Raw genomic sequence first — 115,343 nt, forward strand, 5'->3', positions numbered from 1 at the left:
TGCTGGTCCAGTGGTGCTGGCGCCGGCTGATCGCACGGCGACGGGTGACGGTGCTGATCGACTGGGCCGCGGGGCGGGACGGGCAGCTCGCACGCGGGCTGCCGCCGGTCGGGACCGTCGATGCGCCCTCCCTCTGGGAGAGCCGAGCCGCCCGGTCCGTCATGGCCTGGACGACGGCGTTCGGCGGGCTCCTGCTCGTGATCCTGGCGTGGGACGCCTGGCCCGGGTTCTCACGGGCGATCGCCGATGGGAGGGCGCCGGGCTGGGAGGAGCTCGAGGTCGAGAGTTTCCTCCTCTGGCCTGCGCTGCTCATCACGGTGCTCGGCGCCGCGTATCTCCTGGGGCGGCGTCCGATGCGCATGATCGTGGGCCGCCGTCGACACGCTCTGGAGTGGCTGCCGACCTCGGATCATGCCCGGCCGGATGACGACGAAGACGATGCTGATGAGGCTGCTGAGTGGGATGACTCGGACGACTCAGAGGAATGGGACGACACAGAGAGCCTCGACGACGAGTAGGTCACGCAGCGCTCAGTCCTCGGCGAGCGCTCCGCCGGCCCGGGCCAGCCTCAGCGCGATCGCCTCGGCATGGCGCAGCAGCTGGGCGCCGGTGCCGGGCTCGGCGGTGATCGAGGAACCCGGCTGGGCGGTGCTGACGGGGACTCCGACCAGGAGCCTGCGTTCGTAGACCGTGCCATCCACCCCGACCGGCGCATACAGACCATCCACGGCGATCGAGCCGGTGAGCATCCGGCGCCGGGTGCCGCGGGAGGCCCAGAAATCCTTCTGCGCCTCCCCCCGCTCGCGCCAGGCGCCCAGCAGGGCGCTGCGGTAGGCGGGCAGATCCACCGGCGGCAGGTGCGCCTCGAGCACCCCGTCGCACAAGGTGGTCTCACCCTCGGCGCCGTGCACCGCGAAGCGGCCCGCCTCGTCGTCGATGTCCAGGTGCATGCGGGGGCCGGTGAACTCCAGCAGTCCCGCCTCGGCCAGGGCGAGCACCTGCCGTGCCCGCAGCACGGGCGGGCCCGAGGCCCAGGAGGCGAAGGCGTTGCGCAGATGGCCGTCGATGTCCTGCCGTACGGACTCGGTGGTGTAGGCGCCGAGATCGGTGAGCCGGTTGACCTGGATCCGCAGGGCGATCAGCACCCGATAGATCAGCACCCAGGCGGGATCGGGCTCGGCCGCGGCTCGCAGCGCCTCCTCGAGCACCTCCCGGGTGCTGCGCGCGGGATGCGGGTTCTCTCCCCCGCGTTGGCCGAAGGGGAACAGCAGCGGGAGCAGTGCTTCGTCGCGGGCGAGCTCGGGGAATCCGCCTCTGTGCAGTGCTCTGCGCAGCTCCGCGAACATCAGCGGCATCACGTCGTGCTCGTGGTCCACGCCGGCGGCGCGCACTGCGAGCTCGAGCACCCGCTCCCCCGTGAGCACCTCGGGAAGGTAGGGCTCGGGCATCTGCGCGCCGAGATCGGGCTTGGGCCGGTAGACCATGCCGGAGCGGGAGCCGACCACCAGGAGCGGCTCGCCGCCCCCGGGCACATAGCGCAGGCCCGACGGGGCGGTGTGATCCGACTCGAAGCGGCCGCCGGCAGCGGCGGTGAGCATCCCGATCGCGTCGTAGAAGTTCAGGCCCATGCCCTGGACGGCGACGGCCTCCCGTCCCAGCAGCGAGGCGTAGTCCACCTCGAGCGGGTTCGCGGGACCGAGATGGACCAGGCCGTGACGCTCCGCGGCGTCGGCCAGCTGCTGCGAGCGGGGGCTGAGCGCGGTGGGAAGGTGCCCGAGCGCGAGCGCGACCGCGTCGGCGCGCAGCACGCGCCCGTCGGACAGCCGCACGCGCTGTGGCCCGTCAGCCTCCCCGGTCACGTCGACCGCTTCGGCGGCGTGCTCGACGATCCGCAGCCGGGCGGGATCGGCGTCGGCCTTCGCCGTCTCGAGCACATGGGCGAGGTAGCGGCCGTGGGCTGCGCGGGAAGCGAAGTCAGTGGGCGCGAGCCCCTCACCGGCGAGGTGGTCTGCGAGAGTCTCTGTGCGTGAGGCAGGGAGCACCGCGTGGCACGATTCGTCGGGGTACATCGTGGTCTGGCGGGTGGTGGTGTTCATCAGCAGCACCTCGGACTGGTCGTGCCGCCAGACCGCACCGCCGCGCCCCACCAGCGGGTCGATCAGATGCACCGTGAGCGCGCCGCGCCACTCGGAGCTGGTCGAGGCCGCGACCAGGCGCTCGATGATGGCGGTGCCCCGCGGTCCTGCCCCGACGACGGCGACGGTACGGACGGGATCGGTGGCTGCGGTCATCCCTCAAGTATGGCGCGGCCAGCACACGGCTCTGGACGAGATTCCGTCCTCATGGCCCCTGCGGGTCCGCCGATCTGGGACCATGTCGGCATGTCCACTCCCGCGCCACCGCCGAGGCACCTGCCGCGATCCGAGCCGGCGAATCCCAGCGGTCCGTTCGGCGGGCGTCAGGCTGCGAGGCTCCGGGCGATCGTCAATGCCGATCTGCTGCCCGAGGAGCGCGCTTCGGCCGACGCACTGGTGATGACCGCCTGGCTCACCACCGCACAGCGGGCGCAGTACGCGCCGTCACTGCGCGCCGGCCAGCACACCGAGGAGTTCGTCCAGCGCCTCGCCGATGAGCGCCGGGTGGTGCTCGAGGAGGGCGCCGATCCGGTCGCCGATGAACTCGACTCTGCGGCCCAGGCCGAGCAGGACGCCCGGCAGCTGCCGCTGCGGCTGGTCGAGGCGGTGCTGCTGCTGGTGGTGCTGGGGTGCTTCGTGGCCACGGTCGTGCTGAGCATCCGCTCCGAGGGGTCCGGGATCTCGGATCGTCTCCCGGATCAGGCGCTGCCGCTGCTCGGGACGCTCGTCGTGGCCGCGCTGCTCGCTGCGATCATCGGGAAGATCGCGACCCTGCGACGGGACCGGATCCTGCTGGACTGGGCGGCCTCGCGCCCCGGACAGCTCGGCCGGGGGCTGCCGCTGCGCCGCCCGCTGCAGGGCGAATCTGCCGGACCCGCGCTCGTGCAGGCCCTGGGCCCGGCCCTCCTGGTCGGCGCCGGAGTGCTGGCGATCGTCAGCGGAGCGGCGATCCTGCTGATCACCCTCATGCTCGGAGACGAACAGGGACTGGGCGAGTACGCACCCTGGATGCTCGGGGGCGGGGTGGTCGCGCTGGTCGCCGCGGTGCTCACGATCTATCTGCGCCATCGTCGGCTGCTGAAGGTGGCCCGTCGCGCGCGGGCCGCGGAGTGGATCGGGCAGACCTCCGAGCTCGACGCCTGACCGGTCAGGGAGCCGACGCCGTCACTCCTCAGCGGCCAGTCCCTGTTCGCGGGCATAGCTCTCCCACTGCCCGGCGACCGGGATCCGGCGCAGATCGCGTCCCAGCAGCGAGATCAGCGCCCCCAGCAGGGTGATGCTCGCGAACATCAGCATCGTGGGCAGGGGCCCGACGACCTCGAGGCCCCAGCCGGCGAGCACTGGCCCCAGCGGCATCAGCCCCATCGAGACCAGGCCCATCAGCGCACCGATCCGCCCCTGCATCGCCACCGGGGTGAGGTGCATGAAGAAGCCTTGCGTCGCAGCGTTCAGCGGGGCCAGGCCGAGTCCCATCAGCGCATACGCAGCTGCGATCCAGAGCATCCCCGGGGCGAAGGGGATGAATGCCCCGACCATGGCCATCAGCAGCAGCGGCGTGATGACCACCGCCCCGGTGGGAACTCGGTCCACCAGGCGCGGTGCGGCGATGGCTCCGAGCAGAATCGACGCGGCAAGCACCGTATTCAACAGGCCGATCCGCGCCGCTGACACACCCCCGGAGGCGAGGTTCAGCAGCACTGCGAGGATCAGACCGTTCAACCCGAGGTTCACAGCGACGGCGACCCCCATCAGCTGCAGGCGGATGCGCTGGGAGAGCACCCAAGAGACGGCCTCGCGCAGCTCATCCCGTACTCGGGTCGGTGGCGAAGGCTCAGTGCGGGGGTAGTACTTTCCGCGCATCGAGAGGGTGGCGAGGACGGAGCCGAGATTGCCCAGCAGCTGCATGAGCGGCGGGCAGAGAATCGACAGGCCCAGCAGCGCGCCGCCGAGCGGGCCGGCCCCCATCTCCACTGCGGCTTCGCGACCTTCGTTCACCGCGAAGGCGCGGGGCAACAGGGCCGGCGGCACGATCTGCTTGAGCATCGCGTTCGAGGCACTCCCGAAAAGGGTCCCTCGGAGCCGATCCGCGAACGCGAGGGCGGCGAGCGTGATGAAACTCCCCCACCCTGCCGCGAGCACCGTGATGAGCACGGCCTGCACCACCACCCCCGTCACCCCGGCGAGCAGCCGTAGGCGCCGCCGCTCGTAGCGGTCCGCTAGCAGCCCGCCCGGAATCATCCCGACCAGGACCCCCAGACCCTGTACGAGCCCCACCAGCCCGGTCGCACCGAGTGAGTCCGTGACCATCAGGGTGATCAAGGGGAAAGCGAACGTCCCGATCCCGGCGCCGAGGTCGAGGCAGAGGTCCCCCACCAGCCAGCGGTGGTACTCGAGGTTCGCACGCAGTGTCGGCGTCGGCGCGGGCGTGGCGGCAGTGGTCGTCATGACCGGAACGTTACTTACACAAGACATGGTGCGCAATAGATCTTGCGCAAGTGATGTTGTGCAAGATCTCTAGCGCACGGGCCAGTGCGCATCACGCGATTCTCCGTAGACTGCGGAGATGAGCAGCGACGCGCCGACGGGCGAGGACGAGAGGACACCGCTGGTGAGCTCGGCAAAGCCGGAATACGCGACCCGCGACCAACTGCGGGCGATGGCCCATCCTCTGCGTCTGGAGATCATGGAGCGGGTGGGTCGCAGGGGCACCGCCCGCGCCGCGGATATCGCCGCCGATCTCGGTCTTCCCGCCAACTCGGTGAGCTACCACCTGCGGATCCTGGCGCGCGGAGGCGTCATTGAGGACGCGCCGGAGGCTGCCCGTGATCGGCGTGACCGAGTATGGCGCCTCGCTCAGACATCCTTCAATCACGGTGGCAGCAGCGCTCGCTCCGTGAATGACCCCGACAGCACTGACACGGAGTACCTCGCCGCGTCCGGAGCCACGGCCCTGGCCGCCTTCGAGTGGATGCGTTCGGCCTTCAGTGCCGAGATCGCCCGCTCCCGGGCCGAGGATGTGTCCCCGGAGGACGGGCTGGGAACCATGCACGGCACCTCACTGCGCCTGTCCAGGGAGCAGATGCGTGAGCTGAATCGCCTGGTCTCCACGAAGGTTCGGGAGTACAGCCAGCTGAACCGCGATGAACACGACGCAGACATCCTGGGCGATCCCGATTCCGACGGTGTCGCATTGACGTTCCGGGTCCTCTGGGCGGCCGTCGGAGAGCAGTCTCCAAAGCGGGATAAGTAGCCTGCACCTGAGTGTGCTTTTCACCCCGCCGCGTGGTTGCGACGGGCATTCCACGGTGCATGCTTCGTAGACTCTCCCCGTGACTACGCTGCCGACGTCCTCCCCCGCCACCCACGCCTGGGGCATCGGCCTCAGCACCCTCGCCGCGGACGGTTCCACCCTCGACACCTGGTACCCCGCCCCGCAGCTGGGAGCGGTTCCCGAGGCTCCTGAGAGCCACCTTCTGCATGCCCAGCTGAGCTCCGCAGCGCGCGCTGACGAGGTCCGCGGCACCGCCCAGGAGGCGGTGGTGCGCGTGATCGAGCTCGCTGCCGCCCCGATCGACGCCGCCGACGCCTACCTCCGCCTGCACCTGCTCTCCCACCGGCTCGTCCAGCCCAACGGCCAGAACCTCGACGGACTCTTCGGCGCGCTCACCAATGTGGTGTGGACGACTGAGGGGCCCTGCGCCGTGACCGGCTTCGAGGAGACCCGCCTGCGCCTGATCTCCGCAGGCCGCACCCCCACCGTGCTCAGCGTCGACAAGTTCCCCCGGATGGTCGACTACGTCATGCCCACCGGCGTGCGCATCGGCGACGCGGACCGGGTGCGCCTCGGCGCCCACCTCGCCGAGGGCACCACCGTGATGCATGAGGGCTTCGTGAACTTCAACGCCGGAACCCTGGGCGCCTCGATGATCGAGGGCCGTATCTCCCAGGGCGTCGTCGTGGGCGACGGCTCCGACGTGGGCGGCGGCGCCTCCACCATGGGCACCCTCTCCGGCGGGGGCACCGAGCGCGTCAGCATCGGTCGCCGCTCCCTGCTGGGCGCCGAGGCCGGTGTGGGCATCGCGATCGGCGATGACTGCGTGGTCGAGGCGGGGCTCTACCTCACCGCGGGCACCAAGGTCGAGGTCATCGGAGAGGCGGGCACCGTGGGGGAAGGGATGGAAGGGGCCCACGTGGTCAAGGCCCGTGACCTCTCCGGTGTGCCCAACCTGCTGTTCCGTCGGAATTCGCTGAGCGGAGCGGTGCAGGCGGTGGCCCGGAAGGGCCAGACCGTCGAGCTCAACGCCGCCCTGCACGCGAACTGACGGCGGACCAGGAGCACCCGGGATGACGGCGCGCGCCGGACGGCGAGCACGGGGTCGGAGCCGGTCTCTTGCCCGCCATCTCGTGGTCCCGCTGGTGATGGTGCTGCTCTTCGCGGGTATCGCGGGCGGCAGCTATGTCGCGCTGCAGCGCTACGGCTCACCCGCCCATGAGGGCACCTGCGTGGCCGCCGGGCTCGGCACCACCCATCGCTACAGCACGGAACGGGTCGCCAACGCCGCCCTCATCAGCGCGACGGCCGTGGACCGGCAGCTGCCGCCGCGAGCGGCGTCGATCGCTCTGGCGACCGCCTATCAGGAGTCGCAGCTGCGGAACATCGACTACGGGGACCGCGATTCACTGGGACTGTTCCAGCAGCGGCCCTCGCAGGGCTGGGGCACCGAGGCGGAGATCATGGACCCGATCTACTCCTCCAACGCCTTCTATGACGTGCTGGAGACGATCCCCGACTACCAGAGCGCCGACATCAACGACGTCGCCCAGGAGGTCCAGCGCTCGGGCCATCCCGAGGCCTACCGAGATCACGAGACCGAGGGACGGCTGTACGCCTCGGCGCTGACAGGGCAGAGCGGCGCGAACCTGGTGTGCACCCTCGACTCCGTCGGCTCCGTCGTCTCCCCCGAGCAGGTCCGCGAGGAGCTCGCACGCCAGTTCCCCCGCGCTCTCGGGTCCGGCCGGGTCACCTCGACCCTGGCCGCGGCCTCCGGCGCGGCACCGCAGCTGCCGGCCGACGCCGGAGCGACCGCGTTGGTGATCGATCCGGGCGGCGACGACGCGATCGGCTGGGCCCTCGCGAACTGGGCCGTCGCCCGCGCGGCCGACGACGGCGTGGTCCAGGTGTCCTACCAGGGACGGGTCTGGGATCGCTCGCTGCGCGGGGACGAGGCGGCGAGCTGGACCGCGACCGGCGGCGGCGCGACAGACCGCGTGGTGGTGCTGGTCAGCGGGCGCTGAACCGGCTGCGCAGAGCGTGATGCGCGTGCATGGCCTGCGGTGCGGACTGTACGCGCCGCGCCAGCCTCAGTGCACCGTGAGCCCGCGGGCGCGGAACTGGCCCCGCACCCGCTCCATGACCTCCCGACTGGGCGGCTGAGCATCACGCAGCCTGTACTCCATCCCGAGCGTGTCCCACTTGTCCTGGCCCATGTTGTGGAAGGGCAGCACCTCGACCCGCTCGATCACGTTCTTCCAGCGCTCCACGATGTCCGCGACCTTCTCGACGTTGTGCTCGCCGTCGGTCCAGCCGGGCACCACTACGAAGCGGAGCCAGATCGGGATGCCGCGGCGTGCGAGCCGGTCCCCGAAGTCGATGGTCGGCTGCAGCGTGCGGCCGGTGAGCGCCTGGTAGGACTCCTCGCTGCCGGACTTCACGTCCAGCAGCACCAGGTCGACATCATCGAGGAAGGCGTCGGACGCGACCCCGCCCAGGTAGCCGGAGGTGTCGATTGCGGTGTGGACGCCCATCTCCTTCGCCGCGCGCAGCACCTTCCCGGCGAAGGCGGGCTGCATCAGCACCTCTCCCCCGGAGAGGGTGAGCCCGCCGCCGGACGCGGAGAACACGCGCCGGTAGCGGCGGATGCGGCGCACGATCTCCTCCAGCCCCACATCCTGCCCGCGTCGCATCTCCATCGTGTCGGGATTGTGGCAGTACACGCACCGCAACGGACAGCCGGCGAAGAAGAGGGTCAGCCGCGTGCCGGGTCCGTCCACCGCGGTGACCAGCTCCCAGGAGTGGAGGGAGGCGACCTGGCCCTTCCTGACCGCGGTCAGCCGATCGGATCTCTCGAGCTCGACCTCAGCCATGCCCTCGATCCCCGCACCGGTGCGCCGGTTCCGGGCGGGTGTGGCCAGCAGGTCAGCGCTCTGCTCCATGCCCTCAGGCGCCCTGGTGGAAGGTGCGGTCCAGCACGTCCAGCTGCTGCTCACGGGTGAGCTTGACGAAATTGACCGCATAGCCGGAGACCCGCACGGTGAGGTTCGGATAGTCCTCCGGCCTCTCCATCGCATCGACCAGGGTGTCCTTGTTGAGCACGTTGATGTTCGCGTGGAACAGACCTGATTCCATCTTGTTCTTCGCACGGTTGGCCTTCATCGAGGCCAGGCGTTCGGCGTAGGTCGTGACGGGGCGGGTGGTCATGGCTGTCTCCTGAGTGGTGGTGGAGGAGTTGGCAGTGGCGGTCCGGTTGGCTCGGGTGGTCACTGCTCCCCCATCTCTTCATCCATCACGAAGCCGGCGTCGAGGATGCCGACCAGGTTGGTGACCTGCTCGCCCTTGGTACGACCCAGGCCCTGCGGGGTGATGGTGTTGGTCAGCGAGATGCCGTCGAGGGCATCGTGGTAGTCGAGCTTGCCGACGCTCAGCATCGAGGCGACCATTCCGTGGGTGTCGGCCCCGTTCGCGGGGTTCGCTCCAGGAGAGAAGGGGGTGCCCGCGCGGTGGCCGGAGGGGAAGGACCCCGTGGCCTTGCCGTAGACGACGTTCGAGGTGATGGTCAGCACCGACTGGGTCGGGATCGCCTCGCGGTACATGGGGATCGCGGTGATCTTCTGCATCACCGTGTGCACGATCGTCGCGGCGATGTCGTCGGCGCGGTCGTCGTCGTTGCCGTAGCGGGGGAAGTCGCCCTCGGTGAGGTAGTCGACCACCAGCCCGGTCTCATCGCGCACCGGGGTGACCTTCGCGTGCTTGATCGCCGAGAGGGAGTCCGCGACGATCGAGAGGCCGGCGATGCCGCAGCCCATGGTGCGCACGATCTCGCTGTCGTGCAGCGCCATCTCCATCGCCTCGTAGGCGTAGCGGTCGTGGCTGTAGTGGATGATGTTCAGCGCCTCGACGTAGGTGCCCACCACCCAGTCCAGCATCTGTTCGTACCGGTTCCAGACCTCGTCGAAGTCCAGCGGGCCGTCCCCGGAGATGGGTGCGAACTCGCGCTCGGTGGTGATCTGCTTCCCGGAGACCTCGTCGCGGCCGCCGTTGATGGCGTAGAGCAGCGCCTTGCCGGCGTTGACCCGGGCGCCGAAGAACTGCATCTGCTTGCCGACCTCCATCGGCGAGACGCAGCAGGCGATCGCCGCATCATCGCCCCAGCGGTCACGGATCTGCTGATCGGACTCGTACTGGATCGAGGAGGTCTCGATCGAGATCGCCGAGCAGAACTCCTTGTACCCCGCCGGCAGCTCGGGGTCCCAGAAGATGGTGATGTTCGGTTCCGGGGCGGCTCCGAGGTTCCGCAGGGTCTGCAGCAGCCGGAACGAGGTCTTGGTGACCTGCGCGCGGCCGTCGGCGGAGAAGCCGCCATCGGACCAGGTCGCCCAGTAGGGATCGCCGGAGAAGATCTGGTCGTAGTCGATCGTGCGCAGGAAGCGGACGATGCGGAGCTTGATCACGAGCGCATCGATGTACTCCTGGGCCTGCGACTCGGTGATCGTGCCCGCGGCGAGGTCCCGCTCGACGTATACGTCGAGGAAGGCGGAGAGGCGGCCGATGGACATGGCGGCGCCGTCCTGGCTCTTCACTGCGGCGAGATAGGCCATATAGGTCCACTGCACGGCCTCCTGCGCGTTCGCGGCAGGGCGGCGCAGGTCCAGACCGTAGGACTCCCCCAGTCGCATCAGCTTCTTCAGTGCCCTGATCTGCTCGGAGTGCTCCTCGCGGTAGCGGGCCCAGTGCTCAGAGAAGGGCTGGTCGGCCACCGCATCCTTGGCGCGCTGCTTGTCGGCGATGAGGAACTCGGCGCCGTACAGGGCCAGGCGGCGGTAGTCGCCGATGATGCGGCCGCGCCCGTAGGAGTCCGGCAGCCCGGTGATGATGTGGCTCGAGCGGGCGGCGCGGATCCGCGGGGTGTAGATGTCGAAGACGGCGTCGTTGTGGGTCTTGCGGTACTGGGTGAAGATCTTCTTGACGTCCTCGTCGACCTCCTTGCCCGCTTCCTTGATGGCGGTCTCCACCATCCGCCAGCCGCCGGCGGGCATCATGGCGCGTTTGAGCGGCACATCGGTCTGCAGGCCGACGATCACGTCGTCGTCCTCGCTGATGTAGCCGGCAGGGAAGGCGTCGACGTCCGCGGGGGTATGGGTGTCGACGTCGTAGACGCGGCGACGGCGCTCCTCGGAGAGATAGTGAGTCTCGAGGTGGTCCCGGACCCGCAGCGTCTTCTCGGTGGGGCCGGCCAGGAACGAGGCGTCCCCGCCGTAGGGGGTGTAGTTGCGCTGGATGAAGTCGCGCACCTCGATCCGCTCCTGCCAGGGACCGGGGGCGAAGCCGTCCCAGGCGTCCTGGCCTGCGGCCTCGGTGCCGGGGCGATCGGTGGTGGCAGTCGTCATCGGGTCCTCCTCGCTGGGCGGAAGGGCCTCGGCACTGCGGGCCCTTCACGGATGTCTTCAGGCTAGGGCGAGGAACGCTGCGGGAGCGGGCGGAAGGTCCCGACGAGAACGCCCTGACCATCGACGCTCCTCACGGGGAGGGGTCGCACGGTCAGGGCGCTCACGTGCGGGCGGTCTCGGGAGACCGGTGACCTCAGAGGCGAGGGATCAGCCGCGCTTCTCGATGTCGGACTGGAGGGCGGCCAGGCGCAGCTCGCTGGTGCCGGTGCGGTCCTCCATCGCCGTGTAGTCCCGCTCGGCATGGCCGGTGTAGATCTGGCGGGGGCGACCGATCTTGGTCTCCGGGTCGTGGACCATCTCTTCCCACTGGGCGATCCAGCCCGGCAGGCGGCCGATGGCGAACAGCACCGTGAACATCTCCGTGGGGAAGCCGATCGCCTTGTAGATCAGGCCCGTGTAGAAGTCGACGTTGGGGTAGAGCTTGCGCTCGACGAAGTAGTCGTCCTTCAGCGCGATCTCCTCGAGCTGCATCGCCAGCTCGAGGCGGGAGTCGTTGACACCGAGGCGCTCGAGGACGTCGTCGGCGATCTTCTTGACGATGCGGGCGCGGGGATCGTAGTTCTTGTACACCCGGTGGCCGAAGCCCATCAGCCGGATGCCGTCCTCCTTGCGCTTCACCTTCTCCATGAAGTCGCCCGGGTCCATGTTCTCGGCCTGGATCTGGTCGAGCATGTCCATCACCGCGGCGTTGGCGCCGCCGTGGGCGGGACCCGAGAGCGCGCCGATCCCGGCGGAGATCGAGGTGAACAGGTTCGCCTGGGCGGAGCCGACGAGTCGGACCGCGGAGGTCGAGCAGTTCTGCTCATGGTCGGCGTGCAGGATCAGCAGCTGCTCCATCGCGCGCACCACGACCGGGTCGGCGATGTAGTCCTCCACCGGGAACCCGAACGTCAGGCGCAGGAAGTTCTCGATCAGCGAGAGCCGGTTGTCGGGATAGAGCAGCGCGTGACCCTGGGCGATGCGATGCGCGTAGGCAGCCATCGTGGGCATCTTCGCGAGCAGCCGCACGGCGGAGATCCGCACCTGCTCCTCGTCGAAGGGATCCAGCGAATCCTGGTAGAAGGTCGACAGCGCCGAGGTGCCGGCCTGGAGCACAGCCATCGGGTGCGCATCGCGCGGGAAGTTGTCGAACATGCGCTTGAAGCGCTCATCGAGCAGGGTGCGGTGCTCGACCTTCGCTTCGAAGTTGTCGAGCTGGCCCTTGGTGGGCAGCTCGCCGTTGATCAGCAGGTAGGAGACCTCGAGGTAGCTGGACTTCTCCGCGAGCTGCTCGATCGGGTAGCCGCGATAGCGCAGGATCCCCTCGTCGCCGTCGATGTAGGTGATCGAGGACTTGGCATTCGCGGTGTTCATGAAGCCGGGGTCGTAGGTGACCTCACCGGTCTCCTTGCGCAGGGGGCCGATCGCGATGCCGGAGTTCCCCTCCACTGCGGGGACGATCGGGAGATCGAGGGTCTTCTCCCCCAGGTTGAGCTGAGCGGACGTCGTCGTGTGATCCATGGGCTCTCCGTTGTGCGTGGTCGGATCGGTACGGCGCGCAAGGGCGCCGGAGGTGTCAGAGGCGCTCGAGGCGCCGGGCGGCGGCAGCGATCCGCTCATCGGTCGCGGTGAGGGCGACCCGGACGAAAGTCCCGCCAGCAACACCATAGAACATCCCAGGGGCCACCAGAACACCGCTGTCTGCGAGGCGCTGGACACTGGTCATCGCGTCCTCGCCGAAGGTGGTCCAGAGGTACAGGCCAGCCTGGGAACCGTGGATCGTGCCGCCTGCAGCCACCAGCGCGGGCTCGAGCACCGCGCGACGAGCGCGATAGATCTCACGCTGCGCAGCCGGGGCACGATCATCACCGAGAGCCGTGACCATCGCCGTCTGGAGCGGGCCGGGGAGCATCATCCCGGCCTGCTTGCGCACCGCCACCAGCTCGCCCACCAGAGCGGGGTCGCCGGCCACGAAGGCCGCCCGGTAGCCGGCGAGGTTCGACTGCTTGGACAACGAGTACACGCACAGCAGCCCGTCCAGCGAGCCGCCGTTCACTCGCGGGTCCAGGACCGAGGGCACCTCGTCCACGGTCCAGGGCAGCAGCGCGTAGCACTCGTCGGAGGCGACCACGATCCCGTGCTCCCGCGCCCAGGTGACGATCGCCGCCAGCTGGGCCACGTCCAGCACCTCACCGGTGGGGTTCGACGGCGAGTTCAGCCACAGCAGGCGGATCCGCGCGGCGGCACCCGGCTCCGGCAGCGCGGCATCCCCGTATGCCGCCAGGGCAGCGAGGTCCAGCGGCATCGACTCCGCACCCACGAACCGAGCGCCCATGTCATAGGTGGGATAGGCGATGTGCGGGAACGCAACTGCCTCCCCAGGGCCGATGCCGAGCTGGAAGGGCAGGTGCGCCACCAGCTCCTTGGAGCCGACGGTGGGCAGCACGCCCTCGACGCCGAGAGAGGCGGGGGCACCGCGGTGACGATGCACGAAATCCACGATCGCCTCCCGCAGCGCGGGGGTGCCGATCGTGGTGGGGTAACCGGGGCTGTCCGCGGCGGCGGCGAGGGCCTGCTGCACGGAGGCGGGCGTCGGATCGACGGGGGTGCCGACGGAGAGATCGACGATGCCGTCCGGGTGGGAGGCGGCGCGCTGCTTCGCCGGGGTCAGGGCGTCCCAGGGGAATTCCGGCAGCCGCGCGGCCAGACTGCGACGGGCTGCCGGAACGGTAGGAGATGCGGAGACGGCAGGAGATCCGGAAGACGGAGCGGCCACGGCTCAGGCCAGGGGGTTCGGCTGCAGCGGGAGGGCTTCGATGATGGGGTGGTCCTTGTCGATCACACCCATCTTCGCCGCACCGCCCGGGGCGCCGAGATCGTCGAAGAACTCGACGTTGGCCTTGTAGTACTCGGCCCACTGGTCCGGGGTGTCGTCCTCGTAGTAGATCGCCTCGACGGGGCAGACGGGCTCGCAGGCTCCGCAGTCCACACACTCATCGGGCTGGATGTAGAGCATCCGGTTGCCCTCGTAGATGCAGTCCACGGGGCACTCGTCGACGCAGGCACGATCCTTGACGTCGACACAGGGCAGAGCGATGACGTACGTCATGAGCGGCTTCCTTCCGTCGGAGACTCCCCCATTCTGTCATCCCGCCTGCGCCGCGTGCCCTGCGACGAGGCGGCGGGCCACGGAGGTGATGGGACGCACATCCGGCGATCGACACCGGCCGAGCTGACGGCAGCGGCAGCGGCAGCGGATAGCCTCGAGTGATGGCTGAGCATGATGATGACCGGGTCCGCGCCGGTTGGGCGCCCTTCCTCCAGGACGGGCGGCGCGTGGTGCTGCGCTATGCGATCGACCGGGAGTCGTCCCCGCATGGGGAGTCGATGAGCGATGCGCTGGGGACGATCCTCGCCACCGACGAGCTGTCGGTGGAGGTGATGACCAAGCGTGGCGCGATGACAGTGCTGCGGGCGTTGGTCATCGCGGCGAAGGAGGTTCCACCGCCTCCGGTGCGACGGCGGGGGCCCGCCGCGCCCTGAGGATGTAGTCGATGCCTGAAGCCGTGTGCAGCACGACCCCGATCCAGAAGAGCACCTGCGCGGCGGGCACCAGGGACGGGGCCCAGGCAGCGGCCGCCACCAGCAGGAATACAGAGCCCATCAGCACGAAGGTGCGGATCTTGCCGAGCCAGGAGACGGAGATCCGGCCGCCCAGGGCCGCCTGGGTGGCGAGCACGACCATCGCCACGTCGACGATCAGGATGATCGCGAGCGCAGCCCAGGGCAGCAGGTCGGCGACAGCAAGGCTGAGCACGATCGCGACCAACCCCACCCGGTCGGCGATCGGGTCGATGATCGCTCCGGTGCGGCTGGTCTGGTCCAGTGCGCGGGCCAGCAGCCCATCGATCCAGTCGGTCGAGGCCCACACCAGCAGCAGCACCACCGCGAGGGTGTCGGGACCGTCCAGCAGCAGCAGGCTCACGGGGCCCAGCAGTGCGAAGCGCAGCAGCGTGACCAGGTTGGGGATCGTCGCCCAGTCAGGTCGGGGGCGCTTCGGAGCGGTCATCTGCTCAATTTGCCCGAGTACGGGCCCTGCGCACAAGGGTGATCAGGCCTGCGATCAGGAAGGGGATCACGAGGCCGAGGCCCTGGACCACCCAGCCGGAGTACTGGGGCTCGGTGCCCAGCATCGCCGGCATCAGCACGCCGCCGCCCAGGCCTTCGCCCAGGAACGGCATCGCCAGCAGGCCCCACAGGCTGCCGAGCACCAGCAGCGGGAGCCGCGACCCGGTCGCTGCCCACAGGAACACGCTGGTGACCACTTGGAACAGCGCCCCGAACAGCAGACCGACGGGCAGGCGGAGACCTGCCACCGGGAGCTCCACCCGGTGGAGGGTGATCATCAGCAGCACCGAGACGATCGCGAGCACCACAGCCATCGCGGCCTGGGTGAGCCGGGCGGCGAGCGAGGTGGTGTCCACTCGCCGCACCGGCTGCTGCTCGACGGTCACCAGGTCACTTCCCCGACTTGGCCTTCGACGTCGCACGACGACGCTCGTTGGCATCGAGGACCACCTTGCGGATGCGCACGACCTCGGGGGTGACCTCGACGCACTCGTCCTCGCGGGAGAACTCGAGGGACTCCTCGAGGGTCAGGCGGCGCGGTGGCACCAGGTTCTCGAAGGAGTCCGACGACGCGGCACGCATGTTCGTCAGCTTCTTCTCCTTCGTGATGTTGACGTCCATGTCCTCGTTGCGGGAGTTCTCCCCCACGATCTGGCCGGCGTACACCTCGGAGGTGGGCTCGACGAAGAAGGAGCCGCGCTCCTGGAGGTTGATCATCGCGAAGGGGGTGACGCTGCCGGCGCGGTCGGCGACCAGGGAGCCCGTGGCGCGGAACTCGATGTTCCCCATCCACGGCTCGTAGCCGTCGTTGTAGGAGGCGGCGATGCCATTGCCGCGGGTCTCGGTCATGAACCGGGTGCGGAACCCGATCAGGCCGCGCGAGGGCACCACGAACTCCATGCGCACCCAGCCGGAGCCGTGGTTGCTCATGGTCTCCATGCGGCCCTTGCGGGACGCCATCAGCTGGGTGACGGTGCCGAGGTACTCCTCGGGGACGTCGATGGTCATGCGCTCCACGGGCTCGTGGGTCTTGCCGTCGATCTCACGGGTGAGCACCTTCGGCTTGCCGACGGTGAGCTCGAAGCCCTCGCGGCGCATCTGCTCGACCAGGATCGACAGCGCCAGCTCGCCGCGGCCCTGCACCTCCCAGGCGTCGGGGCGCTCGGTGGGGAGCACCTTGAGGGACACGTTGCCGACCAGCTCGGCTTCCAGACGGTCCTTGACCTGGCGGGCGGTGAGCTTGTGGCCCTTGCCGTTCTTGCCGGCCAGCGGGGAGGTGTTGATGCCGATGGTCATCGAGATCGCCGGATCGTCGATGGTGATCAGCGGCAGGGGCCGCGGATCGTTCAGATCCGCGAGGGTCTCGCCGATCATGATGTCGGGGATGCCGGCGACGGCGACGATGTCGCCGGGGAGGGCGGCGCGGGTCATCGGCTCGCGCGAGAGGCCCTTGGTCTCCAGCAGCTCGGTGATCTTCACCTGCTTGGTGGTGCCGTCCTGGACGCACCAGGCGACCTGCTGGCCCTTCCTGAGCTCACCGTTCTTGATGCGCAGCAGGGCGAGGCGGCCCAGGAACGGGGACGCGTCGAGGTTGGTGACGTGCGCCTGCAGCGGCACCTCGTCGTCGTAGACCGGAGCAGGGATCTGCTCGAGGATGGTCTTGAACAGCGCTTCGACGGTCTCCTCCTCGGGGAGGGTGCCGTCGGCCGGCTTGGTGATCGAGGCGCGACCGGCCTTGCCGGAGGCGTAGACCACGGGGACATCGAGGACGGCATCGAGGTCGATGTCGTCCATCTCCTCGGAGAGGTCGGAGGCCAGGCCCAGCAGCAGGTCGGTGGCCTCACCGACGACCTCGTCGATACGGGCGTCGGGACGGTCCACCTTGTTGACCACGAGGATCACCGGCAGCTTCGCGGCGAGCGCCTTGCGCAGCACGAAGCGGGTCTGTGGGAGGGGGCCCTCGGAGGAGTCCACCAGCAGCACGACGCCGTCGACCATCGACAGTCCACGCTCGACCTCGCCGCCGAAGTCGGCGTGGCCGGGGGTGTCGATGACGTTGATGGTGATGCCGTCAGGCTCACCGATCTCCGCAGCCGACGGTCCGACGTAGCGGATCGCGGTGTTCTTCGCGAGGATCGTGATGCCCTTCTCGCGCTCCAGCTCCCCGGAGTCCATCGCCCGCTCACCGTGGTTGTCGTGATCGGAGAAGGCGCCGCCCTGGGTGAGCATGGCGTCCACCAGAGTGGTCTTGCCATGGTCGACGTGGGCGACGATCGCGACGTTTCGCAGGTCGGTACGGTGCTGGAGAGTCATACGCGGAAGCTCATTTCGGGTTGCGCTGCGGGCAAAGGCCGAGCAGCGCCCGGTCGCACTGCAGGTGCGACCCGCTCCAGGGCCTTAGTGAGTCTATCTGCCAGCGGCCCGCCCGCCAGGGGGTGGGAATGAGACGTTCGACGCCATCGCACCGATTGCCAGGGTCAGCGGCACAGCCAGCACCACCCCGAACACCAGCGAACCGATCATCGGCTGGGAGAAGTACGACGGAGGTGTCTCCCCGGCCACGTACGCCCTCACCGTGATCCCTGGCTCGTAGAAGAACTGGCCGGTGAACAGGGTGGCGAGGAAGATCCAGGTGACCGCCACGGCGACAGGATCGGCGATCAGGAGGGCGCCCGCGAGCAGGTGCTGGGGGCTCCGCGCCCGGCCCTGGCGGGCTTCTATGCGGCGGGCCTCTCTGGGGCGAGCCTCTCTACGGCGGGCCTCTCTGGGGCGAGCCGCTCCATGGGAGGCACCTGCGTCCAGCGATGCCTCGGCCTCGAACCCTGCCCCTCGCTCCTCCGGAACCTGTGCCGCACGAGCCTGGCCGGCGAACAGGGCGATGAACATTCCACCGAACCCGAGCACCAGGACGGCCAGGGTGATCGCGACGACCTCCCCCTTGAGGAGCACGCCGACCATGTCACCGCCCGTGCACCAGAGCTCCACACAGCATCCCGAGCCCCGTCCCGGCCACGATCCCGGCCGCCCGCCGGAGGCTCATCCATCGCACCAGCACGGGCCAGAGCAGATGGATCCCGAGCGTGATGTCAAGCTCGAGGACGAGGCCGCCCAGGAACCCGCCAGGCGTGTGGTGGGAGGTCCTGGGGCTGGGCGTGTGGGACCAGGCTGCACGCCTGGCCCGCCGCATCCGTGCGTCACGCTCCTCCTGCTGGGTCAGCGGCGGGATCATCTCCCCCAGCCCGCCACCAGCGGCCCGGCGGGCTCGCGCCCGCGCAGCCTCGCGGGCGATCGCGTCATCGGTGTCGTCGGGCTCGCCGGGCAACCGGTCAGAGCTGAGCGACCTCATGCTCTCAGACGTGTCCGGCGCTCGCGAAGGGGTCGATCGGGCCGTCGTCGATCTGCGGGCCGTCAGCCTGCTCGTCGTCGGCGTCGACCTCGGGGGCCTCCACAACGATCGTCTCCGAGCCCGCGAGCGGGATGGAGCCGCCGGGGATCGCTGCGAGCAGTCGCTTGGTGTACTCCTGCTGCGGGGAGTGGAAGACCTCATCGGTGGTGCCCGGCTCGACGACCTTCCCCTTGTCCATGACCAGGGTGTTGTCCGCGATCTGGCGGACCACCGCCAGATCATGGGTGATGAAGAGGTACGTCAAGCCCAGCTCGGCCTGCAGGTCGTTGAGCAGCTCGAGCACCTGGGCCTGGACCAGCACATCGAGCGCGGAGACCGCCTCGTCACAGATCACGACCTCAGGATCCAGGGCGAGGGCGCGGGCGATCGCCACGCGCTGGCGCTGGCCGCCCGAGAGCTCGTTGGGGTAACGACGCATCATCTCCGCCGGCAGCGCGACCTTGTCCAGCAGGTCGCGCACCTTCGCCTCACGGCTCTTCGCATCCCCGATCCCGTGCAGCCGCAGCGGCTCCTCGATGGTGCGGAAGATCGAATACATCGGGTCGAGAGTGCCGTAGGGGTTCTGGAAGATGGGCTGGACCTTGCGGCGCAGGGTCTTCAGCTCGGCACCGCGGTACGTCCGTACGTCCTGCTCTTCGAAGAGCACCCGGCCCGACGTGGGCTCGAGCAGCTTGAGGACCATCTGGGCGACGGTGGACTTGCCGGAGCCCGACTCCCCCACGATCGCGGTGGTGGTCCCCCGCTCGATCTCGAAGGAGACCTTGTCCACGGCGGTGAACGGCGTGGACTTCCACGGCACGTTGCCACGGATCGGGAACTCCTTGGTGAGCTCCTCGACCTGGATCACCGCATCGGTGCCCCCGGCGGCCCCGGAGTGGGCGACCGCCTGCTCCTGCGCCTGTTCGCGGATCTCGACCCGCTCGGTCGCCGAGACCAGGCGCCGGGAGGCGAGCGAGGGGGCAGCGCTGATCAGACGCTGGGTGTACGGATGCTGCGGATTCTGCAGCAGCTGGAGCGCAGGCCCGGACTCGACGACCCGACCCTTGTACATGACCACCAGGTGCTGGGCCCGCTCTGCGGCCAGCCCCAGATCGTGGGTGATCAGCAGCACCGCAGTCCCGAGCTCCGCGGTGAGGGTGTCGAGGTGGTCGAGGATCTGCTGCTGCACCGTGACGTCGAGGGCGCTGGTGGGTTCATCGGCCACCAGCAGCTTCGGCCGTGCGGCGAGACCCATCGCGATCAGGGCGCGCTGCTTCATGCCGCCGGAGAACTCGTGCGGGTACTGCCCGGCGCGGCTGGCGGCATCGGAGAGGCCCGCCTCCTCGAGCAGCTGCACGGAGCGGGCCCTGGCCTCGGCCCCCTTCGCGATCCCGTTGGCGACGAGGGTCTCTCGGATCTGGGAGCCCACCTTCCACATGGGGTTGAGGTTGCTCATCGGGTCCTGCGGGACCAGGCCCACCTGGTCCCCACGCAGCACCCGGATCTCCTTCTCGGAGACATGGGTGATGTCGCGGCCCTCGAAGAGGATCTGCCCGCCGGTGATCGAGCCGTTCTCGGCCAACAGGTGGGCGATCGCCATGGCGGTCGTCGACTTGCCCGATCCGGACTCGCCGACGATCGCGACGGTCTCTCCCGGGTACACCTCGAGGCTCGCGCTGCGCACTCCCTTAACCGGACCGCTGGAGGTGGTGAAGGTGATCTCGGGATCACGGGTCTCCAGCAGCGGCTGGTCGCGGTTCGCGGGGGCTCCGGCCGGGGTCGGGTTCATGGAGGTCGTGGTCATCGCTTCCTCGCTTTCGGGTCCAGGGCGTCGCGCACGGCGTCGCCGAGCATGATGAAGCTCAGCACGGTGATCGCGAGCGCGAGGGAGGGATAGAACAGCATCGACGGCTGGGTCCGCAGCGCATCCCGCGCGGCGGAGATGTCACCGCCCCAGGAGACGGAGCTCGTGGGCAGCCCGACGCCGAGGAAGGACAGGGTCGCCTCGGCCACGATGAAGACACCGAGGTTCACGGTCGCGGTGACGATCACCGGGGCGATCGCATTGGGGATCACGTGCTTGAGCAGCACCGTCGAGCTCGAGGCTCCCAGTGCCACCGAGGAGGTCACGTAGTCCTGGCTCTTGGTCGAGATCACCGCGCCGCGCATGATGCGGGCGACGTTAGTCCAGCCGAAGACGCTCAGCACGCCGATCACCGTCCATGTGTTCATCTCGCCCAGCCTGGTCGCGACCACGATCGCGTAGCCCTCGATCGGCTCGAAGAAATACTGGCCGAGCTGCGCGTTGGCGGCGTTCGCGCCGTAGTTCCAGGCGTTGACGAAGTCCTGCGCGGTGACCGGGGTGGAGCCATCCGAGTACGTCAGGCCCTCACGGATCTTGATGGTCCAGTTCTGGTTGTCCTCGGTCTCGATGGACTCCGCGAGGTCGTTCTCGGCGGAGCCGTCGGCCGTGTAGTAGACGAGCCCGGCGAAGAGCATCACGATGATGCGCCCGCCGCCGACCTCGCCGGTGTTGGTCGGGATCAGCGGGTTCTCGGGCTCGGTGGTGTTGGCGTAGATCGGCTCGCCGGTCCCACCGCCCGCACCGCCGTCGCTTCCTCCGCTGCCCCCGCCGGTCCCCCGTCATCGCTTCCGCAGGCTGCGAGGGTCAGGGCGGCGGCACCGGTGGCGGCGGTGCCCATCATCATTGATCGGCGCGAGATGGCCCTGGAAACTCCTGTGATTGCTCGAGAGCGTGGGCCGCACATCCATGCGCGGTCCTATCCAGTCTGCACCAGCAAATGTCAACTGCATTCCATGTGCTGGTAACACTTCGGTCTCGGCACTGTGCTGCGCATCTGTCCAGGCCTCAGGGAACACCCATGGGAACACCCGGCAGGGGCTCCGCAGGATCTCTCCCCGCAGTGTTCAATGGCCATATGACTGTTCCTACCTCGCCCGCTGCCCCCATCGACCCCACCTCCACCGACGCCTGGGCCGAGCTCGAGGCGCACAACCTCGAGCTCGAGGGTTCCCTGCGCGAATGGTTCGACACCGATCCGCAGCGCGCCGAGCGCTTCACCCACGACGCCGCCGACCTCCACGTCGACCTCTCCAAGAACCTCCTCACCTCCACGACCATGGACCTGCTGCTGCAGCTGGCCCGCGAGGTCGGCGTCGAGGAGCACCGCGACGCGATGTTCGCCGGCGCCCACATCAACACCACCGAGGACCGCGCCGTGCTGCACGCCGCCCTGCGCCGCCCCGCCGGCTCCTCCCCCTCCCTCGAGGTGGACGGGCAGAACATCGACGAGGACGTGCGCGGCACCCTCCACCGGGTCTACGACTTCGCGGACAAGGTCCGCTCCGGGGAATGGACCGGCGTGACCGGCAAGCGCATCGAGACCGTCGTCAACATCGGGATCGGCGGCAGCGACCTCGGCCCGGTGATGGTCTACGAGGCGCTGAAGCCCCTCGCCCAGGACGGGCTCGAGGCGCGGTTCATCTCGAACATCGACCCCACCGACGCCTACGCCAGCACGCAGGATCTCGACCCCGAGACCACCCTGGTGATCGTCGCCTCGAAGACCTTCACCACTCAGGAGACGCTCACCAATGCGCGCCTGGTGCGGCAGTGGCTGCTCAGCGGCCTGCGGGAGAACGCGGGGCTCACCGCCGAGCAGGAGCAGGAGGCCGTGGCCAAGCACTTCGTCGCGGTCTCCACTGCGCTGGACAAGGTCGAGGCCTTCGGCATCGATCCCGAGAATGCCTTCGGGTTCTGGGACTGGGTGGGCGGGCGCTACTCGGTGGACTCCGCGATCGGCACCGTGCTCGCGACGGTGCTGGGCCCGGATGTCTTCGAGGAGCTGCTGGCCGGGTTCCACGCGATGGACGAGCATTTCCGCACCTCGCCGGCGGCGCAGAACGTGCCGCTGCTGATGGGCCTGGTGAACGTGTGGAACGTGAACTTCCTGGAGGCGGAGACCCACGCGGTGCTCCCCTACTCCCAGTACCTGCACCGCTTCCCCGCCTACCTCCAGCAGCTGACCATGGAGTCCAACGGCAAGTCCGTGCGCTGGGACGGCTCCCTCGCCACCACCGAGACCGGTGAGGTCTTCTGGGGCGAGCCCGGCACCAACGGCCAGCACGCCTTCTACCAGCTGATCCATCAGGGCACGCGGCTGATCCCGGCGGACTTCATCGCCTTCGCGACCCCGAACCATCCGCTCCAGGACGGCGACCAGGACGTCCATGAGCTGTTCCTGGCGAACTTCTTCGCCCAGACCAAGGCGCTCGCCTTCGGCAAGACCGCCGAGGAGGTGCGCGCCGAGGGCACCGAGGGCGCGCTGGTCGCGGCCCGCGAGTTCTCCGGCGACCGCCCGACCACCTCGATCATGGCGCCGAAGCTGACGCCGTCCGCGCTGGGCCAGCTGATCGCGCTGTATGAGCACATCACCTTCGTGCAGGGCGTGGTCTGGGGCATCAACTCCTTCGACCAGTGGGGCGTGGAGCTGGGCAAGCAGCTCGCCAAGGGCCTCGCTCCGGCAGTCGCCGGGGATGAGCAGGCGATCTCCGCGGAGGACGCCTCGACCGCCGGGCTGATCCGCTACTACCGCGAGCAGCGCCAGCAGGGCTGATCGAGGACACATGACGACCGGATCTGCGCGGAGCGGGAGAGCACGACGCCTCTCCCGCTCCGCGCTGCTGCGCAGCGTCCTCCTCCCTCTTGCCGCCGTGGCGTCGGCGCTCGCGGTGCTGGTGGCGACCGGCGTGGTCTGGCCGGGCCGGATCTTCGCGCACGGCTATGAGGTCCGGGGCGCCGATGTCTCCTCCTACCAGGGGGAGATCGACTGGCCGACCTTCGCGGGCGACGACCTGGACTTCGCCTACATCAAGGCGACGGAGGGCTCCTCGTACGTGGACGAGCAGTTCACACAGAACTGGGAGCACGCCCGCGATACCGGCCTCTTCGTGGGCGCCTACCACTTCGTGAGCTTCGAGAGCTCCGGGCGCTCGCAGGCCCAGCACGTGATCGACACCGTGGGCGGCGACGGCGCTCTGCCGAACGCGGTGGACATCGAGTTCTATGGTGACTATTTCGAGGATCCGCCCTCACGGGAGGCGGTGGACACCATTCTTGCTCCGCTGCTCGAGGAGCTCACCGAGCACTACGGCGTCCCGCCGGTCATCTACACCACGGCCGACGCCTACGACCTCTACATCGCAGGCGCCTACCCGGACTCCCCGATCTGGATCCGCTCCGTGGTGCTGCCGCCCGATCTGAACGACGGCCGCGGCTGGACCTTCTGGCAGTACTCCCACCGGGACCATCGTGATGGCTACGACGGCGAGGAGCGCTACGTCGACATGAATGTCTTCACCGGCTCTCGTGCCGAGCTCGCCGCACTCGCCTCGGTGGAGCCGACGGATCAGACTCAGGCCAGGTAGTCGACCTCGCGGGTCTCCTTGCCGATCAGCAGCGCGACGGCCGTGATGATCGCGGCGAGGGTCAGGTAGCCGCCCACCAGCCACAGCGGCCCGTCCAGCAGCTGCCATAGCGCGATCATCGCGTAGGGCGCGGGGGCCGCTCCGATCACCGAGGCCATGTTGTAGCTGACGGCGCTGCCGGTGTAGCGGACGTCCGCCGCGAACATCTCCGGCAGGAACGCCGCCATCGGGCCGAAGGTCAGGCCCATCAGGGTGAAGCCGAGGATCAGGGTGGCCATCACGCCCACCGTCCCGGCCTGCACCATCGGCTCGATGAGGAATCCGAAGATGCCGATCCCGGCGGTGACCGCCAGCAGCAGCTTCCGGCGTCCGAGGCGGTCCGCGAGCGGGCCGGAGACCAGGGTGAAGATGCCGAAGAACACGACCCCGATGATCAGCATGGTGAGGAACTCCGGGCGGTCATAGCCGAGACCGGGCGCGAAGCTCGCCGCGTCGAAGGGCTTGCCGGCGACCTCCGCAGCGGCGCGAGCGGTCTCCTCATCGGCCGCCGTGGTGCCGACGACCATGAGGAACGCGGTCATCAGGTAGAAGAGCACATAGGTGGCGACCATGGCGATGGTGGCGAGGACGAGCGGCTTCCAGGCGGTGCGGAACACGCGGGCGATCGGCACGGCGGCGACCCGCTGCTCGTCGATGACCTTCTGGAAGGCGGGGCTCTCCATGAGCTTCAGCCGCACCCAGAGGCCCACGATGACGAGGGCTGCGGAGAGCAGGAACGGCAGCCGCCATCCCCAACTCATGAACTGCGCCTCGGTCAGCTGCAGGCTGAGGGCCACGAACAGCAGGTTCGAGAGGATGAATCCGATGGGGGCACCGAGCTGCGGGAAGGTGCCGTAGAGGGCGCGCTTGCCGGGCGGGGCGTTCTCGGTCGCGAGCAGCGCCGCGCCGGACCACTCCCCGCCCAGGCCGATGCCCTGGCAGAAGCGCAGCAGCACCAGGAGCGCCGGGGCGAGCACGGTGAAGCCCGGGGTCGAGGCGGTGGGCAGGACTCCGATGAGGAAAGTCGCGATCCCCATCACGAGAAGGCTGGCCACGAGGGTGGTCTTCCGGCCGACTCGGTCTCCGAAGTGCCCGAAGATCAGGGAGCCGAGCGGACGGGCCACGAAGGCGACGCCGAAGACGGCGAAGGAGCTCAGCAGCTGGTTCGCGGGGCTCTGCGTGGGGAAGAACAGGGCCGGGAACACCAGGGAGGCCGCGGTCGCGTAGGCGTAGAAGTCGAAGAACTCGATCGTCGTGCCGACCATGGAGGCGGTGATGACGCGCCCGCGGGTGTTCGCCGGGGCGCCGGCCGGTGCCGAGCCGGGTGCCGGAGCAGCGGGGGGAGACGAGGGCAGAGCAGTATTCACGACGAGCGACCCTAGACCTCGCATTCCGCTATTCGGACCTTGTTGCCACACTTTGAGACGGACGATGGCGCGGGGCGCGGCGCGTGGTGAACCGTGCGAGGTCCGGAATTCACCGACCGGCCACCAGGAGGTCATCCCGGAACGACGTGCAGCGCTTTCCTGAACGCGGTCTCATCACGGTCCGGCAACGCACCCGGCAACCGACGGCAACCTTCGTACATCCTGCGGAAACACATCGACCATGTGGGCGTCGGCTGCTGCTGCGGCCGCCCCTCCGATGTGGGAGGGAATGTCGTCGCTGTCAAGGAGGACCGCGCATGTCACGCCACTCTGTCTCCCGTTCGAGCGTCACCCCGACCCGTCGGGCCGTCACGCTCGGCGGCACCGCCGCGCTCGCGGCGACCGCCCTGGCCGCCTGCAACCCAGGCGGCTCCGATGGCGGTGGCGGCGGAGGCGAGGACCCCGCCCCGGTCGCCGAGCAGGACACTGCCGAGTTCGCCGGCAAGACCCTCAGCTACCTCTACTTCACAGACGGGCCCGACGAACAGGCCACCCGGGACCTGATCGCACAGTTCGAGAAGGAGTACGACGTCACCGTCGAGCTCGAGATCGTGCCCTTCTCGGACATCACCACCACCTTGCAGGCTCGTCTCTCGGGCGACCAGGCACCGGATGTCGCCCGGGTCGCGGCGACCGCACCCTTCGCCGGCGATCTGCTGCTGCTGGACGACTACCTGGGCGCCGACTATCTCTCGGAGTTCACCGAGGGCGTCCAGGTGGGGATGACCGACGCCGACGGCAAGATCCAGGCGATCGCCTCCGACCTCACCCAGAACGGTCCCTTCGTGAACGCGGACCTGTTCGAGCAGGCCGGGGTCGCACTGCCGGAGGCCTGGACCTGGCAGGAGATGGTCGACCTCGCCACCCAGGTGCAGGAGGCCACCGGCACCGAGTTCGCCTTCGCCATGGACAAGTCCGGCCATCGCCTCTCCACGATCCTGTCCCAGGGCGGCACCTATCTGGTCCAGGACGGCACCAGCTCGCTGGACCCCGCCGCCGCCGCGACCGCACTGCAGCCGCTGGTGGACATGATCGAGGCCGGCACCTCCCCCAGCGACTTCTGGCTCGACTCCGGGACCAAGTACCAGGGCGCCAACGAGGTGTTCCTGGCCCAGCAGACCCCCGTCTACCTCTCGGGCAACTGGCAGGTCGCCCAGTTCGACGCCAATGCGGAGTTCGGCTGGGCGACCATGCCCAACCCCACCCAGGTCGCCGGTGGCGGCTTCCCCGGCGGGAAGTTCATGGTCGGCTTCGCCGCCGGCCCGGAGAATCAGCTGGCTGCGACGTTCCTGCAGTTCATGAACTCCACCGAGTCCCAGGAAGCGTTCATCACCGCGTCAGCGTTCATGCCCACCCGCGCCGACCTCACCGAGTCCGGCGTCGAGTACCCGGTGCGCAACGAGGAGATGGGCGTGTTCGTCACCGACCTGGGCGAGACCCCGGCCGAGGCCTACGCCGCCTGCTACGACCCGAACTTCGATGCCGCGGCGCAGGAGTTCATCTCGGAGTTCGCGGAGGTCGTCGCCGGGAACAAGGACCTCGCGACCGCGATGGAGGATCTGCGCACCTCGATCGACGCGATCGTGGAGCAGGCCTGATGTCCGCGACCACGGCACCCGTCCCCGTCCGGAGCCCACGGCGCCGGCGGGTGCCGTGGTCGCTGCGGGCGGCTCCCTATCTGTTCCTGCTGCCGAACATGGTCATCTTCGGCCTGTTCACGATCTACCCCGCCTTCAGCGGACTGAACATCTCGCTGTACAGCTCCCGCAACGGCCGCACCTTCGAGTGGGCGGGCCTGGGCAACTACGAGCGGATCTTCGCGGACGACGACTTCTTCCAGGCGATGTTCAACACGATCATCTTCGTGATCGCCTTCGTGGGGCTCTCGGTGATCATCTCCGTGCTGCTCTCGGTGCAGCTGAACGCGCAGAACATCGGCAAGTCCTTCTTCCGTTCGGTCTTCTTCCTGCCTGTGCTGCTGAGCCCGGTGGTGGTGGGCATCGTCTGGCGGTGGCTGCTGGAGCGGAACGGGGGCCTGGTCAACGCCGCGCTCGAGGCCGTCGGCATCGGGCAGGTCCCGTGGCTGGTGGACACGAACCTCGCGATGCTGAGCGTGGTGGCCGTGAGCCTGTGGGTGAACGTCGGCTTCTACACCATGATCCTGCTTGCCGGCCTGCAGTCGATCGATCCCAACCTCTACGAGGCAGCGAGCCTGGACGGGGCGAATCCGATGCGCCAGTTCCAGCACATCACCTGGCCGATGCTGGCTCCGACCACGATGGTGGTGCTGATCCTGTCCACGATCCACGGCTTCCAGGCCTTCGACGTCATCTACAACCTCACCGGCGGCGGGCCCGTGGGAGCCACGACCCTCCTGGTGCAGTACGTCTACGACAACGCCTTCGGCCCCCAGATGCAGTACGGGATGGCGGCAGCCGGCTCCGTGGTGCTGTTCGTGGTGGTCATGGGCTTCACGGTGCTCAACTGGTTGCTGGGCCGACGCGCGGAAGCGGTGTGATCCGATCATGACGACAACCTCTGCCAAGCCCACCACCTGGACCTCGACCTCCCGCACCCGCGTGCGGCCCCGGGACGTGGTGCGCACCGTCAACCTCACCGCGCTCGCGCTGCTGGTGCTGATCCCGCTGCTGTGGACCGTGCTCGGCTCCTTCAAGAGCCCCTCCGAGCTGGCCCAGCGCCCGCCCACCATGCTGCCCCAGCAGTGGCACCCGGAGAACTACGTCGAGGCGCTCACCGGGTTCGACATGCTGCGCTACCTCACCAACAGCGTGATCGTGGTGGTGGTCGCGACGGTCCTGACGCTCGCAGTGAACTCGATGGCCGCCTATGCCCTCTCGCGCTACAACTTCCGAGGCCGGGACCTGCTGTTCCTGGTGACGCTCGCGACGATCATGGTGCCGCTCCAGGTCATCCTCATCCCCGTCTACCAGGTGACCGCGTCGCTGGGGCTGACGAACTCGCTGTGGGGCGTGATCCTGCCGGCCATCGCCACCCCCACCGGGGTGTTCCTGCTGCGCCAGTACATGCTCACGATCCCTGACGAGCTGATCGACTCCGCACGGGTGGACGGGGCGCGCGAGTTCGGGATCTTCTGGCGCGTGGTGCTGCCGCTGTGCAAGCCGGCGCTGGCGGTGCTGGCGATCTTCTCGGTGCTGTGGCGATGGAACGACTTCCTGTGGCCGCTGGTGGTGACCAATGAGCGCACCCGCACCCTGCCGGTGGCGCTGCAGCGCTTCGCGAGCCAGGAGGTGGTGCCCTTCAATCTGGTGCTCGCGATCTCGGTGGTCTCGATGATCCCGGTGCTGATCTGCTTCCTGGTGTTCCAGAAGCAGATCGTCCAGGGCATCGCCGCCTCCGGCATGAAATGACCTCCCGGGTGCGGAGATCACGAGAGGGTCTCCGCTCCCGAGACGTGCCTGCGGGAACACGGTTTCAATGGAAGAATGCTCGCGGCAAGCCTGTACTTACCTGAGGGGGACTCATGGAACTGTTCGTACCCGTCGTCGGCGTCATCGTCGTCGTGGCGGTCGTCCTGCTGATCGCGCTGATCGTCCTGATGCGCAGCTACCGGATCGCTGCGCCCAACGAGGCGCTGATCATCACCGGCCGCAACGCGAAGACCAGCCCGACCGGCGACATCGATCTCGAATCCGGCAGTGCTCGGGTGATCATCGGCGGCCGCGCGATCGTGCGACCGATCTTCGACCGCGCCTTCGTGCTGAGCCTGAGCTCGCGCCAGATCCCGGTCGAGGTCGACGGCTACTCGATGAACGGCATCTTCCTGCGCCTGCGCGGGGTGGCGCAGGTCAAGGTCGGTGGCAACATCGACGACGTCCGCAAGGCTTCGCAGCGCTTCCTTGATCAGCAGCAGCAGATCGACCACTACACCCAGGAGATCCTCTCCGGCACCCTGCGCGCTGTGGTCGGCACCCTGAGCGTCGAGCAGATCATCCGTGACCGTGCGTCCTTCGCCTCCCAGGTGCAGGCCGAGTCCGAGCACTCGATGAACAACCAGGGTCTGGTCATCGACACCTTCCAGATCTCCGCCATCGAAGATGACGGCTCCTACCTGCGGGACTGGGGACGCCCGGAGGCAGCACTGGTCGCCAAGCGTGCCGCGATCGCCGAATCGGACGCGAACCGCGAGTCGACCCAGGCCAGCAACCTCAACCTCCAGCAGGAGGCCGAGTCCAAGCAGGCCTTCGACCTCCGCAATGCGGAGATCAAGGAGGAGACCGACGCTCGGCAGGCCGTCGCCGATGCGTCCGGTCCGCTCGCCCGTGCTGCCCAGCAGCAGCGGATCATCGAGCAGGAAGAGATGATCGCGGTCCGCAACAACGACCTGCGCGAGAAGCAGCTGGTCGCCGAGGTTCACAAGCCGGCCGAGGCCAAGCGCTACGCCGAGCAGCAGGATGCGGACTCCAAGAAGTACACGCGCATCGCCGAGTCGGAGGCCCAGCTGACCGACGAGCGCAACCGCGCCGAGTCCCGCAAGGTCACCGCGGACGCCGAAGCCCACGCCATCGAGGCCCGCGGCCGCGCCGAGGCCGAGGTCGAGCTGCAGCGTCGCTCCAAGGACGCCGAGGCTGTTCGGCTCGAAGGCCAGGCAGAGGCCGACGCCCTGCGTGCCAAGGGCGAGGCCGAGGGTGCGGCAATCCGCGCCAAGGGCGACGCCGAGGCGGAGACCACTCGTGCTCGCGCCGAGGCCTACAAGCAGTTCAACGACGCCGCGGTGCTCAACCAGGTGCTCGAGGTCCTGCCTGCCGTCGCGAACGAGCTGGCAGCCCCGTACTCGAACATCTCCAACCTGTCGGTGTTCTCCACCGACGGCGAGGCGAAGATCGGACAGAACATCTCGGTGGGCCTCGCCCAGGTGCTCGACATGGTCAAGTCCACCACCGGGGTCGACTTCCAGGACACCCTCAAGCGCGCCGCCGACGGCGGTCGCGTGGTGCGTGAGCAGGCCGAGCACACGGAGGGCGCCTCGCGCACCGTCCCGTCGGCCGCTGCTGGCACCGACGCTGAGTCCGGCTCCGGCTCTGACGCCGACGCCGGCTCCGACAGCAAGGCCTGATTCGTCGGAGCGATTCTCCTGAGCGCCCCGGTCCCTCCACGCGGAGGGGTCGGGGCGCTCTGCTGTCCGGGCAGCTCCGGGCGCTTAGCTGTCCGGGAAGCTCCCTGCTCCGCAACCTGCTGTTCACCGGCAGGTTTCCCGGGGTCTCAGCAGGCCGGTAGTCCTTCCTCTGCCGCCTCGAGAAGCTCTAGGGTGGAGCCATCTGGCGAGACGGTACGCACCGTTCGCCGCCCCACGCGAGTCAAGAAGAGGCCCTCCCCCATGAAAATCGGAATCCTGACCTCCGGCGGCGACTGCCCCGGCCTGAACGCCGTCATCCGCGGCGCGGTGATCAAGGGCGACAAGTACTTCGAGGACGAGTTCATCGGGTTCAAGGACGGCTGGCGGGGCGTGATCGAGAACGAGTGGATGACGCTCCCCCGCCGGCGGGTGCGCGGCATCGGGCGCATCGGCGGGACCATCCTGGGGACCTCGCGTTCCAACCCCTTCGCCGACGGCGAGGACGGCGCCGAGCTCGTGCGCCGCCATCTGGACGAGAATGACATGGACGCGATCATCGCGATCGGCGGCGATGGCACCCTGTTCACCGCGAACCGGCTCTTCGAGGCAGGCATCCCGGTGGTCGGGGTGCCGAAGACCGTCGACAACGACCTCGACGCGACCGACTACACCTTCGGCTTCAACACGGCGGTGGAGATCGCCACCGAGTCGTTGGACCGGCTGCGCGTGACCGGGGACTCCCACCATCGCTGCATGGTCGCCGAGGTGATGGGGCGCAGCGTGGGCTGGATCGCCCTGCACTCGGGGATGGCCGCGGGAGCGCACGTGATCTGCCTGCCGGAGTTCCCCCTGTCCCTCGACGAGATCTACGCGCATGTGAAGTCAGCCTTCGACCGTGGCCGAGCCCCGCTGGTGGTGGTCGCGGAGGGATTCGTCCCCCGGGATGCCCCCGAGGACTTCATGAAGTACGACCTCGACGAATTCGGGCGGCCGCGCTTCGGCGGGGTGGCCGAGGTGCTGGCCCCGCTGATCGAAGAGCGGCTCGGCATCGAGTCCCGAGCCACAGTGCTGGGCCACATCCAGCGCGGCGGCGAGCCGACCGGCTACGACCGGGTGCTCGCCACCCGGCTCGGCACCGCTGCCGTGGATCTCGTCCATGAGGGCGGCTTCGGTCGGATGGTCGCGCTGCGCGGCACCGAGATCGTGAACGTCCCGCTCACCGCGGCGATCGACAGCGTCAAGCGGGTGCCGGAGTCCCGTTGGCGCGAAGCCGAGGTGCTGTTCGGCTAGCGCCGGAGCGCCGCCACAGCGTCCTCGAGGTGGGGGTACTGGAACCGGAAGCCGACCTCGTCCAGCACGCGCGACGTGGCGTGGCGCCCGGTGAGCCCCAGTGCGGGGTCGGTGCGCATCTCTCTGCTCAGCTCTGCAGCGGCGTGTGGTCGGCACCGATCTCACCGAGCAGAGCCTTGGCATAGGAGGCGTGCACGGACTCCTCGTCGGAGGGGTGGTACATCCCGGCCCGCACGTCCCGGGAGAGTCGCTCGAGCTCGCTGCGGCGGAAGTACTGGGCACCGCCGCTGGCGCGGAGCACCTGGTCCACCGCCCTGATCGCCGTCTCGGTGGCCCGGGACTTCACCCCGGAGAAGTGCAGGAACCAGCGCGGGCCGTGGTCGGTCACGCCCGGCCCCTGCACCCCCGTCCCGAGGGCGTCGAGATCCGCCATCACCTTCTCGATCTGCAGGATCACGCCGTCCACCCCGATCGCGGCATCGGCCAGGCGCCAGCGGATATCGGGGTCATCCGCGTGGACGATGCCCTTGGTGGCGTTGCGGCGGGTGATGGCGACCTGGGTGCCGACGGCGAGCGCACGCTCGGCGATCCCGGTGTACACCGAGGCGATGAGCAGCTCGAAGGCGCCGAAGATCCCCATCACGAAGAGATCGGGGTTCGGGCCGACGGGGGTGGTGGTCAGCACCCGATCCGCGCCGACGGGCGCCGCGTGAAGCCTGGTGGTGCGGGACTGCGAGGCGCGCATGCCGTGGGTGTCCCAGTCGTCGAGCACCTCGACGGAGTCGCTGCGCTCGATCACGCCGAAGACGAGCCGCGGATCCGCTTCGGTGGCCTCGGCGACCCTGCCGTGCACCACCAGCCGGTCCCAGACCGGGGCGAGGGAGGTGAAGATCTTGGTGCCGGAGAGGCGGAAGCCGCCACCGGACTGCACCTCGGCGCGAGTCGCGGAGTCGAAGAGCATCGCGTCATTGCCGGGTTCGGAGATCCCGAAGGCGAACAGCTTCTCCGCTGCGGCGTCCTCGAGGACGGTGCGCATGGAGTCCACGCCGAGCCGGTGGGCATGCAGCGCCGCGCCGGTGACCACCAGGTGCATGTTCATCGACAGGGCCGTGGCCGGTGCCGCCTGGGCCAGGCGGCGCTGGATCCGGGAGGCCTGCAGCAGAGAGGCACCGAGCCCGCCGAGCTCGGTGGGCACCAGCAGGCGAAGGTAGCCACGTGCTCGCAGATCCGCGAGGTCGTCCTCCGGGAAGGTGTTCTCCCGGTCATGGGTCACCGCGCGTTCGCGGAAGGTGCCCAGCAGCGCCTCCGGCAGGAAGGCGTCAGGGTCGAGAGCGGGGTCTGCGGCGTCGGAGATGTCGGAGGCGTTCATGACCCCACGCTAGAGCACCCGCGCTGAGTGCGTCTGCCCCCTCAGACGACGGCGAGCTCGCTGTACTTCCCCTCCGCGTCCACTCCCCGGATGAAGAACTGCACCTCACCCGTGGGATCGTAGGGAAGGGTGAAGGCGCCGGTGCCTCCGATTGAGGTCCAGGCGTATTTCTCGGTACTGCGCCATTCATAGTTCACTGCCCCGAAGTCCGTGGGCTGAGGCATGATCCTGTCCCCGGTCTGGAAGGGGGCGCCTCTCTCGATCGTGATGCTGATCGGTTCGTACGGCACATCGCCCCAGGCGGGGGTGGTGAAGGTATGGGTGACGGTCTCGCTCTTCAGGCCCTTCTCGTTCACCGCATAGGCCGTGACGGTGTAGGTGGTCGATTCGGCGGGTTCGCACGTGGTGTTCATGTTCGATGAGCTCACGACTGTCCGATTGCAGGACAGGCCCTGCGGCTCGACCACGACGTGCTTGAACGGAACACCTCCGGAATCCGCCGGTCTGGTGAGGTAGACAGCGATCCGACAGTTCCCCGGTGAGTGACAGATGAACCCGGAGTCGTCGGCCTTGATCACCGGCGTGCCGGGCTTCGCGTACGGGGTGACGGAGGCCGTGGGGGCGGAGGGGGCGCTCTCTCCGCCCGCGAAGCGGTTGCGGGCCTGCACGGTGAAGCGATACGCGGTGCCGTTGTCCAGTCCGGTGATCCGCACCGCTTCGATCTCGCCGTCCACCGTCTTGGATCCGCCGTCCCAGCGGATCACGTACTCCTTGATCGGGGTGCCGTTGTCCTCGGCGTGCTCCCAGGACACCGCGGCGGTGCCGTTCGGTCCCTCCCCCTCTCCTTCGCTGGGCAGGGTGGCGGTGACCTGGGTGGGTGCCTCGGGCACTGCGAAGGGGACCACTTCGTTCGAAGAACTGGAGACCGCGCCGCGGCCCACCACATTCACGGCGGTCACGGTGAAGCTGTAGCTGGTGTTGGGATCCAGGCGGTGGAAGGTGTGCGACGTGGCATCTGCATCTGCCGTCTCGCTGGTCCCGTCCGAGCTGGTGACGATGTACGAGGTGATGTCCTCGCCGTTGGCGGTGTCGTCATCCGCCGCCGGCCAGCTGACCTTCATCCCGCCGCCGAGCGGATCGTTGACCCGTTCCGCGGTGACCTTCCCCGGCAGCTTCTTGGGCACGCCCGCCGGGTGCTCCGGAACTGACCAGTCGGACCATTCCGAGGGCTGCTCGGACAGGTTGCTGGCGCGCACCCGGAAGCGATGGACCTCGCCGTTGCGCAGGGGCTCCCAGAGCACCTGCATCGTCGCGGCGTCCACGGTGCGCTCCTTGAGCGCTCCGCTCTCGCTGATCTGCATCTGGAGCGTGTACTCCTGGAGCGCAGATCCCTTGTTCACCGGGGCGCGCCAGTCGACCGTGAGACCGCCATCGCCGCGGGTGACGGCGGGCGCTCCCGGCGGCTCCGGCCGCACATCCGGGGTGGCGGGTGCCGAGGGCGCCGAGATCGGTGAGTCCCCGACCTCGTTGTGTGCGATGACCTGGAAGGTGTATTCGCTGCCGTTGGCGAGGCCGGTCAGGGTGCAGGAGGTCGAGGGGCACTCCCGGGACACCGCCGGGCCGGTGGCCGAGGTGACGGTGTATCCGGTGATCGGGGCGCCGTTGTCGTCCCCGGCGGTGAACACCAGCTCGACGCTCCCGTCCCCGACCTGGCCGATCCGCGGGACCGACGGGGCCGCGGGCTTGCCGCGCACCGTCGCGAGGATCTCGCCGCTGACCCGGCGCTCCGGGTCCCCGGTCTGGTCATCCACGATGTAGGACGCGCTGAGCACTCCGGCGAAGTCCTCGTCCGGGGTGATCACCACCTGGTCACCGCTGATGTCCACCGATCCCTCGCCGTTGATCAGCTGCGCCGAGACCAGGGTGAGCGGATCACCGGGGAAGGGGTTCGAGTCGTTGGCCAGCACCGGCAGGGAGGCGGTGCGGCCGGCGTCGATCTCGGCGTTGTCCAGCACTGCGGAGGGCAGGGGGCGCTTGCTCCCGCCGACGAGGAGCTGGAAGTCGGCAGACACCGGGTCGGTGCTGCCATCGGTCACCGTCACCGGGACCTCCACGCTGGCCCCGCGCACCGCCTCCGCCGAGGCGCTTGCCGTGAGGGTGCTCCCGTCGACCGCGATGCTCACCCCGACGGGCAGCTCGGCCCCGGCGAGCGCGAACCGGAGGTCGTCCCCGTCCGGGTCCTCCGCGGCGGCGGTCAGATCGAAGGTGGTCGCCGCACCGCCCTGCTCGAGCTCGAGCGAGGCACCGCGGAAGGTGGGTGGAAGGTTCGTGTCCCCCGGCAGCACCTCGATCGGGATCACCAGCTGACCGGACGCGGCGGTGGCATCACCGGCTGGCCCGTCGGAGACCTCCAGGGAGATCGAATCCCGGCCGGCGAAGTCCTCGGCGGGCCGGTAGCTCAGCGTGCTCTGGTCCACGACCAGCTGACTCCCGTCGGTGTGCTCCGCACTGACCGTGGCCGCATCGAGGATCTGCGCGCCGGCAGCGCCAGGACGCACCCTCACCAGCAGCGGGTCGCTCAGGTCGATGCTGAGCTCGCTGCCCGCGACCACCTCGAGGGTGCCGCCGGCCCATACCGGGGCGATCATCGAGGTGCCAGGCACCCAGACATAGCCGGTGGAGGACTGCCCGTCGACGTCGGTGATGCGGTAGCGCAGCCGCTGCTGCTGCGCGGAGGGCACCAGGGTCAGGATCCCCGACTCGTCCAGTACGGCGTCCTCGCCGCCCTCGCTACCCTCGCCGACGTCGCCGTCGCCGAGCAGCTCGACCTCGAGGTCGTTGATGCTGCCGTCGGGATCGCGGTCATTGGCCAACACATCGACCTGGATCTCGGTCATCTCGGGGTCCAGGACATCTCTGGGGTCCACGAAGTCATCGATCGCGACCGGTGCCCGCAGCGGTGCATTCGGATCCACCCGCACGGTGAGGGTGGCGGCGCTGCTGAGCTGCCCATCGGAGATCTCGTGGAGCACCGGATGGGTTCCCGCCTCGGCAGGCGTCACCACCGTGATCAGGTCCGTGCGCTCACCCTCTGCCTGTGGAACCACCTCGAGGTCGGTGGTGGCGGAGACGGTCTCATGCAGCAGCGTCAGGGCGTCGCCCTCCGGATCGGAATCGTTCTCGAGCACCTGGGCCTGGACCTCGCGCTCGGGCCGGACGTCGATCACGTCGTCCACCGCGTAGGGCGGCTGGTTCTGCTCGGACGGGGCGGCGGTGCCGATGAGCACCTCGGCGGTGCCCACGGCGCCGGAGCGATCCATCACCTGGTAGCGGAAGCGGTCGGTGCCCACCGATCCCTCGAAGGGCACATACTCGATCCAGTGACCGGTGGCGCTGGTGACCTCGCCGAGCTCGGGGACGGGGTCCGAGATGCCCATCAGCATCACCGAGTCGCCGTCGGGGTCGATGCCGGTGGTGGAGACCGGGATCCGCACCGGGGCGCCCGCCACGGCACGCGCGACCAGGTTCTCCGGGCGGGGCGGGGCGTTGGAGGCATCGATCGGGACGATGCGCACGGTCAGCCGGGCCGCGCCGCTGCGTCCGGTCTCATCCACCACCTCGTAGGTGAGGGTCGCCTCGCCGCTCGCGTCGGGTGCGGCGGAGAAGCGGATCTGCTGATCATGGAGCTCGGCCTGGCCGAGGTCCTCGGATCCCGCGATGTCGGTGAGGTCGCCGAGGTGAAGGTCCGAGTTCGTGGGAGAGAGGTCGTTGTCGAGCACGTCGACCAGGACCATGTCACCGGCGCGCACCACGGCCTCGTCCGGGGCGCCGACGGGGTTGGCGAACTGGGTGTCGGTGCGGGCGAGCATCACCCGGATGGTGCCGGTGGAGCTGCCGGTGGAGTTGGCGACTTCGTAGGTCAGCGGCACCGGTTCCTCGGTGACCTCCGCCCCGGGGGATGCCTCGACCCGCACCAGGTGGTGGCCGACCACGGTCGCCTTCAGCCCGCTGCCCTCGGGGAGCTCCACCGAGCCCAGCACCAGCACCCCTCCGGTGGGGTCCACATCGTTCTCGAGCGGATCCAGCAGGGTGTCGCCCCCGGTGGTGACCAGCCCCATGTCATCCACGGCGACCGGCAGCATCGCATCGCGGCCCGGCGGGACCACGTCGATCCGGATCAGACCGCGCGAGCTGGCCGCCGGAGCGGAGACCGTGTAGCCGACGTAATAGGTCCCCTCCGCTCCGCTGACGCTCACGGAGCCGGTGACCAGGTCCGCGTCGATCTCGAGCCCCTCGACCTCGTCGACATGGGTGAGCTCGAGGGAGCCGCCTGCGGGGTTGATGTCGTTGGCCATCGGCGCGAAGGTCGCAGAGCGGCCGGCGACCACCTGCACATGGTCCGTGGTGGTGATCGGCTCGAGCTCCGTATCGGTCACCGACTCCACCTCGAGGACGTCCTCGGAGGTCTTGCCATGCTCGTCACGGAACGTGAGGGTGATCTGCTTGGTGCCGATCACCAGGCCGGCGTCGTCGAGGGTGACGGTGCCATCGGCACGAAAGCTGAGGAGGTCCTCGGGGGCGATGCTCGCATCGGCGAGGTAGAAGGCGTCTCCCTCCGGGTCCTCCCAGTAGGGCAGCACGTTGAGGGTGACGGTGCTGCCGGAGAGCACCTGCACCCGGATGGCCTGATCGGCGGGGACCGGGGCAGTGTTCTGCGAGGGTGGGTGCACGGTGAGGGTGACGGTGGCGGTATCGGTGCCGCCGCGGCCGTCCTCGACCTGATAGGTGAAGGTGGCGGTGCCGCTCGCGGAGTCCTCGACCGCGATCTGCAGCTGCGTGCCGCCCCGGATGGGGGTAACGGTGCCGATGCCCGGCTGCTCGCCGCTGAGCTCGGCGAGCAGCACGTCCCCGTCGGGGTCGCTGTCATTGCGGGTCACCGGCAGCACCACGTTCGCTCCGGCGCGCACCCCGTACTCGTCGTCGTTCGCGGTCGGGGGGCGGTTCTCCTGGTCGCGGTCCGCCTCGACGTCGGTGATGGTGGAGGTGACCGTCTCGGTCTCCTTCTCCTTGTCGTTCTGCTGGATGTCCTGCGTGATCACCCAGTCATCGACCATGGTCATGTCATCCCGGATCATCCAGGAGAAGCCTTCGACGTGGTCGTTGAGCACCACCAGGTCGCGATTGACCCGCAGCACCAGCTCGGAGGAGGCCGTCGCCTCCGGCACCACGCCGGAGGCCGGCTCCGCTCCCTCGCAGAGGCGGAGGTAGCGCTGTGAGCCGTTCCAGGCACCGTAGCTGCAGCCGGCGACCTGGGCGGGTGCGGCCGGGGTGCCGGTCCCGCCCGCCGGGTGCGCCACCGGTGTGCCGCCGTCCATCGGGACCTGGAGCAGCGAGTCCGTGGTCGCGAGCACCACCTGGTCGGAGTCACCGCCCGGCTGCTGGAGGGCGACGCCGCTGGCATCGGCGACCCCGCTGGAGGTGAGGTCGACGGTGCGCAGCTCGGTGCCGAGGCGCAGCAGTCTCTGCTCCCGATCCAGCACCACGGGCTGCTCCGCGACCGCGGTCAGGGCGACCGAGCCCTCCCTCGTGGAGATCCCGCTGACGGTGATCGGGTCCCGCGTCTCGGGTTTCGCGGTGTCCACGCCGCGTGGGAAGGTGTGGAGCTGGTCGCCGTCGAGCACGAACACGGTGCCGGAGGTGGTGACGGTGACCTCCACGGCGGAGCCGCTGGCCTCGTGCACGGGCTCGACTCCTCCCGGGGTGAAGGCGGCGGCCTGCTCCGGGGTGAGGATCCAGACCCTGCCATCGGCGGCAGCGATCGCCACCCGGTCCCCGCCGAGCGCGAGGGAGGACTCCGGTGGGAGCTCGACGACGCCGCCGCGCAGCACGGAGGCGGTGTTCAGGACGCTGTAGCCACGGGCACCGACGGCGAGGACGACGTAGCCCGACTGCACGATGTCGAGGTCGTCACCCCTCAGCGAGAGGCGGGCGTCGAGCTCCTCGGCGTCCACGTTCAGGCGGCCGACGAACCCCTCAGAGCGATTGGTGACCCAGACCCCGCCATTGGAGACGTCGATGTCGGAGGACTGCAGTCCGGGATAGCGCAGCGCGAACGCTGTGAGCACGAGGGCGAACAGGGTGATCACGGCACTCGAAGCAACCGCTGTGCGGCGTCGACGTGCGGCTGCGGCCCTGGCGCTCACTGCGGTGTTCCTCCCCCGCCGCAGTGCATCCCCGGAGGCCCCCCGTCCGGGCGCCTGCCTGCGGCCGTCACATCGTACCGCTCGGTCGGGCGCCGCGGACAGCACCGCCCGCGATGTCTACCCCGGATCGCTCAGCAGCTCATCCCCCAGCAGCTTCAATCACCAGCAGTTCGCCCTTCAGCCCTTCACGCACCTGCACCTCAGCCGGTCATGCGCACCGTCGCGACCACGGGGCGATGGTCCGAGGAGCGTCGGGTTCCCACCTCGACGCTGCTGACCTCGATCTCGCCGCGCACCCAGAGCGAGTCAATGCGCCGCACGGGAAAGCGGGCCGGATGGGTCGCGAGCCTCAAGCTGCGCAGCGGCGTCATGACCACGTCGAGCTGAGCGTGAATCTGTGAACGCGGGCCTACCCTCCGAGCGGACTCCACGACTCGAGCCGTGGACGCGCCGTCTCCTGAAGCCGCCTCCTGGGCAGCATCTCGCCATAAGGTCTGGGCAGCATCTCGCCATCCGGTGGCGGCGAGAGCGGCCAGTTCCGGAGTGGAGGGATCGGCGTTCATGTCCCCCATCAGCAGCGCCGGTCCCGTGAGGTCCGCAGCGTGGCGGACGATGCCCTGCACCTGGGCGGTGCGGTGCGCGCGGCCGGCATTGTCGAGGTGGGTCACCAGCACGTCGAGCTCCTGCTCCCCCGGCCCACGGATCCGCGCATAGAGCACGCCGCGGGGCTCCGTCGGCGGCGCGCAGCCAGGGTGGGCGGGCAGCAGGGCGAGGGAGTGCCTGAGGATCTCGTGGCGGGTCAGCAGGGCGAGCCCGTAGCGGCGGGGCGGCTCACTCTCACGGGCGGGCGGCAGCTCGAGAGCGGCACCGAAGCAGACCTGCATCCCCAGCAGCTCCCCGAGTCGTGCGGCCTGATCCTCGTGCCCGGAGCGGGGTCCGAAGCCCTGGTCCACCTCCTGCAGGCCGATCACCTCGGCATCGAGCGCCGCGATCTCGCGGGCCGTGCGCGCGAGATCCACCCGGCCGTCGTCGCCGAGCCCGTGGCGGATGTTGTAGGTCGCCACCCGCCACGTGCTCATCGCATCACTGCAGGCAGCTGGGGCCCAGCAGCGTCTTCAGCGAGGCGTACAGCGCGGCCGAGGGGTTCACCGAGAGCCGCTTGTCCAGCTGCATCAGGGTGGTGCGGCCCGGCTCCTGCAGGCGCAGCCGCACCTCGCTGGCGCCGGGATTGTCCTCCAGCACCCCGCGCAGCTCGCTGACCACACGCTCGGTCGCGCGGGTCGCCGGCAGGGCGATGACCACGGGCCCGTCGGCCCCTCCCCCGGTCTCGGGGACGGTCATCTCCATCACCCGCAGCTCCGGCATGCCCTTGGAGGTGTCCACCCGCCCCTTCATCGAGACGATGAGATCCTCAGCGAGCTCCCCGGCGACCGTCATATAGGTGGAGGGGAACAGCAGGCAGTCGATCGAGCCCTCGAGGTCCTCGACGGTGACGATCGCCCACATGTCACCCTTCTTGGTGGTCTTGCGCTGCAGGGTCGTGATCAGCCCGGCGATGGTCACCATGGCGCCGTCCTCGACGGCACCGTCATCGGCCAGGGCGCTGATCGTGGTCGAGGAGTTCTGGGCGACGACATGCTCGAGCCCGTACAGCGGATGGTCGGAGACGTACAGGCCCAGCATGTTCCGTTCGAACGCGAGCTTCTCCTTGCGGTCCCACTCGGGAAGATCCGGGATCGTGATGGTCGCTGCGGAGCCGGTGGTCATGTCTCCGTCGTCCGCGCCGCCGCCGAACACATCGGCGAACAGGTCGTACTGGCCCTGAGCCTCCTTGCGCTTCACATCGACCACGGAGTCCACGGCGTCCTCATGGATCAGCACCAGCGAGCGACGGTTCGCGCCGAGCTGGTCGAAGGCACCGCCCTTGATGAGGGACTCGATGGTGCGCTTGTTGCACACCGACAGCGGGACCTTGTCCAGGAAGTCGGTGAAGGAGGTGAAGGCGCCCTTCTCCTCGCGGGTGCGGATGATCTCCTCGACCACGTGGGCACCGACGTTGCGGATCGCCGAGAGCCCGAAGCGGATGTCCTCGCCGACGGCGGAGAAGTACAGATCGGACTCGTTCACATCCGGCGGCAGCACGGTGATGCCGCGGTGGCGGCAGTCGCCCAGGTACAGGCCCAGCCGGTCGCGGTTCTCCTGGGTGGAGGTCAGCAGCGCGGCCATGTACTCGGTGGGATGGTTCGCCTTGAGGTAGCCGGTCCAGTAGGACACCACCCCGTAGGCGGCGGAGTGCGACTTGTTGAAGGCGTAGTCGGCGAACGGCATGAGGGTCTCCCACAGCGCCGTCACGGCGGCCTTGGAGTACCCGTTGTCCTGCATACCGGCCTCGAAGGAGGCGAACTGCTTGTCCAGCTCCGACTTCTTCTTCTTGCCCATGGCGCGGCGGAGGATGTCGGCCTGACCGAGGCTGTAGCCGGCGACCTTCTGCGCCGTCTGCATGACCTGCTCCTGATAGACCAGCACGCCGTAGGTCTCGCCGAGGATCTCCGAGAGGGGCTCCTCGAGCTCCGGGTGGATCGGGGTGATCTCCTGCAGCCCGTTCTTGCGCAGCGCGTAGTTGGTGTGGGAGTTCATGCCCATCGGGCCCGGACGGTACAGCGCCGAGACCGCGGTGATGTCACCGAACTGGTCGGGCTTCATCTGCCGCAGCAGGGTGCGCATGCCGGAGCCGTCCAGCTGGAAGACGCCCAGGGTGTCGCCGCGCTGCAGCAGCTCGTAGGTCTTCTGGTCGTCGAACGGCAGGGTCTCCAGGTCCGGCGGGACCTTCCCGTTGCGCTCCATATTCGCGATCGCGTCGGAGAGCACGGTGAGGTTCCGCAGCCCCAGGAAGTCCATCTTCAGCAGGCCGAGGGTCTCGAGCGTGGGGTACTCGAACTGGGTGATGATCTGGCCGTCCGAGGGGCGGCGCATCATCGGGACGATGTCCTTCAGCGGGTGGCTGGACATGATCACGGCGCAGGCGTGCACGCCCCAGCCACGGGTCAGCCCCTCGACGCCCCGGGCGACCTCGACGACCTTCTGGACGTCGGGATCCTCGTCATGCAGCCGGCGGAACTCCCCCGCCTCGGCGTAGCGCTTGTCCTCGGGGTCGAAGATCCCGTTGACCGAGATGTCCTTGCCCATCACGGTGGGCGGGAGGGTCTTGGTGAGCTTGTCGCCCATCGCGAAGGGGTAGTCGAGCACGCGGGCGGCGTCCTTGAGCGAGTTCTTCGTCTTCATCACGCCGTAGGTGATGACCTGGGCGATGCGGTCATCGCCGTACTTGCGCTCGACGTACTCGATCACCTCGCCGCGGCGGCGATCATCGAAGTCGACATCGAAGTCGGGCATGGACACGCGGTCGGGGTTCAGGAACCGCTCGAACAGCAGGCCGTGCTCGAGCGGGTCGAGGTCGGTGATGCGCATCGCGTAGGCGACCATCGAGCCGGCGCCGGAGCCACGGCCCGGGCCCACCCGGATGTCCTGCTCCTTGGCCCACTTGATGTAGTCCGAGACCACCAGGAAGTAGCCCGGGAAGCCCATCTGCAGGATCACGGAGACCTCGTAGTCGGCGCGCTTCTGCACATCATCGGGGATGCCGGAGGGGTAGCGGTACTCCAGGCCCCGCTGGACCTCCTTGACGAACCAGGACTCCTCGTCCTCCCCGGGCGGGGTGGGGAAGTTCGGCATGTAGTTCGCGCCCTCGTCGGTGGTGCGGAACTCGACCTCGCACATCTCGGCGATGGTCAGGGTGTTGTCGCACGCCTCAGGGAACTCGCGGAACAGCTCGCGCATCTGCCGCGCCGACTTCAGGAAGTAGCCGGAGCCGCCGAATTTGAAGCGGTTGGGGTCGTTCAGGCGCGAACCGGAGTTGATGCACAGCAGCACGTCCTGGATCTGCGCATCGTCCTCGGTGACGTAGTGGAGGTCGTTCGTGGCCACGAGCGGGGCGCCGATCGCCTTGCTCACCTCCAGCAGGTCCTTGGTGACCCGCTTCTCGATGTCCAGGCCGTGGTCCATCAGCTCGATGAAGTAGCTGTCCTTGCCGAACATGTCCTGGAACTCGCCAGCGGCCTTGACCGCCTCGTCGAACTGCCCCAGGCGCAGGCGGGTCTGGACCTCGCCGGAGGGGCAGCCGGTGGTCGCGATCAGGCCCTCGGAGTACTTCGAGAGGATCTCGCGGTCCATGCGCGGCCACTTGCCCATCTGACCGTCGAGCGACGCCTCGGAGGCGAGCCGGAACAGGTTGTGCATGCCCGGGGTCGACTTCGACAGCAGGGTCATGTGGGTGTAGGCGCCGCGGGCCGAGACGTCATCGCCGGCGGCCTGCTGCTCCTTGGTGCCCCACTGCTGGCGGGTGCGGTCATGGCGGCTGGTCCCCGGGGTCACATACGCCTCGACCCCGATGATCGGCTTGACGCCGGCATCGGTCGCGGCCTTGTAGAACTCGTAGGCGCCGAAGAGGTAGCCGTGGTCGGTGATCGCCACCGCGCTCTGCCCCTGCCGCTTCGTCTCGGCGACGAGTTTGTCGATCTTCGCAGCACCGTCCAGCAGGGAGTAATCGGTGTGCACATGCAGATGCACGAAGTCATCAGAGTCCGCGGAAGCCATACCCACCAGAGTAGCCGTGGAGCCTCCGACCGAGGGATTCAGGGAGGGGTCGGAGAGGTCACCCAGCACCTCCGGCGTGTCGCCCGGCCCGCACCGGGCGCGCCGGGCGCGCACCGGGGCTCACCGCGGTGCGGAGACCTCCGCGTGGGTGCGCAGGATCCCCTCGGTGGTGCCCTGCGGAGCACGGCCGATCCCGCATTCGGTGGCCACCCCGAAGGGCTGGTTCAGCGCGGTGGACGCTGCGGCGATGCGCCGCCGCGCCCCCTCGGAGCCGTCCTCGCGGTGCACCAGCCCGAGGTACAGCTCGTCCAGCCGTGGCAGCTGCGCGAGCGGAGCGAAGTACGCCGCATCGTCCCGCTCGATGGGCACCGGCAGATGCAGCCAGGTCAGCTGCCGGGCGGCGCTGTCCACCAGGGCGTCGGCGAGCTGCACCAGCGTGGCGGCATCGCGCGGTTCGACGAAGTGCCGCTCCCCCGCATCGCCGTAGCAGAGGTGCACCCCGGCCTCGACATCCAGCGGCACCGCATCCACCAGCGCCGCGAGCCGGGTCACGATGCCCGCCAGCAGATCCCCACTCCACCAGCCCTCCATAGGGCTGCCGTAGCCGGAGGCACCCTCGAGGATCCCCAGCTCGCTGGCCACGTCCCACTGGATCGCGAGGTCCTCGTGCGGGATCGCCTCGAGGATCTCCTCGAGCTCGCGCAGCAGCGCTTCGGTGTAGATCGGCTCGATGGCGGCCCTGTCCGCACCGGTGAAGAAGGAGGAGATCACTGCGACCGGTGTCGGCAGGGAGACCTGGAAGCGGATCCCCTGCGCGATCACGCCCTGCTCGCGCAGCCGGGCGAAGATCGGATAGGAGTCCTTCGCCGCGGCGGCGTAGCCGAGCGGCGGCAGCGTGATCCCGGCGGGGTCGACGCCGTCGGCCAGCCGCAGCGGCCGCGCATCGATGCCGGCGCCGAAGGGGATCGGCTGCTCGCCGACGCGTTCGATGCCTGCGGCCTGGCCGAGGACGTCCGGCTGGAACATGATCCAGTGGAATCTCTTCCCTACCTCGCCGTCGGGGATGCGCCGGACATGGCGGCCGAGGATCTCCGCCACCGTGCGCATCGTCTTCTCGGCATCATCGAAGTTCACGCTGCCCGTGAGGAGGGCGCCCTGGGGTTCGGTCATGGGGACAGCCTACGGAGGTGGGAGCTCCGGTGCCGGATGCTCCAGCGTCTCGCACTCAGCTCTCGCGTCTCGAGTCTCGCGCTCGGCACGTGCGTCTCAGGAGCCGCTCATGCCGCTCAGCTCCTGGTGCCGTCTCCCTCGGCCTGCTGCTCCCGCCGGGTCTCCTGGAGCAGGGAGTCCAGGTAGTCGTGGACGTCCTCGAAGCTGAGCGAGCGTTCATCGCGGCGCGGCGGGATGCCGCCGACGAAGGCACCGCCGTGCCAGGCCATCGAATCATCCGGGAGCGTGGGATCGTCAACGCGCCACAGATCGATCGGGATCGCATGGGCGACGAGATCACGGGCGACCTCCTCGGCCTGGGCCGGGCTCCCTGAACGCTGCAGCACCGAGACCAACAGCGACTGCGCCGCCCAGGCCACGGCATCGTCCCGGGAGTCCTCCCCCGGGTCCACGGATTCCTGCACCAGGGCGGCATAGCTCGCGGCCAGCTCGTCGGCCCCATCCTCGAAGTGGTCCTTGGCGACCCGGAGCGCGACCCGCGGGACCAGATCCCTGGCTTCCCAGAGGACCGCCGCGCCGACCAGCGCCATGCCCACGCCGGTCGGGAAGTCCGGGTCCAGCGCCATCGGCGTGGATGGCGCCTTGCCGGCGCGACGGTCGTCATCAGCCGCGAGATAGGTGCGCACCGCCTCGGCGACTGCCTCACGGGCCCGCTCAGCATCGCGCAGCGTGACCTCGGCACCGGCCGGATCGATGCCCAGGCGGCGGGCGACCCGGAGGAACGGGAAGTCGGGACGGTCCAGCGCCGCCTCGTGGGAGGGCGTCAGCGCACGGGAGATCTGCTCATCGTTCATCCTTCGACGCTACCGCCTGCCAGACTGTGCGCGTGCCCGCCACCGCTGTGATCCGCCTGCGCCCGCTGCATGTGGCCGATGTCCCGGTCTTCTCTTCCTGGGGCCAAGACCCACGCTTCGTCGAGCACGCCGGGTGGAGCCCCGGCCTCCCCGATTCCGAGCTGCGCGCGTTCTGGACCGGTCTGGTGAACACCCCGCCACCTGAGCTGCTGCGCCTGGGCGCCGTACGGGATCAGGTGCTGATCGGCTATGTCGACCTGCACGGCGTCGGACCGTGGGAGCGCGAGCTCGGCTATGCGATCGGCCCCAGCACCTGCTGGGGGAAAGGGCTCGGCACCGCGGTCGCAGGGGCCGCTCTCCACTACGCCTTCGACGTGCTGGGCCTGGAGTCGGTGTGGGCGGAGGCACTGCCCGCGAATGCAGCATCGCTGCGGATCCTGCAGCGGATCGGGATGCGGAGCACCGGCAGCGGAGAGCAGGAGGAGTTCCTCGGGGGGACCGGGCGCTATGAGCAGTTCCGGATCACCCGCCGGGAGCATGCCCGGCTCAATGACCCCGCAAGGCCTCCAGCGCCGACTGCAGATCTGCCGTGTACTGCGAGACGAACCTGACCTCCTCGCCGGTGGCGGGGTGGATGAAGGTCAGCTCCATCGCGTGCAACCACTGGCGAATCAGGCCCACCCGCTCGGCGAGACGCGGGTCCGCGCCGTACAGCGGGTCGCCCACCAGCGGGTGATGCAGCGCGGCCATATGGACCCGGATCTGATGGGTGCGTCCCGTCTCGAGGCCTACCTTCAGCAGGGTCGCGCCCTGCAGGGCTTCGAGCGTCTCGTAGTGGGTCACCGAGTGCTTGCCGTCGCTGCGCACCGCGAACTTGTAGTCGTGCTGCGGGGAGCGCCCGATAGCGGCCTCGATGGTGCCCGCCGGCTGCTCCGGGGTGCCCTGGCAGACCGCGTGGTACACCTTGCCGACCTCGCGGGCACGGAAGGCATCCTTGAGGGTGGTGTAGGCGCGCTCGGTGCGTGCCACCACCATCAGCCCGCTGGTGCCCACGTCCAGGCGGCTCACGATGCCCTGCCGCTCCGCGTCGCCGGTGGTGCGGATGCTCACGCCCGCGGCGGCCAGATGGCCCAGCACGGTGGGGCCGGACCAGCCGGCGCTCGGGTGCGCCGCCACTCCCACGGGCTTGTCGATCACCACGATGTCGTCATCCTGGTGGATCAGGCTCATGCCGTCGGCGATCTGCGGCCGGACCTCGACCGCGGGCTTCTCGTCCGGCAGCTCGACGTACACCATCGCGCCGGGCTCGAGCCGGGTGGAGCGGGCCGGGACCTGGCCATCGACAAGGACGCCGCCGTTCGTCACGAGCTCTGCGGCGCGGGTGCGGGAGAGACCCAGCATCCGTGAGATGCCCACATCGATCCGCTCCCCGGCGAGCCCCTCGGGCACCATCAGCGTGCGGGAGGAACTCATTGCTTCTCCTGCACGGTGTCATCGTGAGTCGGCTCGGTGTCGTCATGAGCCGGCGCAGTGTCGTCGGCGGCGCCAGCGGCTGGCGCGGTGGCGTCGCCAGCTGGCGCGCCACCTGCAGCTGCGGTATCGGCAGCGGCGTCGCGACGTGCCGGATCCGCGTCGACCCCGAACAGGCCCAGGGCGACGATCAGGATCGCGCCGCCCACCACGGCCATGTCGGCGACGTTGAACACCGGCCAGTTGGGCAGTTCGAGGAAGTCGACGACGGCGCCGCGGAAGGGCCCCGGATCGCGCAGCAGGCGGTCGTGGATGTTGCCCAGCGCGCCACCCATGATCAGACCGAGGGCGACGGTGTACCAGGGCGAGCGGACCGCCTTGACGGCGAAGACGATCACGCCGATCACGATCGCGATCTGCAGGCAGGTGACCACCGGGGTGATCTCCGAGCCCATCCCCCAGGCCGCCCCGCTGTTGTACAGCAGGGTCAGCTGGAGGATCTCACCGATGAACGGCTGGGGATCCAGCAGGGGCAGCGACTCCACCGCCCAGTTCTTGGTGATCTGGTCGATCACGGCGAGGACCGCGCCGATCCCGGCGATGGTGCCGAGGACTGTTCCACGGCTCAGACGGCGACGAGCGCCGGACCCCTGGGGCCCGGCGCTCGTCGGCGTGGAAGCAGGGGTGTTCACAGACCGAAGTTCGCCTGCTTGTCCTGCGTCTCGCTGCTGTCGAGATCGCTGAGCTGGTTCTCGAGGTAGTTGCGCAGACGGTTGCGGTAGTCGCGCTCGAAGTTGCGCAGGCCTTCGATGGTCTTGTCGAGCTCTGCCTTCTTGGTCTCGAGGTCGGCGAGCGTGGTGCGGGACTTCTCCTCGGCCTCGCCGACGATGCGCATGTGCTCGCCGTTGGCCTCGCTGATCAGACGATCGCGCTCGTCCTCACCGTTCTTGACGTACTCGTCGTGCAGACGGTTCGCCAGGGCGATGATGCCGGCGGCGGACTGATCGGGGCTCTCCGGCGCCGGCGCGGCCACGGGGGCGGGCTGCTCGACGGCCTCGTCCTCGACCACGGCCTGCGGTGCGGTGGCATCGATCTCGACCTCATCGTCGGCGCCGATGGGCGTGGTATCGATGATCGCGTCCGTCTCACCGGTCGCGGAGACATCGCCGACGGGTGCCGCTGCACTGGTGCCGGTCTCGAGCTCGGCGATGCGGTTGTGCGCCTCCTCGAGCTCCTTCTTCAGGCGCTCGTTCTCAGCGAGGAGTTCCTTCAGGCGAGGTTCCACGTCGTTGTCGAGGAAGTTGTCGACCTCGTCCATGTCGTAGCCCTCGGAGAACCGGACCGGCGTGAACCGCTGATTCTGTAGGTCTTCGGGCATCAGAGCCATGGGTCACCTTTTCTTAGTGCGGGAGTTCAGATGCGCGGTGGGCGCGGCGCGTTCAAGCCTAGCGGATGCTGCAGAGGTTCCTGGACCGGAGCCTCCTCACATCGCCATTCCGCCGAGCACCCGCAGCAGGATCCATCCGAGGACCAGCAGGATCATCAGGCTGAGGTCGAGCGCCACCGCGCCGATCCGCAAGGGCGGGATCAGGCGGCGCAGCCCCAGCACAGGAGGGTCGGTCAGCGTGTAGACGACCTCGAACAGGACCAGCATCAGCCCCGAAGGCCGGTACTCCCTGGCATAGGACTGGATCCACTCGAGCACGAGGCGAGTGATGAGCAGGAGGAGATACACCAGCACTGCGAGGTACAGCACTCCTGCGACGATCTGCACGGGAACGCTCAGCTCTGGTTGTAGAAGCTGCCCTCGTCGGCCGAGGTATCCCCGTCGACCTGGACGAACTCCGGGGAGAGCAGGAACACCTTCGAGGTGACGCGCTCGATGGTGCCGCGCAGGCCGAAGACCAGCCCGGCCGAGAAGTCGACCATGCGCTTGGCGTCGCCGTCCTGCATGTCCGAGAGGTTCATGATGACGGGGACGCCGTCACGGAACGACTCGCCGATCGCCTTGGCGTCGTTGTAGGACCGCGGATGGATCGTGGTGATGCGGTGCATCGACTCCTCCACTGCCGGGGCCATGGCCACCACGTTCGAATGCTGACGGATCGGGGTCACCTGGGCCTCCCGTTCTGGTGCGGCCTCGGGGCCACGCTCGGTGCGGCGGGACGGTGCGGCAACCTCGTCATGGCGGAGCCGTTCGTCCTCGTAGTACTCGTCATCGACCTCGTTGGCGAGGCCGAGTGCGACCATGGCGTTGCGCCAGGTTCCCATCGCAGATCTCCCAGTCTGTTGTTCACGCTGACCAGGGCTCCAGGGAAGCACGGGGAGTGCGCGGGAGCCCTTACCCGTTGAAACTACCGCAGGGATTTCCTCGACCCCGGGAGGTGCCCGGCGTGTCGTGAGCGTGTCTGGGCGGGCGCGTCACTCGCGGCGCAGGATCCCGGCGAAGCGCCCGGTGGTTGCCTGGCGGCGGTAGGAGTAGAAGCGTTCGTCCTCCAGGGTGCACGGATGGTCCGCGTCGATGGCGGAGGGCGGGATACCCGCCGCGGAGAGCACCTCGATCGCGCCCGCGCGCAGATCCACGGAGGGCGTGCCCCAGGAGGTGGTTGCCCAGGTGGCGGGCAGCAGCCGTGCCGACTCCTCCCGCATCGCCGCGGGCACCTCGTAGCAGGCACCGCAGATCGCGGGCCCGATGCTCGCCGTGAGATCCGCCGGGCGGGCCCCGAACTCTGCCATCCCCTCGATGGTCCGCTGCAGGACTCCGGCCAGCAGTCCCACGCGCCCGGCATGGGCTGCAGCGATCGTGCCGGAGACGGGATCGCTCAGCAGCACCGGCAGGCAGTCCGCGACCATGATCGCGAGCCCCACATCCCGGCGATCGGTGACCAGGGCGTCGGCGGTGACCACCGGCGCGGTTCCCGTCGGTGGAAGCACGTGGACGTCCGCGGAGTGGACCTGATCCACGAAGATCAGCGGCACTCCGAGCTCAGTCTCGAGCAGCTCCCGGTTGCGGGTGACGGATCGCTCCTCGTCCCCGACGTGGCGCGCGAGGTTCAACCCGGCGTGCTCACCCGTGCTGACCCCGCCCTCACGCCCCGTGAACAGGGCACGGGCCCCGCGAAGTCGCGAGGCCCGTGCAGGAAGTGCTGAGGTCACTTGAGGAAGGACGGCAGATCGAGGTCGTCATCGTCGGACGGCGGCTCCTCGATGTGCGGGGGGCGTGCCGGCTCGCGCTCGGGGGCTCGCGGTGCGGGCTGCGGCGCGACCCGCTCCTGCTGCGAGTACTGCCCGCCCTCGGTATCCGCCGCGTCGAGCACCTCGGTCTCGGGCTCGGTCGCGCTCGGTCGCGACGGGGAGAAGGCCTGCTGCGGCAGTCCCCAGGCCCCGGGCGCACCGGAACCGGCCGCTCCGGCGCTGGCCCCGTGGGCGGTGCGCTGCTCCTGGTGGGGAGCGCGCGGTGCCGCTGCGCGGGGCTGCTCGGCGCGCGGCTGCTCGGCACGGGGTGCCGGGCGATGCTGCGGGGTGACGTCCTGGCGCTGGGCCGGACCGCCGCCCTCGAAGCCGGCCGCGATGACCGTCACGCGCACCTCATCGCCCAGGGCGTCGTCGATGACGGAGCCGAAGATGATGTTGGCATCGGGGTGGGCGGCCTCCTGGACCAGGCGGGCCGCTTCCGAGACCTCGTACAGGCCGAGGTCGCTGCCGCCCTGGATGGAGAGCAGCACGCCATAGGCGCCGTCGATCGAGGCTTCGAGCAGGGGGCTGGACACCGCGAGCTCGGCGGCCTGCAGGGCGCGGTCCTCGCCGCGGGCCGAGCCGATGCCCATCAGGGCGCTGCCGGCGCCCTGCATGACGGACTTGACGTCGGCGAAGTCCAGGTTGATCAGACCCGGGGTGGTGATGAGGTCGGTGATGCCTTGGACACCGGAGAGGAGGACCTGGTCCGCGCTCTTGAAGGCGTCGAGCATGGAGACCTGCTTGTCCGCGATGGAGAGCAGGCGGTCATTCGGGATCACGATGAGGGTGTCGACCTCGGCCTGGAGTGCGGCGATGCCGGACTCCGCCTGAGTGGAGCGGCGACGGCCCTCGAAGGTGAAGGGGCGGGTGACCACACCGATGGTGAGGGCGCCGAGGCTGCGGGCGATCTTGGCCACGACGGGGGCGCCGCCGGTGCCGGTGCCGCCGCCCTCTCCGGCGGTCACGAAGACCATGTCCGCGCCGCGGATGACCTCTTCGATCTCCTCGGCGTGGTCCTCGGCGGCGCGCTTGCCGACCTCGGGATCGGCGCCGGCGCCGAGTCCGCGGGTGATCTCCTTGCCGACGTCGAGCTTGACGTCCGCGTCGGACATCAGGAGTGCCTGGGCGTCGGTGTTGATCGCGATGAATTCGACGCCCTTGAGGCCGGACTCGATCATGCGGTTGACGGCGTTGACACCTCCGCCGCCGACGCCGACGACCTTGATGACTGCGAGTGAGATCTGGGTTCCGGCCACGTGTTGGTCCTTGCTCTTGTCGTTCATCCGAGGAGGGGGCCTGCGTCGCACCTGGTCGTGGACTTCCGAAACCCTATACCTCGAGTTGAGGTTCGGACTTCGGGGCGCTTCTCCTTTCCCTTGACGCTATGGACGCAATCACCTGCACGCAAACACCACGTGCGCGTGTCGGCGTCCGAGGGCGGGCGAGATCACCGCCACGACCCCAAATTACGTCAGCGGGTGACCGGAGCCACCGGGGAAGAGACATCGATGATGGTGCCGGGCTGTCCGAGCAGCGCCTGGACCACCTCGGCCTTGAGCTCCGCGTCGCGGGCATCTCCCCAGACGACCGTCTTGGTGCCGCCGTCCTCAAGGGCGAGCACCACCGTCACGTCGCTCAGGCTGGAGGCGGTGACCTCCTGGACCGCTCCGCGCAGCGGTTCGGGCATCCCTGCCATGACATCGGTCATCGCTGCGGCCGCACCCTCGGGATCCGCGGACCCTCCGGCGACGACGAGTGGAACCAGCGCGGTCCCCTCGCCCGCGGCGGGCGGCAGCTCCTGCCCTCCGGCGTCGACCACGGCGGTGGTGCCGTCGGCCTTCGTGAGCAGTCCGATCGGGACGGCTTCGGTGATGCTGACCCGCACGCCGTCCGGCCAGACCCGTTCGACCTCGACCGAGTCGACACCGGGGATCTCGGAGACGTCCTCGGCGATCGCTCCGGTGGCCAGCAGCAGCATGCTGCCGTCGGCGCGCGCGGAGGCCGCGGCCTGGACATCCTGCTCCTGCACGTAGCCGGTCCCCTCGACCGCGATCTTCTGCACCTGCAGCGCGGGCAGGAAGATCGCGGTGACGCCCGCGGCGACCAGCACCAGCACCGTGATCAGGACGCCGGCGATGATCGCGCGGCGGCGACGCCTCCAGGGCCTTCCCGCCACCAGCTCGCGGAATCGTTCGGAGGCCTGCACCACCCGGCCGCCGCCCTCTGCCCCCGCAGCCGGCGACCCCGCGGCGGGCGCGGAGTGCTCCGGAGGGCGGACCTCCGAGGTCTGGGGGCGGCCGACGGTGCGCCCGCGAGGAGCCGGAGCTGATGCCGGTGACTGTGCCGGCGAGGGGGCAGAGAGAGCAGACCGCGCCGAGGGCGCCGAGGGCGACGGACGCCCCGAGCGTGCCGAGGACGACTGGCGAGCAGCGGACGCGGGGCGTGCAGAGCGGACAGACGGCGCAGACGGGGCCGACGGGGCAGAAGGGCCCGTCGGAGCGGACGACGCTGGGGTCGCGGGCGGCGGGGTGGGCTTCTTCGGTCTCGGGGTCGGCGCGGGGGCGGCGCGCCGGGCGCCCTGCCGTGGCTTCGGGGCGGTGGGGCGGCGCGCCATCAGCTGCCGTCCTCGAGCTCGCGCAGAGCGGCCATCAGCGGGGGCGTCATCTCCACGATGTCGCCGGCACCGAGCATCAGGAGCAGGTCCCCCGGCTGGGCCTCGGCGACCACCTGTTCGATGAGCTCCGTCCCCGCGGCGACCGGCGTCACGGACGCGGCGGCGAGGTCGGTGAGGGTCCGTGCGTCGACCGTGGGGTCCGGGTCCTCGCGGGCCGCGTAGACGGGCAGCACCCAGGCGTGATCGGCGGCAGACAGTGCGGCGGCGAAGTCGATCGCGAAGTCGCGGGTGCGGGAGAACAAGTGGGGCTGGAACACGACGAGCACGCGGCCCGGGGCCGTCTGCGAGGCGACGATGCCGCGGGCGGCGGCGATGGTCGCGGCGACCTCCCGGGGATGGTGGGCGTAGTCGTCCACCACGGTCACTCCCCCGACGGTCCCGGCCACGTCGAAGCGGCGTGAGGCGCCGGTGAAGGTCGCGAGGCCTGCGGCGAGGGCGGCCGCGGAGGAGTCCGGGGCGGCCGCTGCGGTGGCGGCGAGGGCGCCCAGAGCATTGAGCACGTTGTGGTGGCCGGTCACCGACAGCTGGATGGTCAGCGGGCCATGGGGGGTGTCGATCTCGACCTCGGCACCGAGGGGGCCGCTGCGCTCCTCCCTCAGCGACCACTGGGCGTCCGTCTCCGTGCCGTAGTGCACCACGGTGATGCCGCGGGCCCGGGCACGCGCGCCGAGCGCTCGGGCGCCCGGGTCGTCGGCGCACACCACGAGCGTGCCGCCAGGGGCGAGCTGCGCGGTGAGGGCGTCGAAGGCCGCGGTCAGAGTGGCGGCGTCGCCGTGGAAGTCGAGATGGTCGGGCTCGAGGTTCGTGACCACCAGGGAACGCGGGGTGAAGGCGAGGAAGGAGCCGTCGGACTCATCTGCCTCGACGACGGCGAGGCCGGTGCGCGGGGACGACGTGGTCGGGGACGCGCCGAGTCCTGCGTTGCGTCCCAGATCGGGGACCGCGGCTCCGAGCGCCCAGGCCGGGTCGATTCCCGCACCGCGCAGGGCGGACACGGCCATCCCGGTGGTGGTCGTCTTGCCGTGGGTGCCGGCGACGGCGACCAGGTCATGCCCGCGGAGCAGTCCGGCCAGTGCGGCGGCGCGGTGGATGACGGGGATCCCGCGATCGCGGGCGGCCAGCACCTCGGGGTTGTCGGCTCGCACGGCGGTGGAGACGATCACCAGGTCGAGGTCCGCAGCGAGCAGGGAGGCGTCGAAGCCGATGCCGATGCGGGCCCCGGCCTCCCGCAGCGGAGCGATGAACTGGCCGTCCTGGGAGTCGGAGCCGCTGACCTCGAGCCCGGACTCGAGGGCAAGACGGGCGACGGCGCTCATGCCTGCCCCGCCGATGCGCACCACATGCACCGAGCGCACCTCGAGATCGGTGGGCCAGTCCGGCCGGGTGATGACGTCCCCGGCACGCAGGATCGTGCGGGGCGTCGCCTGCGGGGAGGAAGCGTTCTCGAGGCCAGAAGTCATGAGGTCACCGTAATCCGCTCGCCGGGTGTCCCGGGTCAGGCTCGGCGTGCGACCCCGGTCACCACGTCGGCCATCACCTCGGCGGCATCGGTGATGCCGAAGGCGCGGGAGGCCGCCGCCATCGCGGACAGCCGGTCGCGGTCGCGCAGCAGCGGCAGCACCTGGTGGCGGAGGTGGGCCGCATCGAGCTCCCCATCGGCGACCATCAGGGCGCCGCCTGCGGCGACCACCTGCTCGCCGTTCAGCGCCTGCTCACCGTTGCCGATGGGCAGCGGCACCAGCACTGCGGGCAGGCCGACGGCGGTGAGCTCGCAGACCGTCCCGGCACCGGAGCGGGTCAGTGCGAGATCCGCGGCGGCGTAGGCATCCTCCATCGCGCTGACGTACTCGACCACCTCGTAGCCCTCGAGCTCGGGCAGCCCTTCGGCCTTGCCGCGACCGGTGACGTGCAGGATCTGCGCGCCGTCCTCGATGAAAGCGGCAGCAGCGTCGGCCACCGCCGTGTTCAGGCGCAGGGCCCCGAGGGAGCCACCGGTGGCCAGCAGCACCGGGCGGGCGGGGTCCAGCCCGAATCCGCGCACGGCCTGTTCGCGGCGAGCTGCGCGGTCTAGGTGGGCGATCCCCTCTCGCATCGGCATCCCGATGCGGCGCGCACCTGGCAGGCTCGAGCCCTCGAAGGCGGTGAGCACGGCGGCGGCGCGGCGGGCACCGAGCCGGTTGGCCAGGCCCGGCCGACGGTTCGCCTCGTGGACCACCAGGGGGCGTCGCAGCGAGGCCGCGGCGAGGTAGGCGGGCGGGCAGACGTAGCCGCCGAACCCAGCCACCACGTCGATCTCCCGCTCCCGCAGCAGGGTGCGGACGCGGCCCAGGGTCGCGCCGAAGCGGCCAGGGAATCGCAGCGCGTCCCCGTTCGGACGGCGCGGGAAGGGCACCTTGTCGATCGTGACCAGCTCGTAGCCGGCTGCGGGCACCAGATCGGCCTCGAGCCCCTCCCGGGTGCCGAGCACGATCACCTCCGCCTCGGGGCAGCGACGGGTGATCTGAGCGGCGGTGGCCAGCAGCGGGGAGACATGCCCGGCGCTGCCGCCCCCGGCCAGCAGAATGCGGGGCGTGGTGGTGGACATCATGACTTCCGGGAAGAGGGAGCGGAGCCGCGGCCCGAGCGCCGCGAGCGGGAGGAGGATCGCTTGACGGGCTTCGCCGCCGGCGCGCCCTTGGTCGTGGTCGCGCCCTTCGCTGTGGTCGCGCCCTTCGTCGCATTCGAGCTCTTCGTGGCCGACGTCGCGCGCTTCGTCGTCGCTGCGCTCTTCGCCTGCGCGGCGCGCTTCGTCGCCTTCTTCGCGCCCCGGGGGGTGCGGCGGGTCGCGGCGGGTGCACCGGATGCAGCGCGCTCACGCGGCGCCGGCAGCACGCTGATCGAACGGCGCACCGAGCTGAGTCGGGCTCCGATCGCCTCTGCGGCGCCGGGCTCTCGCCGGGCGAAGGAGAGCAGCACGCCCAGTGCGGTCATCGAAGCGAGCAGAGCGGAGCCACCGGCGGAGATGAATGGCAGCGGCACGCCGATCACGGGCAGCAACCCGGTGACCACCATCATGTTCACGAAGGCCTGACCGAGCAGCCAGGCGCTGATGCCGGCCACGGTGATCTGCATGAAGTGGTCATCCAGGCGGGTGATCATGCGGAACATCAGCAGGGCGAGGACCGTGAACAGCAGCAGCACGCCGAGGGTGCCGATCAGCCCGAGCTCCTCGCCGATGATCGCGAAGATGTAGTCGTCCTCGGCGGCGGGCAGGCGTCCCCACTTCTGGCGGGACTGCCCGAGGCCCACGCCCCACCATCCGCCCTCGGCGAGCCCCATCAGGCCCTGTTCCGACTGCAGGCAGGAGTCGCCCGGGCAGGTGCCGTGGAGCCAGTTGTTGATGCGCGCCATGCGGTTCCCGCTGGTGACGGTGAGCGTGATGACTCCGACCAGTCCCGCCGCTCCGGCGGCCATGAACCAGCGGCGCGGTACTCCTGCGACCCAGACGGCGCCGGCGACCAGCATGCACATCACCAGCGTGGTGCCGAGGTCATGGCCGAGCACGACGAGCCCGAGAGCGGCTGCGACGCCCGGGGCCAGCGGGACGATGAGGTGGAAGGGTCGATGCAGGAGCGGGCGCTTCATCGCCAGCAGCGCACCGATCCAGACGGCGAGGGCGAGCTTGAGGAACTCCGAGGGCTGGAGGCGCTGGGAGCCGATCTGGATCCAGTTGCGGTTGCCGTACGCCTCGACGCCGAGGCCCGGGACGTGCACCAGGCACTGCAGCAGGAGGCCGACACCGAACAGGATCCAGGCCGCCTTGCGGTAGAACCCGGGCGGCATCAGAGCCGCGGTGACCAGCGCTACCAGGCCCATCCCGGCGAAGGTGCCCTGGCGCAGCAGGCCGGCGAAGCCGGAGTCGCCGCGGGAGATGTTCCCGACCGAGCTGGAGGACAGCACCATCACCAGGCCCACGCTGATCAGCAGCGCTCCGACCACGATGAGTCCGTAGAAGTCCAGTGCCGGGGACTTCAGCCAACTGCCGATGCCGTCTCGGACGCGGCCACTGATGTTCCCCAGCGGGTGCTCCTCATCAGGGCGCACCACGCCGGCGGAGCGGCGGGCGTCCCCGCGGGGTTCCCGTCGGGTCTCCTCCATCGTCATGCGCGCTCTCCTGGCAGTCGGGCGACGGCCGCCGCGAACAGATCCCCCCGCTCCGCGTAGTCACGGAACTGGTCGATGGAGGCGGCGGCGGGAGCCAGCAGCACCACGTCCCCCGCGGAGGCGAGGGCGCGGGCGGCCTGCACCGCGTCGTCCATCATCCGGGTGCGCCCGGCGACATCGTCAGTGTCGCCCGGATCGATGCGCCGGACGGGGACCTCGGGTGCGTGTCGTGTCAGGGCGGCGGTGAACGGAGCGTCGTCGGCGCCCAGGAGCACCACGCCGACCAGGCGGTCGTGCGCTCCCGCGATCAGCGCGTCGAGATCGGCGCCCTTGGTGTCGCCGCCGGCGAGCCAGACCACCCGCTCGGCGGAGCGCAGTGACGCGGCGGCCGCGGCGGGGTTGGTCGCCTTGGTGTCGTCGACGAAGCTGATGCCGTCGATGGTGGTGAGGTGCTGGGCGCGGTGGCTGCCCATCCGATAGGCGCGCAGACCGTCCCGCACCGCGCGGGGGTCGACGCCGTGCGCGCGGGCGAGAGCCGCGGCGGCGAGGGCGTCGAGCACGAGATGGGGCCCGGCGCCCTGCGGGCCCAGGTGAGCGAGATCGGCCAGGGTGGCGAGCTCCGCGGCGGCGTGGCGTCGTTCGGCGAGGAAGGCCCGGTCCACCAGCACGCCGTCGATCACGCCCAGCTCGGAGACCCCGGGCGGCCCGAGTGTGAGGCCCACGGCGCGTGCCCCGTCGACCACGTCCGCCTCCTCGACCAGGTAGAGGGTGGTCGGATCTGCGGCGTTGTACACGCACGCGGTGCGCACGCCCTCGAAGATCCGTCCCTTGGCCGCGGCGTAGGAGTCCGCGCCGCCGTGCCAGTCGAGGTGATCGGCGCTGACGTTCAGCACCACTGCGGCCTCGCAGTCCAGGTGCTCGGTCCAGTGCAGCTGGAAGCTGGAGAGCTCGAGGGCGAGCACGTCATATCCCTCGGGGTCCAGAGCGGCCTCGATCACCGGCAGTCCTACGTTGCCGCAGGCGACGGCGCGCAGCCCGGCATGCTGCAGGATCGATTCGAGCATGGTGACGGTGGTGGTCTTGCCGTTGGTGCCGGTGATGCCGAGCCAGGCGGGGCCGTCGGCCGTCTGCATGCGACGAGCCAGCTCGATCTCGCTCCACACCGGAATCCCGGCGGCCTGCGCCGCGGCCAGCAGGGGCTGATCAGGGCGCCACCCCGGGGAGGTGACCACCAGGTCGATCTCGGTGTCCTGGGGCAGCTCGAGCGTGTGCTCCCGGCCCAGGCGGAACTTCACCCCGAGCACCTCGAGGATCTGAGCACGCTCGCGCAGCTCGGGGGTGTCGGTGCCGTCGACCACGAGCACGTGGGCGCCGCGCTGCATGGTCTGGTCCGCGATCGCGTATCCGGAGACCCCGAAGCCGGTCACCAGGATCCGCAGTCCGCTGACGTCCAGTCCCGGCCAGGACCGCTCGAGCACGGGGATGCCGGGGGCGCCGGTGGTCATGACGTGAGCCTGGGCAGGGCATCCAGGTAGAAGATGCCCAGACCGATGCCGGCGAGGATCCCGGCCACGATCCAGAAGCGCACCACGATGGTGACCTCGTTCCAGCCCTTGAGCTCGAAGTGGTGCTGCAGAGGTGCCATCCGGAACACCCGCTTCCCGGTGAGCTTGAAGCTGGTGACCTGGATGATGACCGAGAGCGAGATGATCACGAACAGCCCGCCGATGATCGCGCCGAGGACCTCGGTGCGGGAGACGATCGTCAGGCCGGCGATCGCGCCGCCGAGGGCGAGCGAGCCGGTGTCGCCCATGAAGATCTTGGCGGGCGAGGTGTTCCACCACAGGAAGCCGACGCAGGCGCCGATGATCGCCGCGCACAGCACCGCGGTGTCCAGCGGGTCCCGGGCCTCGTAGCAGTGCACCACTCCCCCGGCGTCGAGGTCGATGTTGCAGACCTGACGCCACTGCCAGAAGCTGATGATCAGGTAGGCACCGGTGAAGATGATCGTGGCGCCGCTGGCCAGACCGTCGAGCCCGTCGGTGAGGTTCACGCCGTTGGACCAGGCGGCGACCAGGAAGTTCGCCCAGATAGCGAAGAGCAGGAAGCCGACCACGCTGCCCAGGAAGGCCAGGTCCAGCCAGGGGATGTCGCGCACGAAGGAGATGTGGGATGAGGCCGGGGTGGCGCCGTTCTCGTCCGGGAACAGCAGTGCCAGCACGGCGAAGGCGGTCGCGACCACGAACTGCCCGAGGAGCTTGTACCGCGGCCGCAGCCCGGTGCTGTCCTGCTGGGAGATCTTCAGGTAGTCGTCGAGGAAGCCGACCACCCCCAGGCCCACGGCGAGGAAGAGCACCAGCAGCACCGAGACGCTGGGTGGGGTCCAGAGCACCAGGTGGGTGAGGAAGTAGGCCACGAGAACCGCGAGGATGATCGCGACGCCGCCCATGGTCGGCGTCCCGCGCTTGGTGGCATGCGAGGTGGGGCCGTCGTCGCGGATGAACTGGCCATAGCCGCGCCGCTCGAGCACCTTGATGAACAGCGGGGTCCCCAGGATCGAGAGGGTTCCGGCAATAGCGCCGGAGATGATGATCGCGATCACTGGTCGTCTCCGTTCTGCGTCTGGCCACCGAGGTCGCCGCGCCGGGAGAGGCGTTCGACGAGGGGGGCGGCGATATGCCGCAGTCCTGCATCACGCGAGGACTTCAGCAGCACGGCATCGCCCGGCTGCACCGTACGTTCTAGCACAGCGATCGCCTCGTCGACGGTGTCGAGGTACTCGGACTCCCCGCCGAAGCTGCCTTCGAGGCTCGCCCCGTGGTGGATCGGGGCCGCGCCGTCGCCGATCGAGTACAGCTGCCCGATGTTCAGGCGCACGGCGAGCCGGCCGATCTCGTCGTGCAGCCGCACGGTGTCAGCGCCCAGCTCGAGCATCTCGCCGAGCACGGCGATGGTGCGGTGGCTGCGGCCGAGGTGGGCGAGGGTCTTCAGCGCCTGCCGCATGGAGTCGGGATTGGCGTTGTAGGCGTCGTCGATGATCAGGACGCCGGCCGCTTCGAGCACCTGCATCCGCTGACCGGAGGCGAGGGTGGCACCCTCGAGCGCCTCGGCGGCCGTGGCGGGGGCGACCCCGGCGGACAGTGCGGCGGTGAGCGCTGCGAGGACGTTCGCGCCCTGGTGCTCGCCGAGCAGATCCGGGTGCACCGCGTACCGGCCGGCGGCGATGGGCTCGCCGCGCAGCGTCGTGAGTCCCTCGGGGACCACCAGGTCGAAGCGCACGCGGGCGCGCTGGTCCAGGGAGAGGTCCGCACCGCGGACGTCGCCGGTGGTGAATCCCCAGCTGACGATGGGGGCGGCGGAGCGCTGGGCCATGGCGGCGACCAGTCGGTCCTCGGCGTTGAGGATCGCGCGGCCACTCGGGACGAGCGCCTCGATCAGCTCGCCCTTGGCCTGGGCGATCGCGTCGATGCTGCCGAACTCGCCGATGTGGGCGGAGCCGACGTTGAGGACCAGCGCGATGTCGGGCCGGGCTATCGCGGTGAGCTCGGCGATGTGGCCGATCCCGCGGGCACCCATCTCGAGCACCAGGTAGCGGGTCTCGGATGTCACGCGGAGCACGGTCAGGGGCAGCCCGAGCTCGTTGTTGAAGCTGCCGGCGGGTGCCACGGTGGGCCCGTGCGCGGAGAGGATCGTGCCCAGCAGGTCCTTGGTCCCGGTCTTGCCGGCGCTGCCCGTGACGGCGAGGACCACCAGCTCCGGGTTCTCCTCGCGGGCTCGTTCGAGCTGGACGCGGGCGAGTGCGGTGAGTGCGGACCGCACGTCCTGGACCTGCACCGCGGGCAGGCCGCGGTCCTCGGTGACGAGCGCGAGCGCAGCACCGGCACGCTGGGCGGCGTCGAGATAGTCGTGGCCGTCGACGTGCTCACCGTGGAAGGCGGCGAAGAGGTCACCGGGCGTCACATCCCGGGAGTCGATCTGCGCGGTGCCGGTGACCAGCTCATCACCCGTGGCGCCTCCCACGAGGGTGCCGTCTGTCAATGCGGCGAGGTCCCGTGCCGTGATCTGGAGCATGCTCAGCGTCCTTCATCCATGTGGTCGGCGTCGGCGCCTCCGCGCGTGGTCGGTGCACCTCGCAGTGCATCCCGCAGTCGGAGGCGATCATCGAACGGCTGGACGATACCGCCGATCTGCTGTCCGGTCTCGGCTCCCTTGCCGGCGACGAGGATGGTGTCGGACACGTCCGCCAGCGACGCCGCCAGGAGGATCGCCTCCCCGCGCCCATCTACCTCGTGGACCTGCGCGTTCGTGCCATCAGGGATGCCCTGGAGCACCTCGCGGCGGATCGAGGCCGGGTCCTCGGTACGCGGGTTGTCATCCGTGACGATCACCACGTCCGCGAGGCGTGCAGCGATCTCTCCCATCGCCGGTCGCTTGGTCCGATCGCGATCGCCACCGGCCCCCATCACGACCAGCAGCCGCCTGGTGCCGGGGACCGCGCGCAGCGTGTCGAGGGCCTGTTCGAGGGCGTCAGGGGTGTGGGAGTAGTCCACGACCCCGCGGACAGGGCCCTGGGTCACCGACTCCATCCGGCCGGGAACCGTCCCGGCCTCGCCGAGCGCCCGCACGACGTCAGGGCCGGTGTGCCCCAGCGCCGCCAGCAGCAGTTCAGCCGCCAGGGTGTTGGCGACGTAATGGCGTCCCGGCAGTGCGGCGTGCAGCTGCCTCGTGCCCCCGGGCCCGTCGACGACGAATGTCGAGCCGTAGCCGTCCGCGCGGATGTCCCGCGCGCGGTGGTCCGCGTCGATCTCCGGCCGGGTGGTGTAGGTCCTCACCGGAATCTCGGACTCGCGGGCGAGCCGCTGACCCCAGGCGTCGTCGACGCAGATGATCCCGCGGCGTGCATGGGCCGGGGTGAACAGGGTGCGCTTGGCCTCGTAGTAGTGCTCCATGGTGCCGTGGAAGTCGAGGTGGTCCTGCGTGAGATTGGTGAAGCAGGCGACGTCGTAGACCACCTCGTCGGCACGGTGCAGCACCAGGGCGTGGCTGGAGACCTCCATCGAGACCACCGCGACCTCATCCTCGACCATGCGGGCCAGGAGACCGTGCAGCTCCGGCGCCTCGGGGGTGGTGCGCACGGTCGCGATCTCGTGATCCGTGCGGTGGGCATCGCGATAGCTGGTGCCGCTGGTGCCGATCGCGCCGGCCGGCACCCCGAGCTCGAGCAGGGTGCGGGTGATCGCGGTGGTGATCGAGGTCTTGCCATTGGTCCCGGTCACACCGACGGTGGCGAGCTTCGAGGCGGGACGGCCCTGGACGAGGGCCGCCGCGGTGGCGGTGGCCGCGCGGGGGTCCTCGACCACCAGGGCCGGCAGTCCCGCGGCTTCGCACCGGTCCCGCCCGGCGGCATCGGTGAGCGCCATCGCAGCTCCCCGGAGGGCGGCCTGGTCGGCGAATTCGGCGCCATGCGCGTTGGCGCCGGGCAGGGCGCACCAGAGATCCCCGTCTTCCACAGCGCGCGAGTCGAGGGTGACCCCGCGCAGCGTCAGATCGTGGCCTGGCGCCAGGGTGTGGAGGGCGCGGGCAAGGTCCGCCGCGCTCGCACCGTGAGGGTGGCGCGGGCGGGCGGGTTCGGGGACGGGCTCTGCCGGCACGATCACTGCTCTCCCCACTCGTTCTCGAGCTCACGGCCGGTGACGCCGGTCGGCGCAATGCCCTGGTTCTGCAGGGCGAAGGTGGTCAGCTCCGAGAAGGCGGGTGCGGCGGCCCGACTGCCGGAGATGAAGGTGTTCAGGCCGAAGATGAACACGCCGACCACGATCTCCGGGTCATCGGCGGGGGCGAAGCCGATGAAGGAGGCGGTATAGGTGCTGTCCCCGACCTGCGCGGTACCGGTCTTGCCCGCGACTGCGTAGCCGGGCACCGCCGCGCTGGAGGTCTCGTCATCGACCGAGTTGTCCATCAGCTGCTGCATGGTGTCCGCGGTCTCGCTGGAGACCACGCGAGTGCTCTCCGGCTCGCCGAGCGGGCGTACGGAGCCATCGTCCTCGCGGATCCCAGCGATCAGCGAGGGCTGGACCCGCACCCCGTCATTGGCGAAGGTGCCCACCGCGGAGACCATCTGCAGGGCGTTGACGCTGTATCCCTGGCCGAAGGCGGTCGTATAGCGGGTGCGGCCGGTCCACTCCGCTGCCGGGTGGACGAGGCCTGCGGACTCTCCGGGCAGCTCCACGCCGGTCCGCTCCCCCAGCCCGAAGGCCCTGAGGTAGTCGTGACGGACCTCGGGGGTGAGGGTCTCGGAGATCTGCACGGTGCCGACGTTGGAGCTGTTCTTGAGCACGCCCGCGAGGGTCAGCTGCTGGTCCGGATGGTGGTGCGAATCCTTGATGCGGTGGCCGTCGAACCACTTCTCATAGGGGATGTCGTACTGCGTCTCGGGGGTGACGGTCCCCTCTTCGAGCGCGGCCGCGATCGTGAACAGCTTGCCGGTGGAGCCCGGCTCGAAGACGTTGGAGATGGAGCGGTTGCCCCGGTCCTGCTCCTCCGCGTCTCCCGGCTTGTTGGGGTCGTAGCTGGGGTACTCCGCGAGCGAGAGGACCTCGCCGGTCTTCGCGTTGTAGACCACGGCGCTGCCGCCGGTGGCTCCCCACTGCTGGACAGCTCCGGCCACGATCTGCTGCGCCTTCCACTGCAGGTCGCGGTCGATGGTGAGCACCACGTCGTTGCCGTCGACGGCCGGGGTGGTCTGCTGCTTCCCGGTGGGGATGATCTGCCCCTGGGCGCCGCGCTCGTAGGTGGTCTTGCCGTCGGTGCCCCGCAGCTCCTCATCGAAGGAGAGCTCGGTGCCGGCCAGGGCCGTGCCGTCATCGCCGACAAAGCCCAGGACGTTGCCGCCGACCGATCCGGCCGGGTAGATCCGATCAGCCACCGGGGTGGAGCCGATCCCAGGGATTCGCAGGGACATAGCCGCGTCCCGCACCTCGGGGTCGACGTTCTTCTGCAGGTATGAGAATCCGGCGTCGCCGGTGAGCGCCTCCTCGGTCTCCGAGACCGTCCATCCCAGCACCGGGGCGAGCGCTGCGGCGGCGGCGTCGACTCCGGTCACATCCGCGGTCTTCGAGGTGGCGAGGTACTCGTCCACCTGCATCTGGTTGACCCACAGGTCGTAGCGCTGCACGGAGCTGGCCAGGGCGGTCCCGTTGCGGTCGGTGATCTCGCCGCGAAGGGCGGGGATGGTGCGGGTGACGGTGCGCTGCTGCACCGCCTCCTCGGCGCGTGCGCTCGCATCGAGACCCTGTACCCAGATCAGGCGACCGGACAGGGCGAGCACCGCGACCATGATCAGGCACACCAGCAGGCGGTGCCGGGTGGAGGGCTCGCCCAGACGAGCCTGCGGGAGCCGAGCTCGCGCGGTGCCACCGGATCGGGGACGACGGGAGCCCGCTGCGGAGCGGGGGGTGTTCTTCCTGCCGTTCCTGCGCGGTGACGTCATCCTCAGGCCCCTTCGTTGCCCATGCCGTGGTAGGCGTCGGGCTCGTCGTAGATCTGAGCCGGCGGCACGGCGACCTCTGCGGGTACCGCTGCGAGCTCAGGGTTGGCCTCAGTCTGCGCCGTCGGAGACGTCTCTCCGATGATCTGGCCCGTGTCGAGGTCGATATATGCCGGATCCGACACCGGGACCATGCCGATCTCGCGCGCCTGACGCTCGAGCTCCTGGGGCGTGCCGAGGCGTTCATTGGTCTCCGCGAGCGCCTGGCTCTCCTCGTTGAGTCGCTGGGACTGGCCCTGCAGGCGGTTGATCTCGTAGCTCGCGTCCGACATCTGGATGTTGAGGTAGAGCAGCGCTGCGAGGGTCGCTGCGACGATGAGCGTGCAGAGCATCGTGAACGGCATCGAGCTGCCGGCAGCCTTCGGGGTCGCGACCACCGTGAGGCGCGGGCGCGGGGCGGAGGCCGGCTTCGCTCCGCGGACCGGGCGGATCGCGGGCGCATGAACGGCTGTGGTGCTTGCCATCTCAGTGTGCTCTCTCAGCGGGTCGGGTACGGGTCAGTGCGCGGAGGCGGACGGAGGCGGCACGGGAGTTGCTGCCGCGCTCGGTGTCATCAGCCTGGAGTGCGCCGCGCACGATCGGGACGAAGGACGGCTTGTGCTCCTCGAGCTCCACCGGCAGTCCGGGAGGGGCCGAGGATCGGGTGCGTCGCGCGAAGGCCGTTTTGACCAGACGGTCCTCGCCGGAGTGATAGGACTCCACGACGATGCGGCCGCCGACGTGGAGGCAGTCGAGCGCCGACTCGATGGCGGAGGCGAGGATCTCGAGCTCCTCGTTGACCGCGATCCGCAATGCCTGGAAGGTGCGCTTGGCGGGATGGCCGCCGCTGGCCTTCGAGGAGCCGGGGATCGCCCGGTCCAGCAGCTCGACGAGTTCGCCGCTCCGGGTCAGCGGAGCGATCTGTCGCTGCTCGACGATGCGACGGGCGATCCGCTTGGCGAAGCGCTCGTCGCCGAGGTCGTGGAGGATGCGGGAGATCTCGGCCTCGGGCAGATCGCGCAGCAGATCCGCGGCCGTCGGTCCCTCAGAGGCCGTGTCCATCCGCATGTCCAGCGGGGCATCGACCGAGTAGGAGAAGCCGCGGTCGGTGGTGTCGATCTGAAAGCTCGACAGGCCCAGATCCATCATCACGCCATGCGCGCCGGGGAGGCCCAGCTCCTCGAGCACCCCGGGGATCTCGTCATAGGTGGCGTGGACGAGCGTGGCCCGGTCCCCGACCCCCTCACGGTCCAGCCGGCGCCGTGCGAGCTCGAGAGCCTCGGGGTCGCGATCGATGCCGACGAGTCGTGCGTGGGGAGCAGCGTGGAGGACGGCGGTGGCGTGGCCGGCCATGCCGAGCGTGGCATCGACGTACACCGAGCCGGGCTCCTGGAGAGCCGGGGTGAGGAGCTCGACCGAGGTGGCCAGCAGGACGGGGACGTGCCGTTCTTCTGCCGGCAGGTCGCGCTGTGTCTCGTCCATGTCACCTCTCCCCTGGGTCCTGTACGTGCTGTTCGTGAAGAGCGGACCCCTGCGGGCCCTCCCTGTCTGTCTTTCCTGCCTGCCTGTCGACCCGCATCCTGCTCGCGGTGCCGTCCTGCCAGATTCCTCGTCGTTCCCGACCCGCCACCGGGGAAGTTGCGTCGGGGCGGGAACGACGAGAGGTCTCACAGGACGGAGAACCCTCGGGTCGAGCTCAGAACAGGCCGGGGATCACCTCTTCGGAGGTCTCCGCGAAGCCCTGCTCCTTCTGTTCGAGATAGGCGTCCCAGGCCGGGAGCGACCAGATCTCGAGGCGGTCGAGCGCGCCGATGACGGCGCATTCCCGGTCCAGATCCGCATAGGTGCGCAGATGGCCCGGGATGGTGATGCGGCCCTGCTTGTCCGGGATGACGTCCTCCGCGCCGGACAGCAGCACTCGCAGGTAGTCGCGGGTGCGCTGATCGGTGGTGGGGACCCGACGGGCCTCCTCGAGCTTCTGGCGGAACTCCATGAGCGGGTACACGGCGATGCAGTGCTCCTGTCCACGAGTCATGACCAGCCCCGAAGCGAGCTCGTCCCGGAACTTCGCCGGAAAGATCAGGCGTCCTTTCTCGTCCAGCTTGGGCGTGAAGGTGCCGAGGAACATCAGCGCCCTCCTTCACTCACCGAGCCTCACGATCCAGAACCCATCTCCTTCCAACACGCTCCACTTTACCCCACTACCCCCCACCAGATGCCACATATGCGGGAGATCTCCTCCCCTTCTCCACGAACGCCGCAGGTCACAGCCGTGGGGCGAGGTGGGGGGAATTTCCCGTGCGGCGCGTCTCAGGCGGTCTTCTCGGGGTGCAGTCGCCAAGACTGCGAGCACTCTCAGCAGAGAACTGGCAGGTCAGAGAGCCACGACCGGCCAAGGGGCGTGGTCGTGGGGGCCTGTGGAGGGAGAGGGAGGTGCGCGGTGGAGCGATGTGGGGAATGGGGCGGAGATCATCGTCAGGCGCAGCCCGACCGGCAGGTACGACCAGCCTCAGCGGCGAGACTGGAGGACGCCTCGGCACCGCCGGTGCCGGTGCCGGCAGGACTTCACCCGGCTCCGGACATGACGATGCCCCGGCTCATGAGAGCCGGGGCATCGGAGTCTTTGGGCACATCTGTGGGCACAGCAGTGCCGTGCCGTGGTGGGGAGAGGTCAGAGGCGGGGGTCGTCCCCCGCGCGCTTCTCCCAGCGCTCCTCCAGCTTGCGCATGAAGGTGCCGTCGCCACCGGAGGTGGTCGGGCCGGAGCCTCCACCCCCACCGCCGGGCGAGTCGTTGCCCTCGGAGGAGCCACCGGGAGCGGTGACCGCGTAGACCGCGCCGGTCAGCATGCCGATGAAGGCGATCACGCCGAGCCAGACAGCTGGCAGGCTGACGGCGAGCACCAGCACTCCCAGGCCTACGACGACAGCTCCCAACCCGATGAGGATCCGACGCCCGCTGCGGCGCGGCGGCGGCTTTGGCGCGAAAGCTCGCGCGAGACGCGGATCGTCGGCGAAAAGCTGACGCTCCATCTCGTCGAGCATCTTCTGCTCGTGTTCAGACAGCGGCATGATCCCGCTCCTTGTCCCGTCCTCTCGCGCCGGTCGGCGCACCGTTCACCGTGTGAGAAGGCATTGCCCTCATCGGCGGTCTCCCCAGTTTAGAGCGTGTTCCTGGGTTATGGGAACTTTCCCTCCGTTAGGTCTCAGAACAGACCATCACTGGGCTCTCCCGAGCCGTGCGGAGCGCCCTTCTCCGGCGCCGCGCCCTCAGCTCCTGACGCGGTGCGCTGCGACCCGCCCTCCGCGGGACCGAGGGTCGAGCCGCGGCTGAGGCTGTGGGCGCCGAAGCGCTCCATCGCCTGGTCCATCGCAGCTTCGAGGTCGTGCCATCCGGCGGACCGTGCCGACAGCTCCGCCTGCATCGGGACCCCGGCAGCCGGCTCGAGGTGGGTCGCCCGCACCCCCGCCAGGCGGACCCGCGGCAGAGCATCGCGTTCACGGTCCCACAGGGTGACCACCTGTTCGCGCAGCCGTTCCCCGCTCGCCGTCGGCAGATCGAAGGTCGAGGAGCGTGTGATCGTGGTGCCGTCGGGGGCGCGGAGCTTCAGCACCACCGTGCGGGCGACGAATCCTCCGCGACGCAGTTGCCGCGCGACGTCGTCCGCCATCTGGGTGATGCGCCTGCGCACCTCCTGCGCGTCGGTGAGGTCCGCGTCCCAGGTGCGCTCCGTGCCCAGTGAGCGGTCCCGCGTCCGATGGCCGAGCCCCGTGCGGTCGCTGCCATCAGCCAGGGCCGCGACCTCCCGTGCGCGTGGCCCTAACGCTCGCGTGAGAGTGGTGGACGGGATATCTCGGAGCTGACCCACGGTGCGCACCCCGATCCGCTCGAGCGCGGACTGCGCCTTGGGGCCGATCCCGGAGATCACCGACACCGGAAGCGGGGCGAGAAAGGCTGCGGTGTCATCCGCAGGGACGATGAGCATGCCGTCGGGCTTCGCCTGGGCCGAGGCGATCTTCGCCACCGCTCGGGAGACCGAGCCACCCACCGAGCTGGGCAAACCGAGCTCGTCACGGATCCTCCGCCGCAACAGGTCCGCGATCTGCTCCGGCTCCCCGAAGAGGCGGCGCGCTCCGCGCACATCCAGGAACGCCTCGTCGACGCTGATCTGCTCGACATCCGCGACGACGTTGCCCAGCAGCGCCATCACCTCGGAGGAGATCTCGCGGTACACGTCGATGCGGGGAGGGACGATGACGAGGTCCGGGGCCAGGCGCCGCGCCGAGGCCATCGGCATCGCCGAACGGATCCCCCGGGTGCGTGCGGGATAGCTGGCTGCAGCCACCACGCCTCGGGCCCCGGCGCCGCCGACCACGACGGGCAGGCCCCGCAGGCTCGGGTCGTCCCGCACTTCGACGGAGGCGAAGAAGGCGTCCATGTCCAGGTGCAGGATCCCGGGGATCTCATGTCCGGGATCCTCGTCCGCGCGCAGGTTCATCAGCACCTCCCTCGAGCTCGCACTGTACCGGGGCTGGAGACGACCGCTCGGTCCCTCAGCCCGCAGCCGTGAGATCTGTGATGTGCGCGGGAAGATCCTCGAGCAGTCGCTGGGAGATCTGCGTCAGGTGGCAGGCGGTCTCCTCGAGGTGCCGCTCCAGCAGGTCCGGGTCCGGCTGAGCGGAAGGATCCCGATCCAGCCGTGTTCGCTCCGAGACCAGCGGGGCCAGGCGCTCAGCACGCTCGATGTCCTCCCCGCCGAGCCGCGCGAGCGCGGTCCACACGTTCAGCGGCAGAGGCCGGCGGCGCTCCCGATTGGCTCGCGCCACGAGCACCCCGGCGCCGCGCAGCGCAGCGCGATGGGCGAGCTCGAAGGCCTCTCGCGGATCCTCCTGGACCGCCGCCCGAGCCTGCTGCAGCAGGTCCCGTGCACGTTCGAGATCCGCCTGGTCCTGGTCGAGCCGGGCCAGGCGCAGTCGCAGCGAGGGTGCACTGACGGAGAGGACTGCGGCTCCTCGGCGGCGGGATGTCGTCGGTGTCATCGGGCTCCTCCTCCTGGTGCACGGCGGACGGCGCTTCCTGCATCGCCCTGGTACCGAGAACGCTAGAGGCGGGGTGTGACATTCGACGCCGCGCCGGGGCTGCTGTGGACCACCGGCCACTGGGGAGGAACGGTCGACGATCTCCTAGAGTGGGGCGATGTCCCGACGTGACCGCTCGCGCCGCGCTGCCTTCGAGCAGCTCGGACCGCTCGATGCCCTGATCCCCATCTCCACCGGGAGCGCCCGGTTGACCCTCGAGAACGATGGATCGGTCCTGCTGGATGTCAACGGGGTCCCCTCCTCGCACCTCCACCCGGACCCCGAGCACCTGGTCTTCGAGTACATGCGGTGGATGCTGCTGGTGATCGACCGACATCTCGAGGGCCATGAGAGCGCAGGCACCGGGCCAGCGATCCAGCTCGCGCATCTCGGCGGCGGCGGCTGCTCTCTGCCACGGGCGATCGCCTCCCGGCATCCGCGCTCACGCCAGATCGTGGTGGAGATCGACGAGCTGCTCGCGCAGCACGTGCGGATCTGGTTCGACCTCCCCCGCTCCCCACAGCTTCGAGTGCGCACCGAGGATGCCCTCAGCGCCCTGACCTCCTGGCGCGAGGACCGCTTCGACGTGCTGGTGCGGGATGTGTTCTCCGGCTCGCTCACGCCGCCGGAGCTCATCACGGTCCAGGCCGCAGAGCACGCGGACCGGGTGCTCCGCAATGGCGGCATCTACCTGGCCAACTGCGCCGCCCCGCCCGGGACCGGGCTGATGGCCGACGAGGTCGCCACTCTGTCCGCTGTGTTCCCGCATGTCGGCGTCATCGCCGAGCCGGCGCACCTCTCGGGCAAGCGGCGGGGGAACTGCGTTCTGCTCGCCTCACGTCGGCCGCTTCCTGAGGCCATCGACCGGGATCTGCGCTCCGATGCCGTCTCGGTGCGTCTGGCCCGCTCGACGCAGGTCGACGCCCTCGCCCGGGCCGGACGGGTGCTCGGGGCGGCCTGACGTGGTCTGGGCCGCCTGACGCACGCGGAGCTGCCGGACGTAGGCGCGACTGCCGGACGCGCTCGGAGCTGCGCGACGTACGCGCGACTGCCGGAGGCACTCGGGGCCGATGAGGCGCCCAGGGCCCTGACCTGCCCGCAGGCGTGCGGCCCCGCCCAGATGACAGCGAACCGGGCAGGAGCGCAATGCTCCTGCCCGGTCCGTGAGAGTTTCGCGGGGACGCCGTCGGTCAGACCGGGCGGACCTGCTCGGCCTGCGGGCCCTTATCTCCCTGAGTGACCTCGAACTCCACGCGCTGACCTTCGTCGAGCGCGCGGTAGCCATCCATGTCGATCTTGCTGTGATGAACGAAGACGTCTGCGCCGCCTCCGTCGATCTCGATGAATCCGAAGCCCTTTTCGGCGTTGAACCACTTGACCGAGCCCTGTGCCATACCTGTCACCTTCTGTGTCGTCCTTCATCGATCGCACGACGCGATCGCGGTGCCGCGTGAAGCCGTCCCCCGCCGAAGCGGGTGGCGCATTGGTGCATGCCGTACTGCTGTGCCGAGGCACCGTCGTCGGACTGTCCTGCTGGACCTGCATCACCGCAACGCCGCCATTCTGTCACGACCGTGGCCCGGTTCACACGGACTGAGGCAAGACGTGATCACGAAGACGTAACGAACTGGGTCACGAGGTGGCATCTGCTACGCGCGGGACGCGGCTCTCAGCCGGGGAACGGCTCGTCCGGGGAATTCCCGTCGTGGTCGGCGAGGAAGCGCTCGAAATGCTCGCCGATCTCCTCCGCGGTCGGGAGATCCATCGTGGTCGCGAGCGGCGACTGGTCGCTCTCGCTCATCGCGTCGTACTGCTCCTCGAGGGCGCTGACGATCTGGCGCACCTCCGAGTTCTGGGCGAGGGTCCCCTGCAGCGCGACCGTGGCCGCATCGGTGAGGTCACCGAGGTGCACCAGCGGAAGATCGAGCTCAGCCGCTTCGCTGACACGGCGCAGCAGCGCCAGCGCGCCAGCCGGGAAATCGGTGCGCGTGAGGTAATGCGGCACCTGTGCCGCATAGCCCATCGCCGGATGGCCCGCCCGCCCCAGCCGGTGCTCCAGCAGAGCGCTGAACGCGGCCGGGATGATCAGTTCGCCGGGCTCCTCGTCCCCGCTCTCCGGAGCGGTGCCGGGCGCTGGCGTGGGGCGAGTGTTCGGCCGACCCAACAGCGCGGGGTCGTTCGCATGGGCGAACAGACCGATAGGTCGGGTGTGCGGGACCGCCATCGGCACCGCCTGCATGCCCACCACCCGCTCCACATCGAAGAACTCGACCAGATCGATCAACGCCTCCGACAGCCGGCGCCACTGGAGATCCGGCTCCGGGCCGTCGAGGAAGAGGAAGGGACGATCACGTTCGTCATACATCAGCGACAGCGTCAGCTCAGGCAGCTCGACATCCACGTAGGAAGTGCCGTCGAAGGTCGCGCGGGGGCGGGCACCTCGGTAGTCCAGCAGCTCATCAGTGTCGAAGGACACCAGTCGCAGATGGCGCAGCTCGTCACGCAGATAGGTCGCCGCGATGCGGCAGGCATTGCCCGCATCAACCATCCCCGGCAGGGCGTGGACCAGGGTGAGGCCCGATCGCGGAACGGCCTCGAGCACTTCGGTGGCTTCGAAGCGGTAGAGATCTCGGGGGTCGCGCATCGCGGTCTCCTCCCTCGCGGCCGTCTGGATGCTGGTGACCTGATGGCACGCGCACCCAGGCCCGTCCACCATAATGGACCACCGTGCTTCGCCGACCCGGGGTCCGCCCGGTGAAGGCGCGGCGCGAGGACGCAAAGGTGGAGAGGCAGAGCTGTGGACGACGCTGAGGGACAGATCGCCCGGGAGATCGCGCGCGAGCAGGCGTATGCCGACCGGCTCTACACACGACTCGACGAGCTGATGGTCCAGGTCGAGAGCAACCTGGATCAGATCCAGGGATCTCAGCACGCCTCGACCCACCAGAACCGCTCCGAACGGGACTCGTTCACGGCGCTGTACGAGGACCGTCTGGCGCTGCTGCGCTCGGTCGCCCGCAGCGTGGTCTTCGGACGGTTGGACATGGATGACACCGCCCGTCACTACATCGGCCGCATCGGTCTGTTCACGGCGGAGCGCGAGCAGCTGCTGGTGGACTGGCGCGCCCCGGCTGCGGCCGCGTTCTACCGCGCGACCAGCACCGAGCGGCTTGAGGTGCGGCTGCGCCGTCATCTGATCAATCGTGGTCGCACCGTGATCGGTCTCGAGGACGACGTCCTGGACCAGACCGTCCTGGATGATCCCGACCACGACGTGGTCCTCCAGGGCGAGGGCGCACTGCTGGCCGCGGTCTCCGGCAAGCGCACCGGGCGCATGGGGGACATCGTCGCGACCATCCAGGGCGAGCAGGACCGGATCATCCGCTCCGAGAACCGCGGGGTGATGGTGGTCCAGGGCGGCCCCGGCACCGGCAAGACCGCGGTCGCGCTGCACCGCGCCGCCTACCTGCTCTACACCCATCGTCGCCGCCTGGAGCACACGGGTGTGCTGATCATGGCGCCGACGCCGGGGTTCCTGCGGTACATCGAGCGGGTGCTGCCGAGCCTCGGCGAGTCCGGGGTGGTGATGCTCACCCCCGGCGAGCTGTTCCCCGGGGTGGAGACCTTCCTGCACGATGACGACGAGGTGGCACGTCTCAAGGGCGACAGCGCGATGGCCGAGCTGCTCTCGCGAGCGGTCAAGCAGCGTCAGGTGGTCCCTCAGGAGGACGTCCAGCTGCGCATCGACGGCACCCCCATCACGCTGACCCGAGAGGTGATCCGCGCCGCGCGCAGGGAAGCTCGCGCCACTCACAAGCCGCACAACTCCGCGCGCGCCGTCTTCGTGCGCGCTGCGATGGACCGGCTCGTGGACAAGTACGAGAAATCGCTCCGCAGCCAGGGCCACACTGTGATCCCCGAAGATCGGGCGGACCTGCTCGCAGATCTCCGCAACAACCCCGAGGTCAAGCGTCAGCTGAACCTGGCCTGGCTCCCCTACACCCCGCAGGGATTCCTCCGGATCCTGTTCTCCCGCCCCGAGCGTCTGCGGGCGGTCGCCCCCCACAGCCTCGCAGACCGGGTCGAGCTCCTGGTGCGGCCCAAGGATGCACCCTGGACCGTCGAGGACGTCCCCCTGCTCGACGAGGTCGCGGAGCTCCTCGGAGAGGACTCCGCACCGGCCGAGGCGCGGGCCCGCGACGATGCCGAGCGCCGCAAGGCCGACGTCGACTACGCCCGCAGGGTCATCGAGAACGTCGACACCTCCGGGATGATCCGGGCCGAGGACCTCGCAGACCAGGTCAGTCAGGTCAGAGACGGGCGGACCCTCGCCGAACGCGCCTCCTCGGAGCGCAGCTGGACGTACGGGCATGTCGTGGTCGACGAAGCCCAGGAGCACTCGCCCATGAGCTGGCGCGCGCTCATGAGGCGTGCGCCCACGAAGTCATTCACGGTGGTCGGGGATGTCGCGCAGACTTCCTCCGCCGGCGGCACCGACTCCTGGTCGGCCGCGCTCTCGCCCTATATCCAGGATCGCCTGCAGATCGAGCACCTCACGGTCAACTACCGCACCCCGAGCCGGATCATGGACCGTGCGGTGGCGATGGCCCGCGCGCACAACCTGCCGGTGACAGAGGTGAGCTCGGTGCGCGAGGGAGATCGTGATCCCCGCATCGAGCGCACCGAGGAGTCCTCGCTCACCGCCCGGACCGCTGACGCGGTGGTGACGGTGCACCAGGAGCGACTGGGACGTCTCGCCGTGATCGTGGCCGACGAGCGCATCTCCGCGATCGCCGCCGAGCTCCGCTCCCGCAGTGGGCTGCCGAAGGTGGGCGTGGGATCCGCGGGCGTGGACGACGAGATCGCCGTCATGTCGGCGCAGGACGCCAAAGGGCTCGAGTTCGATGCTGTCGTGCTGGTGGAGCCCGCTGAGCTGATCGACGCCCACGGGGCCGGGGATCTCTACGTGGCGATGAGCCGATCCACCCAGCATCTCGGAGTGGTCCATGCGCGCGCACTTCCTGCCGGCATGGCCGGCTGAGGACCACCCCGTCCGCTCACCCGCTGACCGTCCAGCAGACGAGGATCGGCGGCCGTGGCTTCCCCTCCACGACCGCCGATCAGGTGTGCGCTGCAAGAGCGCACGAGGGATATCTTAAGCACAGGAACAGGTGCTCAAGCGCCAGATCCACAAAATCTACGAAACCCGCACGATCCGGCGGCGGATGCATCCCTGCGATCCCGCTCAGCTCGGCTCAGACGGAGGTCTCCTCGACACCCGCCCCATGCAGGCCCTCGGCACGCAGACGTGCGATGGCGGCCTCGAAATCCTCGAGCGAGTCGAACGCCTGGTACACGCTCGCGAAGCGCAGATAGGCCACGACATCCAGTTCCTGGAGGGGCTGCAGGATCGACAGGCCGACCTGATGGGCATCGATCTCCGCGAGCCCGCTCGAGCGAATGTTCTCCTCGACCCGCTGGGCGAGCATGGCCAGCTGGTCGTCGCTGACCGGACGCCCCTGGCATGCCTTCCGTACTCCGGAGATCACCTTCGCCCGGCTGAACGGTTCGCTGACCCCGGAGCGCTTGAGAACCGACAGCGACGCGGTCTCCGAGGTGGAGAAGCGCCGCGAGCAGTTGGGGCACTGGCGGCGCCGACGGATCGTCGCACCGTCATCGGACGTGCGCGAGTCGACGACACGCGAATCGGAGTGGCGACAGAACGGACAGTGCATCCACTCAGGGTACCGGCATCGGATCCGCTCAGCGGATCGCATCCCCTGAGACGGGCAGCTCGATCTGCTGGCCCGCGGTCACACGGCCGGTGGGCAGGTGGTTGAGGGTACGCACCTCAGCGACGAACTCCTGCTCGCTCATGGCCTCCGGAGCGAACTCCTCGGCATAGCCCCAGAGGGTGTCTCCCGCCTCGACCGTGATGGTGACGGGCTGCTGGGAGTCGGTCCCTGCCAGCGCCGCAGGAAGATCCACCGTCAGCAGCACGGCGGCAGCCACGAGCAGTCCCAGCAGGAAGGCGAGGCCAGCGAGGAGGAAGCGTCCCCGACGGGTGGGGACGAGTCGAACGCGTGCTCGATCTGCACCCTCGACGCGCTGCTCGCGCTGCGCCGGAAGAGAGAGGACCGTGGCGGTTCCAGTATTCATATCCGAACTCCTGTTCGATCGAATGTATGTGCGACTGTAGCCCGACGTTCCGGCGACACGCAAGGGAAACATCGAACACATGTTTGGCTTCTGCCTCACGCCGCCCTACGCTGGGTCACACCACATACGGAACCGCGAGGGTCCGACAGACGACGCCAGGAGGCCTCACGATGACGCCGAGCACCCCCAAGCCGATCCGGTCCCGCGGCGAGGCTCCCGCCGATGAGCGCACCGAGGGGCTCAGCCGGCGGCAGAGGCTGATCCTGGAGACGATCAACGCTGCGGTCGCCTCACACGGCTATCCGCCCACCATGCGCGAGATCGGCGATGCCGTGGGGCTGACCTCCTCCTCGTCGGTGGCCCATCAGCTGCAGTCGCTCGAACGCAAGGGCTTCCTGCGCCGCGATCCCAAGCGCCCGCGGGCGATGGAGGTCGTGATGCCAGAGGCGGATGACGCCCCCGCGCCCCTGCCGGTGACCGAGCTCAGCCCGAACTCCGTGACGGTGCCACTGCTGGGGAGGATCGCCGCCGGTGTACCGATCACCGCCGAGGAGCAGATCGAGGATGTCTTCACCCTTCCCCAGCGTCTGGTGGGCGACGGCGACCTCTTCCTGCTCCAGGTGGTCGGGGATTCGATGATCGACGCCGCCATCTGTGACGGCGACTGGGTGGTCGTCCGCTCGCAGAACACCGCGGAGAAGGGCGAGATCGTCGCGGCGATGATCGATGGCGAGGCCACCGTCAAGACGTTCGTGCAGCGCGACGATCACGTCTGGCTGATGCCGCACAACCCTGCCTTCGCACCGATCCTGGGCGACCATGCCGAGATCCTCGGGAAGATCGTGGCGGTGCTGCGCGCGATCTGAGCCCCCGCTCGATCCGGCGCCGGGGCTGCAGCGACGCCCTGCGTCAGCTCTCGGAGAGGCGTCGCAGCGCGCTGATCGCGACCTCCGGGTCCGTGGTCGGCCACAGCGGGGGCATCGACTCCCGCAGATAGCCGCCGTAGCGAGCGGTCGAGAGACGCGGATCCAGCACCGCGACCATCCCGCGGTCCGCCGTGGAGCGGATGAGCCGCCCGGCCCCCTGGGCCAGCAGCAGGGCCGCATGCTGGGCCGAGATCGACATGAAGCCGTTGCCGCCCCGCTGTCCGATCCGCTCCTGGCGGGCTGCGGTGAGCGGATCATCAGGCCGGGGGAAGGGGATCCGGTCGATGGTGACCAGGCGCAGCGAACGTCCGGACACGTCCACGCCCTGCCACAGGGTGAGGGTTCCGAACAGGCTCGCATCCTCCTCGTCACGGAAGGTGCGCACCAGGTTCGCCATCGAGTCCTCTCCCTGCACCGCGATCGTCAGGTCGAGCCGAGCTCGCACATGCTCGGCGGCGAGCTCAGCTCCCCGCCGCGAGGAGAACAGGCACAGCGCACCGCCCTGAGAAGCCTCGACCAGCTCCGTGAGGTGGTCGAGCATTGCCGCGGAGGGCCCCTCACGCCCCGGCTGCGGAAGATGACGAGCGGTGTAGAGGATCCCCTGCCGGCGATACTCGAAAGGACTGCCCACATCGAGTGCCGCCCAGGCGTTGGCATCCTCCCGCGGCGGCAGCTCCGCCGGGTCCATCCGCGCGGCGCGAGCCAGCCCGACCTCCCCGGCAGCGGGTTCGAAGCGGCCCCCGAGGGCCAGGGTGGCGGAGGTGAGCACGGCAGTGCGGTCCTCGAGGATCGCACCGCGCATCGCACCCGCGACGCTCAGCGGAGCCACCTGGATGCTCGAGCGCCCGGTGGCCTGGGAATGCGAGATCGAGACCACGTCATCCTCATCGGGAGCGGCGAGCCGTTCGCAGACGTCGATGATCTCCTGGAGGTTGGCGCGAACCGTCTTGCGCGCGCCGGCGGAGGATTCGTCCCCCGCATCCTTCGCGTCCGAGTGGGCGGTGCGGGCCTCGACCCGGAGCTGGGTGACGGCGTCCCCGAGCCGCGCCGGGAGATCACCGATCACGCGCCCGTCGGGAGACAGCTCGAGGGCTTCGCGCAGCTCTTCGGAGGCGTCGTCCAGCGCCGTCCCGGCCACCCCGAGGCCACGCAGGTCCCGCACCGTGCCTCGGAGCATGCCGGGGGTGAGCACATCGGTGACGGCGCTGGTCACCCGGGCGGAGAGATCGTGCGCCTCGTCGAAGACGACCACATCGTGGTCGGGGATGATCCCGTGGTTGTCGAAAGCATCGATCGCGAGCAGGGCATGGTTGGTGACCACGATGTCGACCTCGCGCGCGAGCTCTCGGCTGCGCTCGGCGAAGCAGTCCTCCACCATCGGGCAGCTGCTGCCGATGCACTGATTGCCGGTCACGGAGACCTGGCGCCAGGCGCGGTCCGAGACGGCATCCTGGAGCGAGTCTCGGTCCCCGCTGTCCGTCTCCTCCGACCACTCGCGCAGGCGCCGCACCTGGTCTCCCAGGCGCTCGCTCCCGGTGCGGGCAGGATCGGTGGAGGCCTCGGCGAACAACGCCCCCGGATCCACGTCGACCGGATAGCCGCCGGCGATCTTGTGCTTGCACAGGTAGTTGGCCCGCCCCTTGAGCAGCGCATAGGTGGGCGTGCGCGGCAGATGCGGGGCCACCGCCTCGACCAGGCGCGGGAGGTCCTTGCGGACGATCTGGGTCTGCAGCGCGATGGTCGCGGTGGAGATCACGACCGGACGCCCGCTGACCAGTGCGTGACGCAGGGCCGGCACCAGATAGGCGAGCGACTTGCCGGTGCCTGTGCCTGCCTGCACCAGCAGATGGCGGCCGCCGGACATCGCCAGATCCACGGACTCCGCCATTGCCTGCTGGCCCGGACGGGGCGCTCCGCCGATCGCTGTCACGGCGGCGTCCATCAAGGTGGACAGGGGGATCTCACCAGCCGCGGGGGACGCGGGATGGTCGGTGGCGGCGGTCATCCGGTCAGGGTATCCGCGTCCGGTCCCGCGCCGTCTCAGGCTCTGCCCGACAGGCCGCTCTGCTGCGGCTCAGGCCACACCCCGGAGCTCGGCGGCGAGTGCCTCCTCCACGCGGGCATGGAGCCTGGTGCCCTCCATCAGGTGCTCCTCGGCGAGAACCTCGCCGGTGGAGTGGACCCGGGAGATGAGATCTCCGCGGGAATAGGGCACCACCAGGTCGATCTCCACGGCAGGACGGGGCAGGCGCTCAGCGATCAGCTCGCGCAGCTCCTCCATGCCCATCCCGGTGCGGGCAGAGACGACGATGCTCGTGCCGACCTGGCTGCGCAGCCGCGCGATGGTCTCCGGCTCCGCGACATCGGCCTTGTTCAGCACCACGATCTCGGGGACGTCGAAGCCCTCCAGCTCACCGAGCACAGCACGCACCGCGGTGATCTGCCCCTCGGGGTCCGGATGCGAGGCGTCGACCACATGCAGCAGCAGGTCCGAGCCTCCGACCTCCTCGAGGGTGGAGCGGAAGGCCTCGATCAGCTGCGTGGGCAGATGCCGCACGAAGCCGACCGTGTCCGCGTAGGTGAACTCGCGACCGTCCGGGGTGGTCGCTCGCCGCACCGTCGGGTCCAGCGTTGCGAACAGCGCGTTCTCGACCAGCACACCTGCGCCGGTGAGGCGGTTCAGCAGGGAGGACTTGCCTGCATTGGTATAGCCGGCGATGGCGACCGCCGGCACTCGGTGGCGCGCGCGATCCGCTCGCTGGGCAGCCCGTCCCGGCGCCATCGCCTTGATCTCGCGGCGCAGCTTGGCCATGCGGTCGCGGATGCGTCGCCGGTCCAGCTCGATCTTCGTCTCACCCGGACCGCGCGAGCCCATGCCCGCTCCGGCACCGCCCACCTGGCCGCCGGCCTGCCGGGACATCGACTCGCCCCAGCCACGCAGTCGCGGCAGCAGGTACTCGAGTTGCGCCAGCTCGACCTGCGCCTTGCCCTCGCGGGACTTGGCATGCTGGGCGAAGATGTCCAGGATCAGGGCGGTGCGGTCGATGACCTTCACCTTGACGATGTCCTCGAGCGCGCGGCGCTGGCCCGGCCCGAGCTCACCGTCAGCGATCACGGTGTCGGCTCCGTTCGCGGCGACCAGGTCGGCGAGCTCTGCGGCCTTGCCCTTGCCCAGGAAGGTCGCCGGGTCGGGGTGTGCACGGCGCTGCAGGACGCCGTCGAGCACCTCGGAGCCGGCGGTCTCGGCGAGCGCCGCCAGTTCCTGCAGGCTGACCTCCGCGTCCTCAGCGTTGCCCGAGGTGTAGAGGCCAGCGAGGACCACCCGCTCGAGGCGCAGCTGGCGGTACTCGACCTCGGTGACGTCCTCGAGCTCGGTGGACAGGCCCGCGACGCGTCGAAGAGCCTGCCGGTCGGCGAGGTCGTACTGCTCACCGTCGGCGTCAGAGCTGAAGGTCACGGAGGAGACCGAGGCGTCCGCGCGCGAGAGGATCCGCTCGGTGAGGGCGTCACGGGGACGGGACGAGGCCGTCGGGGCGGACTCTGCGGGGCCATCCGCGCTGTTCGAGTGCTCCGCGGCCCCGGTCCTCCCCGTGCTGGTCCCGTCGACGTCGGAGTCGGAGTCGGGTTCGGGATGGAAGGCGATGGGCACGGTCGGGGTACTCCTTGGCGTCGGGGAACTGCAGTGATCCCAGAGTCCCACGTCCGCACCCGCCGGTCGAGTGATTTTGCGCAGGGCGGAGCAGGCGTGAGCGTGGGCCATGACGCTTCTGCTCGGCACTCCTCCTCTGCCTCCGTATCCTGCAGGGGTGGACGAGCACTACTTCACCCCCTCCCCTGCGGCCGCAGATCGCCGCTTCCCCTTGCCGGTGCGCCTGGCGGGTCGTGAGCTGGACCTGGTCTCGAGCACCGCGGTCTTCAGCGGGCACGGCCTGGACAAGGCCACCGCAGTGCTGCTGGGCCGACTCGACGAGGTGACCCAGCCGCCTCCTGCCGCGACGATCCTCGACCTCGGCTGCGGCTGGGGCCCGATCGCTTTGACCGCCGCCATGCGACACCCGGACGCGCAGGTGTGGGCGGTCGACGTCAGCGAGCGAGCGCGTGAGCTGACCATCGAGAACGCACGCCGCGCGGGACTGAGCAATGTGCAGGTGATCTCCCCGGACGAGATTCCAGAGGATCTCGCTGTGGATGCGATCTGGTCGAATCCGCCGATCCGCATCGGCAAGCCGGCGCTGCGAACCCTGCTGCTGGAGTGGACAGGCCGGCTGCGTCCCCAGGGCACGGCGGCGCTCGTGGTCGGCAAGAACCTGGGAGCAGATCCGCTGGCGCGCTGGCTCGGCGAGCAGCTGCCGAACCGGACGGTCGCGAAGGTGGCAAGCGCGAAGGGCTTCCGGATCCTGGAGATCGGCCCGACGAACACCTGAGCCCGGCCGCGCCGTTCTTCCGGAGTGTGGCGCGGACCGGTCAGATCAGCGTGTTCCCGTCGGCCACCAGCTGGGCGGGGCCGGTGAGCGTGATCTCGCCGGTCGCGGTCCAGCCCACCTGCAGGCGCCCGCCGGGGACGTCCACGGTCCAGGGCTCCCGGGAATCATCGCCGGCGCGGTGGGCGGCAGCGACTGCTGCCGCGGCGACTCCGGTCCCGCAGGAACGGGTCTCCCCCACTCCGCGCTCGTGGACCCGCATCGCGATATGCCGTGGACCGCGCGCGCTGACCAGCTCGATGTTGGCGCCGCCGGCCGGTTCGGGGTCGAGGGCAGGTCGGTGGCCGAGGTCGAGCTGCTCGAGCACGACGTCGGCAGGGAGGAAGGCGACCGCGTGCGGGTTTCCCATATCGACGTCGGTCACCTCGAGGCGTCGGCCTGCGATCTCGACGGCGCGGTTCCCGGAGCTGATGCGCGAGGTGCCCATGCCCACCTGGACGCTCCAGGGCGCGCCCGGGGTGGTGGGGCGGTGGAGGATCTCCACCGAACGCACCCCGGCGCGGGTGAGGATCGCGAAGCTGTCCTCGCGGACATGCCCGGCGCGCTGCAGATGCGCGGCCAGCACTCGGACTCCGTTGCCGCACATTTCGGCGATCGAGCCGTCGGCGTTGCGGTAGTCCATGAACCACTCGGGGGCATCGGCCGGGATCTCGAGACCGGCGCTGCGGGAGCGGACGGCGCGGATCACGCCGTCGCCACCGATGCCGGCGCGGCGATCGGCGAGCGCGGCGACCGCGGCGGCGTCCAGGTCCAGCGCGCCCTCGGGATCATCCAGCACCACGAAGTCGTTCTCGGTCGCGTGCCCCTTGGTGAAGTCGATGCGCTCGTCCATGCCCCGAGCCTACGACCATGGCCCGTGCCGATGACGCCCCGACCCTACGACTGCGAGCGCTGCGGCGCGATGATGGACGATTCGATCTGCCGCAGCGCATGCTCGACCAGGTCTGCCCCGAGCGCGGCATCGAGCCAATGCACCCGCGGGTCACGACGGAACCAGGTGTCCTGCTTGCGCACCAGACGCCGGGTGCCCGTGATCGTCGCTTCGATCGCGTCGGGGCAGCTCATGGTGCCGGCGAGCACGGCGAGCCCCTGCTCATAGCCGATCGCCCGGCGTGCGGTGAGACCCTGGTCCAGCCCTCGGTCGCGCAGCGCGCGGATCTCCTCCATGAGCCCCTGGTCGACCATCCGCTGCACTCGGGCGGCGATCCGTGCATGCAGCAGCGGACGCTCCAGGCGCAGGCCCAGCTGGATGGTGCCGGGGTCGAGGTAGCGGGGCTGCGGGAGGAACGCGGCGAAGGGACGTCCGGTCAGCTCCCCGACCTCGAGCGCCCTGACGATCCGCCGGGTGTCGTGGTGGCCGATCGTGCGCGCCGCCTCCGGGTCCGTTCCGGCCAGCTCGCGGTGCAGGGCCTCGGGCCCCTCCTGGGCCGCACGCTCCTCGAGACGGGAGCGGACCGCTGGGTCCGTGGGCGGGAACTCGATGTCATCGAGGGCGGCGCGCACGTACAGCCCGGAGCCGCCCACCAGGATCGGCACCCTCCCCCGGTCGCGGATCTCTGCGGCAGCCGCGCGCGCATCGCGCTGGTAGGCGGACACGCTCGCCTCCTGGGTGACCTCCAGGACGTCCAGCAGGTGGTGCCGGACCCCGCGGCGCTCCTGCGCGGTGACCTTCGCCGTGCCGATGTCCATCCCCCGGTACAGCTGCAGCGCGTCGGCGTTGATGACCTCGCCGTCCAACTGCTCTGCGAGCGCGATCGCGAGATCGGACTTGCCGGTGGCGGTGGCGCCGACCACCGCGATCAAGGGGCTGCGGGAGGCCGCTGCAGCGGTCCCGGGCTGAGCGGCGTGGGCATCCATGGGAGGCACCCTATCGGCGCCCTGCATCGATGGTCAGCGGGATCACCACCGCGAGGCGGGACCTTCCCACGAGGAGGGAGTAGGGTGATCCGCGATCCGAGACCTCGGATCGCTCTGATCCCTACGTCGAACGCCTGAGGTTGGAAGTGACTGCACCGAACGAGTCCCCTGTTCACATGGACACGGACTCTGCCGAAGGTCTGGCGCCCCTGTCCCTGTCACGGGTCGAGGACAGCCTCACCCGCTATGGCTACGCCTACGTCGAGGATGATGAGCATCCCGATATCGTGCGTGCCCGGTTCGACGACTACAGATTCCAGTTCATGATCTCCGGGGACGAGCACGGCGTGCTGCAGACCCGAGGCCGGTGGAGCCATTCCGTGGATGTCTCCCGCAAAGTGGAGATGATCAAGCTCTGCAACGAGTGGAACATGAACCGGATCTGGCCCAAGGTCTACGTCCGCCGCGAATCGGAGGGCCTGCTCGGCGTCTACGGCGAGCTCGCCGCGGATTTCCGTGCCGGTGCCCTGGATTCTCAGATCGACAACGCGATCAAGTGCGGGCTGAGCACCGTGATCGCGTTCTTCCACAGCCTTGAGGAGCGTCTCGGCCCCGAGCTCGACGAGCTCGACAGCTGACGCGCCGCCGGTTCACTGCCGGCCATCGTCATCTGGTCACAGTGCTCGATCCGGTCGCGATGCTCGATCTGGTCGCGGTGCTCGCTCTGATCCCTCGCACCGGCCGCAGTGCTCAGGCGCGCCGCAGCCCCGGAATTCCGAGGGTGACCGGGCCATTCGCCGTCGTGCCGCCACCGGTCCCGCAGGAGCCTCCGGCATCGAGCCCCTGCACGCCGGCCTCCCAGGCGTCTCCCGAACGGGTGCGTCGCACGGAGAACCGCTCCGGACCGAGCGCAGCTTGCTCCGCCGTGCCGTCGACCAGCGCGCTGTCCGCGATGAGGTAGAAGGGCGCGGCATGGGTCACGGTCGCCGTGACCAGATCCCCGGGGCGGGGACGCTCCGCGTCCGTGATCCCCTCGGGCAGCGAGAAGTGGACCAGCCGGTGATCGCGGGCCCGGCCTGAGAGCCGCCGGGTCTGTGCATCGCGGCCGCCCTCCCCTTCGGCCACCAGGATCTCGACCGTGCTCCCTCCGAGCTTCTGGTTCTCCTCGTGGGCGAGCCGGTCCTGGAGCGCGGTCAGGCGCTCGAACCGCTCCTGGACGATCTCCTTGGGGATCTGGTCGTCCATGGTCGCCGCAGGGGTGCCGGGGCGGATGGAGTACTGGAAGGTGAAGGCGCTCGAGAAGCGGGAGGCCTCCACGACGTCGAGGGTGCGCTGGAAGTCGTCTTCGGTCTCCCCCGGGAAGCCGACGATGATGTCGGTGGTGATCGCCGCCTCCGGGATACGTCCCCTGACCTTCTCCAGGATGCCGAGGAACTTCTTGCTGCGGTAGGACCGCTTCATCCGGCGCAGCACATCATCGCTGCCGGACTGCAGCGGCATGTGCAGCTGCGGCATCACGTTCGGGGTCTCTGCCATCGCGTCGATCACGTCGTCGGTGAACATCGCCGGGTGCGGGGAGGTGAAGCGCACCCGCTCCAGCCCGTCGATCTCACCGCACGCGCGCAGCAGCTTCGCGAAGGCGCCGCGGTCACCGAACTCGACGCCATAGGAGTTCACGTTCTGCCCCAGCAGGGTGACCTCGATGGCACCGGAGTCGACCACATCGCGCACCTCCGCGAGGATCTCCCCTGGGCGGCGGTCCTTCTCCTTGCCCCGCAGCGAGGGCACGATGCAGAAGGTGCAGGTGTTGTTGCAGCCCACGGAGATCGAGACCCAGGCGGCGTAGGCGGATTCGCGTCGGGTGGGAAGGGTGGAGGGGAACACCTCGAGCGACTCGAGGATCTCCACCTGCGCCTCGGCGTTGTGTCGGGAGCGGTCCAGCAGCACCGGCAGCGAGCCGATGTTGTGGGTGCCGAAGACGACGTCGACCCAAGGCGCCCGCTCGACGATCGTCTGGCGGTCCTTCTGGGCGAGGCAGCCGCCGACGGCGATCTGCATGCCCGGGTTGGCGTCCTTGCCGGGGCGCAGCGCACCGAGGGTGCCGTAGAGCTTCTTGTCCGCGTTCTCGCGGACGGCACAGGTGTTGAACACGATCACATCGACTTCGCCGCGGCGGGCGTCGGCGCTCTCCGGTGCGGCGACGTAGCCGGACTCCTCGAGCATGCCGGTGAGGCGCTCGGAGTCGTGGACGTTCATCTGGCAGCCGAAGGTGCGCACCTGATAGGTGCCTCGCGCGGTCGCAGGACCGTCGAGCGCGGAGGAGTGCAGGTCGAGTGTCGGGGTGTGGGAGCTGAGGGACATAGTGGTGCCAGAGTACGTCTCCCACTCCTCAGTCGGCATCCCCGCGGCACCTCGATGCGGGCAGCGACCTGGAGGTTCGTCGCTGCTGGAGGAAGGTCACAATGCCATGACAGACCCCGACACCGCTGTCGGCTCCTCGGGAGGCGAGGAGGTCGGCGGGCGACGCGGTCCCCCCTCGGGTCGCCAGGCTCAGTCCGCCGGCTCCTGCGCGGCAGCACGGAGCTCTGCGGAGATCACGTGGATCGCGAGGCTGCCCGGGTACCCCTTGCGGGTGAGCAGGGCATCCAGCCGCCGTGAGAGCCGTCGGCGGTGGGCGCCGTCGCGTTCGGTGCGCAGCTGCTCACGGTCCCGATGGCCGATCCTGGACTGCACCAGGTCCCGGCAGCGCTGCTCCTCATCACCGGAGTCCTGGACGGAGGACAGTGCCTCCTCGATAAGCTCGGTCGCGACGCGCTTCTTCTCGAGCTCGCGGCGCAGCGCCTCATCCCCCAGGGCCCGCAATACCCGCCTCTGCTGGACCCACTCGTGGGCGAAAACGGCATCGTCGATCAGGCCGGCCCGGTCGATGCGGGCCATCGCCTCATGGGCGATCGCCCCCGGGACTTCCCGCTGGGTGAGGCGCTCCCGCATTTCGCCAGCTGACCGGCGGCGTGTGGACAGCAGTCGCATCAGGTACCGGCATTCGTGGACCACGGCCCGTTCACGCTCGGCGTGCTCGGGGTCCACGACGGGGCGGGGACGGTCCAGAATCTCCTGGGTGCGTTCGGTCAGCCGGGTACGGGTCCGCGCCTCCCGGGACGGGGCGGGCGGTGAGGACTTCTGGTCAACAGCGGCGGCGCCGGCGACCGGGTGGTCGTCGGCGCCGCCGCGTGCGTGCTGAGGTGCCATCGATCAGATCGTGGCGGGGACATCCTCGTCGAGGAACTCGTCCTCGCCGAGGGGAGCCTCGGTCGCCGGCGCCTCGGGCTCGGCGGCGTACTTGCCCACTCCGAGGGTGCGGAGGATCTTCTCCTCGATCTCCGCGGCCAGGTCCGGATTGTCCTTGAGGAACTGTCGGGAGTTCTCCTTGCCCTGCCCCAGCTGATCCCCCTCATAGGTGAACCAGGCACCGGACTTGCGGACCAGGCCGTGCTCGACGCCGAGGTCGATCAGGCCGCCTTCGCGGGAGATCCCCTCGCCGTAGAGGATGTCGAACTCGGCCTGCTTGAAGGGCGGAGCCATCTTGTTCTTCACGACCTTGACCCGGGTGCGGTTGCCCACGGCGTCGGTGCCGGTCTTGAGAGTCTCGATGCGGCGGATGTCCATACGCACCGAGGCATAGAACTTCAGCGCCTTGCCACCGGTGGTGGTCTCCGGGCTGCCGAAGAACACGCCGATCTTCTCGCGCAGCTGGTTGATGAAGATCGCGGTGGTGCCCGAGGCGGAGAGCGCACCGGTGAGCTTGCGCAGCGCCTGCGACATCAGGCGAGCCTGCAGGCCGACGTGCGAGTCGCCCATCTCGCCTTCGATCTCTGCCTTGGGCACCAGTGCGGCGACCGAGTCGATGACGACGATGTCCAGTGCGCCGGAGCGGATCAGCATGTCGGTGATCTCCAGGGCCTGCTCACCGGTGTCCGGCTGGGAGACCAGCAGTGCGTCGGTGTCGACGCCGAGCTTCTTCGCGTACTCCGGATCCATCGCATGCTCGGCATCGATGAAAGCCGCGATGCCGCCGTTGCGCTGCGCGTTGGCCACGGCGTGGAGGGCGAGCGTGGTCTTGCCGGAGGACTCCGGGCCGTAGATCTCCACGATGCGCCCGCGGGGCAGACCGCCGATACCCAATGCTGCGTCCAGCGCCACCGAGCCGGTGGGGATGACCTCGACCGGCGGGCGGGTGTCGTCGCCCAGGCGCATGATCGAGCCCTTGCCGAACTGCCGATCGATCTGCGCGAGTGCGCTGTCGAGCGAGGAGCTGCGGTCCTTTGCGGACGACTTCGTGACCGGGGGCTTGGATGACTTCGGTGCAGCCATGTGCTTGTTCCTTCCTGAGGGCCGGGAGTACCGACGCGGTGACCAGTGCGGCCACACTAGGCGCCGACCCCGACATTCGACCGCTGTCCGTGACCCCTGTGGATGGAGGGGCGCTGGGGAGGAGAGGTCGGTGTGTGGAGCGGGTGCTGGGAGGACCGTCGAGGAACAGACTACCGAACAGACGTTCGAACGCGAACCAGATCGCGGCGTGTCGTGCGGTGTGTCGTGAACGGATCTGCTCGAGAGCTCGGGCCTGCTCAGCGCCGCCGCTGCGCGAGCGGGATCTCCCACCGCGCGGAGTCGGGGACGTCCATGGCATCGCACAGGGCTGTCCACACCGAACGCACGGGGACCCCGTGCTCGAGAGCCTGCTCGGCGGTCAGTCCGCCGATCTCCTCGAGCACGAGGTCCTGGGTGTATATGCGTGCGAGTGCCGGCCCGAAGACATGGTCGGCCAGCTCGGTGAACTCGCTGCGTCGCACCTCAGCGAGCGCCGACCAGCGGCTTCGTGCCGTCGACCAGACCCTCGGGGACGGTATCGGGGATCGTCACCTGCTCAGCGATCGCGATCCTCTCGGACACCTCGCGCAGCACGAAGGACAACGGGAGACCGAGCGCATCGGTCACGGAGACCAGCAGCTCGCTGGAGGCCTCCTTCTGGCCGCGCTCGATCTCACTGAGATAGCCCAGTGACACACGGGCGTCGGAGGATACCTGCCGAAGCGTGCGGCCCTGGGTACGGCGCGCGTCGCGCAGCACGTCTCCCAGCTCCTGGCGGAACAGAATCATGGACCTGCCTCCTTTCCTCTGACTGTGGGTGAACTGATGGTGCACCTCGGGAATGCGGTACGTCGATGTCATCACAGAAGGCACAACGCCCGCACCCGAGAAACTGTTCCCCAGAGTGTAGTGGGCCACGCCCGATCATTCCCTGGAGGGTGTGCATGGCGGGACGATGGGGAGGAGCGATCAGCGCTGACTGGCTGAGCTGGGCGGCTGCTGCTCCGCGAGCGCCTCGTCCAGCAGCACGAGTGCGGCATCGACGGTCCGGGACCGGATCTGGGCTCTCCCCCCGCTGAGACGGAGTTCACGGGTCACGGTTCTCGCGCCGCGCTGGGCGAGGCCCAGGAACACCGTGCCCTGGGCGACCCCCCTCTCGTCAGGGCCGGGGCCCGCCACCCCGGTGGTGGACACGGCGATATCGGCGCCGTACAGGCTGAGCGCTCCTTCCGCCATCGCGGTCGCGACCTCTGCAGTCACCGCACCGGTGGCGGAGAGCAGGTCAGGGTCGATCCCGAGCACACGGGTCTTGGCCTCGTAGGAATAGCAGGCCGCTCCCCCGGCGATCGCCGCACTGGCCCCGGGCGCGTCCACCAGGCGGGCCACCAGTCCGCCGGCCGTCAGCGACTCGGCGGTCGCGATCCACCATCCCCGTGCGGAGGCGCGGGCGATGAGGGAGGCAGGATCGACGGGTCGTTCACCCTTGCTGCCGGACCCGGTCCCGTTCCCGTTCCGGCCAGCGGTTCCAGCGCCGCTCCCGGTGTCTCCCCCTTGGACGGCTGCGTCGTGCGACGACGAGCCCGGCGACGTGCTCATGCGTTCCCGGCCAGGGCCTCACGACGCAGCCGCAGGCCGTCCTTGAGGTTGACGACTCCGGACCAGACGGTCAGCACCACGGCCAGGAGCACCAGCGCGAGGCCGATCCAGCGGGCCGGGGTCCACCACAATTCGAAGGGGATCAGGCAGAAGGTGATGGCGATGGTCTGGACCATCGTCTTGGCCTTGCCGGCCATGTTCGCCGGCAGCGCCCCGTACTTGAGGATCGTGAAGCGCATGATCGTGATGCCGAACTCGCGCACCAGGATCAGGATTGTCATCCACCACGGCACGTACTCCCACACCGAGAGCATGATCAGCGCTGCCCCGGTCATCGCCTTGTCTGCGATCGGGTCCATGATCTTGCCGAAGTCGGTGATCAGGTTCCGGCTGCGCGCGAGATAGCCGTCCGCGAAGTCCGTGATCATCGCGAGCACGAACACTCCGGCGACCAGCAATCTGCCGGGCACCGAGTCTGCGTACAGGATCGCGAGCACCACCAGCAGCGGGACCATCGCACACCTCACCATGGTGAGGATGTTGGCGATGTTCCAGAGCGGGACCTCTTCGGTGCGCGGGGTGGTCATCGGGGCTCCTGGCTGTGGGGCGGGGTCCGCATCGGTGATGCGGGCTGAAGGTGGAGGTGGGCGGTCGAGGCTGAACGATCGCTGGTGAGGTGGGCGGACGGCGGGGTGGGTGGACGGCGGGGCGAGTGAACGGAGTGGCTTGCGGGGTCGCTCGCCGGCTCAGCGGCCGGTGAGGCTCCAGACGTCCTCGCTCTGCTCCTCGTCCCCGTCATCGTGATAGTCGATCGCGGGCTCGGAGCCGTCATCGGCCAGCGGATCGTTCGCGTAGCGATCATCCCCGCCGTGACCCTCGGCGACCGGCTCCGGATCCTCCTGTTCGAGGTCGACGGCCTGATCGGCGGCATAGGGCTCATCCTCGCCATCCGCCGGGACGTCCTCGCCGCGGATGCGGGCGATGGCGGTGCCGAGCTCGTCGGGATGGACCAGCACGTCGCGGGCCTTGGATCCCTCGGAGGGGCCCACGATCTCGCGGGACTCGAGCAGATCCATCAGGCGACCAGCCTTCGCGAAGCCCACCCGGAGCTTGCGCTGCAGCATCGAGGTGGAGCCGAACTGGGTGGTGACCACGAGCTCCGCTGCCTGCAGCAGGACGTCGAGATCGTCGCCGATGTCGTCGTCGATCTGCTTCTTGGCCGCGACGACCTGGACGTCCTCGCGATAGTTGGGCTTCATCTGGGTCTTGACGTGGTCGACGACCTTGTGGATCTCGGACTCGTTGACCCAGGCGCCCTGAACACGCATCGGCTTGGCCTTGCCCATCGGGTGGAACAGGGCGTCGCCCTGACCGATCAGCTTCTCGGCGCCGACGGAGTCGAGGATGACCCGGGAGTCCTGCAGCGACGAGGTCGCGAAGGCGAGACGGCTGGGCACATTGGCTTTGATGATGCCGGTGACGACGTCGACCGAGGGGCGCTGGGTGGCCAGGATCAGGTGGATCCCGGCAGCTCGTGCGAGCTGCGTGATGCGCTGGATCGACGCCTCGACGTCGCGCGGGGCGACCATCATCAGGTCCGCGAGCTCGTCGACCACGACCAGCAGGTAGGGGTACGGGGCGAGGCGGCGCTCGCTGCCGGCGGGCAGCTTCACCTCTCCGGCCCGGACGGCCTTGTTGAAGTCGTCGAGGTGCTTGAACCCGAAGGCGGCGAGGTCGTCGTAGCGGGCGTCCATCTCCTTGACGACCCACTCGAGGGCTTCGGCGGCCTTCTTCGGGTTGGTGATGATCGGAGTGATCAGGTGCGGGATGCCCTCGTAGATGGTGAGTTCGACGCGCTTGGGGTCCACCAGCACCATCCGCACCTCCTCCGGCGTGGAACGCATCAGGATGGAGGTGATCATGGAGTTCACGAAGCTGGACTTGCCGGCTCCGGTGGCACCGGCGACGAGCAGGTGGGGCATCTTGGCGAGGTTCGCGACGACGTAGCCGCCCTCGACGTCCTTGCCCACGCCCATCACCAGCGGGTGCTCGTTGCGGCGCGCCACGGAGCTGCGCAGCACGTCGCCCAGCGCGACCGTCTCGCGGTCGGTGTTGGGGATCTCGATGCCGATGGCCTTCTTGCCGGGGATCGGCGAGAGGATCCGCACGTCGGCGCTGGCCACGGCGTAGGAGATGTTCTTGTCCAGGGCCGTGACCTTCTCGACCTTGGTGCCCGGAGCGAGCTCGACCTCGTAGCGGGTCACCGTGGGACCACGGGAGAAGCCGACCACCTCGGCATTGACGTTGAACTGCTCGAAGACCTCGCCGAGTGCGGCGACCACATGGTCGTTGGCCTCGGAGCGGGTCTTGTGGGGCGGACCCTCCAGCAGGAAGGAGGAGTCCGGCAGCGTGTAGACGATGTCTCCGGCGAGCTCCAGCTGTTCGCCGGCGCGGGGAAGGTCGCCCATCGGTGGCGGGACCAGCTCCGCCTTCTCCTCCTGTGCCGGCTTGGTCGGCACAGCCTTGGTCGGGGTGGTCCTGGCGGCGGCGGACTTCGCGGCCGAAGGCAGCGGCGTCGTGGCATCGGGGCCCGCCGCGCCCTTGCCCGGGAAGGTCTTGGCGCGGTGGTTCTCGTCCTCGACCACGTCGTAGACATCCGCGGCGTCGGCGGGGGCGCTGCGGCGCTGGGCGGTGCGGCGGCTCTTCTTCTTCGCCGTCGCCGCCGTCGCGGCGTCCTCGTCCACGCCCTGTTCGAAGGCCTCGTCGCCGACGTAGCCGAAGTTCTCGTGATCGCGCTCGGCCGCTTCGGCCTTCTCCCGACGGCTGCGACGGCGGGGCCTGCCGGTGGTCTGGGCCTCGGTCGCCTGCTCGTGCATCGCGGGGTCCACCCGGCGGGGGCGCAGCCCGAAGGCGACCCGCTCCGCGTCCTCCTCCTCGCTGCGGCCCACGGCGACGTCGTAGACGTCGCGCAGGCGCGAGGGGATCGACTCGACCGGGGTGGCGGTGAGCACGAGGATCCCGAAGGCGATCAGGAGTGAGTGGATGACGACCACCGCGACCGGCGGGAGGAGCGCCTCGAGCGGGGCGGCGGCCAGGAAGCCCAGCACCCCTCCCCCGCGGGCAAGCGCGTCGATTCCGTCCGCCGGAGCGGGCAGCCGTGCCGAGACCGAGGCGATCGCCGAGATCGCGGTGAGCAGGATCGCGATGCCGATCGCGATGCGGGAGTTGGCGCGCACCTGATCCGGGCGTCGGAACATGCGCAGGGACCAGCCGGCGGCCAGCAGCGGGATCACCATCGAGGAGATCCCGAAGGTGCCGGCCACCGCGGTGTGCACGGCACCGAGCACCGGTCCCGTGGACTGCCACCATTCGACGACGGCGACCAGGATCGCGATGAGCAGGAGGAACAGCGCATAGCCGTCACGTCGCTGCTCAGGGGCGACCTCCCATCGCTGCACGCCGATCGAGCGGATCATTCCGCCGACCATGCGAGCGATCGCCAGATAGCCGGAGCGCACAGCGCGCACCGGCAGAGGGAGCGTCGAGGGGTCGTTCGCCCCGGAGCCGGTGGTGCGCGAGGTGCCGGCAGCAGCGGTCCGAGAGGAGCCTTTCGACGCACGTGCGGGGGAAGACGTACGTGTCGCCATGAGCCCGATGCTACATTCCGCGCCACCCCGCACTCGGGAGGCGGGGCCCCCGGCCTCGTCACACGGGCGGTCTCAGAGCCGGCTCGCCCCGGACGGGAGGGTCAGGACTCGATGACGACGGGGACGATCATCGGTCGTCGCCGCAATCGCCGGGAGACATAGCGTCCCACCACCCGACGCATCACCTGCTGCAGCCGATAGGTGTCCCTGCGCTCGGACTGCTCTGCGATCGCGTTCTCCAGCGCCGCGACGATCTCCGGCCGGATCTCCTCGAAGACGCCGTGGTCCTCGGCCATCCCACGGATGTGGATCTCCGGCCCGACGATCAGCGCTCCAGTCTCGGCACTGACCACGGCGAACAGAGAGATGAAGCCCTCACCCCCGAGCGTGCGACGGTCTTGGAGGTCGGCCTCGGAGATCTCGCCGACGCTCGAGCCGTCCACATACACATAGCTGTTCGGCACCGCGCCGACCGTGGCGGCGATGCCGTTCTTCAGATCGATGACATGTCCGTCCTGGGCCAGCACGATCCGCTCGCGCGGGACCCCGGTGAACTCGGCGAGCTTCCCGTTCGCGATGAGATGGCGCACCTCGCCATGGATCGGCATCACGTTGCGGGGCCGCACGATGTTGTAGCAGTACAGCAGCTCCCCGGCGCTGGCGTGCCCTGAGGTGTGGACCGTGGCGGAGCCCTTGTGGATCACCTCGGCGCCGAGCGCCATCAGCCCGTTGATCACCCGGAACACGGAGTTCTCGTTGCCCGGGATGAGGGACGAGGCGAGGATGACGACGTCACCCGGGCCCACGCTCACCTGGTGGTCGCCCTTCGCGATGCGTCCCAGCGCCGCCATCGGCTCGCCCTGGCTGCCGGTGCACATCAGCACGACCTGTTCCTCGGGGAGGCTGCCGATCTGTTTCGCGTCGATGATCGTGTCCGGCGGGACGTGGAGGTAGCCGAGCTCGGCGGCGATGCCCATGTTCCGCACCATCGAACGGCCGACGAAGGCGACTCTGCGGCCATGGCGCGCGGCGGCGTCCAGCACCTGCTGAACACGGTGGACGTGGCTGGAGAAGGACGCGACCACGATCTTCTGCCGGGCGCGGGCGAAGATCGCCTCGAGGGTGGGGCCGATCTCCTGCTCCCCGACGGTGAACCCCGGGACCTCCGCATTGGTGGAGTCCGTCATGAACAGGTCCACGCCGGCCTCGCCGAGCCGGGCGAAGGCGCGCAGATCGGTGATCCTGCCATCGAGCGGCAGCTGGTCCATCTTGAAGTCGCCTGTGTGGAGCACCGTGCCGGCCGGGGTGGCCACGTGCACCGCGAGGGCGTCGGGGATCGAGTGGTTGACCGCTACGAACTCGCAGTCGAAGGGCCCGAAGTCCAGCTGCTGTCCTTCCGCCACCACGGTGGTGACGGGACGGATCCTGTGCTCCTTCAGCTTCGCCTCGAGGAAGGCGAGCGTGAGCCTGCTGCCCACCAGGGGGATGTCGGGCCGCCGCCGCAGCAGGTAGGGCACCGCCCCGATGTGGTCCTCATGGCCGTGGGTCAGGATGATCGCCTCGACGTCGGCCAGGCGATCGGCGATGAGATCGAAGTCGGGGAGGATCAGGTCGACGCCGGGCTGGGAGTCCTCGGGGAAGAGCACTCCGCAGTCGACGATCAGCAGACGCCCGTCGAACTCGAGGACGGTCATATTGCGGCCGACGTCTCCGAGCCCGCCGAGCGGCGTGATCCGCAGAGTGCCGGGCTCGAGCTCCGGCGGCAGGTCGGGACGCTGGGAGAAGGCAGTGGACATCGGCAGCTCCGCGCTGGTCAGAGGGGTGATTCTGCTCAGAGCAGGCCAGCGGCGTCCAGTGCGTCCGAGAGCATGCGCAGCTGGTCGGTGTCGGCCGGGACGTGCGGGCCGCGCATCGCAGCATGCGGCAGCACGCCCTGCAGGTGGAGTGCGGCCTTCGCGGCCACGGCACCGGGCATGTGGTTCATGATCGCTTCGACCACCGGGACCAGCGCGCGGTGCGCGGCGAGCGCGGCGGGCAGATCGTCCCGATCCACGGCCTCGACCATCTCCCGCTCGAGATCGCCGGCGACCTGGCCGACCACGGACACCATCCCGGCAGCGCCGATGGACATCCAGGGCAGGTTCAGCCCGTCCTCGCCGGAGTAGTAGACGAGGTCCGTCTGCGCCATGACCCGGCTCGCCTGCTGCAGATCAGCCTTGGCGTCCTTCACTGCGAGGATCCGCGGGTTCTCGCCGAGGCGCAGCAGGGTTTCGAAGCTCAGCGGGGTGCCGGTGCGGCCCGGGATGTCATAGAGCATCACCGGCAGGTCCGTGGAATCCGCGATCGCGGTGGTGTGCGCGATGATCCCGGCCTGGCTGGGCTTGGAGTAGTACGGGGTGACCACCAGCAGCCCGTCGATCCCGAGCTTGGCGTGCTCCCGCGCGAGGTCGATCGAGTGGGCGGTGTCGTAGGTGCCGACCCCTGCGACCACGGTGACCTCGGGGCCGACGGCATCCCTCACCGCGCGAGCCAGCTCGAGCTTCTCGACGTCAGTGAGGGTGGGCGCCTCCCCGGTGGTGCCGGAGACCACGATCATGTCGTTGCCGTGCCGGGCCACATGGTCGGCCAGCTTCTGCGCGGACTCCAGGTCCACGCCATGGCCGTCCTCGGTGAGCGGGGTGACCATCGCGGTCCCCACCGCGCCGAACGGTCGCGCAGAGCGCGTTTCGGTGCTGGTCATGGTCTCCTCCCGAGAATGTTCTGCTGCCCGGAGCCTAGACCAGGCCCGCGGCTGCTCACTGCTGTGACGCGATGCCGAGATCGACGAGGATCGCCAGCGGGGTGCGCTGACGGCCCTGGCCGAGCGGGTTGTCCGCGAAGGTCGCCTCGAGGTGCTCGTGCGGCGTCGACACGTCGGAGCCCAGGACATTGCGGCCGATGTCGTTGGCATCCATCACCACGGTTCCCACGAAGCTCTCGCGCAGCTCGGCGGGGATGTCCGCGCTGCGGATCGCCGCGGAGATCCGTGCGGAGACCGCATCCGGATCCTTCGGCGGCAGCTTGGCGGAGACGTTCGAGGGGAACGCCGAGTACGGGGTCGGTCCGTCGATCGCCCGCACGTTCGCGCCGACGACCTCGTAGAACAGACCCTTCCGACCGATCACCTTGCCCGCGGCGCCGGCCGCGGAGGCCGCGAGCACCCGGGGCAGTCCGACCTCGCGGATCGCGAGCTCCATCGTGGTGGGGTCGCCCAGGCCGATACCGGCCGGGGTGCGCGTGACGAAGCGGCTGAGCACCTTCGCCGAGCGGCGGGGCTTGACCTCCCAGGTGAACCAGGAGCGGCCCTGCGCGATCGCGATGATCTTCTCGCTGATCACGAAGTACCAGGGCGCTCCGGCGGGCACGGTCCCGGCGGGGAGTCCGGCGGCGAAACGTTCGACGCGCTCACGGGCGAGCTTCTCGATGTCGTCGCCGCGAGCCACCAGCTCGGTCTGCAGAGGCAGTCGACGCCAGCTGCGGCGGTCTGTCGTGGAGACGAGATCGAGCTGCTTGTCCGGGTTGGCGACGTAGTCGCTCTTGGGCGCCTCGGTCTCCTCTGCCTGGTCAGCCTCGCCGGGACCTGCCGTCGGGGCGGGCACGGTCGGGGCGGCCTGGGCACCGGTCTGCGCGGAGCCGCCGAGCGCGAGGGTGGCGCCCTCGGCATCGTCGAAGAAGGTGCGCATCCACAGCTCGACGTTCAGCAGGCGCCAGAACATCAGCGTGCCGTGGTTCTCGGGGTGGGCGATGTAGTCGTCGAACAGCGCCAGCACGCTGGGGGCGTCGAAGTAGGGACGCGAGGCGAAGGATGCCGAGGCGAACACGTCTCGAAGCTCCGGCGCGATCGTGCGGAACCACTCCCCCTCGGGGGTGGTGAAGCCGATCTTGTTGCGGCGCTTGGAGATCATGTCGGGGAGGATCCCGTCCATCGACTCGCGCAGGATCCGCTTGTTCCAGCCATCATGGATGATCGCGGATTCGTCGAGGGAGAACAGGAACTTCAGCAGCTCCTTGTCCACGAAGGGGACGCGACCCTCGATGCTGAAGCGCATCGTGTTCTTGTCCTCGTAGCGCAGCAGCGACGGCAGGGAGGCTTTGAAGGTGTCCTCGAGCAGTCGCTCCTTGAGGTCGTCCTGGATCGAGGTGACCTTCTCGTGGCTGTGCTCGGCGACGAAGCCGGAGTTCAGCAGCGCCTCGATCGGCACGGAGGTGCGGCCGGAGAACTTGGTGCGGGCGAGCTTGCGGAGGATGTCGCGGGAGCCGACGACCTCGCTCGCAAGCTCCTTGAAGCGCTTCTGGCGGCGCAGCTGGCGCAGGTAGACATAGAAGTACGGGTTGTACCCGGCCATCATCTCGTCGGCGCCCTGGCCGTCCAGCAGCACGGTGACGTGCTTGCTGGCCTCGCGCATCACCGCGTACTGCGCGTACGGGCCGGTGGAGATGATCGGCTCCTCCTGGGTGCGCACGAAGTCGTGCAGGTCCTCGAGGAAGGCCGCGGGCTGGGGCAGGATCTTGTGGGCGGTGATCTGCCCGCGGTTCTCCTCCAGCAGCGCGTCGACATAGCGCTCCTCATCGTTCGAGGAGTTCGGGAAGACGGCCGAGAAGGTGTTCTGCCGGGTGCCGACGGCGCTGTAGCGCTCGTCCTCGGGCTGCTCGCGCAGCTGGCGGGCGATCACGGCGGCGACCGCGGAGGAGTCCAGGCCACCGGAGAGCGAGGTGCCCACGGGCACCTCGGACTGCAGGCGCAGGCGCACCGACTCCTGGAAGCGCTCGCGGTACTCGTCCACGACCTGCTGGTCGTACGGGCGGCTGGGACGCGCGGCGATCTCGCGCAGCTCGTCCTTGAGCCGGGTGAAGGAGGAGGTCGCGGTGCCGTCGGCGCTGATCTCCAGCACCTCACCGGCCATCAGCCGGTTCACGCCCGCGAAGAAGGTCTGGGAGTCGTCGTCCTGGACGCGGAACTTCAGGTAGCGGTAGACCGCGCGGTCATCCGGCGCGGCCTCGAACACGCGGGCTGCCAGGAGCGAGCGGATCTCGGAGCCGAAGACGACTCTGGGGGTGCCAGCATCTGTGCCTGTGCCGGTGGCGGGGTCGACCCAGTAGTAGAGGGGCTTGATGCCGAAGTGGTCGCGAGCGACCGTGACGGTGCCGGTGTGCGCGTCATGGATCGCGAAGGCGAACATGCCGTTGAAGCGGTCGTAGGCGGAAGTGCCCCACTCCGCGTGTGCCTCGAGCAGCACCTCGGTGTCGGAGTCGGTCCGGAAGACGTGGCCGAGGCCCTCGAGCTCGGAGCGCAGGTCGAGGTAGTTGTAGGTCTCACCGTTGTAGATGATCGTGTAGCGGCCATCCGCCGTGGTCATCGGCTGAGCGCCGTGCTCACGGTCGATGATGGCCAGTCGGCGATGGGCCAGCCCGGTCTGGTCGTCGACGAAGAGTCCTTCGCCGTCGGGACCGCGATGGGCCAGCGCGCCGCTCATCCGGCGGGCGATGTCCTCGGTGTCAGCACCGAATCCGTAGGTACCGGCGATTCCGCACATGGGACGAGTCCTTTCGAGGGGGACGGCTGCCGCCCGCAGTCAGGGCGCTCGGCACAGAGAGGGAGGGGCATCAGGGACGCACCCGAGGACTCCAGGCGCGCGGACGGACCGGGTTCGGCCGCCCGAGCTTATCAACGGGTCAAGACCCGCCGAGGCAGGCGCGACGTGAAATTCAGCTGCCGCGGCGTGAGAGGACCAGCTCGGCCCCATCGACCCGGAGCTCGAGGTCGTCCAACGACGTGACCAGCGCATCTGCCAGCGGAGCGAGGTCGCTGGCCGGCGTGGTGCTGGTCACCGCGATGGTGCGGGATCCGGCCGCAGCACCGGAGTGCAGGCCTCCGATCGAGTCCTCGATCACGGTGGTGTCGGCGGGATCGATGCCGAGCCGCTCAGCACCCAGCAGGTAAGGCTCGGGATCCGGCTTGCCCTTGCTGACCTGGTCGGCGGTGACGAGACCCGCGGGGACCGGCAGGCCGGTGCGGGCCCAGCGCGCCTCGAACAGCGGCCTGGTGCAGGAGGTGACGATGGTCCAGGTGGCGCGACCGATCTGTGCCGCGGCCTCATCGAGCTCGCGCAGCAGCCTTTCGGTGCCCGGCAGCACGACGATCTCCGCGACATCGGCGATCTCGAGCTCTTCGATCCGGCGGTGAGCGGCGTCCAGCGCCGCCTCATCGAGCTCCGGCAGCAGCTCGCCGAGGACCTGACGGGCTGGCTTGCCATGCTGCTCCGCGCCGAAGGTGAGATCTGTGCCGAGCTCGCGCAGCAGCTGGTTCCAGGAGCGTTCGACCGACGGGCCCGAATCGATGAGGGTCCCATCCATGTCCAGCAGCAGCGCAGAGGTGCGCATCGGCAGTGCCTGCCCTTCCGAAGGGACAGCATGGGAGGGGACAGAAGAAGACGTCATGCCTCCAGAATCTCATACCGATCACGGGACAGGACGGCAGCATCCGCGCAGGTGACCGTAGAGTGTCGAGCATCATGACCACCGCTTCACCGACCTCGATGAGCCCCGGCCCCGCCATCGCCGAGCGTCTGCGCACCATCCGCCGGACCGGGCTGTCGATCGGGGTGGCCACCGGCCTGTACGGCATCTCCTTCGGAGCCCTGGCCACCGCATCCGGATTGGATGTCTGGCAGGCGATGGTGCTCTCGGCGGTGATGTTCACCGGCGGCAGCCAGTTCGCCTTCATCGGGGTGGTGGGCGGTGGGGGCTCGGCGATCGGGGCGGCGCTGGCCGCCGTGCTGCTCGGGATCCGCAACACCCTGTACGGACTGATCCTGGCTCCGTCCCTGCCCCAGGGCGGCTTCCGAGGCCTCGCCCGGGCGCACCTGACGATCGACGAGTCCGCCGCACTGGCGGCAGGCGGCACCACGACCACGGAGAAGCGGGCCGGGTTCTGGGCCGCAGGTGTGTGGGTGTACGTCTTCTGGAATCTGTTCTCGCTGGTGGGTGCACTGGCCGGACAGCATGTCGCGGATCCGGGGGCGTGGGGGCTGGATGCAGCCGCAGCGGGAGCGTTCATCGCGCTGCTGTGGCCGCGCCTGCGCAGTGGCGAGGCGGTCGCAGTCGCCGTGGCCGCGGCCTTCGTGGCGCTGGTGACCACCCCCGCGCTCCCCTCCGGGCTGCCTGTGCTGGCCGCGGCGCTGGTGGCGGTGGTCGCGGGGCTGCTGCCCTCGCGTCGGCGCCTGGTGCACCACGAGATCGAGGTCGACACCGCGCCGGATGCTGAGCCCGCAGAACACACTGAGCCCGCTGAGCCCGCTGAGCCCGCTGAGCCCGCTGAGCCCGCTGAGGAGCCTGCGAGCGACGAGGAACGATCGGAAGGTGGATCACGATGAGCATGCTGTGGATCGCGGTGATCGCCGCCTCGGTGCTCTCGTTCGCACAGAAATGGGTGGGCTATCAGGCTCCCCCGGACGTGCTCGAGCGCCCGCAGGTCTCCCGGATCACGACGCTGCTGCCGATCGCGCTGCTGGGGGCTCTGGTCGCCACGCAGACCGCGACCAGCGGCAGCGACATCGTGCTCGATGCGCGACTGGCGGGCCTCGGCGCGGCGGTGGTGCTGCTGTGCCTGCGAGCACCGTTCCTGGTGGTCGTGGTCGGGGCTGCGGCGGTCGCGGCCGGTCTGCGGGCGCTCGGCTGGGGCTAGACCTCGATCGCTCGAGCCCCGGCCAGCCGCGGTGCTCACGACCCCAGACAGCGTCGTTGCTCAGCGGTCAGCGGTCAGCGATCAGCGATCAGCGATCAGCGATCAGCGATCAGCGATCAGCGATCAGCGATAGTGCTCTGCGGTCGGCGTCGGTGCTCGTCGATGGCGCGACGGGTGGCCATCCGGGCACCCTTGCGGTCCCGCATCGCGTCATAGGCCAGCGCGAGGCGGAACCAGGCGCGCCAGTCCTGCTCGTCCCCGTCCTGGAGCGCGGTGCGGGCGGCCTCGAACTCGGCACGCGGGTCGTCGCCGTCGGCCTCCGCCGGCGGCTCGTAGCTCCGGGCCAGGCGCCCGGCGCCCATCCCGAACAGCATCTCCCGCCAGGTCACCCAGATGGTGAGCAGCAGCAGGATGCCGATGCCGAGGGCCAGGCCGTAGCCCACGGCGCTCCCGGCGCGCACGAAGCCCCAGGCGATCCAGCCCAGACCCCAGGCATAGGCCGCGGTGATCAGCACCAGCACGGCGACGAAGATCTTCTCTCTCATCGGCGGGGCCTGCTCAGCCGAGATCCATGTAGCCGTCCAGGCCCACGGTGAGCCCCGGATGTGCGGCGACCTCGCGCACGCCCAGCAGCACCCCGGGCATGAAGCTGACGCGGTCGAAGGAATCGTGACGCAGCACGAACTGCTCTCCCACCCCACCGAACTGCACTACCTCGTGGGCGACCAGGCCGCGCTGGCGCACGGCGTGCACGTGGATCCCATCGATCACCGCGCCGCGTGCGCCGTCCGGATCCTTCTCGGTGGCATCCGGCACCGCGCCCAGGCCGGCGGCGGCGCGGCCCCGGGCGATCGCGGCCGCAGTGTGACGGGCGGTGCCCGATGGGGCGTCGAGCTTGTTCTCGTGATGCATCTCGATGATCTCGGCGCTGTCGTAGTAGCGCGCGGCGACCTCCGCGAAGCGCATGGCGAGCACGGCACCGATCGCGAAGTTCGGGGCGATCAGCACCCCGACCTCGGAGTGCTCGGCGAGCTGGTCCCGCAGCGCAGCGAGCGACTGCTCGGTCCAGCCAGTGGTGCCGACCACCGCGTGGATGCCGTGGTCCACCAGCCAGCGCACGTTCTCCGCGGTGACCGACGGGACGGTCAGGTCGATCGCGACCTCTGCCTTCGCCTCGCTGATCGCTGCGAGGTCATCGCCACGGCCGATGCGCGCCACCAGCTCGAGATCGGAGGCGTCCTCGACGGCCTGACAGGCGGCGGCACCCATCCGGCCGGAGGCTCCCAGCACGGCGACCCGAGTGGGACGCTGCGAGGACGAAGCAGGGGACGGGGAGGCAGTCATGGGGTTCTCTCCTGAGTAAGCGGCGGAACGGGCGGCGAAGGTGGCGACGGGCGACGTAGGACGGAACGGGCGGCGAGGGACGGAACGGTCCGGGCGTTCGAGGACCGGGCTGCGGGGTACGGGGCTGTGCCGGCGCTCAGCTCTCGGGACCGACCTCGACGCGGGTGCTGAAGGAGTCGGAGAACCGGGCGGCGAGGGCACGGACATCCTCCACCCCGACCCGGCCGATCCGCTCGAGCGTCTCGTCGACGCCGGTGTAGCGGCCATGGACCAGCTCAATGGTGCCCAGGCGTCCCATCCTCGAGCTGGTGTCCTCGAGGCCGAGGGCGAAGGACCCGGTGATCTGCCCCTTCGCCCGAGCGAGCTCCTGCTCGTCGATGCCCGCGCTCCCCATCCGGGCCAGCTCCTCCGCGAGCAGCTCGACCACCTGGGTGGTGCGCGAAGGCCGGCAGGCGGCGTACAACCCGAACAGTCCGGCGTCCCGGTACCCGGCGCTGAAGGAGTACACCGAGTACGCGAGTCCGTGACGCTCGCGAACGTTCTGGAACAGGCGGGAGGACATCCCTCCGCCGAGGATCGACATCAGCACCGAGAGCGCATGGCGGTCCTCGCTGAGGGCGGTGAGGCCGTGTCCCCCGAGGTAGATGTGGTTCTGCTCGGTGGGGCGGTGCAGGCGGTGGGGCTGCAGGGCGGAGACATCAGTGAGAATGCCCGGATCGCTCTCGACCGAGTATTCAGGGCGGCTGCGCCACGTCGGCGCCACGCCCTCCTCGAGGTTCCAGCCGCCGCGTCGCAGCCCGGCCTGCAGGAGACCGGCCAGCTCCTCGTGCTCGATGTCGCCGACGGCGGTGACCACCAGGTTGTCCGGCCGGTAGTGCTCACGGAAGTGGGCGCGCACATCCTCGATGCCGAGCGCGGAGACGGTGTCCACGGTCCCGCCGACGGGGCGGCCGAGGGCTGTGTCCGGTCCCAGCACGTCGGCGAGGAACGTCTCGTACCCGACGTCGTTCGGGTCGTCCTCGGCCATCGCGAGCTCCTCGAGAATGACCTCGCGCTCGGTCACGAGCGCATCCTCCTCGAGCGTGCTCGCGGTGATCATGTCGGTGAGGACGTCCACGGCCATCGGCACGTCGGAGGAGCGGACCCGTCCGTAGTAGAGGGTGTGCTCCTTCGCGGTGACCGCGTTGGAGTCTCCGCCCACCTCGTCGAAGGCGGCCGCGATGTCCATCGCGCTGCGCCGACGGGTGCCCTTGAACAGCAGATGCTCGAGCACGTGGGTCGACCCGGCGTGGGCAGGGGTCTCATCACGGGAGCCCACCGGCAGCCACAGACCGATAGTCGCGCTGCGCACGCTCCGATCCGTCTGGGTCAGCAGCCGGACTCCTCCGGGCAGGATGCTGCGCCGCACGCCGGTGGCGGGATCGAGCAGCACATCGGAGGAGGGATCGTCATAAGCGAGGTCAACAGGCATCGATCGATTGTTCCACGCTCGGAGGGGTCGGTGGACCCAGCGGTCCCCCGGCCGCCGCCTCAGCCCTCCTCGGCCTCCTGGCGAGCGGCATCGATGTTCTCCTCGGTGCCGTACAGGGTGGGGGTGGCGAGATACACCGGATGGTCGTCATCCTGCACGGTGTACACGATGTCCAGCCGCAGCTTGTCCTTCACCGGGAGGTCGACCTCGAGGTACTCCTTGAAGGTGACCGAGCCTGACCACACCTTGACCTGGTCGAGGTAGATCTCCACGGTGCGCGAGGCGTCGGGATACTTGTCGGTGTCCGACAGCCCGAGGGTGAACGTGAGCCGGTCGAACTTCCGGCCCAGGTTGTAGGAGCTGCGGTGGACGTCCTCCCAGCTGTTGACCTGGGCTGTGATCGAGTTCGGGTGCACGGGTCCATCCATCGGCACCGGACCGGACTCGGTGGAGACCCCCTCCTCCCCGATGAAGGAGATCTGGGTGAGCGGGATCGAGGACGCCGCGCGCCCCACCTGCAGCGTCACCGAATCTCCGACAGGCTTCCCGGGCTCGGGGGTGGTGGCGATGACGTATCCGTCCTGACCGGGATCCTCGACCTCCACCTCCTCGATGGTGACCTCGACATCCTCCGGAAGGCCCCGCTCGGCCGCCTGGGACGTCTCCCCGATCACATCCGGCATCGTGGGCGCTTCGGTGGTCGGCGAGGCCGATTCCACCGGCTCCTCGGTGTCCTCGTCCTCGGTGGGCAGCTCCTGCGGGGTGCTCTCCGACGCGGCCGACGGCTCCGCCTCGGTGGTGGCCGCGCCTGCTTCCGCTTCTGCGCCGCCGTCGAGCATCCGATAGACGCCGACGCCGCCGATGCCGAGCACCAGCGCCACCAGCACCACGGCGACCAGCGCGGGGAGCACCCAGCGTCGCTTGCGTCGTGGCGGCTGTTCGGCCGCGGCCTGCGGGATGGTCGGCGCGGTGACCGGCGAGCTGTAGCTGGGCGAGCTGTAGCTCGGCGAGCCGTAGCCCGGGGACCCCGGCCCCGGCCCCGGTGAGGCCGCGTAGGCCGCCGGTGCCTGCTGCGCAGAGGGGCCGGACTGCGGGTTCACACGGGTGGCGTCATCGATGACCCCGGTAGGCGGCAGGGCGATCGGGGCTGGGGGCGCACTGACGCGCGGAGCTGCCGGAAGCTGCTCGAGGTGGGGCTGGAGGCTGGTGAGCTCCTCGCTCACCTGCGCCATGGCCGGGCGTCGCGCAGCCTCCTTCAACATCATCCGCATCACCAGGTCCCACAGTGCATCCGGGATCCCCTCGGGGCGGCCCGGCAGCGCCTCCTGGTGCAGGCGGAAGACCTCCATCAGGCTGCCGCGGAACGGGGTGACCCCGCACAGCAGCTCGTAGAGCAGCACGCCGAGGGAGTAGACGTCGGAGCTGGGCTCGAGGTCCCGGGCACGGATCTGCTCCGGCGACATGTAGGCGCCGGTCCCCGCCTGCACGGTGACGGAGTTGTCCTCCCCGTCCTCGCAGATGCGGGCCACCCCGAAGTCGGCGACCTTCGGTGCTGGCGGGCTCTGCATCTCGTCGAGCAGGATGTTCGCGGGCTTGAGATCCCGATGCACGATCCCCTTCGCATGCACCTCTCGCATGCCCTCGGCGATCGCAGCCCCGAGACGAGCCACCTCGGCAGGTCGGAAGGTCCCCAGCTCACGCTTCACGACCGCGAGATCGCGGCCGCGCACGAGATCCATGACGATCGCGAGCGTCTCCCCCTCGACCACCATGTCCCGCACCGCCACGACATGCGGGCTGCGCACCTGGAGCATCACCGAGCGCTCCTGGATGAAGCGGCTGAGGATCTCCGGCTCACCCGCCAGCTGCGCCCGGAGGATCTTGACGGCGACCTCGTCGCCCTCACGGGTCCGGGCCCGGAAGACCTCGCCCATCCCCCCGGATCCCAGGCGCTCACCGAGCGTGTAACGGCTGCCCAGCGGCATATCGGTCATGGAATGGAGTCCTCACACGGGTGGCCCGGCAGTTCGGAAAGTTCGCCGCGGGCCGGCCTGCGCATCGCCGCCGCCATTGGACGACGCCCCCTGAGACATGCACCCGCGAACATCGGCAGTATACCGAGCAACGGGCCGCCGCCTCCCGGTGTCGAAGTGAACTCCACGAGAGCCGGACGCCCTGCCGGAGAGGGAGAAGGAGAGGGAGAGCCTGCCAGGCCGCGCGACCCTGTCGCAGGGAAGAGGGGCGACGCCGTCCCGGAGTAGAGGTGCGGCCCCGCCACAGAAAGTAGGAGGGGAGGCATCCAGTTGGATGCCTCCCCTCCCGGTGCCGTCAGCCGAGGCCGACGGGCGGATCACTCCGCGGTGTTCTCCTCAGCGGCCGGGGCGGAGTCGGTGGACTCCGCCTCGTCCTCGATCACACCGAGGGAGATCTTGCCGCGGGAGTCGATCTCGCGGATCTCCACTTCGATCTTCTGACCGACCTTGGCGACGTCCTCGACGTTGTCGACCCGCTTGCCGCCGTTCAGCTTGCGCAGCTGGGTGACGTGAAGCAGTCCGTCCTTGCCCGGGGTGAGCGAGACGAACGCGCCGAAGTCGACGACGCGCACGACGGTGCCGAGATAGCGCTCGCCGATCTCGGGAACCATCGGGTTGGCGATCGCGTTGACCGCGGAGCGCGCGGCCTCAGCGGAGGGGCCATCGGTGGCGCCGATGTAGACGGTGCCGTCGTCCTCGATGGTGATGTCCGCGCCGGTGTCGTCCTGGATCTGGTTGATCATCGCGCCCTTCGGGCCGATGACCGCGCCGATCTTGTCGACGGGGATGGTGACCGCGAGGACGCGCGGGGCGTACGGGCTCATCTCGTCGGGAGCATCGATCGCCTCGTTCAGGACACCGAGGATCGCCAAGCGAGCCTCATGGGCCTGCGAGAGCGCACCGGTCAGCACGGAGGTCGGAAGACCGTCGAGCTTGGTGTCGAGCTGGATGGCGGTGATGAACTCGCTGGTCCCTGCGACCTTGAAGTCCATGTCGCCGAAGGCGTCCTCTGCACCGAGGATGTCGGTGAGCGCCGCGTAGCGGGTCTCTCCCTCCACGGTGTCCGAGATCAGGCCCATGGCGATGCCGGCGACGGCGGCGCGCAGCGGCACACCGGCGTTCAGCAGCGACAGGGTCGAGGCGCAGACCGAGCCCATAGAGGTGGAGCCGTTGGAGCCGAGAGCCTCGGACACCTGACGGATCGCGTAGGGGAACTCCTCGCGTGTGGGCAGCACCGGCACCAGGGCGCGCTCGGCGAGCATGCCGTGACCGATCTCGCGACGCTTCGGGGAGCCGACGCGGCCGGTCTCGCCGGTGGAGTACGGCGGGAAGTTGTAGTGGTGCACGTAGCGCTTGCGCGTGACCGGCCCGAGGGAGTCGATCTGCTGCTCCATCTTGAGCATGTTCAGCGTGGAGACACCCATGATCTGGGTCTCGCCGCGCTGGAACAGGGCAGAGCCGTGGACCCGCGGGAGGACCTCGACCTCAGCGGAGAGCGCACGGATGTCGCGCAGGCCGCGGCCGTCGATGCGGACGCCGTCGGTGAGGACCTTCTTGCGCACGACCTGCTTGGTCAGCGCACGGTACGCACCGCTGACCTCCTTCTCGCGGCCTTCGAGCTGCTGGCCCTCGCCGGCGAGCTCTGCGACGACCTCATCGAGCAGCTGCTCGGTGCGCTCCTCGCGCTCGGTCTTCGCAGCGATCGACATGATCTCCGCGAGACGCCCGGTGGCAGCGGCCTCGACGATGTCGTAGGCGTCGTCCTGGAAGTCCAGGAAGAGCGGGAACTCGCGCACCGGCTTGGCGGCGGTGGCGGCCAGCTCCTGCTGGGCGATGCAGAGGCTGCGGATGAAGACCTTGGAGGCCTCGATGCCCTCGGCCACGACGGCCTCGGTGGGAGCGATCGCGCCCTGCTCCTTGATGAGCGTCCAGGCGTTGTCGGTGGCCTCGGCCTCGACCATCATGATCGCGACATCGTCCTCGACCATGCGGCCGGCGACGACCATGGAGAACACGGCCTCGTCCAGCTGCGAGAAGGTCGGGAAGGCGACCCACTGGCCGCCGCCCTGGGCGTTCGGCATGAGCGCGATGCGCGCGGCGCCGATCGGACCGTTGAAGGGCAGACCGGAGATCTGGGTGGAGGCAGAGGCGCCGTTGATGCCGACGACGTCATAGGCGTCGTCGGGACCGTTGGACATCACGGTGAGGACGACCTGGACCTCGTTGCGCAGGCCCTTGACGAAAGCCGGACGCAGCGGGCGGTCGGTGAGGCGGCAGGCGAGGATCGCGTCGGTGCCGGGACGGCCTTCACGACGGAAGAACGAGCCGGGGATGCGACCCGCGGCGTACATCCGCTCCTCGACGTCGATGGTGAGCGGGAAGAAGTCGAAGTGATCCTTCGGCTTGTTCGACACGGAGGTCGCCGAGAACACCATGGTGTCGTCGTCGAGGTAGACGGCGACGGCGCCGGCTGCCTGCTGGGCGAGACGGCCGGTCTCGAAACGGATCTCGCGGCGCCCGTAGGAGCCGTTGTCGATGACTGCGGTGGTTGCGGTGATTTCAGGGCCTTCCATGGCCATGTGGATCTCCTCTGGTAGGGGGTTGCCCTGCCGGTGCGGCCTTCGTCAGTCACGCGCGGTGCGCTGGTGGGGCTCCTCAGAGCCGTGCTCCAGCGGTCCGCAGGCCACTGCCGAGGACCGAACCTGGTCGGGGCGGGGTTCTCAGGGTGCCCGCAAGTGCGGGCAGATGAAACCGCCGCCCGCCCTGTGGGCGAGCGGCGGAGATGATCAGCGGCGGATGCCGAGGCGCTGGATCAGCGCACGGTACCGCGTGATGTCAGTGGCCTGCAGGTACTTCAGCAGGCGCTTGCGCTGACCGACCATCAGCATCAGACCACGACGCGTGTGGTGATCGTGCTTGTGGGTCTTCAGGTGCTCGGTCAGGTACTTGATGCGGTGCGTCAGGAGCGCGGCCTGGACCTCGGGCGAACCGGTGTCGCCCTCGCCGGTCGCGTACTCCGTGATGATCGCCTGCTTGGTGGCGGTATCGAAGGCCATATGGTTCTCCTCTGGTCGCTGCGCGGCGCCTTGGGACCGTCTGTCCCAGGCTCTCTGGACGAGCGTCCCCCGGTCGCAGCTGCCCGCAGAACGGGTGGTGCGCAGTGGGGGCGGATCGCTCTCCGCGGCCGAATTCACGGCCCGAGCAGGATATCAGTCGTCGACGGCAGGATGGGGGCGCTCCGCGGCGAGAGTGTGGCGGGTCACCTCGACATCCTTCGCCATCTGCTCGACCAGCGCCTCCGCGGAGTCGAACTTGAGCGTCGGGCGCTGGAAGTCGACGAACTCGAACCGCACGGTGTCCCCGTAGAGATCCAAGTCATGGGCTCCGTGAACGTACGCCTCGACCGCCCGCTGCGGAACACCGTCAGGCTCGAAGGTGGGGTTGGTGCCGATGGAGATCGTGGCGGGGGCTCCGGCGAGCGGCTCGACGCCCAGATGCGAGGGGTCCTGCTCGGTAACGGTGAGATACCCGGCGTAGACGCCATCCGCGGGGATCAGGCCCGCGGGCGCCGGCCCGAGATTGGCCGTGGGGAATCCCAGCTCCCGACCGCGCTGGAATCCGTGGTGGACCACGTCGGTGACGGTGTGCAGCCTGCCCAGCGCGAGGTTCGCGGCCCGCACCTCTCCCTCGAGCAGATCGCGCCTGACCGCCGAGGAGGAGATGCGTCCGCTGCCCGCCCCCTGCGGCCCGAGGTCTTCGACGGTCACGACCTCGAAGCCGTACCGCTCGCCGAGCTCGCGCATGGTGCTGATATCGCCTGCGTTGGCACGTCCGAAGAGCGCGTCCTCTCCCAGGACGACGCATTTCGCTCCCAGCCCCTCGACGAGGAAGCGCCGCACGAAGTCCTCAGGGGAATGCTGCGCGAACGGGAGCGTGAACTCGAGGTCGAGGACCCCGTGCATGCCCGCCAGCAGCAGCAGCCGGTCGCGGTCCTCGTGGCCGGTGAGGAGCGGGGTCTGCGCAGGGTCCCCCATGACATGCCGGGGATGGGGCCAGAAGGTGACGGCGACGGGGGCGAGCGAACGCGCCTCAGCATGCCTGCGGAGCTGGTCCAGCACGAAGCGATGACCGCGATGGACGCCGTCGTAGTTGCCGATCGACACTGCTGTCGCGCCGAGAGCGGCCGGCACCTCCTCGACGGAGTGCCAGATGGGGACGCGGGTCACGGCGCGGTCATGTCCTTCCAGGGCCGGGTGCGCTGTCGCACCCTGGGGCAGGGGGCGCCGGGGATCGGCGCTGCGGCGAAGAACGCCGGTGCACACTGTAGCGCCCGAGCACCGGCCCGCCGCCGAGTGCGCGACCCAGCGCACGACCCAGCGCACGAGCCAGCGCGCGACAGAGTGCCACCGACACCCATTTTCCGACAGCCATTCCGAAAGCGTCACGAAACTGCCTGTGACTGGCACACAAAGATGCCGAGCTGTGACGAACCTCAGCCTCGCCCCCTCGCGCGCAGAGGCGCACCCTCCGTTACCCTGAGGAACGAGGCGGCGCCGGGGACGGACCCCTGTGCTTTTCCGGGCTCGCGCGCGGAAGCAGTCACGACGGCCGCCGAGATCGGATCTGGATCCATGATGAACGTGACCGAGACGGCCGCGCTGGGCGGCCCGTCCCGACCCACTGGCCGCCAGGGCCGTCGGCGGGTCACCCTCATCCTGGTGGCCATCATCGCCACCCTAGCCGTGGTGCTCACCGGCGGTGCGCTCGCCTACGCCAAGCAGTTCGACGGCCGCGCTCTGCCCGGCACCACGGTGCTCGGCCAGGATGTCGCGGGGAAGACTCCGGAGGAGATCGCCGCACTGGTGACCGAGCGCGGAGAATCCGTCTCCGTCGCAGTGACCGCAGGCGAGCAGCAGCTCGACGTGCCGCTGGCCGATCTCGGGGTGACCGTGGACGCCGCCGCAACGGCCAAGGCCGCCGTCTCCCGCGACGATTCCTTCACCGGCGTGATCTCCTCGACCTGGTCGGGCGAGCACACCGTGGAACCGGTCGTCACCGTGGATGGGGCGAAGGTCGAGGAGTTCGCGAACACCCTGGTGCCCGCGGACATGACCACCCCGGTCGATGCCCAGGTGAGCTTCGATGAGGACCAGCAGACCTGGAACGCTGTCCCCGGCCGCAACGGCCAGGGCCTGGATCCTCAGACCCTCGTGGACGCGGTCACCCAGAACGCTCCCGCTCTGAAGGACTTCACCGTCGAGCAGCCGATCGAGGAGATCGCCCCGGCGATCACCACCGAGGAGGCCGAGGAAGTCGTCGGCACGATCGCGACTCTGCTCGAGCAGCCGATGTCGATCACCGGTGCCGATGACAAGGTCCATGAGGTCTCCGCGGAGCGCCGCAACGGCTGGATCTCCGTGGTCCCCGACGAGTCCGGCCAGGCACTGACGATCGCGGTCGACGAAGAGGCTGTGCGTGAGTGGGTCGTCGCCCGCGCCGACAAGGATGCGGTGAAGCCGGAGAACGGCATCGAGCAGATCGACGAGGAAGGCGAGGTCGTCAAGGTCATCTCCGAGAAGAAGGACGGTCTCGAGATCACCAACACCGACGCGGTGGTCGGGGAGCTGGTCACCGCGCTGCGGGGCACCACGCCGCTCGAGGCGGCCTTCGAGACCAAGAAGATCGAGTCCGAGGTCGAGCAGGTCGATGCCCCGAAGCCGGAGAAGGACGAGGAGAAGAAGGACGGCACCGATGACGAGGCCGCCACTCCCGCCAATCCCACCGGCGAGAAGTGGATCGACGTCGACCTCAGCAACAAGACGGTCACCGCCTACGTGGGTGATACCGCGGTGTGGGGACCGCGGTCGATGGTGGACGGCAAGGAAGGCAATGAGACCGTCACCGGCACCTTCGAGATCTACCTGCGCTACGACCGTCAGGACATGACCAACGCCGCCTACTACCCCGAGGGGCACGAGAAGTACTACCTCACGCCTGACGTCCCCTGGGTGCAGTACTTCCACCGCGGGTTCGGCTTCCACGGTGCGCCGTGGCGCTCGTCCTTCGGGTACTCCGGCTCCCACGGCTGCATCAACATGCCGGTCTCGGATGCCAAGTGGCTGTACGACTGGGCGAGCATCGGCACCAAGACCGTGGTCCACTACTGACCCGTCTGCACTGACCCGCCTGCCGCCGCGCGCAGCGAAGAAGGGCCCTTCCCGAGAAGATCGGGAAGGGCCCTTCTCGTAATCGGAACCTGTTACGCACGGTGCCTCGGAGCACCTCGCAGCCTCAGCAGCGAGCATCCTCCGGCACCACCAGGATGGGTCGCCAGCGCTCCTGCTCCCGCTCGAGGATCGCCACCAGGTGTCCGGAGCCGTCGAGCGCCGCGACCGGCCGCTCCTCCTCCGCCGGTGCAGCGGCCCCGGGCTGCTGCCAGCGAGGGGGCGTGGGACGCGCCGCGGCGGTGATCCGCTGGCCTGTGCCGAGCGCCGCGGACTGCTCCGCATCGACGCGGAGCGTGCCGAGCACCAGGGACGCGATCTCCCCGAGCCCGCGCAACGGGAGCTCCACGTCATCGCCCTCACCTCGCGCCGGCACCTGCACTGCATCCGCCACCGTGAACGGGCCCACGGCGGTGCGGCGGAGCGCGGTCAGATGCCCTCCGACGTCGAGCGCGGAGCCGAGATCGCGGGCCAGAGCCCGCACATAGGTGCCTGAGGAGCAGTCGATCACCGCGTCCAGGTCGAGGTGCACTCCGTCCTGGCGGCGGGCGGTCAGCTCGAAGCGGGAGACCCTCACCGGCCGGGCGGCGAGCTGCACATCCTCCCCGGCACGGGCACGGGCGTAGGCGCGCTTGCCATCGATCTTGATCGCGCTGACCGTGGAGGGCACCTGCTCGATGTCTCCGCGGAGCGCGTCCAGATGCTGCTCGATCAGCGGCTGCGGCAGGGTGGACGCTTCGCGCTGCTCTCCGAGCGGCTCGCCCTCCCTGTCATCCGTGGTGGTCGCGCGGCCCAGCCGGAGCGTTGCCTCGTAGGTCTTGCCGAGTCCCACCAGGTAGGTCAGCAGCCGGGTGCCCTGGCCCACGCCGAGCACCAGCAGTCCGGTGGCCATCGGGTCCAGGGTGCCGGCGTGCCCGACCTTCTTCGTGCCCAGCAGCCAGCGCACTCGGGCGACCACGTCGTGGCTGGTCCGCTCCGGCGCCTTGTCGACGACCAGAATCCCTTGCGGGCCGGGGGTCACGCCTGCTCGCGGCTGGTCTCGTCGGCAGTCTCGTCGTCGGTGCCCGGCAGGTCGTCCTGGTCGGCACTGTCGAGATCGTCCGCATCCTCGTCCTCGCGAGGCTTGCGGTAGGGGTCCTCTTCCCCGGCGTAGCTCGCTCCGACCTTGGTCTTCTCGAGCTCGGCATCACGGCCGCGCGCCTCGCTGAGCAGGTCCTCGATGACGCGTGCGTTCTCGGGGATCGCATCGGCGATGAACTCGAGGGTCGGGGTGAGCCGCACGCCGGTCTGGCGACCGACCTCGCGGCGCAGCATGCCAGTGGCGCTGACCAGTGCGGCGGCGGTGCCCTCGCGCTCCTCGTCAGTGCCGAAGACGGTGTAGAAGAGGGTGGCGTGCTGGAGGTCGCCGGTCACGCGCACGTCGGTGATCGTCACGAAGCCGAGGCGCGGGTCCTTGACCCGGTTGTCGAGCATGGTGGCCACGATGACCTTGATGCGATCAGCGAGCTTGAGGGCGCGGGGGTGGTCTGTCATGGGATGTCGTTCTCCTGGTCTGGGGCGAGGGCTGCGAGGTCCTCGAGGTGGGGGCTGTCGTAGGGGGCCGGGCACAGATCCACCCCGTGGACGGCGAGACGCCCCGCGGCCTGCGCAGAGATGCAGGAGGCCGACGGGGCGCACAGCAGGAAGGACACCTCGGACATCGTGGTCTCCTCCCTCGCGGGTCACGGTCGGGCACCGCTTGGGCGCCCGACCGTCCCGGCATCAGATGCGGGGCTTCTCCTGCATCTCATAGGTGGTGATGAGGTCCTCGAGCTGGAGGTCGTTGTACGAGCCCAGGTTGATACCGCACTCATACCCGTCGCGGACCTCGGTGACATCATCCTTGAACCGACGCAGGCCGGCCACTTCGATGTTCTCGGAGATGACCACACCCTTGCGGGTGATGCGAGCCTTCGCACCGCGCTTGATGATGCCGCTGCGCACGATCGAACCGGCGATGTTGCCGAACTTGGAGGAGCGGAAGATCTCGCGGATCTCCGCCGAGCCGAGCTCGACCTCCTCGTACTCCGGCTTGAGCATGCCCTTGAGAGCAGCTTCGACCTCGTCGATGGCGTTGTAGATCACGCTGTAGTACTTGATCTCCACGCCCTCACGATCGGCGTAGTCAGCGTTCAGGCCCTCGGCCCGCACGTTGTAGCCGATGATGACCGCGTTGGAGGCCACCGCGAGGTTGATGTTGTTCATCGTGATCGCGCCGACGCCGCGGTCGATGATGCGCAAGTCCACGCCGTCACCGATCTCGATGCCCAGCAGCGACTCCTCGAGGGCCTCGACGGCACCCGCCGCGTCACCCTTGAGGATGAGGTTGAGGGTCTCGACCTTGCCATCAGCCATGTGCTGGTTGATGTCCTCGAGGCTGATGCGCTTGCGCACCTTCGAGAGCGATGCGGCACGCTTGGCGGCCTCGCGCTTCTCGGCGATCTGGCGGGCGGTGCGCTCGTCCTGGGCGACCAGGAAGGAGTCACCGGCGCCGGGCACCGAGGTCAGGCCGAGCACCTGGACCGGACGGGACGGGCCCGCCTCGGTGACGGTCTCGCCGTTCTCGTCGATCATCGCGCGGACACGGCCGTGGCCGGAACCGCAGACGATCGCGTCGCCGACCCGCAGGGTGCCCTGCTGGACCAGCACCGTGGCGACCGGACCGCGGCCCTTGTCGAGGTTCGCCTCGATGGACACGCCGCGCGCGTCCTTATCGGCGATCGCGGTGAGCTCGAGAGCGGCCTCCGCCGTGAGCAGGACCGCCTCCAGCAGCGCCTCGATGTTGAGGTTCTCGCGGGCGGAGACGTCGACGAACATGGTGTCGCCGCCGTACTCCTCTGCGATCAGGTTGAACTCCGTCAGCTGCTGACGGATCTTCTCCGGGTTGGCCTCGGGCTTGTCGACCTTGTTGACCGCGACCACGATCGGGACGTTCGCCGCCTGGGCGTGGTTGAGCGCCTCGATGGTCTGGGGCATCACGCCGTCATCCGCAGCGACCACCAGGATCGCGATGTCGGTGACGTCCGCGCCACGGGCACGCATGGCGGTGAACGCCTCGTGGCCCGGGGTGTCGATGAACGTGATGGCGCGCTCTGCGCCGTCGTGCTCGACCTCCACCTGGTAGGCACCGATGTGCTGGGTGATGCCGCCGGCCTCGCCCGCGCCGACCGTCGCCTTGCGGATCGTGTCGAGCAGGCGGGTCTTGCCGTGGTCGACGTGACCCATGACGGTGACCACCGGCGGACGCGGGAGGCGATCCTCGGAGTCCTCGCCAGCGAGCTCGGCATCGAGGTCGATGTCGAACTGTCCGAGCAGCTCGCGCTCCTCGTCCTCCGGGGAGACGATCTCGATCTTGTACCCCAGCTCGGTGCCGAGCAGGTCGAAGGTCTCCTCGTCGAGGGACTGGGTGGCGGTGGCCATCTCGCCCATCGCGAAGAGCACCGTGAT

At 69.5% G+C, this 115,343-nt stretch carries 96 protein-coding genes and 3 pseudogenes (1 of these 99 running past the window's edge); 22 read left to right on the forward strand and 77 right to left on the reverse strand.

Annotation, left to right across the window (positions count from 1 at the left end):
- On the forward strand, positions 1-518 hold a 518-nt coding region (locus tag ACT3T9_RS12880), incomplete at its 5' end, for a hypothetical protein (RefSeq protein ID WP_444606740.1).
- Between the two features lie 12 nt (positions 519-530).
- Here the strand turns inward: ACT3T9_RS12880 and ACT3T9_RS12885 are convergent.
- Complete coding sequence (locus ACT3T9_RS12885) at positions 531-2,291, reverse strand: FAD/NAD(P)-binding protein (RefSeq protein ID WP_444606741.1); 1,761 nt, start codon at positions 2,289-2,291, stop codon at positions 531-533.
- A 90-nt stretch (positions 2,292-2,381) separates the two neighbouring features.
- Between ACT3T9_RS12885 and ACT3T9_RS12890 the strand changes: the two genes are divergently transcribed.
- Entirely contained in the window at positions 2,382-3,278 is an 897-nt protein-coding gene (locus tag ACT3T9_RS12890; RefSeq protein ID WP_441444181.1) for a hypothetical protein, read from the forward strand.
- A gap of 21 nt (positions 3,279-3,299) precedes the next feature.
- On the opposite strand, the gene ACT3T9_RS12895 is transcribed toward ACT3T9_RS12890, so the two are convergent.
- Positions 3,300-4,580 carry an MFS transporter gene (locus ACT3T9_RS12895; protein ID WP_441444182.1) on the reverse strand — a complete coding sequence of 427 codons (1,281 nt, stop codon included), beginning with the start codon at positions 4,578-4,580 and terminating at the stop codon, positions 3,300-3,302.
- A gap of 118 nt (positions 4,581-4,698) precedes the next feature.
- Here ACT3T9_RS12895 and ACT3T9_RS12900 point away from each other — a divergent pair, with 118 nt between their 5' ends.
- The 3 genes from ACT3T9_RS12900 (at position 4,699) to ACT3T9_RS12910 (ending at position 7,430) form a co-directional block, all read left to right on the forward strand.
- The gene (locus tag ACT3T9_RS12900) at positions 4,699-5,385 is read left to right on the forward strand and encodes an ArsR/SmtB family transcription factor (RefSeq protein ID WP_441444183.1); all 687 of its coding nucleotides are present in this window, start codon (positions 4,699-4,701) and stop codon (positions 5,383-5,385) included.
- Positions 5,386-5,473: 88 nt separating this feature from the next.
- Positions 5,474-6,457, forward strand: coding sequence for a 2,3,4,5-tetrahydropyridine-2,6-dicarboxylate N-succinyltransferase (dapD, locus tag ACT3T9_RS12905; RefSeq protein WP_444606763.1), 984 nt, complete (start codon positions 5,474-5,476; stop codon positions 6,455-6,457).
- 22 nt (positions 6,458-6,479) lie between these two features.
- On the forward strand, positions 6,480-7,430 hold the full coding sequence (locus tag ACT3T9_RS12910; protein ID WP_441444184.1) for a hypothetical protein: 951 nt from the start codon (positions 6,480-6,482) through the stop codon (positions 7,428-7,430).
- A 66-nt stretch (positions 7,431-7,496) separates the two neighbouring features.
- Here the strand turns inward: ACT3T9_RS12910 and pflA are convergent, their stop codons facing one another.
- From pflA to fdxA, 6 genes and pseudogenes are all read right to left on the reverse strand, one after another.
- The gene (gene pflA, locus ACT3T9_RS12915; RefSeq protein WP_444606742.1) at positions 7,497-8,348 is read right to left on the reverse strand and encodes a pyruvate formate-lyase-activating protein; all 852 of its coding nucleotides are present in this window, start codon (positions 8,346-8,348) and stop codon (positions 7,497-7,499) included.
- Between the two features lie 4 nt (positions 8,349-8,352).
- Positions 8,353-8,532 (reverse strand): annotated as a pseudogene (locus tag ACT3T9_RS12920) (glycine radical domain-containing protein); the annotation flags it as partial.
- A gap of 140 nt (positions 8,533-8,672) precedes the next feature.
- The gene (locus tag ACT3T9_RS12925; RefSeq protein WP_444606743.1) at positions 8,673-10,799 is read right to left on the reverse strand and encodes a pyruvate formate lyase family protein; all 2,127 of its coding nucleotides are present in this window, start codon (positions 10,797-10,799) and stop codon (positions 8,673-8,675) included.
- Between the two features lie 207 nt (positions 10,800-11,006).
- Positions 11,007-12,359 (reverse strand): citrate synthase, encoded by a 1,353-nt coding sequence (locus ACT3T9_RS12930; protein ID WP_444606744.1) that lies wholly within the window; start codon positions 12,357-12,359, stop codon positions 11,007-11,009.
- Between the two features lie 55 nt (positions 12,360-12,414).
- Positions 12,415-13,614, reverse strand: coding sequence for a succinyldiaminopimelate transaminase (dapC, locus tag ACT3T9_RS12935; protein WP_444601459.1), 1,200 nt, complete (start codon positions 13,612-13,614; stop codon positions 12,415-12,417).
- A 3-nt stretch (positions 13,615-13,617) separates the two neighbouring features.
- Entirely contained in the window at positions 13,618-13,947 is a 330-nt protein-coding gene (gene fdxA, locus ACT3T9_RS12940; RefSeq protein ID WP_441444190.1) for a ferredoxin, read from the reverse strand.
- 161 nt (positions 13,948-14,108) lie between these two features.
- Here fdxA and ACT3T9_RS12945 point away from each other — a divergent pair, with 161 nt between their 5' ends.
- Positions 14,109-14,381 (forward strand): putative acetyltransferase, encoded by a 273-nt coding sequence (locus ACT3T9_RS12945; RefSeq protein ID WP_441444191.1) that lies wholly within the window; start codon positions 14,109-14,111, stop codon positions 14,379-14,381.
- On the opposite strand, the gene ACT3T9_RS12950 is transcribed toward ACT3T9_RS12945, so the two are convergent.
- From ACT3T9_RS12950 to ACT3T9_RS12985, 8 genes and pseudogenes are all read right to left on the reverse strand, one after another.
- Positions 14,320-14,907 (reverse strand): CDP-alcohol phosphatidyltransferase family protein, encoded by a 588-nt coding sequence (locus ACT3T9_RS12950; protein ID WP_444501738.1) that lies wholly within the window; start codon positions 14,905-14,907, stop codon positions 14,320-14,322. The two genes, ACT3T9_RS12945 and ACT3T9_RS12950, sit on opposite strands and share 62 nt — an antisense overlap.
- Positions 14,908-14,911: 4 nt before the next feature.
- The gene (locus ACT3T9_RS12955) at positions 14,912-15,352 is read right to left on the reverse strand and encodes a hypothetical protein (RefSeq protein ID WP_441444193.1); all 441 of its coding nucleotides are present in this window, start codon (positions 15,350-15,352) and stop codon (positions 14,912-14,914) included.
- A 4-nt stretch (positions 15,353-15,356) separates the two neighbouring features.
- Positions 15,357-17,279, reverse strand: a complete 1,923-nt coding sequence (gene typA / locus ACT3T9_RS12960; protein WP_441444194.1) for a translational GTPase TypA — start codon at positions 17,277-17,279, stop codon at positions 15,357-15,359.
- Positions 17,280-17,372: 93 nt separating this feature from the next.
- Positions 17,373-17,924, reverse strand: coding sequence for a hypothetical protein (locus ACT3T9_RS12965; RefSeq protein WP_444606745.1), 552 nt, complete (start codon positions 17,922-17,924; stop codon positions 17,373-17,375).
- A gap of 1 nt (position 17,925) precedes the next feature.
- Positions 17,926-18,312 carry a hypothetical protein gene (locus ACT3T9_RS12970; RefSeq protein ID WP_444606746.1) on the reverse strand — a complete coding sequence of 129 codons (387 nt, stop codon included), beginning with the start codon at positions 18,310-18,312 and terminating at the stop codon, positions 17,926-17,928.
- Between the two features lie 4 nt (positions 18,313-18,316).
- On the reverse strand, positions 18,317-20,155 hold the full coding sequence (locus ACT3T9_RS12975) for a dipeptide ABC transporter ATP-binding protein (RefSeq protein ID WP_444606747.1): 1,839 nt from the start codon (positions 20,153-20,155) through the stop codon (positions 18,317-18,319).
- Positions 20,152-20,619, reverse strand: a pseudogene (locus ACT3T9_RS12980) (ABC transporter permease); the annotation flags it as partial. The pseudogene ACT3T9_RS12980 and the gene ACT3T9_RS12975, both read right to left, overlap by 4 nt.
- Positions 20,620-20,688: 69 nt before the next feature.
- Positions 20,689-20,850 (reverse strand): annotated as a pseudogene (locus ACT3T9_RS12985) (ABC transporter substrate-binding protein); the annotation flags it as partial.
- Positions 20,851-21,290: 440 nt separating this feature from the next.
- Between ACT3T9_RS12985 and pgi the strand changes: the two are divergent.
- Both pgi and ACT3T9_RS12995 read left to right on the forward strand, forming a co-directional pair.
- A complete protein-coding gene (gene pgi, locus ACT3T9_RS12990) occupies positions 21,291-22,988 on the forward strand; it encodes a glucose-6-phosphate isomerase (RefSeq protein WP_441444197.1) in 1,698 nt (565 codons plus the stop codon).
- A 10-nt stretch (positions 22,989-22,998) separates the two neighbouring features.
- Positions 22,999-23,799 carry a GH25 family lysozyme gene (locus ACT3T9_RS12995; RefSeq protein WP_444606748.1) on the forward strand — a complete coding sequence of 267 codons (801 nt, stop codon included), beginning with the start codon at positions 22,999-23,001 and terminating at the stop codon, positions 23,797-23,799.
- Here ACT3T9_RS12995 and ACT3T9_RS13000 read toward each other — a convergent pair.
- The gene (locus ACT3T9_RS13000; protein ID WP_441444199.1) at positions 23,787-25,205 is read right to left on the reverse strand and encodes an MFS transporter; all 1,419 of its coding nucleotides are present in this window, start codon (positions 25,203-25,205) and stop codon (positions 23,787-23,789) included. The genes ACT3T9_RS12995 and ACT3T9_RS13000 overlap by 13 nt on opposite strands.
- Positions 25,206-25,522: 317 nt before the next feature.
- On the opposite strand from ACT3T9_RS13000, the gene ACT3T9_RS13005 reads away from it, so the two are divergent.
- The 5 genes from ACT3T9_RS13005 (at position 25,523) to ACT3T9_RS13025 (ending at position 31,650) form a co-directional block, all read left to right on the forward strand.
- Entirely contained in the window at positions 25,523-26,863 is a 1,341-nt protein-coding gene (locus tag ACT3T9_RS13005) for an ABC transporter substrate-binding protein (protein ID WP_442331819.1), read from the forward strand.
- Positions 26,863-27,783 (forward strand): carbohydrate ABC transporter permease, encoded by a 921-nt coding sequence (locus tag ACT3T9_RS13010; RefSeq protein ID WP_441444201.1) that lies wholly within the window; start codon positions 26,863-26,865, stop codon positions 27,781-27,783. The genes ACT3T9_RS13005 and ACT3T9_RS13010 overlap by 1 nt, the downstream gene beginning before the upstream one ends.
- A 7-nt stretch (positions 27,784-27,790) precedes the next feature.
- A complete protein-coding gene (locus ACT3T9_RS13015) occupies positions 27,791-28,654 on the forward strand; it encodes a carbohydrate ABC transporter permease (RefSeq protein WP_442331818.1) in 864 nt (287 codons plus the stop codon).
- Positions 28,655-28,767: 113 nt separating this feature from the next.
- Entirely contained in the window at positions 28,768-30,360 is a 1,593-nt protein-coding gene (locus ACT3T9_RS13020) for a flotillin family protein (RefSeq protein WP_444606749.1), read from the forward strand.
- A gap of 261 nt (positions 30,361-30,621) precedes the next feature.
- Positions 30,622-31,650, forward strand: coding sequence for an ATP-dependent 6-phosphofructokinase (locus ACT3T9_RS13025; protein WP_444606750.1), 1,029 nt, complete (start codon positions 30,622-30,624; stop codon positions 31,648-31,650).
- Here the strand turns inward: ACT3T9_RS13025 and ACT3T9_RS13030 are convergent.
- The 7 genes from ACT3T9_RS13030 to ACT3T9_RS13060 form a co-directional block, all read right to left on the reverse strand.
- The gene (locus tag ACT3T9_RS13030; RefSeq protein ID WP_444606751.1) at positions 31,647-31,769 is read right to left on the reverse strand and encodes a DUF1731 domain-containing protein; all 123 of its coding nucleotides are present in this window, start codon (positions 31,767-31,769) and stop codon (positions 31,647-31,649) included. The genes ACT3T9_RS13025 and ACT3T9_RS13030 overlap by 4 nt on opposite strands.
- 8 nt (positions 31,770-31,777) lie before the next feature.
- Entirely contained in the window at positions 31,778-33,019 is a 1,242-nt protein-coding gene (locus ACT3T9_RS13035) for an acyl-CoA dehydrogenase family protein (protein WP_444606752.1), read from the reverse strand.
- Between the two features lie 41 nt (positions 33,020-33,060).
- Complete coding sequence (locus ACT3T9_RS13040; protein WP_444606753.1) at positions 33,061-39,222, reverse strand: Ig-like domain-containing protein; 6,162 nt, start codon at positions 39,220-39,222, stop codon at positions 33,061-33,063.
- A gap of 200 nt (positions 39,223-39,422) precedes the next feature.
- A complete protein-coding gene (locus ACT3T9_RS13045) occupies positions 39,423-40,301 on the reverse strand; it encodes an endonuclease/exonuclease/phosphatase family protein (RefSeq protein WP_444606754.1) in 879 nt (292 codons plus the stop codon).
- 4 nt (positions 40,302-40,305) lie between these two features.
- Positions 40,306-43,875 carry a DNA polymerase III subunit alpha gene (gene dnaE / locus ACT3T9_RS13050; RefSeq protein WP_441443505.1) on the reverse strand — a complete coding sequence of 1,190 codons (3,570 nt, stop codon included), beginning with the start codon at positions 43,873-43,875 and terminating at the stop codon, positions 40,306-40,308.
- A gap of 120 nt (positions 43,876-43,995) precedes the next feature.
- Positions 43,996-45,045 carry a hypothetical protein gene (locus ACT3T9_RS13055; protein WP_441443506.1) on the reverse strand — a complete coding sequence of 350 codons (1,050 nt, stop codon included), beginning with the start codon at positions 45,043-45,045 and terminating at the stop codon, positions 43,996-43,998.
- Between the two features lie 116 nt (positions 45,046-45,161).
- Positions 45,162-45,899: a hypothetical protein gene (locus ACT3T9_RS13060; protein WP_441443507.1), complete on the reverse strand. Its 738-nt coding sequence runs from the start codon at positions 45,897-45,899 to the stop codon at positions 45,162-45,164.
- A 32-nt stretch (positions 45,900-45,931) separates the two neighbouring features.
- Here ACT3T9_RS13060 and ACT3T9_RS13065 point away from each other — a divergent pair, with 32 nt between their 5' ends.
- Positions 45,932-46,510, forward strand: coding sequence for a GNAT family N-acetyltransferase (locus ACT3T9_RS13065; RefSeq protein ID WP_444606755.1), 579 nt, complete (start codon positions 45,932-45,934; stop codon positions 46,508-46,510).
- Here ACT3T9_RS13065 and ACT3T9_RS13070 read toward each other — a convergent pair.
- From ACT3T9_RS13070 to ACT3T9_RS13175, 22 genes are all read right to left on the reverse strand, one after another.
- On the reverse strand, positions 46,446-47,372 hold the full coding sequence (locus tag ACT3T9_RS13070) for an RluA family pseudouridine synthase (RefSeq protein ID WP_444606756.1): 927 nt from the start codon (positions 47,370-47,372) through the stop codon (positions 46,446-46,448). The genes ACT3T9_RS13065 and ACT3T9_RS13070 overlap by 65 nt on opposite strands.
- Positions 47,369-48,061, reverse strand: coding sequence for a signal peptidase II (gene lspA / locus ACT3T9_RS13075; protein ID WP_441443510.1), 693 nt, complete (start codon positions 48,059-48,061; stop codon positions 47,369-47,371). The genes ACT3T9_RS13070 and lspA overlap by 4 nt, the downstream gene beginning before the upstream one ends.
- Complete coding sequence (locus tag ACT3T9_RS13080) at positions 48,058-48,756, reverse strand: DivIVA domain-containing protein (protein WP_441443511.1); 699 nt, start codon at positions 48,754-48,756, stop codon at positions 48,058-48,060. The genes lspA and ACT3T9_RS13080 overlap by 4 nt, the downstream gene beginning before the upstream one ends.
- 96 nt (positions 48,757-48,852) lie before the next feature.
- Complete coding sequence (locus ACT3T9_RS13085) at positions 48,853-49,143, reverse strand: YggT family protein (protein ID WP_441443512.1); 291 nt, start codon at positions 49,141-49,143, stop codon at positions 48,853-48,855.
- 8 nt (positions 49,144-49,151) lie between these two features.
- Positions 49,152-49,640 (reverse strand): cell division protein SepF, encoded by a 489-nt coding sequence (locus tag ACT3T9_RS13090; protein ID WP_441443513.1) that lies wholly within the window; start codon positions 49,638-49,640, stop codon positions 49,152-49,154.
- A 150-nt stretch (positions 49,641-49,790) separates the two neighbouring features.
- The gene (gene pgeF, locus ACT3T9_RS13095) at positions 49,791-50,525 is read right to left on the reverse strand and encodes a peptidoglycan editing factor PgeF (RefSeq protein WP_441443514.1); all 735 of its coding nucleotides are present in this window, start codon (positions 50,523-50,525) and stop codon (positions 49,791-49,793) included.
- On the reverse strand, positions 50,522-51,862 hold the full coding sequence (gene ftsZ / locus ACT3T9_RS13100) for a cell division protein FtsZ (protein WP_441443617.1): 1,341 nt from the start codon (positions 51,860-51,862) through the stop codon (positions 50,522-50,524). The genes pgeF and ftsZ overlap by 4 nt, the downstream gene beginning before the upstream one ends.
- A gap of 215 nt (positions 51,863-52,077) precedes the next feature.
- The gene (locus ACT3T9_RS13105; protein WP_441443515.1) at positions 52,078-52,815 is read right to left on the reverse strand and encodes a cell division protein FtsQ/DivIB; all 738 of its coding nucleotides are present in this window, start codon (positions 52,813-52,815) and stop codon (positions 52,078-52,080) included.
- A gap of 404 nt (positions 52,816-53,219) precedes the next feature.
- Positions 53,220-54,740, reverse strand: coding sequence for a UDP-N-acetylmuramate--L-alanine ligase (murC, locus tag ACT3T9_RS13110; protein ID WP_441443516.1), 1,521 nt, complete (start codon positions 54,738-54,740; stop codon positions 53,220-53,222).
- Between the two features lie 35 nt (positions 54,741-54,775).
- Positions 54,776-55,864, reverse strand: coding sequence for an undecaprenyldiphospho-muramoylpentapeptide beta-N-acetylglucosaminyltransferase (gene murG, locus ACT3T9_RS13115; RefSeq protein WP_441443618.1), 1,089 nt, complete (start codon positions 55,862-55,864; stop codon positions 54,776-54,778).
- A complete protein-coding gene (gene ftsW / locus ACT3T9_RS13120; protein WP_441443517.1) occupies positions 55,864-57,423 on the reverse strand; it encodes a putative lipid II flippase FtsW in 1,560 nt (519 codons plus the stop codon). Before ftsW ends, murG begins: the two co-directional genes overlap by 1 nt.
- Positions 57,420-58,928: a UDP-N-acetylmuramoyl-L-alanine--D-glutamate ligase gene (murD, locus tag ACT3T9_RS13125; protein WP_441443518.1), complete on the reverse strand. Its 1,509-nt coding sequence runs from the start codon at positions 58,926-58,928 to the stop codon at positions 57,420-57,422. Before murD ends, ftsW begins: the two co-directional genes overlap by 4 nt.
- Positions 58,925-60,025, reverse strand: a complete 1,101-nt coding sequence (gene mraY, locus ACT3T9_RS13130; protein WP_441443519.1) for a phospho-N-acetylmuramoyl-pentapeptide-transferase — start codon at positions 60,023-60,025, stop codon at positions 58,925-58,927. Before mraY ends, murD begins: the two co-directional genes overlap by 4 nt.
- Positions 60,022-61,494, reverse strand: coding sequence for a UDP-N-acetylmuramoyl-tripeptide--D-alanyl-D-alanine ligase (locus ACT3T9_RS13135; RefSeq protein WP_444606757.1), 1,473 nt, complete (start codon positions 61,492-61,494; stop codon positions 60,022-60,024). Before ACT3T9_RS13135 ends, mraY begins: the two co-directional genes overlap by 4 nt.
- Positions 61,495-61,496: 2 nt before the next feature.
- The gene (locus ACT3T9_RS13140; protein WP_441443521.1) at positions 61,497-63,074 is read right to left on the reverse strand and encodes a UDP-N-acetylmuramoyl-L-alanyl-D-glutamate--2,6-diaminopimelate ligase; all 1,578 of its coding nucleotides are present in this window, start codon (positions 63,072-63,074) and stop codon (positions 61,497-61,499) included.
- 2 nt (positions 63,075-63,076) lie between these two features.
- On the reverse strand, positions 63,077-64,912 hold the full coding sequence (locus ACT3T9_RS13145) for a peptidoglycan D,D-transpeptidase FtsI family protein (protein ID WP_441443522.1): 1,836 nt from the start codon (positions 64,910-64,912) through the stop codon (positions 63,077-63,079).
- A 2-nt stretch (positions 64,913-64,914) separates the two neighbouring features.
- Complete coding sequence (locus ACT3T9_RS13150; RefSeq protein WP_441443523.1) at positions 64,915-65,433, reverse strand: hypothetical protein; 519 nt, start codon at positions 65,431-65,433, stop codon at positions 64,915-64,917.
- Between the two features lies 1 nt (position 65,434).
- A complete protein-coding gene (gene rsmH / locus ACT3T9_RS13155) occupies positions 65,435-66,430 on the reverse strand; it encodes a 16S rRNA (cytosine(1402)-N(4))-methyltransferase RsmH (protein ID WP_441443524.1) in 996 nt (331 codons plus the stop codon).
- A gap of 214 nt (positions 66,431-66,644) precedes the next feature.
- Entirely contained in the window at positions 66,645-67,076 is a 432-nt protein-coding gene (gene mraZ / locus ACT3T9_RS13160) for a division/cell wall cluster transcriptional repressor MraZ (protein WP_299299844.1), read from the reverse strand.
- 543 nt (positions 67,077-67,619) lie between these two features.
- Complete coding sequence (locus ACT3T9_RS13165) at positions 67,620-68,018, reverse strand: DUF3040 domain-containing protein (RefSeq protein ID WP_441443525.1); 399 nt, start codon at positions 68,016-68,018, stop codon at positions 67,620-67,622.
- A gap of 134 nt (positions 68,019-68,152) precedes the next feature.
- Positions 68,153-69,445 carry a DNA polymerase IV gene (dinB, locus tag ACT3T9_RS13170; RefSeq protein WP_441443526.1) on the reverse strand — a complete coding sequence of 431 codons (1,293 nt, stop codon included), beginning with the start codon at positions 69,443-69,445 and terminating at the stop codon, positions 68,153-68,155.
- 55 nt (positions 69,446-69,500) lie between these two features.
- Positions 69,501-69,986, reverse strand: a complete 486-nt coding sequence (locus tag ACT3T9_RS13175; protein ID WP_441443527.1) for an SAV_6107 family HEPN domain-containing protein — start codon at positions 69,984-69,986, stop codon at positions 69,501-69,503.
- Between the two features lie 157 nt (positions 69,987-70,143).
- Between ACT3T9_RS13175 and ACT3T9_RS13180 the strand changes: the two genes are divergently transcribed.
- Positions 70,144-70,986, forward strand: a complete 843-nt coding sequence (locus ACT3T9_RS13180) for a spermidine synthase (protein ID WP_442331809.1) — start codon at positions 70,144-70,146, stop codon at positions 70,984-70,986.
- 229 nt (positions 70,987-71,215) lie between these two features.
- On the opposite strand, the gene ACT3T9_RS13185 is transcribed toward ACT3T9_RS13180, so the two are convergent.
- Positions 71,216-71,419: a cold-shock protein gene (locus ACT3T9_RS13185; protein WP_193104230.1), complete on the reverse strand. Its 204-nt coding sequence runs from the start codon at positions 71,417-71,419 to the stop codon at positions 71,216-71,218.
- A 275-nt stretch (positions 71,420-71,694) separates the two neighbouring features.
- The gene (locus ACT3T9_RS13190) at positions 71,695-72,669 is read right to left on the reverse strand and encodes a proteasome assembly chaperone family protein (protein WP_441443529.1); all 975 of its coding nucleotides are present in this window, start codon (positions 72,667-72,669) and stop codon (positions 71,695-71,697) included.
- A 153-nt stretch (positions 72,670-72,822) separates the two neighbouring features.
- Between ACT3T9_RS13190 and ACT3T9_RS13195 the strand changes: the two genes are divergently transcribed.
- A complete protein-coding gene (locus ACT3T9_RS13195) occupies positions 72,823-75,066 on the forward strand; it encodes a HelD family protein (RefSeq protein ID WP_444606758.1) in 2,244 nt (747 codons plus the stop codon).
- A 214-nt stretch (positions 75,067-75,280) separates the two neighbouring features.
- Here ACT3T9_RS13195 and nrdR read toward each other — a convergent pair whose 3' ends face one another.
- Together nrdR and ACT3T9_RS13205 are read right to left on the reverse strand one after the other, a co-directional pair.
- Positions 75,281-75,760: a transcriptional regulator NrdR gene (gene nrdR, locus ACT3T9_RS13200; protein ID WP_442331807.1), complete on the reverse strand. Its 480-nt coding sequence runs from the start codon at positions 75,758-75,760 to the stop codon at positions 75,281-75,283.
- 28 nt (positions 75,761-75,788) lie between these two features.
- The gene (locus tag ACT3T9_RS13205; protein WP_441443532.1) at positions 75,789-76,184 is read right to left on the reverse strand and encodes a peptidoglycan-binding protein LysM; all 396 of its coding nucleotides are present in this window, start codon (positions 76,182-76,184) and stop codon (positions 75,789-75,791) included.
- 170 nt (positions 76,185-76,354) lie between these two features.
- On the opposite strand from ACT3T9_RS13205, the gene lexA reads away from it, so the two are divergent.
- A complete protein-coding gene (gene lexA, locus ACT3T9_RS13210) occupies positions 76,355-77,050 on the forward strand; it encodes a transcriptional repressor LexA (RefSeq protein WP_441443533.1) in 696 nt (231 codons plus the stop codon).
- Between the two features lie 43 nt (positions 77,051-77,093).
- Here the strand turns inward: lexA and ACT3T9_RS13215 are convergent, their stop codons facing one another.
- A complete protein-coding gene (locus tag ACT3T9_RS13215; RefSeq protein WP_444599553.1) occupies positions 77,094-79,115 on the reverse strand; it encodes an ATP-dependent DNA helicase in 2,022 nt (673 codons plus the stop codon).
- Positions 79,116-79,184: 69 nt separating this feature from the next.
- A complete protein-coding gene (gene hflX, locus ACT3T9_RS13220) occupies positions 79,185-80,759 on the reverse strand; it encodes a GTPase HflX (protein WP_441443535.1) in 1,575 nt (524 codons plus the stop codon).
- A gap of 157 nt (positions 80,760-80,916) precedes the next feature.
- On the opposite strand from hflX, the gene ACT3T9_RS13225 reads away from it, so the two are divergent.
- The gene (locus ACT3T9_RS13225; protein ID WP_441443536.1) at positions 80,917-81,534 is read left to right on the forward strand and encodes a class I SAM-dependent methyltransferase; all 618 of its coding nucleotides are present in this window, start codon (positions 80,917-80,919) and stop codon (positions 81,532-81,534) included.
- A 40-nt stretch (positions 81,535-81,574) separates the two neighbouring features.
- Here the strand turns inward: ACT3T9_RS13225 and dapF are convergent, their stop codons facing one another.
- Both dapF and miaA read right to left on the reverse strand, forming a co-directional pair.
- Complete coding sequence (dapF, locus tag ACT3T9_RS13230) at positions 81,575-82,423, reverse strand: diaminopimelate epimerase (RefSeq protein ID WP_441443537.1); 849 nt, start codon at positions 82,421-82,423, stop codon at positions 81,575-81,577.
- 44 nt (positions 82,424-82,467) lie between these two features.
- Positions 82,468-83,448 carry a tRNA (adenosine(37)-N6)-dimethylallyltransferase MiaA gene (gene miaA / locus ACT3T9_RS13235; RefSeq protein ID WP_444599552.1) on the reverse strand — a complete coding sequence of 327 codons (981 nt, stop codon included), beginning with the start codon at positions 83,446-83,448 and terminating at the stop codon, positions 82,468-82,470.
- A gap of 176 nt (positions 83,449-83,624) precedes the next feature.
- Here miaA and ACT3T9_RS13240 point away from each other — a divergent pair, with 176 nt between their 5' ends.
- Positions 83,625-84,086 (forward strand): YbjN domain-containing protein, encoded by a 462-nt coding sequence (locus ACT3T9_RS13240; RefSeq protein WP_441443539.1) that lies wholly within the window; start codon positions 83,625-83,627, stop codon positions 84,084-84,086.
- A 112-nt stretch (positions 84,087-84,198) separates the two neighbouring features.
- Here ACT3T9_RS13240 and miaB read toward each other — a convergent pair whose 3' ends face one another.
- The 12 genes from miaB to ACT3T9_RS13300 form a co-directional block, all read right to left on the reverse strand.
- A complete protein-coding gene (miaB, locus tag ACT3T9_RS13245) occupies positions 84,199-85,809 on the reverse strand; it encodes a tRNA (N6-isopentenyl adenosine(37)-C2)-methylthiotransferase MiaB (protein ID WP_444592175.1) in 1,611 nt (536 codons plus the stop codon).
- Between the two features lie 189 nt (positions 85,810-85,998).
- Positions 85,999-86,697, reverse strand: a complete 699-nt coding sequence (locus ACT3T9_RS13250) for a regulatory protein RecX (RefSeq protein ID WP_444501728.1) — start codon at positions 86,695-86,697, stop codon at positions 85,999-86,001.
- Between the two features lie 3 nt (positions 86,698-86,700).
- The gene (recA, locus tag ACT3T9_RS13255) at positions 86,701-87,819 is read right to left on the reverse strand and encodes a recombinase RecA (RefSeq protein ID WP_441443542.1); all 1,119 of its coding nucleotides are present in this window, start codon (positions 87,817-87,819) and stop codon (positions 86,701-86,703) included.
- Between the two features lie 257 nt (positions 87,820-88,076).
- Complete coding sequence (locus ACT3T9_RS13260) at positions 88,077-88,301, reverse strand: DUF3046 domain-containing protein (RefSeq protein WP_444606759.1); 225 nt, start codon at positions 88,299-88,301, stop codon at positions 88,077-88,079.
- A gap of 1 nt (position 88,302) precedes the next feature.
- Entirely contained in the window at positions 88,303-88,608 is a 306-nt protein-coding gene (locus tag ACT3T9_RS13265; RefSeq protein WP_441443544.1) for a helix-turn-helix domain-containing protein, read from the reverse strand.
- 180 nt (positions 88,609-88,788) lie between these two features.
- A complete protein-coding gene (locus ACT3T9_RS13270) occupies positions 88,789-89,415 on the reverse strand; it encodes a CinA family protein (RefSeq protein WP_441443545.1) in 627 nt (208 codons plus the stop codon).
- Entirely contained in the window at positions 89,412-90,002 is a 591-nt protein-coding gene (gene pgsA, locus ACT3T9_RS13275; RefSeq protein ID WP_441443546.1) for a CDP-diacylglycerol--glycerol-3-phosphate 3-phosphatidyltransferase, read from the reverse strand. Before pgsA ends, ACT3T9_RS13270 begins: the two co-directional genes overlap by 4 nt.
- A gap of 159 nt (positions 90,003-90,161) precedes the next feature.
- Positions 90,162-93,062 carry a DNA translocase FtsK 4TM domain-containing protein gene (locus ACT3T9_RS13280; protein ID WP_441443547.1) on the reverse strand — a complete coding sequence of 967 codons (2,901 nt, stop codon included), beginning with the start codon at positions 93,060-93,062 and terminating at the stop codon, positions 90,162-90,164.
- 101 nt (positions 93,063-93,163) lie between these two features.
- Positions 93,164-94,858: a ribonuclease J gene (locus ACT3T9_RS13285; protein ID WP_441443548.1), complete on the reverse strand. Its 1,695-nt coding sequence runs from the start codon at positions 94,856-94,858 to the stop codon at positions 93,164-93,166.
- A 35-nt stretch (positions 94,859-94,893) separates the two neighbouring features.
- Positions 94,894-95,802: a 4-hydroxy-tetrahydrodipicolinate synthase gene (gene dapA, locus ACT3T9_RS13290; protein ID WP_441443549.1), complete on the reverse strand. Its 909-nt coding sequence runs from the start codon at positions 95,800-95,802 to the stop codon at positions 94,894-94,896.
- A 55-nt stretch (positions 95,803-95,857) separates the two neighbouring features.
- Positions 95,858-98,635: an asparagine synthase (glutamine-hydrolyzing) gene (asnB, locus tag ACT3T9_RS13295; protein WP_442332495.1), complete on the reverse strand. Its 2,778-nt coding sequence runs from the start codon at positions 98,633-98,635 to the stop codon at positions 95,858-95,860.
- A 172-nt stretch (positions 98,636-98,807) separates the two neighbouring features.
- Positions 98,808-99,539, reverse strand: coding sequence for an HAD-IA family hydrolase (locus tag ACT3T9_RS13300; protein ID WP_441443551.1), 732 nt, complete (start codon positions 99,537-99,539; stop codon positions 98,808-98,810).
- Between the two features lie 74 nt (positions 99,540-99,613).
- Between ACT3T9_RS13300 and ACT3T9_RS13305 the strand changes: the two genes are divergently transcribed.
- Positions 99,614-100,474, forward strand: coding sequence for an AzlC family ABC transporter permease (locus tag ACT3T9_RS13305; protein ID WP_444501726.1), 861 nt, complete (start codon positions 99,614-99,616; stop codon positions 100,472-100,474).
- Positions 100,471-100,785, forward strand: a complete 315-nt coding sequence (locus ACT3T9_RS13310; protein WP_441443553.1) for an AzlD domain-containing protein — start codon at positions 100,471-100,473, stop codon at positions 100,783-100,785. The genes ACT3T9_RS13305 and ACT3T9_RS13310 overlap by 4 nt, the downstream gene beginning before the upstream one ends.
- Before the next feature lie 116 nt (positions 100,786-100,901).
- On the opposite strand, the gene ACT3T9_RS13315 is transcribed toward ACT3T9_RS13310, so the two are convergent.
- The 7 genes from ACT3T9_RS13315 to ACT3T9_RS13345 form a co-directional block, all read right to left on the reverse strand.
- Positions 100,902-101,330 carry a hypothetical protein gene (locus tag ACT3T9_RS13315; protein WP_441443554.1) on the reverse strand — a complete coding sequence of 143 codons (429 nt, stop codon included), beginning with the start codon at positions 101,328-101,330 and terminating at the stop codon, positions 100,902-100,904.
- Positions 101,331-101,343: 13 nt separating this feature from the next.
- A complete protein-coding gene (dapB, locus tag ACT3T9_RS13320; protein ID WP_441443555.1) occupies positions 101,344-102,129 on the reverse strand; it encodes a 4-hydroxy-tetrahydrodipicolinate reductase in 786 nt (261 codons plus the stop codon).
- A gap of 136 nt (positions 102,130-102,265) precedes the next feature.
- The gene (locus ACT3T9_RS13325; RefSeq protein ID WP_441443556.1) at positions 102,266-103,600 is read right to left on the reverse strand and encodes a M16 family metallopeptidase; all 1,335 of its coding nucleotides are present in this window, start codon (positions 103,598-103,600) and stop codon (positions 102,266-102,268) included.
- Positions 103,601-103,659: 59 nt separating this feature from the next.
- Positions 103,660-105,594 carry a serine/threonine protein kinase gene (locus ACT3T9_RS13330; protein ID WP_444606760.1) on the reverse strand — a complete coding sequence of 645 codons (1,935 nt, stop codon included), beginning with the start codon at positions 105,592-105,594 and terminating at the stop codon, positions 103,660-103,662.
- Positions 105,595-105,950: 356 nt separating this feature from the next.
- Positions 105,951-108,206, reverse strand: a complete 2,256-nt coding sequence (locus ACT3T9_RS13335) for a polyribonucleotide nucleotidyltransferase (protein ID WP_441443558.1) — start codon at positions 108,204-108,206, stop codon at positions 105,951-105,953.
- A gap of 213 nt (positions 108,207-108,419) precedes the next feature.
- Entirely contained in the window at positions 108,420-108,689 is a 270-nt protein-coding gene (rpsO, locus tag ACT3T9_RS13340; protein WP_441443559.1) for a 30S ribosomal protein S15, read from the reverse strand.
- A 153-nt stretch (positions 108,690-108,842) separates the two neighbouring features.
- Positions 108,843-109,859, reverse strand: a complete 1,017-nt coding sequence (locus ACT3T9_RS13345) for a bifunctional riboflavin kinase/FAD synthetase (protein WP_441443560.1) — start codon at positions 109,857-109,859, stop codon at positions 108,843-108,845.
- A 405-nt stretch (positions 109,860-110,264) separates the two neighbouring features.
- Between ACT3T9_RS13345 and ACT3T9_RS13350 the strand changes: the two genes are divergently transcribed.
- Positions 110,265-111,800 (forward strand): L,D-transpeptidase, encoded by a 1,536-nt coding sequence (locus tag ACT3T9_RS13350; RefSeq protein ID WP_444606761.1) that lies wholly within the window; start codon positions 110,265-110,267, stop codon positions 111,798-111,800.
- A 124-nt stretch (positions 111,801-111,924) separates the two neighbouring features.
- Here ACT3T9_RS13350 and truB read toward each other — a convergent pair whose 3' ends face one another.
- From truB to infB, 4 genes are all read right to left on the reverse strand, one after another.
- Entirely contained in the window at positions 111,925-112,878 is a 954-nt protein-coding gene (truB, locus tag ACT3T9_RS13355) for a tRNA pseudouridine(55) synthase TruB (protein ID WP_444606762.1), read from the reverse strand.
- Positions 112,875-113,390 (reverse strand): 30S ribosome-binding factor RbfA, encoded by a 516-nt coding sequence (gene rbfA, locus ACT3T9_RS13360; RefSeq protein ID WP_441443563.1) that lies wholly within the window; start codon positions 113,388-113,390, stop codon positions 112,875-112,877. Before rbfA ends, truB begins: the two co-directional genes overlap by 4 nt.
- Positions 113,387-113,557 (reverse strand): hypothetical protein, encoded by a 171-nt coding sequence (locus ACT3T9_RS13365; protein WP_441443564.1) that lies wholly within the window; start codon positions 113,555-113,557, stop codon positions 113,387-113,389. The genes rbfA and ACT3T9_RS13365 overlap by 4 nt, the downstream gene beginning before the upstream one ends.
- 61 nt (positions 113,558-113,618) lie before the next feature.
- A protein-coding gene (gene infB, locus ACT3T9_RS13370) for a translation initiation factor IF-2 (protein ID WP_441443565.1) crosses the window boundary here: on the reverse strand, positions 113,619-115,343 show its 3' portion. Its footprint extends 1,170 nt past the window's final position; the window shows 1,725 of its 2,895 coding nt (coding positions 1,171-2,895); the start codon falls outside the window, past its right edge; its stop codon occupies positions 113,619-113,621.

Origin of the sequence: Brachybacterium sp. AOP29-B2-41, from assembly GCF_052378395.1 — a bacterium.
Lineage (GTDB): Bacteria > Actinomycetota > Actinomycetes > Actinomycetales > Dermabacteraceae > Brachybacterium.

Coding starts and splice junctions, on each gene's coding strand:
- ACT3T9_RS13055 (WP_441443506.1), bottom strand. CDS start 45,045: ATGACCGAACCCCAGGGCGCCCTCCTCACGGGCAGCGTGAACTTCGAT.
- ACT3T9_RS12930 (WP_444606744.1), bottom strand. CDS start 12,359: ATGGATCACACGACGACGTCCGCTCAGCTCAACCTGGGGGAGAAGACC.
- ACT3T9_RS13025 (WP_444606750.1), top strand. CDS start 30,622: ATGAAAATCGGAATCCTGACCTCCGGCGGCGACTGCCCCGGCCTGAAC.
- pgi (WP_441444197.1), top strand. CDS start 21,291: ATGACTGTTCCTACCTCGCCCGCTGCCCCCATCGACCCCACCTCCACC.
- ACT3T9_RS13080 (WP_441443511.1), bottom strand. CDS start 48,756: ATGGCTCTGATGCCCGAAGACCTACAGAATCAGCGGTTCACGCCGGTC.
- ACT3T9_RS13325 (WP_441443556.1), bottom strand. CDS start 103,600: ATGCCTGTTGACCTCGCTTATGACGATCCCTCCTCCGATGTGCTGCTC.
- ACT3T9_RS13265 (WP_441443544.1), bottom strand. CDS start 88,608: ATGATTCTGTTCCGCCAGGAGCTGGGAGACGTGCTGCGCGACGCGCGC.
- ACT3T9_RS13035 (WP_444606752.1), bottom strand. CDS start 33,019: ATGAACGCCTCCGACATCTCCGACGCCGCAGACCCCGCTCTCGACCCT.
- ACT3T9_RS13285 (WP_441443548.1), bottom strand. CDS start 94,858: ATGTCCACTGCCTTCTCCCAGCGTCCCGACCTGCCGCCGGAGCTCGAG.
- ACT3T9_RS13010 (WP_441444201.1), top strand. CDS start 26,863: ATGTCCGCGACCACGGCACCCGTCCCCGTCCGGAGCCCACGGCGCCGG.
- fdxA (WP_441444190.1), bottom strand. CDS start 13,947: ATGACGTACGTCATCGCTCTGCCCTGTGTCGACGTCAAGGATCGTGCC.
- ACT3T9_RS13175 (WP_441443527.1), bottom strand. CDS start 69,986: ATGACACCGACGACATCCCGCCGCCGAGGAGCCGCAGTCCTCTCCGTC.
- ACT3T9_RS13180 (WP_442331809.1), top strand. CDS start 70,144: ATGTCCCGACGTGACCGCTCGCGCCGCGCTGCCTTCGAGCAGCTCGGA.
- ACT3T9_RS13060 (WP_441443507.1), bottom strand. CDS start 45,899: ATGAACGATGAGCAGATCTCCCGTGCGCTGACGCCCTCCCACGAGGCG.
- ACT3T9_RS13165 (WP_441443525.1), bottom strand. CDS start 68,018: ATGCCGCTGTCTGAACACGAGCAGAAGATGCTCGACGAGATGGAGCGT.
- ACT3T9_RS13270 (WP_441443545.1), bottom strand. CDS start 89,415: ATGAGCACGTCGCCGGGCTCGTCGTCGCACGACGCAGCCGTCCAAGGG.
- typA (WP_441444194.1), bottom strand. CDS start 17,279: ATGACTCTCCAGCACCGTACCGACCTGCGAAACGTCGCGATCGTCGCC.
- ACT3T9_RS12895 (WP_441444182.1), bottom strand. CDS start 4,580: ATGACGACCACTGCCGCCACGCCCGCGCCGACGCCGACACTGCGTGCG.
- recA (WP_441443542.1), bottom strand. CDS start 87,819: ATGGCTGCACCGAAGTCATCCAAGCCCCCGGTCACGAAGTCGTCCGCA.
- ACT3T9_RS13310 (WP_441443553.1), top strand. CDS start 100,471: ATGAGCATGCTGTGGATCGCGGTGATCGCCGCCTCGGTGCTCTCGTTC.
- ACT3T9_RS13330 (WP_444606760.1), bottom strand. CDS start 105,594: ATGACCGATATGCCGCTGGGCAGCCGTTACACGCTCGGTGAGCGCCTG.
- ACT3T9_RS13090 (WP_441443513.1), bottom strand. CDS start 49,640: ATGGGAACCTGGCGCAACGCCATGGTCGCACTCGGCCTCGCCAACGAG.
- murG (WP_441443618.1), bottom strand. CDS start 55,864: ATGTCCACCACCACGCCCCGCATTCTGCTGGCCGGGGGCGGCAGCGCC.
- ACT3T9_RS13250 (WP_444501728.1), bottom strand. CDS start 86,697: ATGGCACCTCAGCACGCACGCGGCGGCGCCGACGACCACCCGGTCGCC.
- ACT3T9_RS13015 (WP_442331818.1), top strand. CDS start 27,791: ATGACGACAACCTCTGCCAAGCCCACCACCTGGACCTCGACCTCCCGC.
- ACT3T9_RS12890 (WP_441444181.1), top strand. CDS start 2,382: ATGTCCACTCCCGCGCCACCGCCGAGGCACCTGCCGCGATCCGAGCCG.
- miaA (WP_444599552.1), bottom strand. CDS start 83,448: ATGGATGCCCACGCCGCTCAGCCCGGGACCGCTGCAGCGGCCTCCCGC.
- ACT3T9_RS13300 (WP_441443551.1), bottom strand. CDS start 99,539: ATGACGTCTTCTTCTGTCCCCTCCCATGCTGTCCCTTCGGAAGGGCAG.
- ACT3T9_RS13145 (WP_441443522.1), bottom strand. CDS start 64,912: ATGACGTCACCGCGCAGGAACGGCAGGAAGAACACCCCCCGCTCCGCA.
- ACT3T9_RS13335 (WP_441443558.1), bottom strand. CDS start 108,206: ATGGAAGGCCCTGAAATCACCGCAACCACCGCAGTCATCGACAACGGC.
- dapF (WP_441443537.1), bottom strand. CDS start 82,423: ATGGACGAGCGCATCGACTTCACCAAGGGGCACGCGACCGAGAACGAC.
- ACT3T9_RS13240 (WP_441443539.1), top strand. CDS start 83,625: ATGGACACGGACTCTGCCGAAGGTCTGGCGCCCCTGTCCCTGTCACGG.
- ftsW (WP_441443517.1), bottom strand. CDS start 57,423: ATGACGATGGAGGAGACCCGACGGGAACCCCGCGGGGACGCCCGCCGC.
- ACT3T9_RS12945 (WP_441444191.1), top strand. CDS start 14,109: ATGGCTGAGCATGATGATGACCGGGTCCGCGCCGGTTGGGCGCCCTTC.
- ACT3T9_RS13365 (WP_441443564.1), bottom strand. CDS start 113,557: ATGTCCGAGGTGTCCTTCCTGCTGTGCGCCCCGTCGGCCTCCTGCATC.
- nrdR (WP_442331807.1), bottom strand. CDS start 75,760: ATGCACTGTCCGTTCTGTCGCCACTCCGATTCGCGTGTCGTCGACTCG.
- asnB (WP_442332495.1), bottom strand. CDS start 98,635: ATGTGCGGAATCGCCGGTACCTACGGATTCGGTGCTGACACCGAGGAC.
- ACT3T9_RS13185 (WP_193104230.1), bottom strand. CDS start 71,419: ATGGCACAGGGCTCGGTCAAGTGGTTCAACGCCGAAAAGGGCTTCGGA.
- rbfA (WP_441443563.1), bottom strand. CDS start 113,390: ATGACAGACCACCCCCGCGCCCTCAAGCTCGCTGATCGCATCAAGGTC.
- ACT3T9_RS13045 (WP_444606754.1), bottom strand. CDS start 40,301: ATGAGCACGTGGCGGGTGGCGACCTACAACATCCGCCACGGGCTCGGC.
- dapB (WP_441443555.1), bottom strand. CDS start 102,129: ATGACTGCCTCCCCGTCCCCTGCTTCGTCCTCGCAGCGTCCCACTCGG.
- ACT3T9_RS12970 (WP_444606746.1), bottom strand. CDS start 18,312: ATGAGGTCGCTCAGCTCTGACCGGTTGCCCGGCGAGCCCGACGACACC.
- ACT3T9_RS12910 (WP_441444184.1), top strand. CDS start 6,480: ATGACGGCGCGCGCCGGACGGCGAGCACGGGGTCGGAGCCGGTCTCTT.
- ACT3T9_RS12995 (WP_444606748.1), top strand. CDS start 22,999: ATGACGACCGGATCTGCGCGGAGCGGGAGAGCACGACGCCTCTCCCGC.
- pflA (WP_444606742.1), bottom strand. CDS start 8,348: ATGGAGCAGAGCGCTGACCTGCTGGCCACACCCGCCCGGAACCGGCGC.
- ACT3T9_RS13190 (WP_441443529.1), bottom strand. CDS start 72,669: ATGCGCGACCCCCGAGATCTCTACCGCTTCGAAGCCACCGAAGTGCTC.
- ACT3T9_RS12975 (WP_444606747.1), bottom strand. CDS start 20,155: ATGACCACGACCTCCATGAACCCGACCCCGGCCGGAGCCCCCGCGAAC.
- ACT3T9_RS13020 (WP_444606749.1), top strand. CDS start 28,768: ATGGAACTGTTCGTACCCGTCGTCGGCGTCATCGTCGTCGTGGCGGTC.
- ACT3T9_RS13030 (WP_444606751.1), bottom strand. CDS start 31,769: ATGCGCACCGACCCCGCACTGGGGCTCACCGGGCGCCACGCCACGTCG.
- murC (WP_441443516.1), bottom strand. CDS start 54,740: ATGACTTCTGGCCTCGAGAACGCTTCCTCCCCGCAGGCGACGCCCCGC.
- ACT3T9_RS12925 (WP_444606743.1), bottom strand. CDS start 10,799: ATGACGACTGCCACCACCGATCGCCCCGGCACCGAGGCCGCAGGCCAG.
- ACT3T9_RS13215 (WP_444599553.1), bottom strand. CDS start 79,115: ATGACCGCCGCCACCGACCATCCCGCGTCCCCCGCGGCTGGTGAGATC.
- ACT3T9_RS13070 (WP_444606756.1), bottom strand. CDS start 47,372: ATGAGTTCCTCCCGCACGCTGATGGTGCCCGAGGGGCTCGCCGGGGAG.
- miaB (WP_444592175.1), bottom strand. CDS start 85,809: ATGTCCCTCAGCTCCCACACCCCGACACTCGACCTGCACTCCTCCGCG.
- pgsA (WP_441443546.1), bottom strand. CDS start 90,002: ATGACCACCCCGCGCACCGAAGAGGTCCCGCTCTGGAACATCGCCAAC.
- ACT3T9_RS13205 (WP_441443532.1), bottom strand. CDS start 76,184: ATGAATACTGGAACCGCCACGGTCCTCTCTCTTCCGGCGCAGCGCGAG.
- rpsO (WP_441443559.1), bottom strand. CDS start 108,689: ATGGCCTTCGATACCGCCACCAAGCAGGCGATCATCACGGAGTACGCG.
- rsmH (WP_441443524.1), bottom strand. CDS start 66,430: ATGGACGAGACACAGCGCGACCTGCCGGCAGAAGAACGGCACGTCCCC.
- ACT3T9_RS13135 (WP_444606757.1), bottom strand. CDS start 61,494: ATGCTCCAGATCACGGCACGGGACCTCGCCGCATTGACAGACGGCACC.
- ACT3T9_RS12900 (WP_441444183.1), top strand. CDS start 4,699: ATGAGCAGCGACGCGCCGACGGGCGAGGACGAGAGGACACCGCTGGTG.
- murD (WP_441443518.1), bottom strand. CDS start 58,928: ATGACCACCGGCGCCCCCGGCATCCCCGTGCTCGAGCGGTCCTGGCCG.
- ACT3T9_RS13280 (WP_441443547.1), bottom strand. CDS start 93,062: ATGGCGACACGTACGTCTTCCCCCGCACGTGCGTCGAAAGGCTCCTCT.
- ACT3T9_RS13350 (WP_444606761.1), top strand. CDS start 110,265: ATGATGAACGTGACCGAGACGGCCGCGCTGGGCGGCCCGTCCCGACCC.
- ACT3T9_RS13005 (WP_442331819.1), top strand. CDS start 25,523: ATGTCACGCCACTCTGTCTCCCGTTCGAGCGTCACCCCGACCCGTCGG.
- ACT3T9_RS12885 (WP_444606741.1), bottom strand. CDS start 2,291: ATGACCGCAGCCACCGATCCCGTCCGTACCGTCGCCGTCGTCGGGGCA.
- mraZ (WP_299299844.1), bottom strand. CDS start 67,076: ATGTTCCTCGGCACCTTCACGCCCAAGCTGGACGAGAAAGGACGCCTG.
- ACT3T9_RS13315 (WP_441443554.1), bottom strand. CDS start 101,330: ATGAGAGAGAAGATCTTCGTCGCCGTGCTGGTGCTGATCACCGCGGCC.
- dinB (WP_441443526.1), bottom strand. CDS start 69,445: ATGAACCTGCGCGCGGACGAGGATCCCGGACATGAGATCCCCGGGATC.
- ACT3T9_RS13150 (WP_441443523.1), bottom strand. CDS start 65,433: ATGGCAAGCACCACAGCCGTTCATGCGCCCGCGATCCGCCCGGTCCGC.
- ACT3T9_RS13305 (WP_444501726.1), top strand. CDS start 99,614: ATGACCACCGCTTCACCGACCTCGATGAGCCCCGGCCCCGCCATCGCC.
- ACT3T9_RS12965 (WP_444606745.1), bottom strand. CDS start 17,924: ATGGTCGGCGTGCTCCTCAAGGGGGAGGTCGTCGCGATCACCCTGGCC.
- ACT3T9_RS12950 (WP_444501738.1), bottom strand. CDS start 14,907: ATGACCGCTCCGAAGCGCCCCCGACCTGACTGGGCGACGATCCCCAAC.
- lexA (WP_441443533.1), top strand. CDS start 76,355: ATGACGCCGAGCACCCCCAAGCCGATCCGGTCCCGCGGCGAGGCTCCC.
- dnaE (WP_441443505.1), bottom strand. CDS start 43,875: ATGGCTTCCGCGGACTCTGATGACTTCGTGCATCTGCATGTGCACACC.
- dapA (WP_441443549.1), bottom strand. CDS start 95,802: ATGACCAGCACCGAAACGCGCTCTGCGCGACCGTTCGGCGCGGTGGGG.